79 protein-coding genes, 1 tRNA gene and 7 pseudogenes are annotated in these 82,286 nt (G+C 67.2%); 52 read left to right on the plus strand and 35 right to left on the minus strand.

What is annotated here, in order from left to right:
• Positions 1–206 (minus strand): ubiquitin-like small modifier protein 2 (locus OQF70_RS10310; protein ID WP_280537436.1); only part of this gene is annotated, 206 nt, incomplete at its 3' end.
• 294 nt (positions 207–500) lie between these two features.
• Here OQF70_RS10310 and rfc point away from each other — a divergent pair.
• The 8 genes and pseudogenes from rfc to OQF70_RS10350 all read left to right on the plus strand — a co-directional run.
• Positions 501–638 (plus strand): annotated as a pseudogene (rfc, locus tag OQF70_RS10315) (replication factor C small subunit); the annotation flags it as partial.
• Between the two features lie 12 nt (positions 639–650).
• Positions 651–1,835: pseudogene (locus tag OQF70_RS10320) on the plus strand (LAGLIDADG family homing endonuclease); the annotation flags it as partial.
• A gap of 762 nt (positions 1,836–2,597) precedes the next feature.
• A pseudogene (locus OQF70_RS10325) lies at positions 2,598–2,879 on the plus strand (replication factor C small subunit); the annotation flags it as partial.
• Between the two features lie 51 nt (positions 2,880–2,930).
• Positions 2,931–4,180, plus strand: a pseudogene (locus OQF70_RS10330) (NUMOD3 domain-containing DNA-binding protein); the annotation flags it as partial.
• Positions 4,181–4,184: 4 nt separating this feature from the next.
• Positions 4,185–4,793 (plus strand): annotated as a pseudogene (locus OQF70_RS10335) (replication factor C small subunit); the annotation flags it as partial.
• Positions 4,794–4,895: 102 nt separating this feature from the next.
• The gene (locus tag OQF70_RS10340; RefSeq protein WP_280537437.1) at positions 4,896–5,426 is read left to right on the plus strand and encodes a metallophosphoesterase; all 531 of its coding nucleotides are present in this window, start codon (positions 4,896–4,898) and stop codon (positions 5,424–5,426) included.
• Positions 5,427–5,957: 531 nt separating this feature from the next.
• Entirely contained in the window at positions 5,958–6,086 is a 129-nt protein-coding gene (locus tag OQF70_RS10345) for a hypothetical protein (RefSeq protein WP_280537438.1), read from the plus strand.
• A gap of 2 nt (positions 6,087–6,088) precedes the next feature.
• Entirely contained in the window at positions 6,089–7,285 is a 1,197-nt protein-coding gene (locus OQF70_RS10350; RefSeq protein ID WP_280537439.1) for an inorganic phosphate transporter, read from the plus strand.
• Positions 7,286–7,345: 60 nt separating this feature from the next.
• Here OQF70_RS10350 and OQF70_RS10355 read toward each other — a convergent pair whose 3' ends face one another.
• Positions 7,346–8,719, minus strand: coding sequence for a hemolysin family protein (locus OQF70_RS10355; protein ID WP_280537533.1), 1,374 nt, complete (start codon positions 8,717–8,719; stop codon positions 7,346–7,348).
• A gap of 165 nt (positions 8,720–8,884) precedes the next feature.
• Here OQF70_RS10355 and OQF70_RS10360 point away from each other — a divergent pair, with 165 nt between their 5' ends.
• Genes OQF70_RS10360 through OQF70_RS10370 form a run of 3 tightly spaced genes read left to right on the plus strand, consistent with a single transcriptional unit; the run spans position 8,885 to position 10,344 of the window.
• On the plus strand, positions 8,885–9,151 hold the full coding sequence (locus OQF70_RS10360; RefSeq protein WP_280537440.1) for a glutathione S-transferase N-terminal domain-containing protein: 267 nt from the start codon (positions 8,885–8,887) through the stop codon (positions 9,149–9,151).
• Between the two features lies 1 nt (position 9,152).
• Positions 9,153–9,665, plus strand: a complete 513-nt coding sequence (locus tag OQF70_RS10365) for a redoxin domain-containing protein (RefSeq protein ID WP_280537443.1) — start codon at positions 9,153–9,155, stop codon at positions 9,663–9,665.
• A gap of 7 nt (positions 9,666–9,672) precedes the next feature.
• On the plus strand, positions 9,673–10,344 hold the full coding sequence (locus OQF70_RS10370) for an L-threonylcarbamoyladenylate synthase (protein WP_280537444.1): 672 nt from the start codon (positions 9,673–9,675) through the stop codon (positions 10,342–10,344).
• 66 nt (positions 10,345–10,410) lie between these two features.
• Here the strand turns inward: OQF70_RS10370 and OQF70_RS10375 are convergent, their stop codons facing one another.
• Positions 10,411–11,109, minus strand: a complete 699-nt coding sequence (locus OQF70_RS10375; RefSeq protein ID WP_280537535.1) for a hypothetical protein — start codon at positions 11,107–11,109, stop codon at positions 10,411–10,413.
• Positions 11,110–11,296: 187 nt separating this feature from the next.
• A complete protein-coding gene (locus OQF70_RS10380) occupies positions 11,297–11,941 on the minus strand; it encodes a hypothetical protein (protein WP_280537445.1) in 645 nt (214 codons plus the stop codon).
• 150 nt (positions 11,942–12,091) lie between these two features.
• Between OQF70_RS10380 and OQF70_RS10385 the strand changes: the two genes are divergently transcribed.
• The 4 genes from OQF70_RS10385 to OQF70_RS10400 all read left to right on the plus strand — a co-directional run bounded on the left by OQF70_RS10385 (position 12,092) and on the right by OQF70_RS10400 (position 14,645).
• A complete protein-coding gene (locus OQF70_RS10385; RefSeq protein WP_280537447.1) occupies positions 12,092–12,328 on the plus strand; it encodes a ribbon-helix-helix domain-containing protein in 237 nt (78 codons plus the stop codon).
• Positions 12,321–13,037: a queuosine precursor transporter gene (locus tag OQF70_RS10390; RefSeq protein ID WP_280537449.1), complete on the plus strand. Its 717-nt coding sequence runs from the start codon at positions 12,321–12,323 to the stop codon at positions 13,035–13,037. The genes OQF70_RS10385 and OQF70_RS10390 overlap by 8 nt, the downstream gene beginning before the upstream one ends.
• A 98-nt stretch (positions 13,038–13,135) precedes the next feature.
• Positions 13,136–13,495: a DCC1-like thiol-disulfide oxidoreductase family protein gene (locus OQF70_RS10395; RefSeq protein WP_280537451.1), complete on the plus strand. Its 360-nt coding sequence runs from the start codon at positions 13,136–13,138 to the stop codon at positions 13,493–13,495.
• A 115-nt stretch (positions 13,496–13,610) separates the two neighbouring features.
• The gene (locus tag OQF70_RS10400; protein WP_280537453.1) at positions 13,611–14,645 is read left to right on the plus strand and encodes a low specificity L-threonine aldolase; all 1,035 of its coding nucleotides are present in this window, start codon (positions 13,611–13,613) and stop codon (positions 14,643–14,645) included.
• 137 nt (positions 14,646–14,782) lie between these two features.
• Here OQF70_RS10400 and OQF70_RS10405 read toward each other — a convergent pair whose 3' ends face one another.
• From OQF70_RS10405 to OQF70_RS10425, 5 genes are all read right to left on the minus strand, one after another.
• On the minus strand, positions 14,783–17,059 hold the full coding sequence (locus OQF70_RS10405) for a (Fe-S)-binding protein (protein ID WP_280537455.1): 2,277 nt from the start codon (positions 17,057–17,059) through the stop codon (positions 14,783–14,785).
• A 134-nt stretch (positions 17,060–17,193) separates the two neighbouring features.
• Complete coding sequence (locus tag OQF70_RS10410) at positions 17,194–17,910, minus strand: energy-coupling factor transporter transmembrane component T (protein ID WP_280537456.1); 717 nt, start codon at positions 17,908–17,910, stop codon at positions 17,194–17,196.
• Positions 17,907–18,632 (minus strand): ABC transporter ATP-binding protein, encoded by a 726-nt coding sequence (locus OQF70_RS10415; RefSeq protein WP_280537457.1) that lies wholly within the window; start codon positions 18,630–18,632, stop codon positions 17,907–17,909. The genes OQF70_RS10410 and OQF70_RS10415 overlap by 4 nt, the downstream gene beginning before the upstream one ends.
• A gap of 25 nt (positions 18,633–18,657) precedes the next feature.
• On the minus strand, positions 18,658–19,239 hold the full coding sequence (locus OQF70_RS10420) for a biotin transporter BioY (protein WP_280537459.1): 582 nt from the start codon (positions 19,237–19,239) through the stop codon (positions 18,658–18,660).
• 181 nt (positions 19,240–19,420) lie between these two features.
• Entirely contained in the window at positions 19,421–19,636 is a 216-nt protein-coding gene (locus tag OQF70_RS10425; protein WP_280537461.1) for a hypothetical protein, read from the minus strand.
• Between the two features lie 10 nt (positions 19,637–19,646).
• Between OQF70_RS10425 and OQF70_RS10430 the strand changes: the two genes are divergently transcribed.
• Entirely contained in the window at positions 19,647–20,237 is a 591-nt protein-coding gene (locus OQF70_RS10430) for a MaoC family dehydratase (protein ID WP_280537463.1), read from the plus strand.
• A gap of 70 nt (positions 20,238–20,307) precedes the next feature.
• On the opposite strand, the gene OQF70_RS10435 is transcribed toward OQF70_RS10430, so the two are convergent.
• Positions 20,308–20,853: a zinc ribbon domain-containing protein gene (locus tag OQF70_RS10435; protein WP_280537465.1), complete on the minus strand. Its 546-nt coding sequence runs from the start codon at positions 20,851–20,853 to the stop codon at positions 20,308–20,310.
• 90 nt (positions 20,854–20,943) lie between these two features.
• Here OQF70_RS10435 and aspS point away from each other — a divergent pair, with 90 nt between their 5' ends.
• Together aspS and OQF70_RS10445 are read left to right on the plus strand one after the other, a co-directional pair.
• On the plus strand, positions 20,944–22,257 hold the full coding sequence (gene aspS, locus OQF70_RS10440; RefSeq protein WP_280537467.1) for an aspartate--tRNA(Asn) ligase: 1,314 nt from the start codon (positions 20,944–20,946) through the stop codon (positions 22,255–22,257).
• An 8-nt stretch (positions 22,258–22,265) separates the two neighbouring features.
• Positions 22,266–23,159, plus strand: a complete 894-nt coding sequence (locus OQF70_RS10445) for a pantoate kinase (protein ID WP_280537469.1) — start codon at positions 22,266–22,268, stop codon at positions 23,157–23,159.
• Here OQF70_RS10445 and OQF70_RS10450 read toward each other — a convergent pair.
• Together OQF70_RS10450 and lonB are read right to left on the minus strand one after the other, a co-directional pair.
• Complete coding sequence (locus OQF70_RS10450) at positions 23,156–23,962, minus strand: type II CAAX endopeptidase family protein (protein WP_280537470.1); 807 nt, start codon at positions 23,960–23,962, stop codon at positions 23,156–23,158. The two genes, OQF70_RS10445 and OQF70_RS10450, sit on opposite strands and share 4 nt — an antisense overlap.
• Before the next feature lie 34 nt (positions 23,963–23,996).
• The gene (gene lonB / locus OQF70_RS10455) at positions 23,997–26,288 is read right to left on the minus strand and encodes an ATP-dependent protease LonB (RefSeq protein ID WP_280537472.1); all 2,292 of its coding nucleotides are present in this window, start codon (positions 26,286–26,288) and stop codon (positions 23,997–23,999) included.
• A gap of 170 nt (positions 26,289–26,458) precedes the next feature.
• On the opposite strand from lonB, the gene OQF70_RS10460 reads away from it, so the two are divergent.
• Both OQF70_RS10460 and OQF70_RS10465 read left to right on the plus strand, forming a co-directional pair.
• Positions 26,459–26,980 (plus strand): nicotinamide-nucleotide adenylyltransferase, encoded by a 522-nt coding sequence (locus tag OQF70_RS10460; RefSeq protein ID WP_280537473.1) that lies wholly within the window; start codon positions 26,459–26,461, stop codon positions 26,978–26,980.
• 103 nt (positions 26,981–27,083) lie between these two features.
• Positions 27,084–27,413 (plus strand): YbjQ family protein, encoded by a 330-nt coding sequence (locus tag OQF70_RS10465; protein ID WP_280537474.1) that lies wholly within the window; start codon positions 27,084–27,086, stop codon positions 27,411–27,413.
• A 36-nt stretch (positions 27,414–27,449) separates the two neighbouring features.
• Here OQF70_RS10465 and OQF70_RS10470 read toward each other — a convergent pair whose 3' ends face one another.
• The gene (locus OQF70_RS10470; RefSeq protein WP_280537476.1) at positions 27,450–28,481 is read right to left on the minus strand and encodes a TIGR00269 family protein; all 1,032 of its coding nucleotides are present in this window, start codon (positions 28,479–28,481) and stop codon (positions 27,450–27,452) included.
• Positions 28,482–28,646: 165 nt separating this feature from the next.
• On the opposite strand from OQF70_RS10470, the gene OQF70_RS10475 reads away from it, so the two are divergent.
• The 4 genes from OQF70_RS10475 to OQF70_RS10490 all read left to right on the plus strand — a co-directional run bounded on the left by OQF70_RS10475 (position 28,647) and on the right by OQF70_RS10490 (position 31,864).
• Positions 28,647–29,990, plus strand: coding sequence for a hypothetical protein (locus OQF70_RS10475; RefSeq protein WP_280537477.1), 1,344 nt, complete (start codon positions 28,647–28,649; stop codon positions 29,988–29,990).
• A 90-nt stretch (positions 29,991–30,080) separates the two neighbouring features.
• On the plus strand, positions 30,081–30,464 hold the full coding sequence (locus OQF70_RS10480; protein WP_092813332.1) for a DUF5611 family protein: 384 nt from the start codon (positions 30,081–30,083) through the stop codon (positions 30,462–30,464).
• 336 nt (positions 30,465–30,800) lie between these two features.
• Entirely contained in the window at positions 30,801–31,229 is a 429-nt protein-coding gene (locus OQF70_RS10485) for a 30S ribosomal protein S12 (protein WP_021073582.1), read from the plus strand.
• Entirely contained in the window at positions 31,226–31,864 is a 639-nt protein-coding gene (locus tag OQF70_RS10490; protein ID WP_280537482.1) for a 30S ribosomal protein S7, read from the plus strand. The genes OQF70_RS10485 and OQF70_RS10490 overlap by 4 nt, the downstream gene beginning before the upstream one ends.
• A 149-nt stretch (positions 31,865–32,013) precedes the next feature.
• Here the strand turns inward: OQF70_RS10490 and OQF70_RS10495 are convergent, their stop codons facing one another.
• Positions 32,014–32,745, minus strand: a complete 732-nt coding sequence (locus tag OQF70_RS10495; protein WP_280537484.1) for a DUF5781 family protein — start codon at positions 32,743–32,745, stop codon at positions 32,014–32,016.
• Positions 32,746–32,977: 232 nt separating this feature from the next.
• Between OQF70_RS10495 and OQF70_RS10500 the strand changes: the two genes are divergently transcribed.
• From OQF70_RS10500 to OQF70_RS10520, 5 genes are all read left to right on the plus strand, one after another.
• A complete protein-coding gene (locus OQF70_RS10500; RefSeq protein WP_280537486.1) occupies positions 32,978–35,167 on the plus strand; it encodes an elongation factor EF-2 in 2,190 nt (729 codons plus the stop codon).
• A 330-nt stretch (positions 35,168–35,497) separates the two neighbouring features.
• A complete protein-coding gene (locus OQF70_RS10505; protein WP_280537487.1) occupies positions 35,498–36,412 on the plus strand; it encodes an acyl-[acyl-carrier-protein] thioesterase in 915 nt (304 codons plus the stop codon).
• A 178-nt stretch (positions 36,413–36,590) separates the two neighbouring features.
• A complete protein-coding gene (tuf, locus tag OQF70_RS10510; protein ID WP_092813314.1) occupies positions 36,591–37,856 on the plus strand; it encodes a translation elongation factor EF-1 subunit alpha in 1,266 nt (421 codons plus the stop codon).
• Between the two features lie 3 nt (positions 37,857–37,859).
• Positions 37,860–38,168, plus strand: coding sequence for a 30S ribosomal protein S10 (rpsJ, locus tag OQF70_RS10515; protein WP_021073576.1), 309 nt, complete (start codon positions 37,860–37,862; stop codon positions 38,166–38,168).
• A gap of 278 nt (positions 38,169–38,446) precedes the next feature.
• Positions 38,447–38,518, plus strand: a tRNA-Ala gene (locus OQF70_RS10520).
• A gap of 291 nt (positions 38,519–38,809) precedes the next feature.
• On the opposite strand, the gene OQF70_RS10525 is transcribed toward OQF70_RS10520, so the two are convergent.
• The 4 genes from OQF70_RS10525 to OQF70_RS10540 all read right to left on the minus strand — a co-directional run bounded on the left by OQF70_RS10525 (position 38,810) and on the right by OQF70_RS10540 (position 41,522).
• Entirely contained in the window at positions 38,810–39,121 is a 312-nt protein-coding gene (locus tag OQF70_RS10525; protein WP_280537488.1) for a hypothetical protein, read from the minus strand.
• A gap of 108 nt (positions 39,122–39,229) precedes the next feature.
• Positions 39,230–39,715 (minus strand): DUF2062 domain-containing protein, encoded by a 486-nt coding sequence (locus OQF70_RS10530; RefSeq protein WP_280537489.1) that lies wholly within the window; start codon positions 39,713–39,715, stop codon positions 39,230–39,232.
• A 223-nt stretch (positions 39,716–39,938) separates the two neighbouring features.
• A complete protein-coding gene (locus tag OQF70_RS10535; RefSeq protein ID WP_280537490.1) occupies positions 39,939–40,139 on the minus strand; it encodes a hypothetical protein in 201 nt (66 codons plus the stop codon).
• 87 nt (positions 40,140–40,226) lie between these two features.
• On the minus strand, positions 40,227–41,522 hold the full coding sequence (locus OQF70_RS10540) for a ribonuclease R family protein (protein ID WP_280537491.1): 1,296 nt from the start codon (positions 41,520–41,522) through the stop codon (positions 40,227–40,229).
• A 110-nt stretch (positions 41,523–41,632) separates the two neighbouring features.
• Here OQF70_RS10540 and OQF70_RS10545 point away from each other — a divergent pair, with 110 nt between their 5' ends.
• Entirely contained in the window at positions 41,633–42,112 is a 480-nt protein-coding gene (locus OQF70_RS10545) for an RNA-binding protein (RefSeq protein ID WP_092815454.1), read from the plus strand.
• Between the two features lie 57 nt (positions 42,113–42,169).
• Here OQF70_RS10545 and OQF70_RS10550 read toward each other — a convergent pair whose 3' ends face one another.
• Positions 42,170–43,411 (minus strand): MFS transporter, encoded by a 1,242-nt coding sequence (locus tag OQF70_RS10550; protein ID WP_280537493.1) that lies wholly within the window; start codon positions 43,409–43,411, stop codon positions 42,170–42,172.
• A 139-nt stretch (positions 43,412–43,550) separates the two neighbouring features.
• Here OQF70_RS10550 and OQF70_RS10555 point away from each other — a divergent pair, with 139 nt between their 5' ends.
• The 4 genes from OQF70_RS10555 to OQF70_RS10570 all read left to right on the plus strand — a co-directional run bounded on the left by OQF70_RS10555 (position 43,551) and on the right by OQF70_RS10570 (position 47,055).
• A complete protein-coding gene (locus OQF70_RS10555) occupies positions 43,551–44,393 on the plus strand; it encodes a polyprenyl synthetase family protein (RefSeq protein ID WP_280537495.1) in 843 nt (280 codons plus the stop codon).
• A gap of 94 nt (positions 44,394–44,487) precedes the next feature.
• Entirely contained in the window at positions 44,488–45,201 is a 714-nt protein-coding gene (locus OQF70_RS10560) for a phosphoribosyltransferase family protein (RefSeq protein WP_280537496.1), read from the plus strand.
• Between the two features lie 24 nt (positions 45,202–45,225).
• Positions 45,226–46,617, plus strand: coding sequence for an NCS2 family permease (locus OQF70_RS10565; protein ID WP_280537497.1), 1,392 nt, complete (start codon positions 45,226–45,228; stop codon positions 46,615–46,617).
• Positions 46,618–46,800: 183 nt separating this feature from the next.
• Positions 46,801–47,055, plus strand: coding sequence for a glutathione S-transferase N-terminal domain-containing protein (locus OQF70_RS10570; protein WP_092813287.1), 255 nt, complete (start codon positions 46,801–46,803; stop codon positions 47,053–47,055).
• A gap of 73 nt (positions 47,056–47,128) precedes the next feature.
• Here the strand turns inward: OQF70_RS10570 and OQF70_RS10575 are convergent, their stop codons facing one another.
• Positions 47,129–48,103, minus strand: coding sequence for a transcriptional regulator (locus OQF70_RS10575; protein ID WP_280537498.1), 975 nt, complete (start codon positions 48,101–48,103; stop codon positions 47,129–47,131).
• A gap of 154 nt (positions 48,104–48,257) precedes the next feature.
• Between OQF70_RS10575 and OQF70_RS10580 the strand changes: the two genes are divergently transcribed.
• The gene (locus tag OQF70_RS10580; RefSeq protein ID WP_280537500.1) at positions 48,258–49,661 is read left to right on the plus strand and encodes a tRNA(Ile)(2)-agmatinylcytidine synthase; all 1,404 of its coding nucleotides are present in this window, start codon (positions 48,258–48,260) and stop codon (positions 49,659–49,661) included.
• A gap of 110 nt (positions 49,662–49,771) precedes the next feature.
• Here the strand turns inward: OQF70_RS10580 and OQF70_RS10585 are convergent, their stop codons facing one another.
• The 4 genes from OQF70_RS10585 to OQF70_RS10600 all read right to left on the minus strand — a co-directional run bounded on the left by OQF70_RS10585 (position 49,772) and on the right by OQF70_RS10600 (position 54,070).
• A complete protein-coding gene (locus OQF70_RS10585) occupies positions 49,772–50,728 on the minus strand; it encodes a succinylglutamate desuccinylase/aspartoacylase family protein (RefSeq protein ID WP_280537502.1) in 957 nt (318 codons plus the stop codon).
• Between the two features lie 162 nt (positions 50,729–50,890).
• Entirely contained in the window at positions 50,891–51,703 is an 813-nt protein-coding gene (gene moeB, locus OQF70_RS10590; RefSeq protein ID WP_280537503.1) for a molybdopterin-synthase adenylyltransferase MoeB, read from the minus strand.
• A gap of 121 nt (positions 51,704–51,824) precedes the next feature.
• Positions 51,825–52,415 (minus strand): 50S ribosomal protein L15e, encoded by a 591-nt coding sequence (locus OQF70_RS10595; RefSeq protein WP_092813271.1) that lies wholly within the window; start codon positions 52,413–52,415, stop codon positions 51,825–51,827.
• Between the two features lie 293 nt (positions 52,416–52,708).
• Entirely contained in the window at positions 52,709–54,070 is a 1,362-nt protein-coding gene (locus OQF70_RS10600) for an aspartate aminotransferase family protein (RefSeq protein ID WP_280537504.1), read from the minus strand.
• 359 nt (positions 54,071–54,429) lie between these two features.
• Here OQF70_RS10600 and OQF70_RS10605 point away from each other — a divergent pair, with 359 nt between their 5' ends.
• From OQF70_RS10605 to OQF70_RS10645, 9 genes are all read left to right on the plus strand, one after another.
• Complete coding sequence (locus OQF70_RS10605; protein WP_280537506.1) at positions 54,430–55,818, plus strand: ABC transporter substrate-binding protein; 1,389 nt, start codon at positions 54,430–54,432, stop codon at positions 55,816–55,818.
• Positions 55,704–56,342 (plus strand): GNAT family N-acetyltransferase, encoded by a 639-nt coding sequence (locus OQF70_RS10610; protein ID WP_280537507.1) that lies wholly within the window; start codon positions 55,704–55,706, stop codon positions 56,340–56,342. The genes OQF70_RS10605 and OQF70_RS10610 overlap by 115 nt, the downstream gene beginning before the upstream one ends.
• Positions 56,329–57,840: an amidase gene (locus OQF70_RS10615; RefSeq protein ID WP_280537508.1), complete on the plus strand. Its 1,512-nt coding sequence runs from the start codon at positions 56,329–56,331 to the stop codon at positions 57,838–57,840. Before OQF70_RS10610 ends, OQF70_RS10615 begins: the two co-directional genes overlap by 14 nt.
• Positions 57,837–58,547: an ABC transporter ATP-binding protein gene (locus OQF70_RS10620; protein ID WP_280537509.1), complete on the plus strand. Its 711-nt coding sequence runs from the start codon at positions 57,837–57,839 to the stop codon at positions 58,545–58,547. The genes OQF70_RS10615 and OQF70_RS10620 overlap by 4 nt, the downstream gene beginning before the upstream one ends.
• Position 58,548: 1 nt before the next feature.
• Positions 58,549–59,268, plus strand: coding sequence for an ABC transporter ATP-binding protein (locus tag OQF70_RS10625; RefSeq protein ID WP_280537511.1), 720 nt, complete (start codon positions 58,549–58,551; stop codon positions 59,266–59,268).
• Positions 59,269–59,334: 66 nt separating this feature from the next.
• On the plus strand, positions 59,335–60,207 hold the full coding sequence (locus OQF70_RS10630) for a branched-chain amino acid ABC transporter permease (RefSeq protein ID WP_280537512.1): 873 nt from the start codon (positions 59,335–59,337) through the stop codon (positions 60,205–60,207).
• Positions 60,204–61,202 (plus strand): branched-chain amino acid ABC transporter permease, encoded by a 999-nt coding sequence (locus tag OQF70_RS10635; protein ID WP_280537513.1) that lies wholly within the window; start codon positions 60,204–60,206, stop codon positions 61,200–61,202. The genes OQF70_RS10630 and OQF70_RS10635 overlap by 4 nt, the downstream gene beginning before the upstream one ends.
• A 133-nt stretch (positions 61,203–61,335) precedes the next feature.
• Positions 61,336–62,625 carry an ArgE/DapE family deacylase gene (locus OQF70_RS10640; RefSeq protein WP_280537515.1) on the plus strand — a complete coding sequence of 430 codons (1,290 nt, stop codon included), beginning with the start codon at positions 61,336–61,338 and terminating at the stop codon, positions 62,623–62,625.
• Positions 62,626–62,634: 9 nt separating this feature from the next.
• Positions 62,635–63,831: a class II histone deacetylase gene (locus OQF70_RS10645; RefSeq protein WP_280537517.1), complete on the plus strand. Its 1,197-nt coding sequence runs from the start codon at positions 62,635–62,637 to the stop codon at positions 63,829–63,831.
• Between the two features lie 31 nt (positions 63,832–63,862).
• Here the strand turns inward: OQF70_RS10645 and OQF70_RS10650 are convergent, their stop codons facing one another.
• The 5 genes from OQF70_RS10650 to trpC form a co-directional block, all read right to left on the minus strand.
• Positions 63,863–65,050 carry a 3-dehydroquinate synthase II gene (locus OQF70_RS10650; protein WP_092813262.1) on the minus strand — a complete coding sequence of 396 codons (1,188 nt, stop codon included), beginning with the start codon at positions 65,048–65,050 and terminating at the stop codon, positions 63,863–63,865.
• Between the two features lie 96 nt (positions 65,051–65,146).
• Positions 65,147–65,938 (minus strand): 2-amino-3,7-dideoxy-D-threo-hept-6-ulosonate synthase, encoded by a 792-nt coding sequence (locus OQF70_RS10655; RefSeq protein ID WP_280537536.1) that lies wholly within the window; start codon positions 65,936–65,938, stop codon positions 65,147–65,149.
• A gap of 402 nt (positions 65,939–66,340) precedes the next feature.
• Complete coding sequence (gene trpA / locus OQF70_RS10660; protein ID WP_280537519.1) at positions 66,341–67,210, minus strand: tryptophan synthase subunit alpha; 870 nt, start codon at positions 67,208–67,210, stop codon at positions 66,341–66,343.
• A complete protein-coding gene (gene trpB, locus OQF70_RS10665; RefSeq protein WP_280537520.1) occupies positions 67,211–68,602 on the minus strand; it encodes a tryptophan synthase subunit beta in 1,392 nt (463 codons plus the stop codon). It abuts the gene before it with no gap.
• 19 nt (positions 68,603–68,621) lie between these two features.
• Positions 68,622–69,485 carry an indole-3-glycerol phosphate synthase gene (trpC, locus tag OQF70_RS10670; RefSeq protein ID WP_280537522.1) on the minus strand — a complete coding sequence of 288 codons (864 nt, stop codon included), beginning with the start codon at positions 69,483–69,485 and terminating at the stop codon, positions 68,622–68,624.
• A gap of 228 nt (positions 69,486–69,713) precedes the next feature.
• On the opposite strand from trpC, the gene OQF70_RS10675 reads away from it, so the two are divergent.
• Both OQF70_RS10675 and OQF70_RS10680 read left to right on the plus strand, forming a co-directional pair.
• A complete protein-coding gene (locus OQF70_RS10675) occupies positions 69,714–70,181 on the plus strand; it encodes an MGMT family protein (protein ID WP_280537537.1) in 468 nt (155 codons plus the stop codon).
• 107 nt (positions 70,182–70,288) lie between these two features.
• Positions 70,289–71,038: pseudogene (locus tag OQF70_RS10680) on the plus strand (4-phosphopantoate--beta-alanine ligase); the annotation flags it as partial.
• A gap of 577 nt (positions 71,039–71,615) precedes the next feature.
• On the opposite strand, the gene OQF70_RS10685 reads toward OQF70_RS10680, so the two are convergent.
• Entirely contained in the window at positions 71,616–72,647 is a 1,032-nt protein-coding gene (locus OQF70_RS10685; RefSeq protein WP_280537523.1) for a glutathione S-transferase family protein, read from the minus strand.
• Positions 72,648–72,723: 76 nt separating this feature from the next.
• Here OQF70_RS10685 and OQF70_RS10690 point away from each other — a divergent pair.
• The 3 genes and pseudogenes from OQF70_RS10690 to OQF70_RS10700 all read left to right on the plus strand — a co-directional run.
• Positions 72,724–72,969: pseudogene (locus OQF70_RS10690) on the plus strand (luciferase); the annotation flags it as partial.
• Between the two features lie 117 nt (positions 72,970–73,086).
• Positions 73,087–73,242 carry a hypothetical protein gene (locus OQF70_RS10695; protein ID WP_177167390.1) on the plus strand — a complete coding sequence of 52 codons (156 nt, stop codon included), beginning with the start codon at positions 73,087–73,089 and terminating at the stop codon, positions 73,240–73,242.
• A gap of 1 nt (position 73,243) precedes the next feature.
• The gene (locus OQF70_RS10700) at positions 73,244–73,708 is read left to right on the plus strand and encodes an Hsp20/alpha crystallin family protein (protein WP_280537524.1); all 465 of its coding nucleotides are present in this window, start codon (positions 73,244–73,246) and stop codon (positions 73,706–73,708) included.
• Positions 73,709–73,714: 6 nt separating this feature from the next.
• Here the strand turns inward: OQF70_RS10700 and OQF70_RS10705 are convergent, their stop codons facing one another.
• The gene (locus tag OQF70_RS10705) at positions 73,715–75,190 is read right to left on the minus strand and encodes a hemolysin family protein (protein WP_280537525.1); all 1,476 of its coding nucleotides are present in this window, start codon (positions 75,188–75,190) and stop codon (positions 73,715–73,717) included.
• Positions 75,191–75,434: 244 nt separating this feature from the next.
• On the opposite strand from OQF70_RS10705, the gene OQF70_RS10710 reads away from it, so the two are divergent.
• The 3 genes from OQF70_RS10710 (at position 75,435) to OQF70_RS10720 (ending at position 78,847) form a co-directional block, all read left to right on the plus strand.
• Positions 75,435–76,055, plus strand: coding sequence for a mechanosensitive ion channel domain-containing protein (locus OQF70_RS10710; RefSeq protein ID WP_280537526.1), 621 nt, complete (start codon positions 75,435–75,437; stop codon positions 76,053–76,055).
• 93 nt (positions 76,056–76,148) lie between these two features.
• On the plus strand, positions 76,149–77,978 hold the full coding sequence (locus OQF70_RS10715; protein WP_280537527.1) for a radical SAM protein: 1,830 nt from the start codon (positions 76,149–76,151) through the stop codon (positions 77,976–77,978).
• Positions 77,979–77,980: 2 nt separating this feature from the next.
• Positions 77,981–78,847, plus strand: a complete 867-nt coding sequence (locus OQF70_RS10720) for an MBL fold metallo-hydrolase (protein WP_280537528.1) — start codon at positions 77,981–77,983, stop codon at positions 78,845–78,847.
• Between the two features lie 22 nt (positions 78,848–78,869).
• Here the strand turns inward: OQF70_RS10720 and OQF70_RS10725 are convergent, their stop codons facing one another.
• The 4 genes from OQF70_RS10725 to OQF70_RS10740 all read right to left on the minus strand — a co-directional run.
• Positions 78,870–79,421, minus strand: a complete 552-nt coding sequence (locus tag OQF70_RS10725) for a hypothetical protein (RefSeq protein WP_280537530.1) — start codon at positions 79,419–79,421, stop codon at positions 78,870–78,872.
• A 25-nt stretch (positions 79,422–79,446) separates the two neighbouring features.
• Positions 79,447–80,412 carry an adenosylcobinamide amidohydrolase gene (locus OQF70_RS10730; protein ID WP_280537531.1) on the minus strand — a complete coding sequence of 322 codons (966 nt, stop codon included), beginning with the start codon at positions 80,410–80,412 and terminating at the stop codon, positions 79,447–79,449.
• Positions 80,405–81,421: a threonine-phosphate decarboxylase gene (locus OQF70_RS10735; RefSeq protein ID WP_280537532.1), complete on the minus strand. Its 1,017-nt coding sequence runs from the start codon at positions 81,419–81,421 to the stop codon at positions 80,405–80,407. Before OQF70_RS10735 ends, OQF70_RS10730 begins: the two co-directional genes overlap by 8 nt.
• Positions 81,422–81,559: 138 nt before the next feature.
• On the minus strand, positions 81,560–82,286 hold a 727-nt coding region (locus tag OQF70_RS10740; RefSeq protein ID WP_321169495.1), incomplete at its 5' end, for an NTP transferase domain-containing protein.

Consider the following 82,286-nt stretch of genomic DNA (forward strand, 5'->3'; position numbering starts at 1 on the left):
CGCCCGGACCCGCCCTTGATGAGCCGGAGGACCGTCACGCGCTCGGCGTCGACGGCGCGGTCCTCGGGAACCGGTGACCCGTCGACGAGCGCGGCGGCCTCCTGCGGGCTGTAGCCCACCGACCGGATCAGGTCGGCATAGGTGTCCTCGGGCGCGCAGGCGAGCTCGTGGGTCTCCTCGCCGACCACCTCGACGGTGACGTCCATACGAGCAGTAGGGGGCCGGACCGGGTTGAACCGATCGATTCTGGCGATCGGAGGACAGGGCGGCCGGGGTCCCGGTGTCGGGGCCAACGTCGCGGCTCCGGCTGCCGGCCTTGCGGCACCGGCGATCGACGCCCGGGCACCGACGGTCGACGTCTCGGTTCGTTTATGACCCTGCCGGCCGGGATTCACCGTATGAGCGAGCCAGAGGAGTCGACGGATCCCGACGGCGGGGACGGGACGGCGGAACCGGACGACGACGCGGGGACGGCCCCCGCGACGGCGACCGGGCGGGAGATCTGGATCGAGAAGTACCGCCCGCAGACGCTCGCGGACATCCACGGCCACGAAGACATCATCGAACGGCTCGAGAGCTACATCGAGCAGGACGACCTCCCCCACCTACTCTTCTCCGGGCCGGCCGGCGTCGGGAAGTGTGTTACTGGAGACACGCCGGTGCTGACGGGTGACGGCGTCCGGCGGATCGAGGACATCGTCGGCGACATCGACGGGTTTGCGACGCCGCCAAGCGATCTCTCAGTCGCGACGTTGACGGATCGAAACGAGTTCGAATTCGTCGCTCCCTCGGACGTGTTCGCGAAGGAAACGGACGAACTGGTGACGATCGAGACCCGAGATGGTGGCGAGTTCCAGGTGACGCCGGAACACAAGCTACACGTCATCACCGAGGACGGACTCGAGTGGGTTCCGGCAGCCGATCTGGAGGCCGGCGATCGAGTCGCGCGTCCGCTATCGCTTCCCGCACCGGAACCGTCGTCACTCCCGGAACCGGAACCGTCGTCGCCCTCGGAACCGGAGCCATCATCGTCACCGAGTATGGGGACGCAGTCGCAGCTCCGCTGGTTCGAGGAGATGGATCCGGACCGCACCGAAGTCACGCTCGCGGGGGAGTCGCTTTCGGGCCGGATCTCGACGCTCGACGTCGAGTGGGCGACCGGATCGGTGACGAAGCCGATTCCGCTCTCCGAGCTTCACGCGTGTGACCTGCAGCCGAACGACTGGGTCCCCGCGGTGGAAGCGATCGAATACGTCAACGCCACCGGCCACCGATCACGGTCGATCACGCCACCGACCGCCGTGACGCCGGAGCTCGCGCGGTTCGTCGGACTCACGATCAGCGAGGCACAGATTGATGGCGGTCGGATCAAGTTCTACAACACCGACGAGGAACTCCTCGATGCGTTCGAAACCACCGCACGGACGCTCTTCGGGGTGGATACCGAACGCGGCCGTCAGAAGGACGTTCCATACGTTCGCATCGGTTCACGAACGCTCACGCACTATCTCGAGGCGGTCTTCGACGTCTTCGCCAGCGCATCGGGTGCTGGGACGTCGGCGATCGGTTCCGCGATCGTCTCGGCGGACGACGCCTCGCGAGCGGCGTTCCTCCGTGCCGTCTTCGACGCCGAGGCTCATATCGCGGCAAACGGGAGCATCGAACTCACACAGCGAAACGCGGACCACATCACGTTGGTGGCCTACCTGCTTTCAACGTTCGAGATCCCGTGCCGGCGAAAAACGGCCCGAAAGGCGGCGACGAACGGAACCGGGATCGAACGGACCTATCACACCCTCTACATCTCGGGAGCGAACGCTCTCGAGACGTTCGCCGACCGGATCGGCTTCTCGATCGGATATAAGGCCGACCGCCTCCACGAACACGCCGCCAAGGACGCGAATCCGAACCACGACACGATCCCGGCACAGACGGTGCTTCGGGAACTGTGTGACCGCCTCGACATCCCCGTTACCGACCACCTCCCGAAATCACTGAATCCGGAGACGCCCGGACGGGAGCGGTACTGTGCGGTCCTCGACGACGTCGTTACGACCGCAACCGACCGGATCGAGGACGTTCAGCGAGGACTGGAGCGGCTCGAGCGACTGGAGCCGATGATCGCCGAAACGACCAGCCTCCCCGCGACGTGGGTCGGCACACGAAGCGACCTGGAACCGATCGAGACGCGGTCGGCGATCGCAGACTCGACCGGCGTTCGATCCGATCGGCTCCTCGAATACAGCGACGGGCGACGAACTCCGTACGCGACGCGTGCACTGCAGGTGCTCGATGAGCTCGACCGACCGCTCGAGAAGACGGCACTCGAGACAGTCCAAGCGGAGCTACGGACCTGCCGGGATCTGATCGGCGCCTCGAATGAGGAGATCGCGGCGGATCTCGCGTTCGGGTCCTCGGATCTACCAAACCTGCTGAACACCGACGATCACGCGGTACGAACTGTTACACGGTTCGAGCGCGTCGCCGAGCAGCTTCGGGCGGCGGCGCTGGACCGGCTGTCGGTCGAGACGATCGAACTACTCGAGACGGCGAGTCGGATCGCCGATGCGGACCTCTACTACGATCGGGTCGAGTCGATCGACCGCGTCGAGACCCAGGAACGGGTTTACGACTTGACGGTCCCGGAGACTCGGAATTACGTCGCCGGTGAGGTCCCGACCGTGATGCACAACACCACCGCCGCAACCGCTCTCGCCCGCGAGATCTACGGCGACGACTGGCGCGGGAACTTCCTCGAGCTCAATGCCTCCGACCAGCGCGGGATCGACGTGGTCCGGGATCGGATCAAGAGCTTCGCGCGATCGTCGTTCGGGGGATACGACCATCGGATCATATTTCTTGATGAGGCCGACTCGTTGTGCGTTCCGCCAGGGACTGAAGTGGTAACGGGATACCCATCGAAACCGAAGGTGAAGCCGATAGAGGAGGTAAGCACGGACGGTGAGCCGATCCCATCGGTTGACTTCGAGACGAACGAGATCCAGTCGGACGCCGGTCGTCTCGTTGACTCCGGGATCGCGGACTTCTTCGAGATCGAACTGGATGACGGGCGGACGCTGCTCGCGAGCCCGACCCATCCGTTCTTCGTGGTCGGCGAGGGCGGGAGACTCGTCGAGAAGGAGCTGCGGGAGCTGTCCCCGGGAGACGAGATCGCGGATTTTAAGGACGACATCGGAGTGTCGCGGTGTGACGTCTGTGGGTCGTGGGCTGCCGGACGGTTCTGCTCGATCGACTGCAAGAACGAGGGGCACAGCCGGGAGATGAGTGGTGAAAACAACCCAATGTACGGGACGGAGTGGTCCCAAGAGCGGCGAGAGAAGATCGTCGAGGCACTCTCCGATGGACGACTGGCCGGCGAACGCAATCCGAACTACGGGGGAGACTTCCACGGGACCCACGTCTGGGATATGGACGCGGAGACGGTCGAACGAGTCCGTAAGTCGATCAGCGAAATGCGATCGGGAACGCCGTGGGAGGAGTGGGTCGTCGATGCCGATGCTGAGGAAACCAAGCGGAAGATCGGAGAGGCATCTGCGGAGTGGTGGCGGAATCTTGATGCCGACGAGCGGGCCGAAGTCATCGAAAAAAGCGTCGAAAACTGCGATTATCCGGTCTGTGATATCACCGGCGATAACAATCCAATGCGCGATCCCGAGATCGCGGCAAAGGTCTCCGAGGCACTGAAAGGACACGAACCGACGGGTGGGAACGTCAGACACAGCGAGGAACTCGGCCATCTCGTCCGCTCCAATTGGGAATACGAGGTCGGGAAGAAATTACAGGAGGCCGGCATCGAATACGAGTATGAACCTGCCTTCGAACTGTCGGATTCAGTATATCATCCCGACTTTGTCGTCGGCGAGACGGTGATCGAAGTGAAAGGGGTGGCCAAACTGTGGGGGCAGACGGAGAAGGTAGAGGAGTTCCTCGAAACGTACGGTGATAAGTACACATTCGTCGTCGTCGGTGACGGGGAACTACCGCATCACGAACACTACGAGAAGGACGAGTTCGAGGCTGCGGTACTCACCGACGGCGGTCTCGAGTCGGTTCGAACCGCGGAGATCAACAGCATCGAGTACAGCCACCGCGGGAAGGCGTACAACATCAGTATGGAGGGAACGCCGAACTTCATGCTCGCGAACGGCGTGTTGACGCACAACACCGATGACGCCCAGTCAGCGCTTCGCCGGACGATGGAGCAGTTCTCGGACAACACGCGGTTCATCCTCTCGTGTAACTACTCCTCGAAGATCATCGATCCGATCCAGTCGCGGTGTGCCGTCTTCCGGTTCTCGCCGCTGTCGGACGAGGCGATCGCGGCCCAGGTCCGGGAGATCGCCGCCGCTGAGGACATCGAGGTGACGGAGGCGGGCGTCGACGCGCTCGTCTACGCCGCAAACGGCGACATGCGTCGCGCGATCAACTCCCTCCAGGCGGCCGCGACGACCGGTGACGTCGTCGATGAACAGGCCGTCTACGCGATCACGGCGACCGCCAGACCGAAGGAGATCGAGTCGATGGTCACGGACGCGCTCTCGGGTGACTTCTCGAAGGCGCGCGCGACCCTGGACACGCTGCTCACGGAGACCGGGATGGCCGGCGGCGACGTGATCGACCAGCTGCATCGCTCGGTCTGGGAGTTCGACCTCTCCGAGCGCGAGGCGGTCCGGCTGATGGAGCGGATCGGCGAGGCCGACTACCGGATCTCCGAGGGGGCGAACGAGCAGGTCCAGTTGGAGGCGCTGCTGGCCGCGCTCTCACTGCCCGAGGAGGACGGAACCGCGGCCGGGGATGCCGGCAACGGCGGCGATTCGGGATCAGGGACGACCGAGCGCCGCCACTCCGACGACGGGGAGGCCTGAGCGTCGCCGATGCTCACGGTCGTCTCCGACACACACAGCACGGACGGTCATCGCCTGACTGGACGCACGCTGCGTGCGATTCGGGAGGCCGACGTCGTGATCCACGCCGGGGACTTCCACCGCGAGCCGGTGCTCGACGCGTTCGACGCGGAGACGGACACCCTCCGTGCGGTGTTCGGGAACAACGCCGACGCCGCGATCCGCGACCGGCTGCCCGAGGCGCGAACCGTCGAGTACGCCGGCGTCAGGTTCGCAGTGACCCACACCCGCCGCGGCGGCGAGACGGCGCTCGCGCTGTTCGGCCGCGAACGGGCCGCCGACGTCGTCGTCTTTGGCCACAGCCACCGACCGACGGTCACTGAGGCGGGCGACGTGACGCTCGTGAATCCGGGGAGCCACGCACAGCCGCGCGGCAACAGACCGGCACACGCCGAGTTCGAGCCGATCGATGGCGACGGCGGTCTCGAGGGACGGCTGGTGACGCCCGACGGTGACGTCTTCGAGCGGTTTCGGGTTCACGGGACCCCGGCGCAGGAGTGAGAACTGCGACCCGGGAGCGAGTGATCGTTCCCGCGGACGCGGGTCACGACCCGGGAGTGACGTGCGGATCGGCCAGTGTGGATCTGGGCAGCCGGCTCTCGGGACGGGACACTGAAAAGGGTCGACGACACCGCGCTCGGCGATCGGGACGGAGCACGGGACGGGAGACGGGGGGTCGTGCGGTCGGTGGTGGGGGTTCGAATCGCGTCGATCAGGCACGACGGTGGGGGGTCGTCGATCGCACGTCGTGGGGGGACACGACGGGTGTATCGGGGGTGTCGTTCGTCGCGTGCTCGTGATGGTGGTTCGTGGGAAGATCGCGGCTGACGGTCGGCGACGCGTGACCGCGTCACGGCGTCACGACCGCGATCGGAGGGCCGAAGCGGGTGTCGCGAGTGAATCAACGGTTGCGGGGAGTATATATCCGCGCTAAGAACAAACGACGGTTTTAGTCACACATCGATCGGCGGCGTTGACGCCGACCGGGACGCCGAAACGCATAACACCACGCCGGAAGTAGCCGGGTGATATATGGACTCGCCCGATCCACTGTTCATCGGCCTGCTGATCGCGTTGGCGGGCTTTTTCCTCTTCGCGTACCTCCTCGTCCGACGCACGCTGTTGAGCCTGCGTGAGGGCTACGAGGACGGACAACGGTAACGATGGCACTCGAAACAACCGCCACGTTCGCCGTTGCAGGGCTCGCAAGCCTCTTCATGGCGTGGGCCATCGGTGCGGGATCGTCGGGGTCGACGCCGTTCGCGCCGGCGGTCGGCGCCAACGCGATCTCCGTGATGCGGGCGGGGCTCGTCGTCGGCGTCCTCGGCTTTCTCGGCGCGGTGCTGCAGGGTGCAAACGTCACCGAGGCGGTCGGGACGGAACTGATCGGCGGCGTCACGATCACCGCGGGCGCGGCGATCGTCGCGCTGCTGACCGCGGCCGCACTCGTCGCGATCGGGGTCTTCACCGGGTATCCGATCGCCACGGCGTTCACCGTCACGGGAGCCGTCGTCGGCGTCGGTCTCGCGATGGGCGGGGCACCGGCATGGGCAAAATACACCGAGATCGCCACGCTCTGGGTGCTCACCCCGTTCGTCGGCGGCGGGAGCGCGTACGTCGCCGCTCGGGCGCTACAGAACGACCGGATCCCCGAGCGGGCTCTGACTGGGGTTCTCGGCGGAATCGTCGGCGTCATCCTCGGAAACATCGGGTTCGCGTTCCTCGGCGCCGCGGACGAACAGGGGTCACTCGCGGGAACGGTCGGTTCGGGTCTCCCGGTCGGGTCGCCGTTCGGGATCGACCTCGGGCCGATCCTCCTGACGCTCGCGTGTGCAGCGATCGTCGGCACTGCCGTGTATCTCGACATCGGTCGCGACCGGGACGGCGGTCAGCGACGGTTTCTGCTGGCGCTCGGCGGGCTCGTGGCGTTTTCGGCCGGCGGGTCACAGGTGGGCCTGGCGATCGGGCCGCTGGTCCCGATTCTCGATGAGGCCGCGATCCCCCTCTGGGCGGTCCTCGTCGGCGGCGGATCCGGACTCCTGTTGGGGTCCTGGACCGGGGCGCCGCGGATGATCAAGGCGATCGCCCAGGACTACGCGTCGATGGGCCCGCGACGGTCGATCGCGGCGCTCATCCCCTCGTTCGCGATCGCACAGACCGCCGTCGCGTTCGGCATCCCCGTCTCGTTCAACGAGATCATCGTCTCGGCGATCGTCGGGGCCGGCTACGCGGCCGGCGGGGCCGGCGTCAGCAAGCGGAAGATGGGCTATACGGTGCTCGCGTGGATCGGGTCACTTGCGGTCTCGTTGACCGTCGGCTTCGGTGCGTACTGGCTGCTGGCGGCGATCGGTGTGGTGTGATCACTGGCGGCGATCGGTGTGGTATGCTCGCGATGAGTCCGGGTCCGGAGCCAACGCCCGTCAGTTCGGGTCGGACTCCGGCGGTTGTTCGACCGGCGCGTCCTCATCCTCGACCTCGACGGACGCCTCGGCTCCGTACTCGTCGGTGACGGTCACGCGGGCCTTCATGATCCGCGTGTTGTCGACGCGCTCGATCCGGATATCGACCCCGTCGTAGGCGATCGACTCGCCCTCCTCGACGAGCCGGCCGGCGCGGTTGAAGACGAAGCCGGCGAGCGTCTCGAACTCCTGGCCCTCCGGGAGGTCGATCCCGAGGATCTCGTTGACCTCGTCGATGTTCACTTCGCCTTGCACCATCGCGACGTTCTCCTCGATGAACTCGATCGGCTCGGGCTCGTCGCCCTCGAGGATGTCGCCGACGATCTCCTCGACCATGTCCTCGAGCGTGATGATCCCCTCGGTCGTCCCGAACTCGTCGATGACGATGACCATCTGGAGCCGGTTGTCCTGCATCTCCTCGAGCAGTTCATCCGCGTTCTTCGATTCGGGGACGTGCAGCGTCGGCTTGACGACCCGTTCCAGGGAGGGTTCGCCCTCGGCGTACCGGAGCTCACGGACCAGGTCCCTGACGGTGACGACGCCGACGATGTTGTCGAGGTTCCCCTCGTAGATCGGGACGCGCTCGTGGTCGGACTGGACGCACGTCTGGATCGCCTCCTCGACGCTGGCCGACTTCGAGACGGCGGTGACGTCGAGCCGCGGCGTCATCACCTCCTTGGCGATCGTGTTGTTGAACCGGAAGATCCGGTCGAGCATCTCCCGTTCGTCCTCCTCGATGACGCCCTCGCGCTCGCCGGTCTGGATGATGTTCTGGATCTCCTCGCGGGTGACGTAGGTCGACTCGATCGCCGCGCGGCCGCCCGTGATCCGATTGATGACGCGGGTGAGGTAATCGAAGAGGATCACGAGCGGGAGCAACAGCCACTCGGAGTACTGCAAGGGCCGGGCGATCCGCAGCGACCACGATTCGCTGTGTTCGACCGCATAGGATTTCGGCGCGGTCTCGGCGAACAGCAGGACGACGGCCGTGATCCCGAAGGTCGTCGCAACGATCGCCTGACCCTGCGAGAGGTAGAAGCCGAACATCGACGTGGCGATCGCGGAGGTCGCGATGTTGACGATGTTGTTGCCGACGAGGATCGTCACCAGGAGTCGATGCGGGTTCTCGCGGAGCTGTTGGACGGTCCGTGCGCCACGGACGCCCTCCTCGACGAGGTTGTCGACGCGATGTTTCGGCAGCGAGAACATCGCGATCTCCGAGGAGGAAAAGAAGGCGGACAGTCCCAGGAGCACGACGATCGTGAGCGTCCCGATGATCGTCCACGTCGTCGTACTGACCGCCTCGATCTGGAGGGGTCCGATGGCCAGCAGCATATTCGGCGACAAGCCCATTCTCGTTACACCTGCGGGTGGCAACGGTTAAATGATTACGTCTGACGTCCGGATCGTCCGAGCCACGCATACCGACGAACTCGACCGATCACCCGCTGCGGACCCGATGGCGACACGGTTACCCCGTCGGCGTTCATACTGCGTGATATGCCCGACCAGACGACCGACATCACGCTGTACCGGCTGCAGGCGTGCCCGTTCTGTGAACGGGTCGTGCGAACCCTCGACGAACTCGACCTCTCGTACCGGTCACGGTTCATCGAGCCGATGCACTCGGAGCGGAACGTCGTCAAACGCGTCTCCGGCGCGCGAACGGTCCCGGCGATCGTCGACGAGACGACGGGCGTGACGATGTCGGAGAGCGCGAACATCGTCGAGTACCTCGAGACGACCTATGGACAGGGAGGTGCCTGAGATGGTGGATTTCGACGTCGTCGAACTCCCGGAGACGGACCACGTCGAGGCGGGTGAGACCGCCCCCGAGTTCACCCGACCGCTCGTCACCGCGGAGTTCTGGGAGGACCGATCGCTGTCGAGCCTCCTTGAGAACGGCCCGGTCCTGCTCGTCGCGTATCCGATGGACGGCGCCTTCCCGGCGACGTACGTCTGGAACGAGATCGCCGACCGCGGATGGACCGATGCGATCGACGTGGTCGGGATCGGGATCTCGACGCCCTACGAGCACGGCACGCTGCTCGAGGAGCGCGACGTCGATGTCCGGCTGTTCTCCGATCCCGGCGCGGGGGTCCTCGAGAAGTACGGAGTCACCAACGACCTCGACGGAATGGCGGGGATCGTCGACGCCCGCCCCGCCGTCTTCGTGATCGACGAGGACCGAACCGTCCGCTACGCGTGGGTGTCCGCGGAACATCCCGAGTTCCCGCCCTATGACGCGATCGGCGAGGCGGTGGACGACCTGACCGCCTGATCCGCCGATGGACGACCAGCCACGAACGGCGGAACGGACGGGTTCGGCGGAACCGACGGAGACGGCTGCGGCACGCGAGGCTCTTCCCGAGGACGTCCGGTCGGCGATCGACCGCGCCACGGCCGCGGTCGCCGACGGCGATCTCGTGGTGTATCCCACGGAGACGGTCTACGGACTTGGCGCCGACGCGCTCGACCCGGACGCCGTCGAGCGCGTCTTCGAGACGAAGGGACGTGACCGCTCGAAGCCGCTCTCGTTCGGCGTCGACAGCGTCGAGACGGCGCTCGAGCACACGCGGCCGACCGAGCTGGAGGCTGCCTGTCTCCGCGAGTTCCTCCCCGGACCGGTCACCGTGATCGTCGAACGGGCGGCGACCGTCCCCGACGTGCTCACGGCCGGCCGCGACCGGGTCGGGATCCGGATCCCGGATCACCCGATCGCGATCGCGCTGTGTGCGGCCGCCGGGCCGATCACCGCCACGAGCGCGAACCGGTCGGGGACGGGAAGCGTCCGCAACCTGTCGGCACTCAACCCGGAGATCCGTGACGCCGCGGCGGTCCTGATCGACGGCGGCGAAACGCCGGGGACCGAAAGCACCGTCGTCGAGCCGGAAACGGGGACGATCCATCGACGCGGCGCCAATGCGGACGCGATCGCGGCCTGGCTCGACGATCGCTGATCGTGGCCTGGCTCGGCGATCGGTTGTGAAGCCGTCGACGGTGGGCCCCTTCCCGTCGGTCCACGACTACAGACCCAACCGGGAGCGCAGCGAACGCGTCTCGGTGCCGCACTGATCCCGATACTCGCAGGGCGGACACCGGTCGTCGGAAACCCGCGGCGGCGGCCCGTCGATCCCGCGAGTGGTCCGCAGCGCACGTCGATAGGCGGCCTTCGTCCGAACCGACAGCGTGACCTCGCGAACGATCCCGACCGCCGGGTACTCGACGAGAGCGCGGGGGATCGGCCGTTCTTCCTCCCAGGCGAGCGCCTTCGCGATCGCAACCGCCCGGACGGCCTGGGGCTCCCAGACGCCCTGATCGGGCGGCGTTCCGGGCGAGACGAGCGCCGGTAGCGGCGGATCGTCGGCGTCGTTTCCGGAGAGCACCTTATGTGCGATCCCGTGACAGGACCGACCGACGAGAAACGCCCGCGTCCGGTCCGGGATCGCGAGCGAGCGCCACGGGATCCCGAACCGCTCACGAAGGTCGCCGTCGCGAAGCGTCCGAAGGCGGTCGCGGTAGACGGTCGGCCGGACGTCGATCGGACGATCGACGAGGTCGGCATCGCTCGCTGCGACCGAATCCGGGTATCGAAACGCGAGGTCGATCCGTGACCGCTGTGCGTCGGGGATCGATCGGTCCGTCTCCCGGCGTGCGTAGTACAGCTGCCGCGGACAGTAGGCGGCACGCGTCAGGTCGCCGAAGGCAACCGATCCCGATGGAATGCGATCGGACCGGTCGGGTGATGCCGGACGCGTGGCGTGGCTGGACGACGCGGTGGCCGTCGCGTCGGTCGGTGGCGTCTCGGTGTCGGGATTGGTCGGTTGCGAGGGGGTGTCGGACACGGGCCGTCTGTGTCGGCTCCCGATATAAACCGTCGGACGGATCGGTCGCTCGGTGGCCGGCCGTCGTTCAAAAGGAGACGTCGGTTTCGATGTCCTCGGCCGCCTCGCGCAGCCCGTCCTCGCGAGCATCGGCGGCGAGCGATCCCTCGATGTCGGCGTCGGTGAGGAGATCGCGGAACTCATCGCGGAAGCGGTGGTTCGCGCGCATCGAGACGATGTCCGCCTCGGCGACGCGGCGGTACCGCCGGGCGGTCTCGGGATCGCTGGACAGCTCGGCGGCCAGCTCCTCGTCCGTGGCGTCCGTGAGCACGAGTCGCCTCACCTCGTCGTACGCGACCGGCGCCTCGCGGTCGGCATCGGTGACGAGATGGAGGTCCGTTCGCGCGCGGAAGACGTCCGTCGCGTCGGCGTCGACTGTGGCGTTCTCCCCGATCTCGATCGACTCGTCGTCGCCGATCGCCGCCGCGATGGCCGCGTCGGACTCATCGTCGAAGTACCCCCGGACGACGCGGGCGTAGGCGGCATCGGGGAGAGGCGTCGAGAAGCCGTATCGATCGCGCATCGTCGCGATCAGCTCGGCGAGCCGCTCCCCGACCGTCGCGTCGTCGCGGTCGAGCAGGGATCCGCGGTCGGCCGCCTGCCCCTCGGTGACCGTCTCCGAGCCGGTCGTGTCGACGAACAGGTCCCGGAGCTCCGCGGTTTTCTCGTCCATAGTGGCGGGAGAACGGGACAGAGGGCTAAAAACGTGTCCCCCACGGAACGACCGGATCGGTGATCAGGCGGAGTCGTCGAGTGATACTCCCCACGTGTTCTTGGAAGAATACTTAACGGCGCGGCGCAGACCGACGGGCAAGAGTTCAGTATGCCCAAAGTGAGCGTGGACATTCCGGAGGAGCTGTTGGACGACCTCGATCGGCACGTCGGCGGCGACGGCAAGTTCGTCAACCGCAGCGACGCGGTCCGGGCGTCGATCCGAAAGACGCTGGACCAGCTCGACGAGATCGACGAGCGGCACGGGCGGCTCGAGGAAGGCGCTGACGACGCTGATACCGCGGAGACGGAACGCCACGGGACGGCCGACGAGGGATCCGATGCGTAGCTCGGGGACACGGGGTGCAGCCGGCACGCCCACGGACCCGACCAGCACGGCGGCGATCGGCCAAGTTGCCCTCCTGGCCCTGTTCGTGACCGCGCTCGTGACCTCACAGTTGACCGCCGCGAAGATCCTCGCGATCCCGATCCCGATCACGCTGCCGGTCATCGGGCCGGAGATCGCGTTGCCGGGGGCGGCGGTGGCGTACGCGCTCACGTTCTTCGCCTCCGACTGTTACGCCGAGCTGTACGGGCGGCGGGCGGCGCAGGTAATGGTGAACGTCGCGTTCGCGATGAACTTCGTCGTGCTTGCGCTCGTCTGGTCGACGATCGCCGCGCCGGCCGACGATCCGGAGTTCGCCGCGACGTTCGCGGCGGCGCTGGCCCCGGCGACGAACATCGTGGTCGGCAGCCTGCTTGCGTATCTGGTGAGCCAGAACTGGGACGTGATCGTCTTCCACGCGCTGCGCGATCGGACGGACGGCGCTCACCTCTGGCTCCGAAACCTCGTCTCGACCGCGACGAGCCAGGCGATCGACACCGTGATCTTCGTCGGCGTGGCGTTCGTGGTCGCGCCGGCCGTCCTCGGGATCGGCGTCACGCTGCCGACCGCGGTCGTCGTGTCGCTGATCCTCGGCCAGTACCTGCTGAAGCTGCTGATCGCGGTCGTCGACACGCCGTTCGTCTACCTCGTCGTCCGCGCGGTACGCGGCTAATTCGTCGTCCCGTGCGTGGTCGCGGCAGACTCGTCGGCCGCCGGTGAAGGGACACACGGACCCGAAACGCCAAACCGACGGGGGACCGACGTATCGGTATGGCGACGCCACGTCTGGTCTACGACGACGACTGCGGGTTCTGTAAGTGGTGTGTCCGGATCGCGTTGCGCCACGGCGAGTTCGATCCCGTCGGGTTCGCCGACCTTTCGCCCGACCAGCGCGCCCGGCTCCCGGCCGAGTACGAGTCCTGTATGCACCTGCTGACCGACGACGCCGTCTACTCCTGCGGTGAGGCGCTCGAGCGCGTGGTCGCCCGGTTCGGGCCGGGTTGGCGACGCGCGATGAACGCGGCCCGCCAGGTTCCCGGCTGGCAGCGGGTCCGCGAACGCGGGTACCGGTTCGTCGCCGATCGGCGCGCGATCTGGGGACGGGTTCGGTCGTGTGCCGACGTGAAGTGACTCGCTGCGACCCATCGATCGTCTCGGCCGACCGACCACCTCGACCCATCGACCGTCGCGGTCCGTCGATCGGCCCGGCCGGCACCACTAAGCCCGTGTACACGAATCGATCGATATGGAGTCGGAACTCGACGTCGATCTCCGGTCGGACACGGTGACGCGCCCCTCAGCGGAGATGCGCGAGGCGGCTGCGACCGCCGCGGTCGGCGACGACGTCTATCGCGGTGATCCGACCGTGATCAAACTTGAGGGTCGAGTCGCCGAGACGCTCGAGATGGAGGCGGCCCTCTACGTCCCGTCGGGGACGATGGGCAACCAGATCGCCGTGCAGGTCCACACCGATCCCGGCGACGAGGTGCTGCTTGAGGCCGAGTCCCACATCTATCGCTGGGAGCTCGGCGGCGCAGCCGCGCTGTCGGGCGCACAGACCCGACCGATCGACGCCGGCGAACGGGGGGTTCCCACCCCGGAACAGGTCGAGGCGGGCCTCGTCGACCGCGATCTTCATCGTGCCGGGACCGGGCTGTTCGCGCTGGAGAACACGCACAACTACCGCGGCGGGAGGGCGATCCCGAAGGCACGGATCGACGATGCCGCGGCCGTCGCCCACGACCACGACGTTCCCGTTCACGTCGACGGCGCGCGGCTGTTCAACGCGGCGGTCGCGCTCGACACCTCCGCGGCCGAACTGGTCGAGTCCGTCGATAGCGCGATGGTCTGTCTCTCGAAGGGGCTCGGCGCGCCCGTCGGATCGATGCTCGTCGGGCCGGAGACGTTCATCGAGGAGGCGCGCCGCGTTCGCAAGCTGTTCGGCGGCGGAATGCGTCAGGCCGGGCTGATCGCCGCGCCCGGACTGTGCGCGCTCGAGAACGTCGACCGACTGGCCGACGACCACGCGAACGCGGCCCGGCTAGCGCGCGGGCTCGACGACCTCGACGGGCTCGAGGCGGCCGATCCCGAGACGAACATCGTGGTCGTCGACGTGTCGGGAACCGGACGCACCGCCGAGCAGTTCCTCGAGGACTGCACGGACGCGGGGATCGGCGGCGTCGAGTTCGACGACTACACCGTCCGGTTCACGACCCATCTGGACGTCGATCGCGAGGACGTCGAGACCGCGATCGACCGGATTGCCACGATCGTCGAGTAGACGGGTCGATCATCTGATGGTCGCCTCGATCAGTCAGAGACGAGCCGGCCGAAGGAGAGGCGACCGTGGGAGAGACGGCCCGGCCGTGAGAGCGACGGGACGGCCGTGGGAGAGCCGGGGCGACCGTCGGATCGATCTCAGTCCGCGGCGGCCGGACCGCTGCCGTCGGCAGCGTCGTCATCGGCCGAGACCTCGCTGGCGGAGGCGTCCGGGAGTTTTCCGGACGTCTCGAGGGCCTCGAGCAGGAGTTCCGCCACGTCGACGACGTCGATATCGTCCTCGAAGTTTCCGGTCTTGCGGCCGTCCTCGAACATCGTGGTACACATCGGACAGGCGACGACGAACTTCTCGACGGCGGCGCCGGCGTCGGTGTCCTCGAGCGCCTCGCGGAGCCGCTCCTCGCTGGGTTTCGTCTCTTCGTCGTGTTCCATCCAGAGCCCGCCGCCACCGCCGCCACAGCAGAACGAGTCCGACCGCGAGCGCGGCATCTCCCGCAGGTCGGCGCCGGTGGCCCGGATGAGCTCGCGGGGGGCCTCGTACTCGTCGTTGTACCGGCCGAGGTGACACGGGTCGTGGTAGGTCACCGTGTAGTCGAGCTCGTCGCCCGAGAGCCCGAGACGTCCGTCGGTCACGAGTTCCTCGACGACCTGCGTCCAGTGTTGCACGTCGATCTCGCCGTCGGCGTTCCACCGCTCGTCGTACTCGAAGGGCATCATCGGGTCGTCCGCGAACTCAGCGAAGTCGAGTTCGGGATACTCGTTTTTCATCGTGTTGTACGAGTGCGGGTCCGTGCAGACGATCGACTCGAACTCGCACTCCTCGAAGGTCTCGACGTGGTGGCCGGCCAGCTCGAGGTAGAGGAACTCCTCGCCGATCCGGCGGACGTCGTTGCCGTCGTACTTCTCGTCGTCGAAGAGGATCCCGAACTCGACGTCCGCGTGCTCGAACAGGCGGGCGAGCGCGCGGGCGACCGTCTTGTTGCGCTCGTCGTAGCTCGGGTAGTCGCCGACGTACCAGAGGTACTCCACCTCGGTCTCACGGGCGTCATCGATCTCGAACTCGAGGTCCACCGTCCAGTCGCCGCGGGCGTCCGGGGAGTCGCCGAAGGTGTTGCCCGTGCTCATCACGTCCTGGAAGACGTCCTGTAGGTTCGAATCGAGCGCCCCCTCGTCGGTGAGCTGACGGTTGAGGCGGGTGAACGACGTGAGGTGTTCGATGTCGACCGGGCAGGCGTCCATACAGGCCATACAGGACATACATGACTCCATCGATTCGGCCGCGATCACGCCGCCCTCCTCGGCGACGATCGGCACCGTCTCGGCGGTCGCGCTGCCGCCGTCGGCGACCGCGCCGTCGCTGAGTTCGTCGGCCCGGGGCGGGACCGCATCCGGCGACCGGCCGATGACGGGGTCGTCAGCGACCGATTCCCGGTACGCCTTCAGATCGAGGATCACGTCGCGGGGATCGAGGTTGCGTCCCGACGCGTTCGCGGGACAGACCGAGGAACACCGACCGCACTTCGTGCAGGCGTCCTGGTCGAGCAGCTCCTTCCAGGTGAAGTCGTCGAGCGATTCGGCGTTCGTGTGATCGAGGTCCGCGGGAACGTTCGGGAGGCGTGCGCCGGCCTGCTCGTCGCGGACCACCACGTTCGCGAACGAGGAGAGCATATGGAACGGCTTGGCGTAGGGGATCCACGCGACGAACGCGAGCGCGAGGAGGGCGTGTTGCCACCAGATGACCGGATAGACCGCGGCCGCCAGCTCGGGCGTGACCCCGGCCGCCTCGAGGCCGGTTGCCATCGTGAGACCGATGAAGCTGACCGACTCGGTCGCCCGGTTCGGCTGGCCGACGATCGCGGCCGCCTCCGCGATGAAGCCGCCGATCCCGAGCAGGAACAGCGACCAGACGAACGCGTCGTCCTCGAGTGAGGTGTGTTTGCCCCACAGCCGCGCGTTGTGCGTCCAGTAGCGCCGCCACAGCGCCATCCCGACGCCGACGACGAACAGGAGCCCGAACGCGTCGACGACGAACTGGTAGGCCAGATAGAACTCGCCCGTCCAGAAGGAGTCGCCGGTGAGGGGGCTATAGAGGTCCATATCGACGAAGAGGATCGTCGTCGCCATCAGCAGGACGAGAAAACCCCAGAGGACGAAGGTGTGCATCACGCCGGCATACCGGTCGCGATCGAACTGCTTGCGGTTGGTCGCCACGATCCGTGTCGCGTCGACGATCCGACCGGGGAGGTTCGAGAGCCGGTCGACCGACGCCTCGCGTCCGGCGGCGTACCGGGCGAAGCGCGCATACACGCCGTACGTGAACACGAGAACCGCGACGGTTGCCAGGACGTAGAAGATGGCCTTGCCCGTCGGGGAGATCGTCCAAAACGTCTCGCGGGTCGCCTGCAGCGGTAGCATAGTTCAACCGACTGTCGATCGGGTGTTAAATCTTGCCACTATCGGGCGGTTTCCACACGACGTTTCATCGCGGAGAGGTAATGGAGTCCCATCGCCGAGAGATGGTGAAGTCCCATCGCCGAGGGACGATCGGATCACGCGATCCGGACGATCGCCGCGACGACCAGCCCCGTCGCGAGCAGCACGACCGGTCCGTCAGCCCGCGAGAACCGAAGCGTCGGCAGCGTCGGATTCCACGCGAAACACCGCGCCGTCAACGCGGTCGCGAGCCGGTCGGCTCTACCGAGCGCGCGAGCGATTCCGGCGACCGCCACGATCCGCATCCGCCGGTGAACGGGGCGTTCAGTGCCGCACCGAGCGTGAACGGCCGCACGCGTGCTCACGAGGTCGTGACGGAGCAGCGGGAGGAACCGAAAGACGAGCGCGACGCCGACGCCGAGAATCCGACCCGGCCGTCCGGGAAGGAGCCACTGTATGGCTGCCCGAGACTCCCGAACCGGCGTGGACCGAACGAACGATCCGGCCACGAGCAACACGATCGCGATCCGGTAGCTCGCGAGCCCGGTGGAAAACGCGTCGGCGAGGTGGAACCAGGGCTGACCGATCGTAACGCCGGCGACGATCGGGGCGACGAGCAGGAACGGAGCGCTGAAGCGATACCCCCACGCGACGGTTCGAACGGTCCCGCCGGCAGCCCACACGCAGCCGACGGCGACGGTCGTGAGGACCGCCAGTCCCTGGGGAGTGGTGTACGCGTAGGCAGCCGCGGCGAAAGCGACCTGGAGGAACAGCTTCGAGCGCGGATCGAGCCGGTGAAACGCCGAATCAGCCGGAACGTACGTGAGGGTCATTCGGGGTCGTCCGGCCGTCCTCGTTCGAACGTGTTCTCCGGGAGATCGATCGTCTGTGCGAGGTCGCCAGTCGCCGCAGCATCCGCCGCGATCGTGCCGTCGTCAAGCACCACGATCCGATCCGCAAGACCGAGAACGGATCGCGGGTCGTGGGTGACGACGACGACGCTCGTCCCCCCGTCGTGGAGCGTTTCGAGGCGGGAGCGAACCGATCGGCGGGCGGCAGCGTCGAGTCCGGTGAACGGCTCATCGAGCACGAGATGGGACGGCTCCATCGCGAGCGCGCCAGCGATCGCGAGTCGCTGTCGCTGCCCGCCCGACAGCTCGTCCACCCGCGCGTTCCGTCGGTCGGCAAGCCCGACGGCCGCCAGCGCGTCGTCGACCCGCTCGTCGATCGTCTCGCGGTCGAGACCCAGGTTCTCGGGGCCGAAGGCGACATCGGCGGCAACCGTCGTCGCGACGATCTGGTCGCGTGGGTGTTGAAACACCATCCCGACCGCGCGCCTGGCGGCCAGCGGGTCCGTCTCGACGGGGGTCCCGTTCACGCGGACGGTCCCCGAGTCGGGCGTGACCAGTCCGTTGAACGTCCGGACGAGCGTGGTCTTGCCGGTCCCGTTCGCGCCGGCGAGGATCAGGAACTCCCCGTCCGGAACCGTCAGCGAAAGGTCCTCGAGGACGCGAACGCCGCCGCGGTCGACGGTCACCGCGTCGACGTCGATCATACCACGACCATCGTATCGACGTCGATCATACCGCGACCAAGGCGTCCGAACGCACGATCCCGATCACGGCCGCGATCTTGGCGGCTTCGGCGGGGAGGAAGACCAACGCACCCTGCACGGTCGCCTCGACCGGGCCGAGCCCGAGTACGAGCGTGAGCCCTGTCACGCCGGCGGCGTAGATGACGACCGTACCGGCTATCAGCCCGCCGACGAGCGTGGGAACGCCGACCGTCTCGAGGTCACGGAGCGTGGGTCCGCGATGGACGACGAAGCCGATGATCCCGGCCGCGACCGGGTACGACCAGAGGTAGCCGGCGGTCGCACCGACGAGATGCCCGATCCCGCCGGCACCGCCGGCAAAGATCGGGGCGCCGAGCGCGCCGGCGGCGAGATAGATAACCAACGCCGTCGCCCCCCAGACCGGCCCGAGCAACACGCCGGTGAGGAAGACGCCGAGAACCTGCAGCGTCACCGGCGCCGGGGAAAGCGGGAAGGGGAACGAGACGTACGCGAACGCCCCAACAAGCGCCGCGAACAGCGCGGCCCGGGCGAGGTTACGGGTCGATTCCTGGCCGACGAGGTCGACCGATTCCGAGGTGGTTGCCATACGCGACCGTTTCGGTAAACCAACTTTAGAGTGTTGGTTTACGAACCGATGATCGAACCGTAGTTCGACGATCGACGAATTCGGTTGGCGAGGGAAGCCGACGGACGAGACGGACGACCGGGATCGGCGGCCGAGCAACCCGCCGGTCAGACGATCACGGAGACGACGCCGTCGTCGCCGATCACGAGAACGCCGAGGGCGACACGGACGCTCCAGAAGGAACGCGCTCCATGATCCACATCAGCATATCGACGGCCAGGTAGCCGACGATGGCGCTGACCGAGAGGGTGACCGCCACGAGTGTGAGAAGGGTGTGACGCCGACGATCGATCCGCCTCCGAGGAAGCAGTTCGCGATCCCGGTTCGGAAACGGAACCGGCTTGACCCCGGTTTCCATATGCCGCGATATGACCGATCGATCCGACGGAGAAGTCCCGAACGAGGGAGAGATGGCGACGAGCGACCACGATGCGACGGCGAACGATGGCGAGGCGACGAGCGAGGGCGAGACGACGAGCACCGACGACACGATCTACTTCGAGGACGTCGAACCCGGAACGGTGACGCAGTGTGGATCGACGACCGTCTCACGCGAGGAGATCATCGAGTTCGCCGAGGAGTACGACCCGCTCGACATCCACACGGACCTCGAGGCCGCCGCCGAGAGTCCCTACGGCGACGTCATCGCCAGCGGCTACCACACGCTCTCGCTATCGGTCCGTCTGCTCGTCGACGCCGCACGCGGCGACCGCGCGGTCATCGCCGGACTCGGGATCGACGACGTGCGCTGGCACGCGCCGGTTCGACCGGGCGACACGCTCGCGGTCGAGTTCGAGATCCTGGAGACGCGTCCCTCCGAGAGCAACCCCGCCGCCGGGATCATCCACGAGTCGATCACGGTCCGGAACGGGGACGACGAGACGGTGCTCACCCTGGAGAACAACGAACTCGTCGAGCGGCGGGAGCCGGCCGACGAGGGTGAGGCAGGGAGTGAATGAGTGAATGAGGGTGTGAATGAGGGAGTGAGTGATCGATCGGCCGCCGAACGGCGCCGCGGAGCGTCCCGACCTACGATCCTCGTTCCACACCGTCGACGGCGTTCTCCTCGGCCGCCGGCAGCGGCTCGGTACACCAGTGACAGAAGTCGAGCTCCGCGTCCGTCTCCTTCCCGCAATGTGGACACGTCACCGCGGGCGTCTCCTCGGGTGCCGCCGGAACCGCGTTTCGGGTCGGGGGGCGCTCGGTGCCGGTCGTCGCCGCCGTGTCCCCGGACTGACGATCGACGTGGCTACCCGGCTGGCCGTTCACCGCGTTACGATCGACGGTGGCGGTTCGAGCGCGATTACGGTCCCGTTTGCCGAGCACGAAGGCGTCGATCGCAGAGAGGACGACCAGGGCGGTGATCGGGAGCAACACGACGGACGGCACGCCCTCAGGGTTCGTGATCGGGTTGACGGGAGCCACGTTCGCGACCGAGTGCAGGGCGACCGACGCCCCCACGACCGTGACCAACCACAGCAGTGCCCGTCCCCAGCGCCGGAGGTACGCGTGGCCGAGTCCCACGATCGCAAGCGCCAGTGCGGCGGCGATCCATGGCCGCAGCCGAGTCACCATATCCGACGTTACGGGCGCGGCGTACTGAAACTTCTGGGTCGTGAACCGCGAATCAACGTCTTTTAAGCCCCAACCGCGGAATCGAATGGTATGCAAGGACTCGAAGACCGCACGTACACGTCCGCGGCCGAACCGGGCGATCACGTCACGGTCGCCGGCTGGGTACACGAGGTCCGGGACCTCGGTGGCATCGCCTTCCTGATCCTTCGAGATACCAACGGACGGATCCAGGTCAAATTCGAGAAGGACGAGATGGACGAGGAGCTCGTCAAGACCGGCCTCGGTGTCCCCCGCGAGTCGGTCATCGCGGTCACCGGCGACGTCGACGAGGAGCCGCGCGCGCCGACCGGCGTCGAGATCACTCCCGAGTCGGTCGAGGTCATCGCGGAGGCCGACACGGAGCTGCCGCTTGATCCCTCCGGAAAGGTCGACGCGGATCTGTCGACGCGGCTCGATAACCGAACGCTGGACCTCCGGAAGGATGAGGTCAAGGCGGTCTTCGAGATCCGCGGCGAGATCTTCCGCGCGGCACGGGAGGCGTTCCGCGACGCGAACGCCACGGAGATCACGACCCCGAAGATCGTCGCCACCGGAACCGAGGGCGGCACCGAGCTCTTCCCGATCACCTACTTCGGCGAGGAGGCGTTTATGAACCAGTCCCCGCAGCTGTTCAAGCAGCTGACGGCGGGGTCGGGACTCGAACGCGTCTTCGAGATCGGTCCGATCTTCCGCGCCGAGGAGCACAACACGCCACGACACCTCAACGAGGCGACCTCGATCGACTTCGAGGGCGCGTTCTGTGACCACGAGGACGCGATGGACGTCTGTGAATCCGTCATCCGGTCGGCCTACGAGGCGGTCGCCGAGAACTGCGGCCCGCAGCTCGAGGCCCTCGGGCTCGAGGACTCCTTCGCGCCACCGGCGGAGGCGTTCCCGCGGCTCACCTACGAGGAGGCCATCGAACGCATCAACGCCACCGGCGAGCTCGACGAGCAGCTCGTGTGGGGCGACGACCTCCCGACCGAGGGCGAACACGCGCTCGGGGAGGACGTCGGCGAGCACTACTTCATCACCGACTGGCCCTCCGAGATCAAGCCCTTCTACATCAAGGATTACGACGGCGACGAGACGCTCTCGACCGGGTTCGACCTGATGCACCCGCGGATGGAGCTCGTCTCCGGCGGCCAGCGTGAACACCGCTATGAGGAACTCATCGCCGGGTTCGAACAGCAGGGGCTCGATCCCGAGGAGTTCGAGTATTACACCAAGATGTTCAAATACGGGATGCCCCCGCACGCCGGCTGGGCGATCGGCGCCGAGCGGCTCGTGATGACGATGCTCGGCCTCGAGAACATCCGCGAGGCGGTGCTGTTCCCGCGTGACCGACAGCGTCTCAGCCCCTAACCAGCCGAATGAGCGACGATCGGTCGAGCGCGTTCGTTCCGGGACACGTCACGGCGTTCTTCAGCGCCCACCCGGACGAGAACGCCCACGCGGCAGGGTCCCGCGGTGCCGGGATCGCGCTCTCGGACGGCGTGACGGTCACCGTCGATCCGGTCACGGCATCCGATGTCGCGCCGTCCGACGCGTCGCCGAGACAGACGGTAAACGGCGAGTCCGCCACGATCGATCCGGTGACGCTCGTCCTCTCGAGGCTGGATCTCGACGCACAGGTTACCGTCGAGACCGAGCTCCCGATCGGTGCGGGGTTCGGCGTCTCGGGAGCCGCGGCGCTCGGAACCTCCCTCGCTGCCACCGACGCGACCGGTGACGGATACTCGGAGAACGATCTGGTCCGGATCGCACACGCGGCGGAGGTCGAAGCCGGAACCGGGCTCGGCGACGTCGTCGCACAGGCTCGGGGGGGGATCCCGATCCGGCTGGAGCCGGGTGCACCCGGATACGGAACGCTCGACGGGGTACCGGCCACCGAACGCATCGAGTACGTCACATTCGGCGAACTCCCGACCGAATCGGTCCTGACGGACGACACCGCCGACCTGTCGGTCGCAGGCGAGCGCGCGCTGACGACGCTCAAGGAGGACCCAACCCTGCCGACGCTGATGGACGCATCACGAACGTTCGCGCGAGAGGCCGGGCTGTTGGTGCCAGCGGTCGCCGAGGCGATCGGCCTGGTCGACGACGTCGGCGGCGAGGCCTCGATGGCGATGCTCGGACGAACGGTCTTCGCGCTCGGGACCGGACTCTCGGACGCCGGATACGATCCGACGGTCTGCCGGGTTCACCCGGGCGGCTCGCGGGTGTGTGAGCCGGATCGAAACGGGTCACCAACGCGGCGACGCTAGCGACGACGGCCGTCCGCCGGTCCCTCGTGGACGAGGAACTCGACGGCGTTGATCACGTAGTGGGCCACGATCACGACGACGAGCGAGCCGGTCAGCACGAAGAGGCCGCCGAGAACCGTCCCGAGAACCGCGGTCACGATCACGCCGAGCGCTCCCTGTGCCCCGTGTCCGAGCCCGAAGCCGATCGACGACCCGACCACGAGAAGCCACGGGTCCACGCCCAACCCGACCGCGAACGCCCCGATCAGGACGCCCCGGAACAGGAGTTCCTCGAAGACGGCGATCGTCGGCAGAACGACCAGAAGCAGCAGGACCCAGTCGGCCGGAACCGTCGGCGAAAGCGCCTGCCGGAGCCGTTCGTGTCCGGAGAGTCCGGCACGGCGGCCGACCAGAGCGCCAAGCTCGTTCAGGACGGCGATACCGCCGCCCGCAAGGACGCCGATCCCCACGGCACGAGCGGCGATCGTCCCGTCCGACAGCCCGAGGTGGGTGACCGGAACCCCGAACCACCACAGCAGCGTCACGACCGCGATCAGGAACACTCCCTGTGAGACGACGACGTTCGCGAGGAGTGCCCGCGTCGTGATCGCCGGGTTACGGGCGCCGGCCGTGGCGCCGTGAGCCGGGGCGGTGTCGGCGGGGGTCTCGGGAGCCAACTCTCGATCCGGATCCGACTCCGGAGCTGGAGCCGAGCCATCGACGATCCGCATATCGGCGAGTGCGTCCTGCGACCGGCGGGTCACGAGCAACAGGCCGACCGTGAGGCCCACGATCGCGAGCAAAAAGCCGGTCCAGTTCGACATTCGACAGAAAAGCGGAGCCTGGCAGGATCGAGTCCTACTGCGGGCTCGGGTTCGAGGGATTGGCAACGCCCTGTTCGTTCAGCGCGGAGCCGGTGATCGACTTGAGCCGGTCGACGAGCGAGTCCGTCTCGGGTTCACCCTCCAGCGCGATCTCGAGGACCTCGCTGATGTGGCTGACCGGGATGACCTCGATCATCTCCTTGTATTCATCCTCGATCATCACGTCCTGCTCGTTGGCGGCCGGGATGATGACCCGGTCGCAGCCGGCCTTCGCCGCGGCCTCGATCTTGTGCGTGACGCCGCCGACGGGGAGCACGTCGCCCCGGACCGACAGCGACCCCGTCATCGCCAGGCTCTGGTCGACGCCGACGCCCTCCAGCGCGCTGATCACGGCGGTCGCGACCGTGATGGAGGCGGAGTCGCCGTCGACGCCCTGCTGGCCCGTCTGGATGAACTGAATGTGGATGTCCTTCTCGGAGATGTTCTCGTCGGAGAACTTCTTGATGATCGCCGAGACGTTCGAGACGGACTCCTGGGCCATCTCCTTGAGCTGACCGGTGGCGATCACCTCGCCCGGCCCCTGCGAGGGCGCGACCTCGGCCATCACCGGGAGCATGATCCCGGAGTCTTCGCCCATTACGGCGAGACCGTTGACGCGGCCGACGACGTACCCCTCCGAGACCTGCAGCTCGTAGTCCTTGCGGCGCTCGATGAAGTCGTCGGCGAGCTGCTGTTCGATGGATCGGGAACGGCCCTTCGCCTGGAGCACGTGTTCGCGGGTGGTGTACTCCGCCTCCTCGCTGCGGGCGATGTCGCCGGCAACGCGGACGAGCCCGCCGAGGTTCCGGAACAGCAACGTTAGGTGGCCCTTTCGGCCGGCGCGGCGCTTCGCCTCGAGGATGACCTCCTCGATCGCCTCCGCGGTGAACTCGGGCAGCCGGCCGTCGTTGGCGACCTCCTGGGCCACGAACCGGGCGTACTTCCGGCGCATCTCGGGAGTGTCCTCGATTGTGTCCTCCATGTACACCTCGTAGCCGTATCCCTTGATCCGCGAGCGCAACGCCGGGTGCATGTTCTCCATCGCGTCGAGGTTGCCGGCGGCGATCATCACGAAGTCCGTGGGGACGGGTTCGGTCTGGACCATCGCGCCCGAGGAGCGCTCGGACTGGCCGGTGATCGAGAACTCGCCCTCCTGGATCGCCGTCATCAGATGCTGCTGGCTGCGGATGTCGAGGGTGTTGATCTCGTCGATGAACAACACGCCCTTGTTCGCGGTGTGGATGGCCCCGGCCTCCACACGGTCGTGGGAGGGCGTCTCCATCCCGCCCGACTGGAAGGGGTCGTGACGGACGTCGCCGAGCAACGCGCCGGCGTGAGCGCCGGTCGCCTCCTCGAACGGGGCGGTCTTCGTGTCCGCGTTGTTCACGAGCAGGTTCGGAATCATCGCATCCGAGCCGCGGTTCATATACCGGAACGCGAGCCAGATGACGCCGGCCGCGATGATGCCGAGGAGGATCTGGCCGGCGATGATGAGCGCATAGCCCAGCACGACGGCGATGATGATCCACATCAGGAAGCTGCGCATCTGGTTGCGCTTGCGGGCCTCCTCCTTGTGGGCATCGACGATCTGTTCGCCCTTGCTTGCGGGAACCGTCCGAACCTTGGGATTGTTCCCGTCGTCGGGGTTGTGATACACGAGGACGTCCTGCAGCTCCTCCTTCGGGAGCATCTCGGCCATCGCCTTCGCGAGCATCGACTTGCCGGTTCCCGGCGAGCCGATCATCATCACGTGGCGGCGCTGTTTGGCCGCCTTGATGATGACGTCGCGGGCGTGTTCCTGGCCGATCACCTGGTCAACGAGCCGGTCCGGGATCTCGATCTCTTCGGTCGAGTTGATCTTGAGGCCACCGAGGAGGTCCTCCTCGTCGGGGTCCTCCTCGACCTCGGCGCCGTGGACTTCCACGTCGCTGCCGAGTTCGTCGATCGATGGCTGGTCGTCCGTGGGCTCCTCGCGGTCTCGGTCCGCATCGGGAAGTGCTTCCTCGGTGGGAACGTCTTCCGATGTCTCGGTCGTGAGCGCGCCGTTCGAGTCCGGGCCGGGATAGATCATCCCGTCGGATTCGTCCGGGGAATCGTCACCGTTCGAGGCGTTCTCGGCGGCTTGATCTTCGGCGGACGGATCCTCGGCAGCCGCCCCGTCCGTGGAGCGGCGTTCTCGGTCGACGCCGTCCCGGTCGCTATCGACGGCGTCCGTTGAGTCGTCCTCCCCGGAGGGGGGTGCCCCGTGCTCGGTAGGGCGCTCGTTCTCGTCCTTCTCGTTGCTCATAGAATCGTTCGTCGCTGTCTCAAAGGAGGTGACGGCGATTGATATACTTTCTCCCCTCACGATCACGACTGAATCCGTCGAAAACACCACGAATGGACCGCCACAAACGCGTTTTTGGTGACCGAACGAACTCGCCGTCTTTAATACCTATCCTGTCGGTAGATCCGAGTATGCGGGGGTTCTACATCGGCCGGTTTCAACCGTTTCACGACGGCCATCTCCACATGGTGGAGGAGATCGCCGCGGAGGTCGACGAGCTCGTCCTCGGGATCGGATCGGCCGGGGATTCACACACCACACGGAATCCGTTCACGGCCGGCGAGCGCGTGATGATGGTGACCAAGGCGGTCGAGGACGTGGACATCACGACCTACGTCGTTCCGATCGAGGACCTCGAACGAAACTCCGTCTGGGTGAGCCACGTGCAAAGCATGACGCCGGCGTTCCGGATCGCCTACTCGAACAATCCGCTCGTCATCCGACTCTTCGAGGAGGCCGGCGTCGAGGTGCGGCAGTCGCCGATGTTCAGACGCGACGTGCTCGAGGGGACCGAGCTGCGCGAGCGGATGATCCACGACCGCGACTGGCAAACCCTCGTCCCCGAAGCGGTCGTCGAGGTCATCGAGGAGACCGGCGGCGTCAACCGGATCCGCCGGATCGCCGAAACCGACACGAACGACGACTCCGCCTGATCGACGGTACGACCACCCCGTGGCTCCGCCACGGAATGACCGGGCACGCCCGTATTAATAGGACGCCCGTATTTATAGGGGAACATCACGTACGCCAACCAGTATGACCGACGTCACCATCACGACGACGGACGGGTTCGAGGACCGCGAGATCACCGCGTATCACGGCGTGATCTCCGGTGAGGCGGTCATCGGGGCGAACGTCGTCAGCGACATCGCCGCCGGCATCCGCGACGTCGTCGGCGGACGGAGCGGGTCCTACGAGAAGAAGATCGAGACCGGACGGACCGAGGCCATCGCCGATCTCGAGGCCGAGGCAGCGGAGCGCGGCGCCGACGCGGTCGTCGGCGCGTCCTTCGACTACGAGGAGATGGGCGAGGGGATGTTGTGGGTGAACCTCTCGGGCACGGCAGTCAGTACGCGACCGCGTTGACGTCCGCGAGCCGATACCGCCGCCGGCGTGCGGGCGCTAGACGGCCTCGATCGACTCGATCAGCCGGCACTTTCGGCACACCTCGCGACTCGTCGTGGAGCCGCACTCGACGCACTCGCCGAGGTCGGCCTCGCCATCGTCGCCGTCGTCGCGATACGTATCGGCGACGATCCCGGCGATCTCCTCGTAGCCGGCCATAATCGAGTGTCTGGTTCCCGGGTGAGACTCCTCGAGATCGTGGAGGATCGATTTGATCTCCCCGCGATAGGCCTCCTCGGCGTGTGGACACTCGGCCATATGCGACGGCAGATCGCGCAGGTGACAGTAGAGTGCGACCTCCTTTTCCGGGACGTCCCGAAGCGGCTTCGCGCGCGGGACGAAGTGGTCCGACTCGGCTCGCGCGTGTGCGTCGGATCCCGTGTTATCGCCATTGCGGTCGGCGTCGTCGAGGGGACGGTCCTCGAAGGAGCCAAGCGAGGCGTCGAAGTGTTTGGCGACCTGTCGAACGTCCCCTTCGAGAACGTTCATCAGCGCCGTCTGTGCCTCGTCGTCGAGGTTGTGGCCGGTCAGGAGCTTGTCGGCGTCGAACTCCTCGGCGTATCCCTCAAGGAGATCGCGACGGAAGACGCCGCAGTAGGCGCACGCGGCCATGTTCTCGGGATCGTCCTCGACGACGTCATCCATCTCGACGCCGAACTCCTCGGCGTAGGAGACCACCTCGTGACGTATCCCGAGGTCGTCGGTCAGTTCGCGGCAGGCCGCGAGGCTCTCGTCACGATACCCCTCGATCCCCTCGTGAATGGTCAAGCCGATCAGCTCGACGCGGGGGTCCCGTCCGAACGTCTCCTCGAGGATCGTCGCCAGAACGACGCTATCCTTACCGCCGGAGAGGCCGATCACCCATCGATCCGGGTCGTCCGGCGTCGCCTCGGGATCGAGCAGTCCATCCTCGCGCACCCGTCGACGGACGCGCTTCTCGACCGACCGGCGGAAGTGCTCGCCACAGAGGTGGGCCCCGGAGTAGGCAGCGTGGGTGACCGCGTCGGCGCCGCACTTGTCACAGTCCATCGCGCGTGGATTGTCGTCCGGACGGGATACCGGTTTCGGACACCGGGTTGCGGACACCGAGTTTCGAAATGCGGATTTCGACGCAAATCAGTCGCGGATCCGTCCGCCGCCCGTCGGACGTCGACGGCGACGTTTTTTACGTTCGGACCGCACAGGGCACGGTAAATGGGACTCAGGTGTCTGCTCGGACACGACTTCGGGGAGCCGGAACTCGAGCGCGAGCGCGAGGAGGAGGGAGAACAGGTGGTCGTGACCGTTCGCGAGGTGAAGCGATGCGACCGCTGTGGGGAGTCACAGATCGTCAGCGAGAACACGGAAGTGACGTCCCTCGACCGCCTCGCCGAGGAGGCGACCCGCGCAGAGCAGACGGAAGCCACGACGGCGGCCGGGGGCGTCGAACCGGCCGAGGCTGCCGAGACCGGCGAGGCTGACGCGACCGCGGAGGCTGGCGAAACGATCACCGCCGCCGAGACCACGGAGGCACCCGACGGCGCCGAGTCGACATCCGAGCCCGATCAAGGGTCTGCAAGCGATCCGGGGGCAGGACAAGCCGAAGCCGACCCCGGCATCACCATCGAGGGGGACGTCCCCGCCGACGTCGACGTTGACCCCGATGCCGACGGGTCGCCGCCGATCCAGGAAACCACGGGGACGCTCTCGCCCGAGGAGAAGGAGGACGATGCCGTGCCCGACGACGGCGCCGAACTGATCGACGAGGGCGGGGACGAAACCGAAGACGTGACCGACGGGATCGACCCGGAAGCGACCGACGCCCTCGACGGCGAATCGGGACCGAGCGGCGGCGCCGACACGACCCCCGCAGACGTGACGACCGAACCGGAGGCGGACGATCACGCCGGCGACGACGGGATCATCCTCGATGACGACGCGGACGACACGAACGAGTCACCCACACGGGAACACGGCGAATGGCCGGAGGAGGACTCGCCACGAACGGCCCCAGGGGCGGCTGAGTCCGGGGACGGGAGCGATACGACGGTACCAACGAGCGAGGCGGGTACCGACGAAGCCGACGGTGTGGTCGCTGCGGACGCAGCCGAAACCGACACCGATCTCCGCAGCGATCGGACGCCGTGGCCCGACCAACGCGGCGAGGACGAAGGGTTCAGCGCGAACGCCGATCCCGACGCCGGCGAGGACGTCGACGGCGCGGTCTCCTTCGGGGGCGGGCTGACGCCGGAGGCCGAGGGCCCGAGCGACTACGACGAAGCGACGGAAGTGCTCGAACGCCCCGCGGAGACCGACTCCGCCGTCTCCTCCGGGACCGCAGACGACCGTGGCCGCAGATCGACCGTCGAGGACCCCGGGTTCACGGCTGCACGGACGGTCGACGACGGTGCCGAGACGGAGGAAGCCACGACCGAGTATTTCTGTCCGGAGTGTGACCTCGTCGAGTCCGCGGGACGGAGCTCGATGCGAGCCGGGGACATCTGTCCGGAGTGCAAGCGCGGTTACATCGCCGAACGTCCGATCGCCGACTCGGCGTAGCATCCCCGCGTCGCATCCGCGCGCGGTATGCCCTCACGGGCGTCGATCGTGACGAAACTGGTTTACCGTCCGCTTTCGAACGTCGCGGCAATGAAGGAGTACAAGATGCGTCGCGGGGAGTACCTCGAGGAACGGATGCCGGATCTGAAGGGCTCGATCGAGGAATACTTCGGCGAGGTCACCGGGACCGAGGAGGTGAACGGCCACGAGCTGTACGTCGTCGAGGATCCCGACAACCCGGTCTTTCAGCGGATCGTCGCGGGGGCAGCCAGTTACGACGGTAAAAAGGACAAGCTGACGGTACACTTCGAGGAGCGGCCGGCCGAGGAGGTCATCGCGGAAGGCAACGCCGACGCCGCCGCGGATGCGGTGGACGTGAAAAACGAGTTCCTCCTCGAAGCGACCGGACGTGACGCCAAGTCGCGGCGCGACTCGATGAAGCGTGCCGTCGAGGACGAGGCGCCCGACTACTGATCCGGCAGGGTGACGCCGCCATCGACCGGACGCCGCCATCGACCGGACGCCGCCATCGATCGGAACGTTCCACCCGATCCACGATCCGGAGTCCCCCTCACCAGCGTGATCGCGCCCGGCACCGTCGCATCGATCCCCGATCCGACGCGTGTCACACGAGACGACCGCTGCGTGCTCGTTATCGGCTCATCGTTACTGAGCGGTCGTCGATTCCGAACACCAGATCACGAAGACGGTCTCACAATCGTTGATAGCTGTCCCTCGACGGATCTGAGGCGGTTTCGTCCGTGGAGAAAGCGGGTGCTTAAGTAGCTCCGTTCGGAAATGTGGGTTACGATGGCGAACGGTAAGTACGCGGCCCGTAAGCTCAAACAGGACCGGCAGAAGCGACGCTGGTCCGACTCCGAGTACGCTCGACGCGAGCGCGGGCTCAAAAAGAAGTCAGACCCGCTCGAGGGCGCGCCGCAGGGTCGCGGCATCGTCTTAGAGAAGGTCGGTATCGAAGCCAAACAGCCCAACTCCGCGATCCGGAAGTGCGTCCGGGTCCAGCTCATCAAGAACGGCAAGCAGGTCACGGCGTTCTGTCCGGGCGACGGCGCGATCTCCTTCATCGACGAACACGACGAGGTCACGATCGCCGGGATCGGCGGCGCGAAGGGTCGCGCGATGGGCGACCTCTCCGGCGTCAACTACAAGGTGGAGAAGGTCAACGGCGTCTCGATGATCGAACTGGTTCGCGGCAACGCGGAGAAACCCGTCCGATGAGCGAGAGCGACGACGCGGAGTCGGCGGAGGCGCAGACCCCCGAGCCCGACGCGCCCGCGGACAGCGAGGCGGCCACCGAGAACGCCCTGCTGTTCGGCGTCTGGGAGGTCTCGGAGATGGCCTACTCCGACCCCTCCACGAAGCGGTACCTGAACGTGACGCCGATCGCCCACACGATGGGCCGTCACGCGTCCAAGCAGTTCCAGAAGTCGGAGATCTCGCTCGTCGAGCGGCTCATCAACCGGCTGATGCAGAACGAGGAGAACACCGGCAAGAAACAGCAGGCCACGCGGATCGTCCGTGATGCCTTCGACCAGATCCACGAGCGGACCGACGAGAACCCGGTGCAGGTCCTCGTGACCGCCGTGGAGAACGCGGCGCCGCGCGAGGAGACCGTCCGCCTCAAATACGGCGGTATCTCCGTCCCGAAGGCCGTCGACGTCGCGCCCCAGCGGCGCGTCGACCAGGCCCTCAAGTTCATCGCCGACGGCGTCGAGTCGGCGACGTACAAATCCACCACCACCGCGGCCGAGGCGCTGGCCAGCCAGCTCACCGGGGCGGCCGACTACGACGTCGAGACGTACGCGATCTCCCAGAAGGAGGAGCGCGAGCGCGTCGCGGCGGCGGCCCGCTAACGCGGATCAGTCTCTTCGTCTCCCGTTCTCGTCGCGACCAGCGGCGGCACCGCCTGGGCCGGAGTTCGGTTTGGTCGATCAGAAGGAATGGATAGGACTGAGCGACGGATCGGACTGAATGACGGATCGACGGACCGTACTGGGCACTTCTAGATCGCGTACGCACGCGTCGCGTCGACCAACGCCTTTCGATAGTCGCTTTCGGAGGGATCGGGGCCCAGCGCCAGGAACCGGCGCTTGAAGTCCGCGACGTCGATCGCGGGCGCGTCGCTTCCGGCTGCGCGCGCGAGGTCGTACAACCGGTGGTCACGGTCGGCGAGATCGTGTCGCTCGACGAGCGCCAGTGCGAAGGCGGCATTGACGGCGGTGATATCGGGATCGGCGCCGGCCGTGATCGGCGTCGAACCGGGACGTGGGGGACGGGGACGGTCCGCGACGGCGCCCGCAAGCGTCGACTCGAGGAACCCGACGAGTTTCCCGGCCGGCGCGACCGAGAGCGTGATGTCGTCGGCGTAGATGTCCTTCATATGGTTCGCGATCTGGTAGCAATGTGCAAGCTTTCGGCGCTCGATCGACTCGCCGGCGAGACCGAGGTAGAGCGCCTCCTTGGTCGATTGGGTGTGGGAGGGATGTGCCTCCTCGTGGCGAACCATATGGGCGAACTCGTGGACCGCCAGCTCGCGAGCCATCGCGCTGGTCGCGGCCCGCCGGGAGATGTTGAGCACGTGGTGGTCCGGGTAGTGGGCTGCCCAGGTCCGCTCGTCGGGATTCTCACGGACCCGGACGCGAACAGGGTCCGCGACCGTGAACTCCGTCTCGAAGAGGTCGGCCGCACTGAGGAACGGGTCTGGGGCGACGTTGCCGTACACTCGGAGGTCCATGCCTATTCGTATCACGGTCCACCGCCCTAAAGCGCTTTCGCGGGATCGGCGTGTCACACCTGCGTGGAAACGAACCGGCGGATCGACACGGCGGATCGATGCGACGGTGGATCGGGAACCGGCGTCCGTGAGGCGGATCAACACGAACCGTGTCGAAACGGGCCGAAACGACCGTCTGCGGCCGACGTGAAACACTACCCTTTTGACCCCGCTGGCGGTACAACGCATCATAATGGGCCGACGCAAGAAAATCGTCCAGGAATGTGAACGGCTGATGGACAATCCGGAGAACATCCGGAACATCGCCATCGCCGCTCACGTTGACCACGGCAAGACGACGCTCTCGGACAACCTCCTCGCGGGGGCGGGGATGATCTCCGAGGACACCGCGGGCGAGCAGCTCGCGATGGACACGAAGGAGGACGAACAGGAACGCGGGATCACGATCGACGCGGCAAACGTCTCGATGACCCACGAGTACGAGGACACCAACCACCTCATCAACCTCATCGACACGCCGGGCCACGTCGACTTCGGCGGCGACGTGACACGCGCGATGCGCGCGGTCGACGGCGCGCTGGTGGTCGTCGACGCCGTCGAGGGCGCGATGCCCCAGACGGAAACGGTGCTTCGACAGGCCCTGCGAGAGGGCGTCAAGCCGACCCTGTTCATCAACAAGGTCGACCGCCTCATCTCCGAGCTCCAGGAGGGGCCACAGGAGATGCAGGAACGCCTGCTCGCGGTCATCAGCGACGTCAACGAACTCATCCGCGGGATGGCGGAGAACATGGACGACATCCCGGAGGACTGGACCGTCTCGGTGGAGGACGGGACCGTCGGCTTCGGGTCCGCACTCTACAAGTGGGGCGTCTCGATGCCCTCGATGCAGCGAACCGGGATGGACTTCGGCGACATCATCGACCTCGAGCGCAACGACAAGCGCCAGGAGCTCCACGAGCGCACGCCGCTTTCGGACGTCGTTCTCGACATGGTCTGTGAGCACTTCCCGAACCCTGTCGACGCTCAGCCCCGCCGTGTCCCGCGGATCTGGCGCGGCGACCCGGACACGGAGCTTGCGGAGTCGATGCAGCTCGTCGACGAGGACGGCGACGTCGTCTTCATGGTCACGGACATCTCGATGGACCCGCACGCGGGCGAGATCGCGACGGGTCGCGTCTTCTCGGGAACCCTCGAGAAGGGCCAGGAGCTGTACGTCTCCGGGACGGCCGGGAAGAACCGCCTCCAGAGCGTCGGCCTCTTCATGGGGTCCGAGCGTGAGGAAGTGGAACGCGTCCCCGCCGGCAACATCGCCTCGGTCACGGGCCTGCGTGACGCGATCGCCGGTTCGACCGTCTCCTCCGTGGAGATGACGCCGTTCGAGTCGATCGAGCACATCTCCGAGCCGGTCATCACGAAGTCCGTCGAGGCGAAGAACATGGACGACCTGCCGAAGCTCATCGAGACGCTCCAGCAGGTCGCCAAGGAGGACCCGACCATCCAGATCGAGATCAACGAGGACACCGGCGAGCACCTGATCAGCGGACAGGGCGAGCTGCACCTCGAGGTCATCACCCAGCGGATCCGGGACAACCAGGGCATTCCGGTCATCACCGGCGAACCGATCGTCGTCTACCGCGAACAGCCCCAGGAGGCGTCCCGCGAGGTCGAGGGACAGTCCCCGAACCGCCACAACAAGTTCTACATCACGGTCGAGCCGATGGACCAGGACATCGTCGACGCGATCCAGCTCGGCGAGGTCTCGATGGATATGCCCGAACTGGAGCGCCGCGAGGCGCTGCAGGAGGCCGGAATGGACAAGGACACCTCCCAGAACGTCGAGGACATCCACCGGACCAACATCCTCATCGACGACACGAAGGGTATCCAGCACCTCAACGAGACGATGGAACTCGTCCTCGAGGGGCTCCAAGAGGCCCTCGACGACGGGCCGCTCGCCGCAGAGCCGGTCCAGGGCTCGCTGTTCCGCCTCCACGACGCCAAGCTCCACGAGGACACGATCCACCGCGGTCCCGCCCAGGTCATCCCGGCGGTTCGCGACGCGGTCCACCGCGCGCTTATCGACGGCGAGGTCCGCCTGCTCGAGCCGATCCAGGACGTCCGTATCGACGTTCCCTCCGAGCATATGGGCGCCGCCTCCGGCGAGATCCAGGGTCGCCGCGGACGCGTCGACGACATGTATCAGGAAGGAGATCTGATGGTCGTCGAGGGCATCGCGCCCGTCGAGGAGATGATCGGCTTCTCCAGCGACATCCGCTCTGCGACTGAGGGCCGCGCCTCCTGGAACACGGAGAACGCGGGCTTCCGCGTGCTCGTCGACAACCTCCAGCGCGAGAAGATCATGGAGATCCGCGAGCGCAAGGGGATGAAGCTCGAGCTGCCGCAGTCGATCGACTACATCTAACGCCTCCCGCGTCGGCGAGGCGACTCGTTCGGTTGGGCGAGAAGCGAACTTTTGCGAACGGTGTCCGATCCGAAGGCGATCGCGCGAGTTTTCACCGTGAAGTCGTCGCCGGATACGGTGACGATATCGACTCGACGATCCACAAGCGGCTCGGTCCGACGATCGCCGCGATCACGCTGAAGTCGACACCGAACGGACGGCTGTCGGCCGGTTCGATCGGCCGGTTCGGGTGACCAGCCTCAGCAGGTGCGGATCGACCCGAGGGTCGCGGCGACTGAAACGATGGCCGAAACCTAAACGCTGTAGTGGATCGGCCGCGTGCATCCGACCGTGCAAACGATCGACTCACATCCGATTCGCTTCGGCGAGCTGGCCGGACCCCTCGTTCACGGGTCGTTGTTCTTCGACTGGGAACTGGTCTCGACACAGGAGATCACCGCCGCGGTCGGGCATCGGTTCCTGGACATCGTCGCGTCCGGCGGGATCCCGTATGCCCCCGTCGTCGCCAGCACGTCGGTCCATCGGTATCCGACCTTCGAGGACACCGTCTCGGTCGAAACCGTTCCGATACACGTCGGCGACTCGAGCGTCGAGCTCGTCTACGAGATGACCGACGGCAACGGCGATCCGGTCGCAACGGGACGGCTGACCCACGTCACGATCGCGCCCGAGGGCGGCGCACTCGAACTCCCGAACGCCACGCGGGAGGCGTACGCGGATCAACTCGTCGATCGGGATCCCGCCGTCGGGCCGGACGCGCCGCAGGTGAAAGCCGACGGGGCCGGGAGGGTCGATGAGACCGGCGACGTCGACGAAGCTGACGACCGTCTCGAACCCGATGCGGACGCGCTACCGACGTTTAGCGCCTCGTTCCCGGTCCGAAGTCCCCACATCGAGAGCTCGGAGCTCGCATACTTCGAGGAGTATCCACGCTTCGCGGATGCGGCACTCGAGGCGTTCCTCGAGGACTCGGGAACGAGCCTCGACGCGTTGAGCGGGGAGCGACAGCCGTTCCGGATCGCCGATTGGCAGTGGGAGTTCTCCTCGCCCGTCCCCTTCGAATCCACCCTTCGGGTCGACGCCGACGTCCGTGCCGTCGATTCGGAGGCGGTTCGGATCGAACACACCCTCAGCAGCGACGGCACGCCGAGCATCGAGGGCATCACCGAATACGGCTGTTTCGACCGGTCCGGGGAGCGCGTACCGTTCACGGAGGAGGCCCTCGAACCGTTCCGGTCCGCCTGAACGCGCCCCACAGCCCCCGTAGACAGCGATATCGATCGTGGAACCACACGATCGACCCATATGCCAACTCGGCACAAACCGCCAGACGGCGTCAGATCGCCTGTGGTCCGTATCGAAACCGTTTTAGTGGAATCTCCCGAAAACATCCTCACAGAGCGCCTTAGCGCGTGATTACCCCATGAGTGACAAACCGCACCAGAATCTGGCCATTATCGGCCACGTCGACCACGGCAAGAGTACGCTCGTGGGCCGACTCCTCTATGAAACGGGGAGCGTCCCCGAGCACGTAATCGAGCAGCACCGCGAGGAAGCCGAAGAGAAGGGCAAGGGCGGCTTCGAGTTCGCCTACGTGATGGACAACCTCGCCGAGGAGCGCGAGCGTGGCGTCACGATCGACATCGCCCACCAGGAGTTCGACACCGACACGTACTACTTCACCATCGTCGACTGTCCGGGCCACCGTGACTTCGTGAAGAACATGATCACGGGCGCCTCACAGGCCGACAACGCCGTCCTCGTCGTCGCGGCCGACGACGGCGTCGCGCCCCAGACACGTGAGCACGTCTTCCTGGCCCGCACGCTGGGCATCAACGAGCTCATCATCGGCGTGAACAAGATGGACCTCGTCGACTACAGCGAGGACGAGTACGAGGCGGTCAAGTCCGAGGTTCAGGACCTGCTCAACCAGGTTCGGTTCAACGCGGACGACGCCAAGTACATCCCGATCTCGGCCTTCGAGGGCGACAACATCGCCGACGAGTCCGAGAACACGGACTGGTACGACGGCGAGATCCTCCTGGAGGCACTCAACAACCTGCCGGAGTCCGAGCCGCCGACGGACGCACCGCTGCGACTCCCCATCCAGGACGTCTACACGATCTCCGGCATCGGGACCGTCCCGGTCGGACGTATCGAGACGGGCGTCCTCAACACGGGCGACAACGTCTCCTTCCAGCCGTCGGACGTCGGCGGCGAGGTGAAGACGGTCGAGATGCACCACGAGGAAGTGCCGAAGGCCGAGCCCGGTGACAACGTCGGGTTCAACGTCCGCGGCATCGGCAAGGACGACATCCGCCGCGGCGACGTCTGTGGTCCCGCCGACGACCCGCCGACGGTCGCCGAGACCTTCCAGGCCCAGGTCGTCGTGATGCAGCACCCGAGCGTCATCACCGCCGGGTACACGCCGGTCTTCCACGCCCACACGGCGCAGGTCGCGTGTACCATCGAGTCGATCGACCAGAAGATCGACCCGTCCTCGGGTGAGGTCGCCGAGGAGAACCCGGACTTCATCAAGTCCGGCGACGCCGCAGTCGTCACCGTGCGCCCGCAAAAGCCCCTCAGCATCGAGCCGTCCGGCGAGATTCCGGAGCTCGGCAGCTTCGCGATCCGCGACATGGGTCAGACCATCGCGGCCGGCAAGGTGCTGGACGTCAACGAGCGATAATCGATGCAGCAGGCACGCGTCCGCCTCGCCGGTACTCGCCCCGAGGACCTCGACGACATCTGCGACGACGTCCGCGAGATCGCGGACTCGACGGGGGTCTCCCTGTCGGGCCCGATCCCGCTCCCGACGAAGACGCTGGAGATCCCATCCCGCAAGTCCCCCGACGGTGAGGGGACCGCGACGTGGGAACACTGGGAAATGCGCGTTCACAAGCGTCTGATCGACATCGACGCGGACGAGCGGGCGCTTCGCCAGCTTATGCGCATTCAGGTTCCGAACGACGTCAGCATCGAAATCGTACTCGAGGACTAGCGCTAGGGCGCATTCTCGCGCACCGCAGTTTTCCCGTTTTTCGCGTTGGGTAGCGGCGGCGTCGTCGTCGAATCCTCCGCAAGGAAGCGGTCCGGGGTTTGAACCCTACCAGTCGCGCGCAGCGAGCGAAGCGTTCGCGTTGCTCACGGGACCCCCGCGAGTCCATCACGACCGGGTAGTGACGGCGATCCCGTCGCTCCCGCGATCGGTGGCCCGTACCACGGAGCCCACGAAAAGTAAGGTACAAGTACGCCGGTCGGCTGAGTATTGATGTCGGCGGGCTCGTAGATCAGTGGCAGATCGCTTCCTTCGCAAGGAAGAGGCCCGGGGTTCAAATCCCCGCGAGTCCACTCACTTCGTTCGTTCCCTCGCGTGCCCCCGCTCGCTTCGCTTGCGGGGACCCCGCGAGTCCATTTCTGACTGACGTGGATAGCGTTGGGGCGTTCGCTCGTCCGCTGTTGCGTTCCACACGTTCAAACACTCGCAACACGGCGTTGCGTGTGGACGTTCAGTGACCTTCAGAATGCACAACAAGCATATGACAGCTATCTAAAACGTCGGGAGACAGCTGGTTTTCGAAATGATCGTTGCAGTTACCGTCACCGCGCTCGACGTCGATCACCATCGACGTCGATGAGTGCTCACCGTGTTCCCCGACAGCCGCCACGGAGGCGACTACACTCGGAGCTCCGCGTCCGTACGCAGACGTCCCGGTCCGCGTACTCCTCCGCGACGATCTCCTCGAGGAGGTCGAGTTCGCGCTGCCCGTGCTGGTCGCTGGCGAGGAAGTAGGGGCCGAGTCGCTGTTCCACGACGCGGCGGCCACAGAGGCCCTCCGCCCGCAGCGACCGAACGGCCTCGCGGATCGCCGCCTCCGACGGGGTCGGTTCGAACTCGAAGTCCGCCCCCCGCTCGCTCGAGAGCCGCTCAAGCAGCCGTTTCGTGTCGATCATATCCCGAGCAACGAGCCTGGAACACTTCAATGATGAGCCGAATACGTTCGATACGGGGGCGTGATCGACGGATGGTACCGGGGTTCGTCCGTCGGGAAGAACCGATCGTCACTTCGCGCCGACGTCGATCGGGAGCGCCTCGAGGTCGGCCTCGCGGCGACGGTACGCATACACCAGCCGAAGCGCGATCACGTACGCGACCACGGCGAAGACGATCGCAAGGACGAGGTTTCCGACCCAGAGGCGGAGCAGGTGATGTGACCCGGCGATCGGGGTGAACGTGCCGACGGCCTCCGACGGGATCGGACCGAGCAGGCGGCTGCCAAGCCAGTAGCTCGTCCCGTAGACGCCCCACTTCACGGCCGGATTGAGGACGATCACGGACGCGAACAGGGCGATCTTGCTCAGTTGTTTGAAGAGATACGCCAGCGCGAGGAAGACGGCGACGCCGAACCCCAGCGTCGGCAGGGCGGTGATGAAGACGCCAAGGCTGAAGCTGAACGCGACCTCCCGCGGCGAGTGGTCCTCGATGAAGGCGTCCTCCAGTCGCGATCGGACCCGATCGCGAGTCTCCGCAAGCCGACCCCGAATCATCACCATCCCCTACCGTGGGGGGCGATATCAATGCTTCGACGCCGACGACCTGGATCGACGGTATCGACGCCGACCGACGTCATCGGCGTCGATCCAGGTCGCGATCGTTCGACGCGTCATCTCCATCTCGGCCCGATAGATGGACAGGAGCTAATAGTTCGGGGCCGAGGATATTCGGCTACGGCTGGCGGTTATGGTCGTCAGGCCCGAGGGCCGGGGAGCCTCACGCGAGAGGGACGATCGGCGACGCAACGCCGACGATCCCGTCGATCGACCGTTCGGCGGCCCCGAGCACCACGGCCACGACGACCAACAGCGTCACCAGAACGACGCCGGCAAGCAGGATCGCCATCAGCTTCTTCGAGCTCGCCCGGGTGTCCGAGATCATCGTTCCGTCGTCATCGTATATATACTCTTCTCCCATTCATCGCCACGATCGGAGAGGTTCCGACCCGCGTCCGTTGTCGGTGTCCCACGGTCGGTGCTGGATGTGGGGTGCTCGTGTGGCGCCTCAGACCCCGTAATCGGCCTCGTCGGGATCCTCGACGACCTCGAAACCGCGATTGTTCACCGCGTAGGGATCGACGCCGACCTCCTCGAGGAACTGCTTGTAGAGCCGTTCGGCAGTCTCGCCGTCCTTCTGTTTGTCCGAGGCTCGATCACAGAGCTTGATCAGGGTCTCCGGGACGTCGTTCGTGTGGACGATCCAGTGGTTGATCAGGTCGGAGAGCCGCCGGATCGGGGAGGTGAAGTGGCCGTAGATGTCGAAGTTGAGCGCGTGGTGGCCGCCGAAGGGGTCGTTCATGTACTTCGCGCGCGGCATCACCTTGAGGACCGCCCGCTGGATCTTGTTGAGCTGGCGATCGGGTGACTCCTCGAGGGCGGCGTTGACGGCCTTTCGCGGGTCGTCCCAGGACGACCCCGGGATCGAGACGGAGTCGAGCTCCTGGATCTCCCGCAGCGCGTCGTTCCACTGATCCGGTGTCGGCTGAGGGTGAACGCGATACATCGCCTCGACGCCGCGGTCCCACATCAGCGTGTGCGTGACGGCCTTGTTCGCCTTGAGCATCGACTCCTCGATGATCGTGTGGGCGCGATCGCGACGGGGGTTCAACACGAGCGAGCCGTCGGCCTTGCGCTGTTCGTGCATCCGGTCGGCCAGCTCGAACGCGAGGACGTTCTCCGCGTGCAGCGGCGCGTCCTCGTCCTCGAGGCGGTTCTCACACTCCGAGTAGGTGAGCCGCTCGTCGGAGTTGATGACGGATTTGTAGATGTCGACGTTCTCGAAGGAGAGCGTCTCGTCGTCGATCTCCATCTCGACCGTGTGGGCGAGCCGGTCCTCCTGGGGAACGAGCGAGCAAACCGTCTCCGCGAGGATCGGTGGCAGCATATGGACGGTGTAGCCGGGGAGATAGACCGTGTTACACCGCTTGACCGCCTCCTCCCACATCGACGTCTCCGGAGTCACGTAGTGGGTGACGTCGGCGATGTGGACCCACAGCCGGTAGGCGTCCTCCTCGCGCCGGATCGAGATCGCGTCGTCGAAGTCCTGCGCGTCGACCGGGTCGGTCGTCCAGGTCGTGAGGTCCCGAAGGTCCTCGCGGTCGTCGATCTCGGCCTGGATCTCCGACCCCACGTCCTCGGTGCGTGCCTCGGCCTCACGAAGGACCGCCTCGGGGAACTCATCGCGGATCCCGAACTCCTCGAAGAGCTCCTCGCGCTTGTTCGCCATATGCCGGGCCAACTCCTCCGTGACCCGAACGGGTCCCTCCTCGTCGTCCGACTCCGACTGCGCGTCCGGTGACATACGCGACACAACGCGTGTCGGGTAGAAAGGCGTGTCGGGGACGTCGCCGGCGTCGCGCCTACCGAAGGGAATGGGGACGATTTATGCGCGTGCCCGCCGCATCCGAGCGTATGCAGGTGAAATCCCGCCATCATCTCCGAAGCGACGCCATCGACGAGATACGGTCGGCCCTCGCCGAGGGACTCGGCGTCGAGATCGACGGGGACGCCTTCGAGCTCGTCGAGCTGACCGACTCCGCGTTCGACCTCGTGCTCGTCGACGGGGAGCCGCTCGTGTTCTACACCGACGAGGAGCCCTTCGTGACCGTGCGTGGCGCCAACGCAACCGACCCCGACTCCGGGATCGTGACCGTCGACGCGGGTGCGATCTCGTTCGTCTCGAACGGGGCGGACGTGATGCGGCCCGGGATCGTCGAGGCCGATCCGGGGATCGAGGCCGGCGACCTCGTCGCGATCGCCGAGGAGACCCACGGCAAGGTGCTGGCGATCGGCCGGGCGCTCGTCGACGGCGAGGAGATGGTCGGGGAGGAGGGGAAGGTCGTCGAATCGGTCCACCACGTCGGCGACGACCTCTACGAGTTCGACCTGTAGGCCGTCGACGTAGCCGTCCCCACGTCCCGTGTCCACTCACGAACCGCCTGTCCCCACTCACCACTCACGAACCGACTGCGTCCCGTAGCGCCACACGAAAATCCCCAGGAAGGTTCCGGTCGCCGCGAAGGCAGCCGCCCCGCCCGCAACGAACACCCATTCGATGCCGAACTCGCCCATCAGCCAGCCGCCGGCCAGCGGAGCGAGAACGCTTCCGGGTTTCCAGATCAATGACCGGATCCCGAAGCTGCTCGTGATTCCCTCGCCGGACCCCTCGTCGGCGAAGAACGCCATACTCGCCGGCTCACGAAACGCGTCCGCCACGCCGAGGAGCCCGTTCAAGATGATCGCGGCAATGACGGCGGTAGAGAGCGGGCCGAGTCCCGGCACCACGAGCGCCACACCGTCCACGAAACCGCCGACGAACGGGAACGCGATGGCGACGAGCCCGTACGCGCCCCCGCCCACGAGGATGAAGACGGCGCGACCCTGCCTGTCGGAGAACCGTCCGGCCATCGGCTGACAGACCATATTGGTGCACTTCTCGGCCGCGAGCACGGTGCCGACGATCACCGCACCGTACCCGAGCCCGCCCTGGGCGGCGGACACCCCGACGAATATCGGCACCCACCGCCGTACGAGCGTGACCGCGACGGCGTACTGGGCTCGGAACGTGGCGAAGGTCACGATCCGCTCGTTCATCGCCAGGTCGGCAAACGCGAACCCGGAGACGTGGGTCTCGTCGGCGTCAACGAACCGCCAGACGCCGATGGTCGCGACGATCAGGGTGACCGTAAGGAGTCCGAACAGGACGTCGAAGCCGGCGACGGCGTGGAGGGCCCCCGCGCCGATCGTGCCCGCGATGCCGGCACCCATTCGGAAGGCGTTATACCGGCCGATGCGGGCCCCACGCTGGCCGGGCGGCGCGAGATCTCCGACGAGCGCGAGGCTCAAGAGGCCGGTGCCGGTGAGCCCGAGCCCCTGAAGGGTTCTGGCGACGAGGAACCCCTCGATCGACGCGATCCTGGCGAACGCGAGGTACGCGGCCACGCTCACGCCGAGCGCGACGAGCAACACGCTCCGCTTGCTGTAGCGGTCGCCGGCCCACCCCAGCGGGACGATCCCGACGGTTCGAGCCAGTTCCAAAATTGCAACGAAGACGCCGATCGTCACGCCGGTTGCCCCCAGCGTCTCGATGTAGGTCGGCAACAGCGTCATTACGGTCATGAAGCCGAAGCTTGCGGCGAATCGCGTCAGATACAGCGATCCGAACTGCAACTCGTCGTGGCCGACGCCCATTCACACCCGCGTTTCGGGTGTGTCTACAAACCCGTTCCGGTCGTTCGTGTCCACGAACCATTCGGTCAGGGGACCGACGAACGCGTCGACCGGTCACGTTCCGTCACACCTTTGCGCCGGGGGAACGGTTATATACACGATGGAGTACCTGGAACGACGAGTCGGGCTCGTCGACGAGCGGATCGAGTCGGTTCTGGCGGCGGTCGATCCCTCGGAACTCGCCGACGAGCTCGAACACGTCGTTCTGGCGGGCGGCAAGCGGGTCCGGCCGGCGGTGACGATCCTCGCGTGTGAGGCCGTCGGCGGCGACCCCGACGACGCCGTGGATTTCGCCGCCGGGATCGAGCTCGTCCACAACGCCTCGCTGGTCATCGACGACATCATCGACCGCTCGGACGTCCGCCGAGGAACGCCCTCGGCGTGGGCCGAATACGGCTACGGCCCGGCGATCGTCGCCTCCGACGGCCTGCTCGGGGAGGCGTTCGCGTTGTTCTCGAGGAACGAGCGGGCGATGGGGATCGTCGCGGAGGCGATGGTCGAACTCGGCGAGGGCGAGGCCACCGAGCTCGTGGACCGCCCCACGAACGAAGCCGAATACAAGACGCTCGCGCGTCGCAAGACCGGCGCCCTGTTCCGGGCGGCGGCGGAACTGGGCGCGGTCGCGGCCGAGGCCGACCCCGTCGTCGTCGAGTCGTTCGGCGAGTACGCCGAGCGCGTCGGCGTCGCCTTCCAGATGCGCGACGACGTCCTCGACACGACGGCCGACGCCGACTCGTTGGGCAAGCCGACCGGCCAGGACGCCGAGATGGACCGCCCGTCGGTGGTGCAGGTCACGCGGTTGACGGCGGGGGAAGCGACCGCGGAAGCCCGCACACAGTCGGACGCGGCCCTCGACGCGCTCGATGCGACCGACCTCCCGGACACCGAGGCGATGCAGTACCTTCGGGACCTCGCGGAGTTCGTCGTGGTCCGGGAGCGATAGCCCACGCCGGACCGCGAAGAACACCCATAGACGTGGATCCTCAGTGGATTTATGATATCGATATATTCATACATACGCATTGAGGATCCAGGATATGAATCGCGCAGAGAAGGCAGCCCTCCAGCTGCAGGCGGTCGCGGTCCTCCGGATGTTGAAACGGCCACGGACCTACGAGGAGCTCGCCGGGGCGACCGGCCTGCCGGCGGGAGACCTGAACCGGTACGTCAACGGCCACGTCCTTCCCGGGCCCAACCGTGCCCGCGAGATCGTCAACGGCGTCGGCCGGGACGCGCTCGCCGACGAGCTGCGGTCCCGGATCACCCGTGACGCGGAGGGATACGTCGACAACTCGGCGATCGTCTTCGACCAGTCGTTCCTGGATCTCGTCGCCCCGGTGGCCGCGGAGTCGTTCGGATTCGAGACGCCCGACGTGGTTTTGACGGCCGCAACCGACGGGATCACCCTCGGCGCGGCGATGGCATCCTTCTTCGACGCGCGGCTCGCGTACGCCAAGAAGTCCAAGGAGACCGCCGTCGAGGAGTTCATCGAATCCCGCCAGCGGCTCGCCTCCGGCATCGAGTTGACCTACTACCTGCCAGCCAGCGCGATCGGCGGCGGCGAGACGGTGCTCATCGTCGATGACCTCATTCGGTCGGGCGAGACCCAGGAGCTGCTGTTGGACATCGCGCTGCAGGCCGACGCCGACGTCACCGGCGTCTTCGCGCTCATCGCGGTCGGCGAGGAGGGCCTCGACCGGGCCCGTGAGATCACCGACGCGCCGGTTGGCGCGCTCGAGCAGATGGAGTGACGACCACAGGAGCGATCCACCGATATGACACCGAACCTGATCACCGACTACTTCGACCTCGAGGCGCGTGGTACGGACCTCCCGACCGAACTGCTTGCGGGCCTGACGACGTTCCTCACGATGTCGTACATCATCGTGGTGAACCCCGTCATCCTCTCGGAGGCGATCGATGTCGGCCCGAACACCGTCGAGCTGCTGGCGGTCGTCACGATCCTCTCGTCGATCGCGGCGATGCTCGTGATGGGGCTGTACGCCGATCTCCCGTTCGGGCTCGCGCCCGGGATGGGGCTCAACGCCTACTTCGTCGTGGTTACGGGCCTCGGCGTCGACTGGCGAACGGCGCTCGCGGCGGTGTTCATCGAGGGTGTCCTGTTCTTACTGTTGACCGTCGTCGGCGCCCGCGAATTCGTCATCACGCTGCTGCCCGAGCCGGTGAAGCTCTCGGTCTCGGCCGGAATCGGGATCTTCCTGGCCATCCTCGGGCTCGAACAGATGCGGATCATCACCGCGACGACCAGCCTCAACCCGTCGATCGCGCTCGATCCGGTCGCCGTCCTCGCGACCGTCGGGATCCTGTTCACCTTCGCGTTGTGGGCACGCGGGATCCGGGGGGCGATCGTCATCGGGATCACGACGACGGGCGTGCTCGCGTACGTCGTTTCCGCGCTCGGCGTGCAACCCCTGATCCTCGATGAGGGGGCCGGCGTGATCGGCGCTCCCGTCCTCGCGCCGGGCGTCTCCGAGATCACCTACGGGGCGGCCGCATACGACATCACCCCGCTGGTGGGGGCGTTCCTCGAGGGGTTCCAGAACGTCGAGGCGTTCACCTTCGCGCTGGTCATCTTCACGTTCTTCTTCGTCGACTTCTTCGACACCGCCGGCACGCTCACCGGCCTTGGACAGGCCGCCGGGCTCACCGACGAGTCCGGGAACCTCCCCGAGATGGACAAACCCCTGCTTGCGGACGCGGTCGGAACGACCGTCGGCGGGATCCTCGGGACGTCGACGGTGACGACCTACATCGAGTCCTCCGCCGGCGTCAGCGAGGGTGGGCGGACGGGGTTGACCGCGCTCGTAGTCGCGGCCCTGTTCCTCTGTTCGCTGGCGGTCGTGCCGCTGTTGTCGGTCATCCCACCGTTTGCCCCCTACGTCGCCCTCGTCGTCGTCGCCGTGTTGATGTTGCAGAACATCACCGAGATCGACTGGGACGACGTCGTCCACGCGGCCCCGGCCGGGTTGACGATCATGATCATGCCCCTAACCGGCAACATCTCCTACGGGATCGCCGCCGGGCTCCTGAGCTACCCGATCGTCGCGACCGCCGCCGGGCGACGCGACGAGGTTCACCCGGCCCACTGGGCGCTTGCGCTGGCGTGTATCGCGTACTTCTGGGTCCGGTTCGGGACCTTCGCCTGACCGTCGGAGAACCTCCACCCGAACGGCGGATAAACGGTCTCCGAACCATCGCGAACCGACGCCGTCAGTCGGGCGATCCGAAGCGGGACCGACCACCACGATCGAACCGGCAGCCATCCGAAACGGCGGCCGAACCCGCCACGGACCACGGATTTAACCGAATCGCGACCGTAGTATCCCCCGATGTCGAACATCGTTCTCTACGAACTGGAAGGCTGTCCGTACTGTGCGAAGGTCAAACGGAAGCTGGCCGATCTCGATCTGGAGTACGACTCCCGGATGGTGCCACAGTCACACGCCGAGCGCGAGGAGGTCGAGGCGGTCAGCGGACAGACCGGCGTGCCCGTCCTCGTCGACGAGGAACACGACGTCGAGGGGATGCCCGAAAGCGACGACATCGTCGAGTATCTCGAAGAGACGTACGGATCGGCAGCCTGAGCCCGAGCAGGTTTCCCGCCCGGTCGGACGCGACGACGATCGACGACGAGCCTCCCAACCGTCGCCACGGCCGCTAGGCCTCGGCCGGCTTCTCGGCGCGCTCCTCGATCAGCTCGCGGATCGCGTCGGGGTCGTCCATCTCCGCGAGCTCCTCACAGGAGACGAGACCGGTGCCGTCGACCTGTTCGCGCTTCCGGCGGTTCTCGGTGAAGTAGACGGATCTGGTCCGCGCGACGGTCCCGATGGAGGACATGATGCGGGCGCGTTTCTCGGCCGCCTCGGTGAACGGCGAGTGGCCGGTGAGCACGCGCATCTCCGGCCGGTCGTCCTCGGACTCGGAGACCGCCTTGAACGGCGCCCGCGAGGTCGGATGGACGGTGAATCCGGCGGCGGTGAGCACGTGCAGGACGTGCTCGTCGTCGGGGTCCGCATCCGGCGGCGAGGGGGTCGGGTCGGCCTCACGAACCTCCTCAGCGCCCTCGAGCACCTCGACTGGGCTCGAGAACGGTTTGTCGAACAGATCCTCGAGCTGGATCGCGACCTCGACGGAGGCGTTCATCCCGTCCTCGTACTTCGAGACGGTCCGGCGGGAGACGCCGAGCTCGGTGGCGAGCCGCCCGAGCGACCAGCCCCGTTCCTCGCGCTCGTCGGCCAGCAGGTTGCCGTCGAGGCTCACGTAGAGCCCGCCCGGGGCCGCATAGATGAGCGGCGGAACCTCCTCGACGAAGAGATCGTAGGCCGTGTCGGGGTTGAGCACCGGAACGCCGTGTCGGAAGTAGATGACGCCGGGCTTGAGGTCCTCATCGCGCGTTCGCATCCCGATCACCATCGGCGTTGCGTCGAGGTACTCCCCGAGTCGGCGCATCTCCGCACCCGTCTCCGCATCGAGCGCGTCGATGTTCCGCAGGATCTTCAAGAGCAGCAGGTCCTCGCCGCGCCGCGCCGCGAGGTCGAAGCTCTTCGGGCGGACCGCACAGCGATCGCTGACGAGGAACGAGGCGTCCTCCAGCATCGCCGTGAGGTTGCCGATCAAGGCTGCCCGTGACATATCCGTGAATACCCTCTCGGTACGTAAATACGTTGTGCCGGCGTGACGAGACGAAGGTCGCCGCCATCGGGTGTTTTGCGTGTCTCATCTCGATTTGGTTTAAATACCGATCCGACCGCGAAACCGGCTTATTCGCCCGGCCCGAACGGCGACCGTGACCATCGTCGGCCTCGACGACACCGACTCCCGGTCCGACGGGATGTGTACGACCTACCTCGCGGCCCGCCTCGCCGAGCGGATCGAGTCGGCGGGCGGATCGGTTCATCGGCGCCTGCTGGTCCGACTCAACCCCGCGGTGAAACACAAGACCCGCGGCAACGCCGCCCTTGCACTGCACACCGACCTCGATCCGGACCGCGCCTTCGAGCTCGCCTGCGACGCCGTCCGTGAGTGGTCGATCGGCGAGGATCCACGGACCTCACCCGGCGTCGTCGTCGCCGACGTGTCCTCATCGGCCCTCGCGGACGCCGTGCCGACCTCGGACGCCGAGGCGGACGTGATCCCGGAACCGATCGCCGAGTTCGCTCGCGGCGCGTTGCGACGACGCTACGACCTTACGGACGCGCTCTCGCTGATCGAGGAGCACGGCCTCCGCCACGCCGGCTTCGCCGCCGAGGGCTGTCCGGTCGAGGGACGCGGCCGGATCGGCGCGCTCGCCGCCGTCGGCGCGGCGGCCGCCTTCGAGGAGTGGACCCACGAACACATCGCCTATCGGGCGTTCGACCGTTGCGGCACCCCACGGTCGGTCGACCACGACTCCCTCTTTGCGGCCGCCGAGGAGGGCTACCCGACGGTCTGGGACACGGTCGATCGCGGCACGGACGCGGCGGTCTGCGTCCCGAACGCGCCGGGGCCGATCCTCTACGGGATCCGCGGCGACGACCCCGACGCGTGTCGCGCGGTCGCCGACCGGATCGACTCGGAGCCGGTCGACCGGTCAGCGACGTTCCTGACGAACCAGGGGACCGACGCACACCTCCGCCCGGGCGAGATCGGGTCGCTCCGGGCTGGTGCCGGCTACCGCGTCGACGGCGTGGTTGCGACCGCGCCGGAAACGCGCCGGGGCGGCCACGTCTTCCTCGAACTCGCGGCACCCGACCCGGCGGGGACCGACGGGGCGGAGAAGACCGTCTCCGAGGACCGCGACCGCCTGCTGGCCGCCGCCTTCGCGCCGACCGAGCGGTTCCGCGACCGCGTTCGTGCCCTCCGGGTCGGCGACCGGCTCACCGTCTGCGGCGAGGTCGCGGCCGGGCGAGACGACGACCCGGCGACGCCGGACCGGACGATCAAACTCGAGAAGTTCGCGGTCCGGGACCTGGTGCGGACCGAACGCGTCACCCCGACCTGTCCCGACTGCGGCCGGTCGATGTCCTCGGCGGGCCGCGGACAGGGGTATCGGTGTCGCGACTGTGGAACCGACGCACCGGGCAAGACGACCGCCCGGCTCGACCGGGATCTCGACCCGGGATGGTACGAGGTTCCCCCGTGCGCACGGCGTCACGTCGCGAAACCGCTGATCCGCGGAGGGTTCGACGCGCCGACCCATCCCGAACGGTGACCCGATCGGAAAGTGGGACGGAGAGTGAAGACGGGGGATGAAGACGGACGGGGGATGGAGACGGACGGGAGTTGGAGACGGACGGGAGTTGGAGACGGAAGACGGCGGACTCAGTACGTCACGAGGTTCGTCCCGACCGAGCACACGTACTCGCCGGCGGCGGCCTGCGGAAGCCGACGGGATCGCCAGAATATCCCGTCGCTGTCGGCGGTCACGCGGGCGCGACGGTCGCCGAAGACGCCCGTTACCTCGAAGAGGGCGTCGCCGGCCTCGACGCGCTCGCCGAGTTCACGTTCGAACCGAACTAACCCGCCGGCCGGCGATCGGTACTGTTCGAACCCGCGAGCGCGCGTCTGTTTGGCGACCGACACCTCCCGGTCGAGGAACCCGTAGTAGCCGAGGACGTTGAAGACGCCCTCGACGCCCTTGCGGATCGACTCCTCGTCCCACCCGACGCAGCCGCCGAGTTCGGGATCGACCGTCGGGATCCCCTTGTTCGGGGCGATCCGGGCGAGCTGTCCGTCGGGACCCTTCTGGTCGAGCACGTAGCCGCAGCCGAAGACCTTCGCGAGCCGGAGACAGTCGCTGTGCAGCCGGTGTCGCGGTCCACACCGGACGCGCACCTCGTCGATCATCCGGCTGGTCGATCCCTGGTGGAGATCCAGAATCAGGTCCGCGCGCGTGGCCGCATCGAAGGTGGCGTGGGCGATCCGCTCGGAGGTCGTCCCGGTCGCGTTGCCGGGATATGCCCGGTTCGTCTTCGTGTCGTCGATCGGGTTGCGATGTTCGGCCGTTTGAAAGCCGTAGTAGTTGACGATTCCGACTACGAGGACCGCGCCGGAGAGGGCCGTCGGGTCGATGCGGGGGACGACCCGGTTGACGACGCCGAGCCCGTTGAGTTCGTCCCCGTCGCTGACCGCCTGGATGTACAGCGTCTTTCCGTCGTCGACGCCGTTGATCACCGCCACCGGCAGTCGGACGGGCGAGCCGTCGCGGGTCTCACCGACCTCGAGGCGCCCCGTTGCCGTCTCACCCGGGGCCGCGCTCGCCGTTCCCAGCGTAAGCATTACCGTAGCCACGGCGGGGCCCGCCTAAACCGGTTCGATCCGCGCCGATCGGCAGGGGTCGAGAAGACCGGGGATCGCGGTCGATTCCGTGGTCGACGGCGACCCCGTGATCGCGGCGGGCCCCGTGGTCGACGGCGACCGCAACGTCACTCAGCCGAGACGTCACTCGGCCGCGATCGCACAGCCGTCCGAGTAGTCGATCCCCTCGATCGTCTCGATGGGGTCCTCGCCACACACCGGGCAGTCGGGATTGCGGGCGTACTCGACCGTCTCGAAGGTCATCCCCATCGCGTCGTAAAACAACATCCGTCCAGACAGCGGTTCACCCGACTCGAGCAGCAGCTTGACCGCTTCGGTGGCCTGGATACAGCCGAGCGTTCCGGGAAGGACACCGAGGACGCCCGTGGAGGCACAGTCGGGGACGGTCCCGGGCTCGGGCGCCTCCGGGAACAGACACCGGTAACACGGCCCCTCGGGCAGCAGCGTCGTCGCTTGCCCCTCGAACTTGTAGATCGCGCCGTGTGCCACCGGGATCGACTCGATCCGGGCGACGTCGTTGACGATGTACCGCGTCCGGAAGTTGTCCGAGCAGTCGACGATCACGTCGTGGTCGGCCAGGAGCTCGCGTGCGTTGGTCACGTCCAACCGGGTCTCGTGGGTCCGGACGTCGACGTCCGGGTTGAGTGCCTCGACGTACCGGCGGGCCGACTCGACCTTCGGCTCGCCCACGTCGGCGTCGGCGTGGATGACCTGCCGCTGGAGGTTGGACCGCTCGACGACGTCGTCGTCGACGATCCCGATCGTTCCCACTCCCGCCGCGGCGAGATACTGAATGACCGGCGCGCCGAGGCCACCGGCACCGAGCACGAGGACGTCGCCCTCGAGCAGCCGCTGTTGGCCCTCGGGGCCGACCTCGTCGAGAATGATGTGTCTGGAGTAGCGATCCAGCTGCGTCGCGTCCAGCGAAAGGCTCATACCCGACGTTGGCCGGTGACGGGCATAAGGATGCGGGGGTCGATCCGGGTCGATCCGAACCGCTTCGATGGATCGATCGGCGTCTGTGTGACGAGACGGCGTCTGTGTGACGAGACGGCGTCTACTTGCCGCGGCGTCGGTCGCCGCCGATCGACGGTCGCGTGTGCTCGGTACCCTTGCCGCGGGTCCGCTGGCCGCGGCCCTTGGTGCCGGCGGAGGTGAGTCCACGGAACGCGCGACCCTGATGCTGGTCCTCACAGATCCAGGAGAGGTCGTCGTCGTTCTCGATCGCGGGGTGGTTCGGGTCCACCAGGATCACTTCGTGCCACTTCTGGGAGCCGTCCTCACCGACCCAGTAGGAGTTGAGCACGCGCAGGTTGCGGAACTTCCGCGAAGCGCGCTCCTCGGCGATCCGCTGGATCGACTTGCGGCGCGAGAGCCGGTTGACACCCTGACGCTTCGACCGGCGGCCGGCCGTGAAGCGCTGCTTGCGCGAGCCGCCCTTGCGGACGCTCACGCGGGCGACGACGACGCCCTGTTTGGCCTTGTAGCCGAGTTCGCGGGCCTTGTCGAGGCGGGTGGGGCGTTCGATCCGCTCGATCGCGCCCTGTTCGCGCCATTCCTGCTTGCGCTGCCACTGGAGCTCGGCGAGTTTCCCCTCCTTGGGGGACTGCCAGGCGTCCTTGATGTGCGAGTAGAAGCTTCGTGCCATGGTTTGTCCACGGACGGTTGCGATTCAGCCCCGCGACGACGCCGCGGAGCCACATTTCGTCCCGTCCCCGACCGGTGCCGGCCGGGCGGCGGGTGCCCGCTGGACGTCCATCCCAGCGAGTTACCGTGAGTTCCCGACGGTCCCGCTTAAAAACGTCGGTCATCAGTCGTCGGTGAGAGACGCTCACACGACCACGAAACGGTGATCGAATGCAGCCGATCACGCGGTCACGTGACCGGTCAGTCCGGCCGTCGGTCGGTCCTGGTGGGAAGTCGTCCGGTAGTCGACGACGTTCAGGCAGTCTGTCGGTCGATTGCGTCGGCGATGATCGTCATCGCCGTGTCCGCGAGTTCCTCGGTCAACACCAGCGGCGGCACGAGCCGCAACACGTTGCCGTGGGGGCCGGCCTTCCAGACGAGGACGCCGTGTTCGAAGCAGTCGGTCTGGATGGCGTCGACCGTCTCGTCGTCCGGCTGGCCGTTCTCGTCGGTGAACTCGACGCCGATGAACAGACCCTTGCCGCGGATCTCGGCGATCGCGTCGTTCGAGTCGGCGATCTCCCGGAATCGGTCGCGGATCTCCTCGCCCAGCTGGCGGGCGTGTGCCAACAGGTCGTGGTCCTGAATGTACTCGATCGCGCGGACGCCGGCACGCATCGCCACCACGTGGCCGCGGTAGGTGCCCGCGTGGTCGCCCGACCCCCACGTGTCCAGGTCCTCGTGGTACATCAGTCCCGACAGCGGGAAGCCCACCCCGCCAAGCGCCTTCGCGGTCGTCATCGCGTCCGGCGTCACGTCGTACCACTCGCTGGCCCACCACTCGCCCGTCCGGCCGAATCCCGACTGGATCTCGTCGAACACCAACGGCACGTCGTTGTCGGTCGCCAGATCGCGCAATCCCTGGAGGAAGCCCTCCGGCGGCGCGACGATCCCGCCCTCGCCCTGGATCGGCTCGACGATGATCCCTGCCGGATTCGCCAGTCCACCGTACGGATCCTCGAGGATCGCTTTGACCTCCTCGAGGGAGTGCTCGACCGCCTCCTGGGGCGGCTTCTCCTGATGGAGCGGGTTCGGATACGGCGCGTGCACCACGTCCGCCAACAGCGGCGTGTAGTGATCCTTGAGCTTCTTGTTGCCCGTGATGCTCATCGCGCCCGAGGACGTGCCGTGATAGGCGCCGCGGAACGAGATCAGCCCGTCACCGCCCGAGTTGTACTTCGCCAGCTTGATCGCGGCTTCGATGGCGTCGGAGCCGGTCGGGCCGCCGAAGACGAAGCGGTTCTGGTCTTTGAGCCCGGGCGGCGCGATTTCGTTGAGCCGCTCGATGAGGTCAAGCCGAGCCTCAGTGGGGAAGTCGATCGTGTGAACGAGCTTGTCGGCCTGCTCGTGGACGGCCTCGAGCACGTAGGGGTTCGAGTGACCCACGTTCAACACGCCGATGCCGGCAAACAGATCGATGTAGGTGTTGCCGTCGGGATCCCGGACGGTCGCGCCCTTGCCTTCCTCGAAGGCGACCGGAATGTCCTCGGGATACGCCACCGCGCTCGAGTCGATCTGCCGTTGCGTCTCCAGTAGCTCGCGTGATCGTGGTCCGGGAACGTCCCCGACTGACGGTGCGTCCTCGAAGTGGAGTTCCTCGATCGGTGGGCCTGCCATGGTTGAACGTGTGTCCGGAGTCCTATAGTTCTTACTTCATCCGACCTCTACGGTATTGATCGAACAGCAGACGATATATTTCTAAATAACTAAACTAAATACAAGAGAATTCCAATGCGACGTGTGTGAGCGGGACGATACCCATCTTTCTCAGCCACCATACGTCGTTCGTCTCGTCGGCGTCGATATCGCTCGAACCACCGATCCGGGCTCATGTCCTCTGGTGTTATACATCGTTCAATGAGTACGTATCGAATGGAACGTTGTCCCATATTTATCGTGTTAATACAATATCCGGTAACGGTTTCCAGAACGTATAAGTGTGAGTGTCTCATCCACGCTATTAGCTGTCAACCATTATGGGATCAAACACGAATTCGGATTCAAGTGATCGACAGATCGATTCTTCGAGCGGAAATAGCACGGATGACGGGAGTCGCCGGGATTTCCTCCGAACCACCGGTGCCGGGATCGCGATCGCCTCCGTCGCCGGCTGTCTCGGAAACGGCGACGGCAATGGAAACGGTGGCGGCAACGGCGGCAACGGCGGCAACGGCGGTGGCAACGGCGACGGAAGCGGCGATGGACTCACGATCGGGTTCTACAACCCCCTCTCCGGACCGAACTCCAACATCGGCGAGCAGAAGCAGATCGGCGCAGAGATGTCCCGCGACATAATCAACGAGGCCGGTGGCGTTCACGGCCAGGACATCGAACTCGTGTTCGGTGACTCGGAGTCACAGCCCTCGGCGGGACGCAACGAAGTCAACCGCCTCATCCAGCAGGAGGGCGTCGACGTGATCGGCGGCGGGTTCCACAGCGACGTCGCGCTTGCGACCGTCGAGGTCACCGCCCAACACGACGTCCCGCAGATCATCGACGAGGCCGTCTCGAACGCCATCGTCGAAAAGATCAACGACCAGGAGCTATGGAACGTCTTCAAGACGACGCCGCCGTCGGAGGCGTACGCGGTCGGCTGGCGACAGCTGATCGACCAGTTCCAGAACGACGGCACGGGGTATTTCCCCTACGAGGACCAGACGATCGCCCTGATCGGCGAGGACACCTCCTACGGGCTGTCGATCATGGACCTGATGCGCGACGAACTCGACGAGATCGGCTGGGAGGTCGTCTCACAGGACGAGGTCGCGCTTGACGAGACCGACTTCACGTCGCTGCTCTCGCGGATCCAGTCCAACGACCCGGACATCGTCTGGGCGGTCCAGACGTCCTCCTCGGGTGCCGGCAACCTGACGCGACAGTTCGCCGAGTCGGGCTTCGAGGGGACGCACTTCTTCCACAACTACGGGCTGACGATCGGGGACGCGCTCGAGACCGCCGGCAGCGCCGGCGACGGGGCGATCACGCTGTTGAACGCGGGACGCGTCGACGCGCTGCTCGAGGAACAGGGTGCCCTGGAAGCGTGGAACGAACGCACCGACCTGGACATGACCGGCAGCGCCGCGCTGTCCTACCAGAACATCAAGGTCATCGCGGAGTACGTGTCGGCCTTCGAGAGCCTCGAGGCCTTCCGGTCGGCCAGCGTCGATGAGTGGGAATCGACGGTCCTCGAACACGACCCGATCCCGGGCGGCACCGGCTACATCAGTTACCAGGATAACCACCAGGCCGCATGGGGCGGCGTCGACACCCAGCCTGCCCCCGGCTACCAGGTCATCGACCAGGAACTCAACCTCGTGTGGCCCTCCGAGATCGCCACCGCCGAGATCGACACCTCGGTCTACTGATCACGGATGGCAGGACACGATATGGAAGCAGACCGCGGCTCGAGTGGATTCGGAGCCGGCACCCTCGCCGGGTCGGAAACGAGCTGGCTGAACGGGGAGCGATGCGGATAGCGCGCGTCACATCGGCGGAGGAACGTGACGCGGTCTTCCCCGTCCTGCAACAGCTTCGCGACCACCTCGACCGCGAGGCGTTCGAGGAGCTGTACGAACCGATGGCCGAGGAAGGCTACCGGCTCTTCGCGGGCTACGTCGGCGAAGATCCGGTAGCGGTCGCCGGCGTCACGATTTCGACGAACCTCTACCTCGGCCGGCACGCGTACGTCTACGACCTCGTCGTCGACGAGGACCACCGGTCCGAGGGCCACGGCGCCGAGATGCTCGAGCACGTTCACGACTGGGCCGCCGACAACGACTGTGCGGCCGTCGAGCTCGAGTCCGGCTTGTGGCGCGAGGATGCCCACCGGTTCTATCTCGACCTGGGGTACGAGAAATACTGCTACTCGTTCAAATATGACCTCGAGTGACGACCGGGCGGCCGCCTCGAGTGACGACCCGACGGACGTCTGTTACACCTCGGCGGCGACGCTCGCTGCGGAGATCCGCCGCGGGGAACGCTCGCCGGTCGCGGTCGTCGACGCGTTCCTCGAGCGCATCGGCCGGGTAAACCCCGAGATCAACGCCTACGTGACCGTCTGCGAGGAGTCTGCCCGGGAGGCCGCCGCCGAAGCCGAACGCGCCGTCGAGCGCGGCGAGGACCTCGGTCCGCTGCACGGCGTTCCGGTCGCGATCAAGGACCTGAACCACGTCGCGGGCGTGCGGACCACGTTCGGCTCGCCCGCCTTCGCCGACCACGTCCCCGAGGAGGACGACGTGGTCGTCTCCCGGCTTCGCGAGGCGGGGGCGATCATCCTCGGGAAGACGAACACGCCCGAGTTCGGCCGGAAGACGATGACGGACAACCCCGTCTTCGGCGCCTCGGGGAACCCGTGGGACCCGAGCCGGACGACCGGCGGATCCTCGGGCGGCAGCGCGGCGGCGGTCGCCGCCGGGCTGGCCCCCATAGCGCTCGGCTCGGACGCGGCCGGGTCGATCCGGATCCCCTCGAGCGCCTGCGGCGTGGTCGGGCTCCTCCCGGACTTCGGGCGCGTGCCCGCGGGCCCGGTTCGCTCGGACGCGTTTCAGGAGATCCTTCCGTACACGTTCTTCGGACCGATCGCCCGCACCGTCTCGGACGCGGCGCTGATGCTCGAGGCGATGGCAGGCCCCGACGCGAGCGATCCGTACGGACTCCCCGAACCGACAGGATCCTACCAGGAGGCGGCCCGGGAGGCCCTCGACCTCTCCGACCTGCGGATCGGCTACTCGCCGAACTTCGGCGACTTCGTCGTCTCGAACGCGGTCTCGAGCGCGGTCGAATCCGCCCTCGAGGAGCTTTCGGCGGCCGGCGCGACGGTCGAGGAGATCGAGATCCCCTTCGAGGGGAGTTGGGAGGAGCGTCACGACGCGATCGAGTGGATCCTCCAGTCCCGATACGTCGGACTGTACGAGAACCTCAGACGTGACGCCGACGTCGACCTGTTGGCGACCGACGAGCCGATAACGCCGGAGGTCCGCTCGCGGATCCGGGCCGGCCTCGAGCTCGACACGACGACGCTTTCGACGGCACGCCGCCGCCGGACGGCGGTATACGATGCGATCACGACGGCGCTTGCGGACGTCGACGTCCTCGCGACGCCGACGCTCGGGCGGACCGCGTTCGGGCTCGACGTCACGGAGCCGACCGTCGACGGCAAGTCAGTGCACCGAATGCACGGCTGGACGCTCACCTGGCCGCTGAACCTCAGCGGCCACCCGGCGGTCTCGATCCCGGTCGGGTTCGACGACGACGGGCTCCCGATCGGAATGCAGGTGGTCGGCGACCGGCTCGCGGACCGCGAGGTGGTCGCCGCCGGCGCGGCCATCGAGGACGCGACTCCCTGGACGGATGCGTATCCCCCGACGGCGATCGGAGGAAACAGATGACGACAGTACTCTCAGTCGACGACGTGACGAAACGGTTCGGCGGCATCGTCGCCGTCGACGGGCTCGACCTGGCGATCGAGGAGGGCGAGCTCGTCGGCCTGATCGGGCCCAACGGGGCCGGAAAAACGACCACGCTCAACCTCATCACCGGGTTCCTGGACCCGGACGAGGGGACGGTCTCCCTCAACGGGGAGGACGTTACGGGCGCCTCGCCCGACGCGGTCTCGAAGCGCGGGATCGGGCGAACGTTCCAGATATCGAAGCCGTTCGGCCGCCTCTCGGTCTACGAGAACCTGCTCGTGCCGAACGTCTCGTGTGGACCGACCGAACAGGAGGAACGTATCGAGCGATTGCTCGAGGAACTCCACCTCGAGGAAGTGCGGGAGAACCGTGCCGACGAACTCAGCGGCGGACAAAAGAAGCTGCTCGAGCTCGCCCGCGTCCTGATGCTCGATCCCGATCTCATCCTGCTGGACGAGCCCGCAGCCGGGGTCAATCCGGCGCTGATGGACGACATCATCGAGGACATCCGCCGCATCAACGATGGCGGCACCGCGATCCTCGTCATCGAACACGATATGTCAGTAATAAGCGAACTGTGTGAACGCGTCGTCGTGATGAACGCCGGCCGCGACATCGCCTCGGGAACGTTTGAGGAGATCCGCGACGATGAGAAGGTCCGTGAGGCCTACCTCGGGGGGACCTGAGATGAGCCTGATCGAACTCGACGGCGTCGACGCCGGGTACGGCGAGAACCAGGTCCTCCACGACCTCTCTGCGACGATCGCCGAGGACCGCGTGAACTGCGTCATCGGCCCGAACGGGTCCGGCAAGTCCACGATGATGAAGTCCATCCTCGGGATGGTCGACGTCTGGGACGGCACGATCACGATACGGGGCGAGGACGTGACGAACGACCATCCACGGGAGGTCCTCGAACGTGGCGTCGTGATGCTTCCGCAGGGCGGCAGCGTCTTCCCGGACATGACCGTCAAGGAGAACCTCCAGATGGGAGGCTACCTGATCGACGACGATGACCTGCTCGACCGACAGTACGAGGAGGTCTACGATATGTTCCCCGTTCTCAAGAAGAAGCGCTCCCAGCACGCCGGGGACCTCTCGGGCGGACAGCAGATGATGGTCGCGTTCGGGCGGGCGATGATGCCCGATCCCGACATCCTCCTGTTGGACGAACCGAGCGCAGGGCTGGCGCCCCACCTGGTCGACGACGTCTTCGAGCAGATAGCGGCCCTGAAGGAGCGCGGTCGGGACATGCTCATCATCGAACAGAACGTCCGACGGGTGCTCGAGATCGCCGAGTACGTCTACGTCCTCGATCAGGGACGGCTGGAGTACGAGGGCGATACCGAGTCCCTGCGGAACGAGGACGATATAATGGAGATGTACATCGGAGAACGACACGGATGACGGTGGAACCGACACCCACGAATCACGACACGCTCCGGCGGACGACGCCGGGTCGGAGGGCGGACGATGGTTAGCGTCTCGCTTCTCGCCCAACAGCTCGTCAACGGGCTGTTGTTCGGCGGTCAGCTCGCGCTGATCGCCGTCGGCCTCACGCTCATCTGGGGCGTCGCACGCGTGTTGAACTTTGGACACGGCGCGATGTTTATGGTCGGCGGCTACGTCGGCTTCTTCACGCTCGGCGCGACGGGGAGTCTGGTCGCAGCGGTGGTCGCCGCCGGGGGTGTGGTGTTCGCGCTCGGATACGTGACCGAGGTTGCGCTCATCCGGCCGCTCCGGGATCGGGAGGAGTTCGGGATCCCGTCGATGGTCGTCACGCTCGGGCTCGCGTTCTTCCTCGAAAACGCCTTCATCGTCTGGATCGGATCACAGCGTGAGTCGTTCCCCCAATTCACCGACGTGATCTGGACCGTCGCCGGGATCACGCTGAGCGCCCAGCGAGTGCTGATCTTCATCATTTCGGTCATCGCGTTGGGGCTCCTCTTCGTGATCATCTCACGAACGAAGCTCGGGCTCGCCATCCGCGCCGTCTCCCAGGACAACGACACGGCGCTGTTGATGGGCGTTCGTCCGAACCGCGTGTACGCGATCACCTTCGGAATCAGTGCCGCGCTTGCGGGGCTCGCCGGCGTCCTGTTGGCCCCGCTGTTCGCGGTCTATCCCTCCGTGGGATGGTATCCGTTCCTTCTGTCGTTCGTCGTCGTGATGGTCGGCGGACTCGGAAGCGTTCGCGGAACGCTGCTGGCGGCGATTGGGCTTGCGGTCGTTCGCAGCATCAGCATCATCTGGGTCTCCAGTGAGATGGCGATGATCATCCTCTTTGCGATCATGATAGTCGTACTCGTCGCGTATCCGGACGGCATCGGGGGGTATCTCGAATGACTGCGCTCGAGACGCTCCGGTCCGGGATCGCCCGGACCGGCGATCGGCTCGTCGAGGACGCCCGATCGCGAAACGGGGTCGTCTTCGCGGTGCTGGCGCTGCTGGCGCTGCTGGCGCCGCAACTGGTCGGCGGCTACACCCTCGACCTGCTGACGCAGCTCATCATCGCGATCCTCGTGGTCACGAGCTGGATCTTCATCGCCGGCTACTTCGGGATGTTCAGCTTCGCGCACGCCGCCCTCTACGGGATCGGCGCGTACGCGACGGCCCTGCTCGCCGGCCAGGCGGGCGTGCATCCGGTCCTGGCGGTGCTGCTCGGCGGCGTCGTCGCCGGGATCTTCGCGATCCCGATCGCCCTTCCGGTGTTGCGCCTCTCCGGCGCCTACGTCGGGATGGCGACGCTCGCGTTCGCCGAGATCGTCTACCGGCTGACGATCCATTTCCGCGATCTCACCGGCGGGCCGACCGGATACACGGGATTCCCGGCGCTGTTCGGCGGAAACCGCCTCGCACTGTATTATTTCGTGTTCGCGGTCGTGGTCGTCCTGCTGGTCGTCCAGTACGGGCTGTTGGTCAACCGGTTCGGCCTCGTCGCGCGGGCGATCCGCGAGGCCCCCGACGCGGCACGGATGCTGGGGAACAACGTCCCCCGGTACAAGCTCGTCGGGTTCGTCGTCGGGTCCGCCATCGCCGGCGTCGCCGGCGGGCTGCAGATATACACCATCCAGATCATCTCGCCGCCGATGATCGAGGTCAACCGGATGATCGAGTTCATGGCGATGGGCATCATCGGTGGCCTCCGGACGATCGGCGGCGGGATCTTCGGGGCCGTGATCGTCTTCGGCCTCAACGAGGGACTCCGTGACCTCGGGGAGATCCGGCTCGTGATCTGGGGTGCGATGCTGATCCTCGTGACGATCTACTTCCCGGACGGACTCGCCGCCAGCTCACTCGATCCACGCGACCGACTTCGGGAGTTGTTCGATCGAAAATAGACGAGGCCGATCGAACACGGAGGGCCGGAACCGATCGAACACGGAGGGCCGGAACCGATCGAACACGGATGACCGAACGCGATCACACGAAACCACGACCCACACACAACGGAGAACACGAAGGAGACACACGATGACGGACACAGACACACTCACGGAAACGATCGAATCGAAGAAAGACGAGCTCATCGACCTGGTCGGCGACCTCGTGGAGGCACCGACCGTCACCGGCGACGAGGCACCCGCTCAGGAGGTCATCATCGATCGGCTCGAGGCGATGGGGCTCGAGCCCGACGTCTTCGAGCCGTCGACCGACGACCTGGCGGACCACGAGGGGTACTTCGAGACGTCCTCCTACGAGGAGTACGGCTACGAGGGACGGCCGAACGTCGTCGCCTGCCGCGAAGGTGGCGACGGGCCGACGCTCACGGTGGGGGGTCACATCGACGTGGTCGACGTGACCGAGGCCGAGTGGAACCGCGAGCCGTGGTCGTTGACCCAGGAGGGGGAGACCCTCTATGGCCGTGGAGTTGCGGACATGAAGGGCGGGCTCGCGGCGACCCTGATCGCGATGGAGGCGCTCGATGAACTCGAGATCGAGCTCGGCGGTGACCTCGTCTTCCAGTCGACGATCGAGGAGGAAGATGGCGGCGTCGGCGGCGCGCTGGCAGCCCTCGATCGGGGATACGTCCCGGACGCAGCGGTGATCGCCGAACCGTTCGACGTCCCGAACGTCGGGATCGCGAGCGCGGGCGTGATGTACTTCCGCGTGGTCGTGCCGGGCAAGAGCGTCCACGCGGCGTGGGGCCACGAGGGCGTCAACGCCATCGGCAACGCCGCCACGGTCTACCGCGCCCTCGAAGAGCTCGACGCCGAGCGGAAGGCACGGATCGACTACGAGCCGGCCTACCGGGCGAACCCCTCCCTCAAGGGGAACGTCACGAACCTCAACGTCGGGACGATCGAGGCCGGCGACTGGCCCTCGACGCTCCCCTCGCGGGCGGTTCTCCAGGGGCGGATCGGCTGGCCGCCGGGCGAGACCCGCGCCGAGGTCCGGTCACAGATCGAGGATGCCGTCGCGGAGGCGGCCGCGAACGACGAGTGGCTCGCCGACCATCCACCCGAGGTCGAGTGGTTCGGCTGGCAGGCCGAACCCCACGAGGTCGATCCGACCGGCGAGATCGCGACGCTCGCGAAGCACGTTGGCGAGGACGTCACCGGCCGCTCCGGCTCGTTCGTCGGCGGCAACGCCGGCCTCGACGAGCGGTTCTACCCGCTGTATTACGATGTGGACGCCGTCTCGGTCGGTCCCGACGGGGCGAACCTCCACGGGGCGGACGAACACACCACGGTACCCTCGCTGCTCGAGACCGCGGCGACGATCGCCGCGATCGCCGTCGAATACTGTGGCACCACGGAGTGAGTCAACGAGATGACACCCGATCTCACCGTCTACTGGGACGACCGAATGCTCGATCACGAACCACCCGCTGGGGCCTTCAAGTATCCTGACACGCCGATCGTTGCGACCCCCGAGATCCACCCCGATCGTCGCGAGCGCGTCGAGAACATCCGCGCGATGATCGACCACGCCTTCGGCGACGTCACGGAAACGGTCTCGCCGTCCCCGGCGAGCCGGGACGCCCTCGAACGGGTCCACGACCCCGAGTACCTCGACTGGCTCGCGTCGTTCTGTGCCGACGGCGGCGGCCGGATCGAGGACACCACGACCGGGATGAACGAGCACAGCTACGACGCGGCGCGGGTCGCCGCCGGCGCCGCGATCGAGGCGGCCGAGGCCGCGCTCTCGAGCGGGACCAGCGACGACGAACCCGCAAGCGGAGACGGAACCGACGAGGGCGACGGTCACGCCCTCCCGTACGCGCTCTGTCGGCCGAGCGGCCACCACGCACAGCCCGACCGCGCCGACGGGTTCTGCTTCCTGAACAACGCGGCGCTTGCCGCCGAGGCGGCGCTCGCCGACGACGGCCCCGCCGACGTCGCGGCCGGCCGGGTCGCGATCGTCGACTGGGACGTCCACCATGGGAACGGCACCCAGGAGACGTTTTACGGCCGGGATGACGTCCTGTTCGTGAGCGCCCACAACGACCACGGCTCCTGGCATCCGGAGTATCATCCCCAGGAGGGATCGATCGACGAGGTCGGCACCGGAGACGGCGAGGGGTACACCGTCAACGTGCCGCTGCCGCCGGGAACCGGCAACCGGGGGTACGGGGCGGTTTTCGACCGGATCGTCGAACCGGTCGTCGCCGAGTTCGACCCGGACCTGGTGATCGTCAGCGCCGGCCAGGACGCCGGGCCGGCCGATATGAACGGCCGGAACATCGTGACCCGGGGTGGCTTCCGGGACCTCGGGGCCCGCGTCCGCCGGCTTGCCGACGACACGGCCGACGGTGCGCTCGCGCTGATCCAGGAGGGGGGCTACCAGCCCTCCCACCTCTCGTTCGCCACCCTCGGCGTCTTCGAGGGCGTCCTCGACGAGACGGTCGAACTGGAGCAGTACGGGACCGGGGACCCCTTCGAGTTCCTGGACGAACCCACGGGGCTGGTCGACGAGTGGATCGACGACGCGGTCGAGCATCACCAGGAGTACTGGCCGGTTTCCTGACCCACCGGTTCCGTCGCTCCGGCGACGTGTGTTACTTCTCGATGATGCTTTCCTCGACCGACTCGCCGAAGTGCCGGGCGACGTCCTCGTAATAGAGCGCGACCTCGTCGCCGGGCTCGAGGTCGGTCACCGCGATCCGGCCCTCGCTCGTGGCGACTTTGATCGTCTCGGCGTTCTGCAGCAGCGTCTCGACGCGATCGACGCCGTCGTCGGTCTCGACCTCGGCCTCCACGCGGAACATCGGCCGCTTCTCGATCTTGACGCGACCGACGATCGCCTCCCGGGTGTGCCCGTCCGTGTCGACGACCTGGACCTCGTCGCCCGACTTCAGCCCGGCGAGGTACTTCGTCCCGCCGTCCGGCGTCCGGACGTAGGCGTGGACGGCCCCCGCGTTGACCCGGAAGGGTCGGGAGGCGACGTAGGGACTCTCGGCGGTCTCAGCGTGGACGAAGAAGAGCCCGCGCGACATCGACCCGACGAGCATCCCCTCGTCGTGATCCAGCAGGCTGCCGGTATCGATGCAGACGCGGTCGGCCATCCCGGCCTGTTCGACCTCGGTGATGGTCGCGTACGAGAGATCGAGCTGTTCCCGGGCGGCAGCATCGCGGGCCTCGACGGCGCCGCGGATGGCGTCGGGTGAGTCGGCGTCGACGAGCACCCCGTCGGATCCGGACTCCAGCGTCTCGAAGGCGGTCTGGGCCTCCGCGGCCGACGTCACGCCCGCGACGAGATGGGTCTCCTCGCCGACGCGGGCGATCAGGTTCTCGAGCGGGATGATCGTCCAGTCCTCGCCGACCACGATCGTGTACTCGGCGTCGGCGGCGGCGTCCTCAGCGAACGCCTCGTACCGCTCGTCGAGGATGCGGGCGTACACTCCCTGCGCCCGGTCATCACGGCGGCGAAGGGTCGACAGGTCCGCGGATCCCGAGAGGTCATCAGGCATCGAGATCGTTCCGTCACCCTCGCCGTCCTTGCCGACGATGTAGGCGTCCGCGCTCGCAGCGTCCGCGTCGGCATCCGGTTCCGCCTCGTCGACGACGTCGGCGTCGGAGCGGAACGCCGCGACGTTGACGTCGCCGAGTTCCCTGACCCGCGGGACGTCGGCCTCGTCGACGAGCACCCAGTCGACCCCGGCCTCGATGCCGGCCGTGATCCGGCGTTTGCGCTGCTCCCAGTCGCCGACCTCGTCGTCGGCTTTGACCCAGACGGTTCGTGTCATTATCGATGGGACGCCCCCTCGGGGCTTGAAAACTGCGAAAGTACGGTCGGGGCGAGGGTCGCTTTGATACTGTCGGGTCCGTGATCGATCGATGACCTACGCGTCGACGAGGCCGGCGGCGCGGAGCGCGTCCGCCGCGTCACGGTCGTCGTGAACCACGGCGCTGACCGCCGCGGTGATGGCTTCGGGGTCCTCGTGCTGGAAGATCGACCGACCCATCGAGACGCCGGCGGCGCCGCCGTCCATCGCGCCGCGGACCATCTCGATGGTCTGACGATCGGTGCCGCGCGATCCGCCGGCGATGACCACCGGGAGCCGCGTCGACTCACAGACGTGTTCGAAGGAGTCGCCGTCGCCGGAGTAGCCCGTCTTGACGACGTCGGCTCCGAGCTCCTCGGCGAGCCGGACGGCGTGGCCGAGCGCCTCGGGATCGTCCCCCTCAACGCCGGGGCCGCGCGCGTACGCCATCGCGAGCACGGGCAGGCCGAGCCGCTCCGCGTCAGCGGTCAGTTCCGCCAGGTCCTCGATCTGTTTCGGCTCGTAGGTGGAGCCGACGTTGATGTGGAGGGAGACCGCGTCGGCGCCGGCTCGAACCGCCTCCTCGGCGGTGGCGGTCATCCGCTTGTCGTTCTCGTCGGGACCGATCGTCGTCGATCCGTTGGTGTGGACGATGTAGCCCGCGTCGTTTTTGTTCGCGTGGACGCGCGGGGCGATCCCCTTTTGCGTCAATACGGCGTCGGCCCCGCCGCTGGTGACGCCGTCGATCGTCGATTCGATGTCCTTCAGGCCGGCGACCGCACCCATCGTGAGCCCGTGATCCATCGGGACGATCAGGTAGCGGTCGTTCGTGGAGATGCGGTCGAGTCGTGCTGTGAGTCCTGCTGTCATTGTCGGTGGGTGGGGTGGATGATCGTCGGGAGCGTCGTGTTCGGTCGATCGTCGTTCCACGGCCGCGGTATCGCCCGGATCGCGCGTCAGCGGTACGTCGATCGTGGCGTCGGCACCGGCGTCGATCGTGGCATTGGCATCGATCGTGGCGTCGGCCCCCCGTCCGCCGTTGGGGCTCATCCGAACGGTCGTGGTCGAGTTCGTATGCGAGAGTGTGGCAATTACGCTTGACATCCTCCCCGCCCTAAAGGGCGAGGATTCCCGATCGCGTTGGGATGTTACGGTTCGCCGTTCACGATCTGTTCTCGTGGGGCGAAACAGCCCTCACTACGGTCGAACAGGTGAACCGCTAGCTGTGCCAACCAGCCGTTATCCTTATAAGTGGCTTTGGGTCGGGAGCGATCAGGACGGGTCGTCCGTCGATCGAGCGCGGGAACCCCGTTCGGCGCCCGCGACGAGCTCCCGCGAGAGCGCCTCAAGCCGGTCCGCCACCGCCGCCGTCGATCGGTCCGACTCGACGCCCTCGGCGACGATGTCGACGAGCGCCGACCCGACGATGATCCCGTCGGCGCCGCCCGCGACGATCCGCTCGGCGTGGTCGCCCGCGGAGATCCCGAATCCGACCGCCTTCGGAACGTCGTACTCCCGGAGCCGGTCGAGGCTGGCCGCCGTCTGGTCGGAGACGTCGTCCTGTGCGCCGGTGGTTCCGAGCCGGGCCTGGACGTAGACGTAACCCGACACCCGGTCCATGATCCGGTCAAGCCGGTCGCCCTCGGTGGTCGGTGCGACGATGAACACCAGATCGAGGCCGAACTCGTCGCAGGCCTCCCGGAGCGGGTCGGCCTCCTCGGCCGGGAGGTCGGGGACGACGAACCCTTCAAGTCCCGCCTCGGCGGCGCGCTCGACGAACGGGCGTGGCCCCTCCGTCTCACCCCACTGGTAGATGAGGTTGTAGTAGGTCATGCAGACGAGCGGCACGTCGACGTCGAGGTCCTCGACGAACTCGAAGAACCGGTCCGGCGTCATCCCGCCCTCGAGCGCGCGAACGACCGCGCCCTGGATCGTCGGCCCCTCGGCGATCGGTTCCGAGAAGGGAAGTCCGAGTTCGATGAGATCGGCGCCGCCGCGCTCGAGCGCCTCGACGTATTCGAGTGAGGACTCGTAGTCCGGATCCCCGACCGCGAGATACGGGATGTACGCCGGGCCGTCCGCGAACGCCTGCGCGATCGCCTCGCTGTTCCCCGACCGATCGGAGACGGCACGGTTCGACATCTAGATCCCCTCCGTGAACGCGGACATGTCCGGCGCACCGTCGATGTCGCGGGCGGCGGTCTCCTCGATCACGGACTCGAGGTCCTTGTCGCCGCGCCCGGAGACGGTGACGACCACCGTCTCGCCGAGCGCGTCCGCCTCCTGATCGGCCGTCCCGTTCGCGTCTCCGGCCTCGGCATCGGGACCCGCAACGGCCTCGAGGTACGCGATCGCGTGAGCGGACTCGAGCGCGGGGATGATCCCCTCGGTGCGTGAGAGGAGGTGGAACGCCTCGAGCGCCCGGTCGTCGTCGACGGCGGCCGGGGTGATGCGTCCCTCGTCGGCGAGATGTGCGAGCTCGGGGCCGACGCCGGCGTAATCGAGTCCGGCGGAGACCGAATGACTCTCGACGATCTGGCCGTGCGCGTCCTGAAGCAGCTTCGTGCGCGCGCCGTGGAGGACGCCCTCCTCGCCGGCGTACAGCGACGCCGAGTTGGGGGCGACGCCCTCCTCCTCGTCGATCGACAGGTCGGCGCCGCCGGCCTCGACGGCGTGCAGCGAGACCGTCTCGTCGTCGAGGAACGCGGCGAACGAGCCCATCGTGTTCGAGCCGCCGCCGGCGCACGCGACCACGTCGGTCGGAAGCTCGCCGATCGTCTCGAGCGCCTGCCGGCGCGCCTCCTCGGAGACGACCGACTGGAAGTCCCGGACCATCGCCGGGAAGGGGTGCGGCCCGACGACGCTGCCGATGACGTAGTGGGTGTCCTCGACGGATCCGGCCCAGTCGCGCATCGTCTCGGAGATGGCCTCCTTGAGCGTGCCGCGTCCGGCCGTCACCGGCGTCACGGTCGCGCCGTTGAGCGTCATCCGGAAGACGTTGGGACGCTGCCGGTTGATGTCGCGCTCGCCCATATACACCTCACAGGGCATATCGAGGTGGGCGGCCGCCATCGCGGTGGCGGTGCCGTGTTGGCCGGCGCCGGTCTCGGCGATGACCCGGTCTTTGCCCATATACTTCGCGAGCAGGACCTGTCCGAGTGCGTTGTTGAGCTTGTGCGCGCCGCCGTGAAGTAGGTCCTCCCGCTTCAGATAGACGTCACGGTCGTACCGCTCGGAGAGGCGTTCCGCGTGCTGGAGCGGCGTCGGGCGCCCGCCGAACTCCCGAAGCCGGCGCCGGAATTCGTCCATAAAGCCGTCCTCGTTCTCGAGGACGTACCGCTGATACGCGTCGGTCAGCTCCTCGATGGCGGGCATCAGCGCCTCGGGGACGTACTGGCCGCCATAGCGGCCGAACTTTCCGTCCGTCTCGCCGGGGACCGGGGTCGGATCGGCGGAGGTAGCCGGATCGGCTGGGTCCGCGGCGGTCGATCGCTGCGTCTCGTCGTCGTCGGTGGTCGATGTGGTCTCGCTCATGGAGTGGGTGTGGTCTCGCTCATCGTGAGGGCTGGCGTTCGATGGCGTCATCGGCGTCCGGGTCATCGGCATCCGTGCCGTCGGCGTCGTCGACGTTCGTGGCGTCTGCGGTCGTGAAGCGCCGCGTGTTCGAACGAACGTCCCCGTCCATTATGGCACTCCCGATCAGCAGCGCGTCGGCACCGGCCGCGCGCATCCGGCGGACGTCGGCCGCGGTCGTGACGCCGCTTTCCGCGATCAGGGTGACGTCCTCGGGGGCGTGGGGCGCGACGTCCTCGAACGTCGAGAGATCGACCTCGAGTTTCGCCAGATCGCGGTTGTTGATGCCGACGAATCGCGCGCCGGCCGAAAGCGCCCGCTCGAGCTCGGCACGGTCGTGAACCTCCACGAGGACCTGGAAGCCGCGGTCGCGGGCGGCCGCGAGCATCGGTCCGAGGTCGTCGCCGAGGAAGCGGGCGATCAGCAGGACGACGTCGCTTTCGACGGCGTCCAGTTGCGCCTCCCGAACGAGGAAGTCCTTCCGGAGAACGGGCACGTCGACCGCCTCGCGAACGCGCTCCAGGGTGTCGGTCGACCCGCCGAAGTGGGCGGGCTCGGTCAACACCGAGAGCGCGGCCGCCCCGCCCGCGACCATCTCGGTCGCGAGATCGACCGGGTCGTCCGCCCGGGTGCCGTCGGTGGTCGGGCTGGTCGGCTTGACCTCCGCGATCACCGGCGTTCGACCGTCACTCTCCACCGCCGCGAACGCCGACTCGAGGTCTCGGGGGTCGACGTCGACGTCGACGCGGTCGTCGCCGCCCGCCCGCGACTCGGCCCCCCGCGACTCGGCCGTCTCCAGGATCGACCGGACCGCCAGCGCGAGATCGTTCATCCTATCGTCCATTACTGATCACTAATGTACGTATCTGTTCATAAGGCTTGCGCACCCGCGTCACGGATGGACGGTTGGCGTTCGGTTCGATGAGGGAAGTCCCTTATAAACTGACGCCGTACGGGTAGCTATGAACGCGCTCGAACGGCCGGCGACGGTCGACCAAACCGACGACCCGCGTGCGGAGCCCGAACGGACCGATCGACGTCGATCGCGGGTGGACCGGAGGGATACACGATGGTGAGCCTCGGCGGGACGACGGGCGTCTACGCGCGCTCGTACCCGGCCCTTGATCGGGCCGTCGAAGTCGGATTCGCCAGCGGCCACGTCATCTCCGTCTCGTTCCCGGAGACCGTCCCCGAGGACGCCGAACGCGACCACGAGCTGCTCGACCGGATCGACGCGTACCTCGCCGGCGAGGAAGAATCGTTCACGGACGTGGAACTCGGCCTTACGCTCCCGACCGACCGCCGCGAGGTCCTGGAGGCGACGCGCAACCTACCGTACGGCGAGTCGGCGTCGCTCAGCCGTCTCACGCGGTTGGCCGGTCGGGACGACAACGATCCGGACGATTTGGGGTTCGTGCGGGAGGCGCTGAGCGAGAATCCGACGCCGTTGCTGATCCCCGACCACCGCGTCGAGGGCGGTCCGTACACGACGCCCGGATCGGTCCGTCGGACGTTCCGGGAGATCGAGGAGCTGCGCTGATTGGATCCGGAACGCCGAGGATCTTCGCAATGAGGGCGATCGGAAGCCGGCGCTGAACCATCACGATCGATGGAACCCTTTTAAACGACGGCCCCCGAAACCGGGGTATGACCGGTGCCGATATCCCCGAGGACCACCCGCGCTACGAGTCGCTGTTGACGCGACACCGGATCGAGGCGGGCGTCGACAAGGGGATCACCTCGAGACAGGGCCTGATCGCGCAGGGCCGCGGCGAGGCCTTCGATTACCTGCTCGGCGAGGAGACGCTTCCGTCGGCCGGCGACGCCGAGCGCGCCGCTGCCGCCCACCTGCTCGCCGCCGACCACCCCGTGCTCTCGGTCAACGGAAACGTGGCGGCACTCGTCCCCGAGGCGATCGTCGAGCTGGCGGCGGCGACCGAAGCCGACATCGAGGTCAACCTGTTCAACCGCACGACCGAGCGGATGGAACGGATCGCGGACCACCTCCGCGAGCACGGTGCCGAGGAGATCAAGGGACTGACCGCCGACGGACGGATCCCCGGCCTGTCCCACGAGCGTGCCAAGGTCGATGCCGACGGGATCGGCGACGCCGACGTCGTGCTCGTCCCCCTGGAGGACGGGGACCGCGCCGAGGCGCTCGGGGAAACCGGAAAGACGGAGATCGTGATCGACCTGAATCCCGGATCCCGGTCCGCACGGGCCGCAACCGTGCCGATCATCGACAACGTCCTCCGGGCGGTACCCAACATCACCCACCACGCTCGCAGGCTGGCCGACGCGCCGCCGGAGGAGTTGGCGTACGTCATCGACTCCTTCGACCGCGAGGAGGCGCTGGCGGCCGCCGAGGCGGCGATCCGTCAGGGGTCGTTCGCGGACGAGGACGAGGCAGATGGAGACGAGAGAGATAAGAGAGAACTGGAAGACGGCGAAACGGGAGATGCCGAGGTCGGGGACGCGGAGACGGGACCCGGCGAGGCGGACGGAGCGGAAACCGGCGTCGACGACCGGTAACAGTCGACGAGGAGTCAGATAGCGATCTACAGATCTGTCCTTCTCTCCCCCGATTCGTTCAATTCAGCCACCTTTTTCATCGTCCTCAGAAATCTCCGATTTCTGATGGGCTGCACGAGAGCTCTGCTCTCGTGAACGTCGGGTTCCCGTGCTCACTCCGTTCGCTTTCGGGAACCACTCCTCGAAAACCCTGGAGGGAAAAAGCCGACTCCGCCGTCTTCGACGGCTCCGTCGGTGAACCGCTCGCTCACGACGTTCGCTCGCGGATGCTCAAGAAGCAATCGTCCTGAACGGACGATCCGTTCTCGACGATCCTGAAACCGATCACGTTGCGGACCGTTCTACGACACACCGGTCGACGGTAACGAGAGGCGGCCGACACCGACCGGAGTCGAGTACCCGGATCGTGATCCGAGCAAGCGACCGACCGGGAGGCCGCCGGCTACTCGGCCTCGACCGGCTCGACCGGGTCCGGATCGTCGGCGAGTCGCTCCCGATCGTGGGGCGCCTCGAAGTCGAGATCCGGGCCGCGGGCGATGATCCGCGTCGGGGTGACGTCGGGATGGGTCGTGTAGTAGTGCTCCGTGATGTGGTCGAGATCGACGGTCTCGGCGACGCCGGGGAGCTGGTAGAGGTCGCGGAGGTACGGCCAGAGGTTCTCGTACTCGTGGATCGCCCGGACGTTACACATGAAGTGGGTGTGGTAGACGTGGTCGAATCGGATCAGCGTGGTGAACAGACACAGGTCGGCCTCGGTGAGCTCGTCGCCGGCGAGGAACCGCCGGTCGGCCAGCACCTCGTTCCAGTGGTCGAGCGCGTCGAAGAGTTCGTCGATGGCCGCGTCGTAGGCCGACTGGGAGGTCGCGAAGCCGGCGCGGTAGACGCCGTTGTTGATCGGCTCGTAGATCGCCGTGATGATCTCGTCGACGCGCTCGATGGCCTCGTCGTCCTCGGGGAGCAGGCGACGGCCGTTCCCGAGGTCCGCGAAGGCCGTGTCCAGCATCCGGAGGACCTCCCGTGACTCGTTGTTGACGATCGTGTCGGTGTCGGTGTCCCAGAGGACCGGCACGGTCACCCGACAGGTTACGTCGGGGTCCGCGCGGACGTACAGCTCCCGGAGGTAATCGCTGTCGTGGACGCGGTCGGGCGTACAGCCCGCCTTCTCCGGCGAGAACTGCCAGCCGTCCTCGCCGCGCCAGGGATCGACGACCGAGACGTCGATGACGTCCTCAAGCCCCAGGATCGATCGCGCGAGCAGGGCCCGGTGGGCCCACGGACACGCGTAGGAGACGTAGAGGTGGTACCGCCCCGGCTCCGGCTCGAAGCGCTCGTCGGGCTCGGCGTCGACGTGGTCGGGGATCTCCGACCCGACGACCCAGTTCCGGAACGTGGTCGTCTGACGATCGAAGGCACCCGATTCGTCGGTCGTCTCGAAGGTGTCCGTCCGCCACTCGCCGTTCACGAGCTGGTTCATACGTGCTCGTAGGGGCGCGATTCGGATAACGGTTCGTGGAGGTGACGGCCGTGTTACCGGGACGGAGGCCGATAACGCCGGATTCGACGGCGAGATCGTCGTCTACGCGCCGACCGACCTGTCGGACGACGAGGACGCGATCCTCGAGGCGGTCGGCGAGTACGTCGCTCGCCGGCGTCCCGTCGCCCGCGCGCTGCCCGACGACGCGACGATCGGGGCCGACGCGACGGGCCGGGAGCACGTGCAGGAGCTGAAGGACGCCGGTATCTTCCGAGTCATCGGCTATCCCGCACGCGGGCTGGACGACTTCCTGGCGGAGTGAGCGTCCTCACGGCCGTGCGGAGTGACCGGCGGAAGGGCGTTGGTTCGGTTCAGAAGGACCCCGCGAAACGGCGTCGGCTCCACCGTCCTTAAGCCGACGGCAGCCCAACCGAGGAGTATGCCCGCGACCAAGGAGATCACCTGCGACGACCCCGACTGCGAGCTCGACATGTTCGAGAACCACTACACCTACGACGTCCCCGAGGACCACACCGTCGACGACCTCCGGTGTCCCTACTGCGGCGGCCGGGACCTCTCGCTCATCGAGGTGTGAGATGACGGGGGTGTTCGACGTCGGCCGGACCGCCATCCGGAGCGCGCTCGAACGCGTCGGCCGGGGCTGGGGATCGATCCAGGAGCGACGGCCCCTGGATCACGACCTGCTGGAGGGTCCGGACGCCTACCGCATCGTCTTCGACGCGCCCGGGGTTCACCGCACGGACGTCGACGTCCGATTCGTCGATCGCACCGTCGAAGTGTACATGGAGCGCGATCGCGGAAAACGGGATCGGGACGGGTTCGAGTGGGTCTTCCCCGGTCGCGGCCGGTCGCTTTCCGGGTCGGCCACGCTGCCAACCGACGCCGAGGTGACCCCGACCGGCGCGGAGGCGACCCTTACCCGATCGGGGACGCTCGAGGTCACGATTCCGAAGGACGCGGCGGCGGGATCGGTCCACGTAACCGAGGAGGATGCAGAGAACGGAACGGCATCGGACTCCGCGTCCGACGACGCCGAGTAGGACGCGTCAGGTCTCGGATTCGGAACCGGACGTGTCACCGTTCGACGCCGTCTCCGTGTTTTCGGACGCTCCCGCTTCCGTGTTCTCGCTCGGCTCCGTCTCCGGGTTCTCGTCCGACTCCGGCTCCGAGTTCTCACCCGGTTCCGACCCCGATCCGTCGCTTTCGGACCGAACGACGAGCGTCGAGACGCGCATCCCCTCGACGTCGGTCACCTCGAAGGCGTAGCCGTCGAGCGTGACGCGGTCGCCGACCGTCGGTTGCCGGTCGAGCCGCGACAACACGATCCCGCCGATGGTCTCGACCGCGTCGTGGTCGAGGGCGGTCCCGAGTTCCGCGTTGACCGCGGTGATCGTGACCCCGCCGTCGACCGTGAGCGAGCCGTCCTCGCGGCGCTCGATCCCGGGTTCGGACTCGCCGCCGGCGACGTCGAACTCGTCGCGGATGTCGCCGACGACGACCTCCACGATGTCCTCGATGGTGACGATCCCCGCGAGGACGCCCCACTCGTCGATCACGGCGGCCATCTGGGCGTTTCGGCCCTGCAGGTCCGACAGGAGCGTGGCGACGTCGGTGGTCTCCGGAACGGCGTGGATCTCACGGGAGATGTCGCCGGCGGTCGGCTCCGCGTCGGACGCACCGGTGGTCTCGGTGGCACGGAGAACGTCCTTGGCGTCCACGAGGCCGACGACCTGGTCGGGATCGTCGGCGTCCACGACCGGATATCGGGTGTGGCCAGCGTCCACGACCACCGATCGGAGGGCCGGGATCGTGAGATCGTCCGTCACGGTTCGGACGTCGGGGCGGGGTACCATCACCTCTCGAACGGTGACGTCGTCGAGATCGAAGACGCGGTCGATCATCTCGACCTCCTCGGCGCCGACGTGGCCCTCCTCGCCGGCGTGGGACAGCGCCATCCGAAGCTCCCGCTCGGTGAGCGTCTCGTCGGTCTCGGAGGCCGGCGGCACGCCGAGCAGCCGCGTGAAGGCGTTCGCCGTCCCGTTGAACACGATGATGCCCGGGAGGAACGCGTAGTAGAAGAACTGCATCGGCGCCGCCACCAGTAGCGCGATCCGCTCGGCCTGCGCGATCGCGATCGTCTTCGGCGCCAGCTCGCCGAAGACCACGTGGAGGAACGTGATCACGCTGAAGCCGATCGCGAACGCGACCAGGTGGACCAGCTCGGCCGGCAGAAACCCGCCGAGAACCGGCTCGATGAGCGCCGCCATCGCGGGCTCGCCGATCCACCCCAGTCCGAGCGAGGCGATCGTGATCCCGAGTTGGGTGACCGCGAGGTAGTCGTCGAGGCTGTCCATCGCGTCTTGCAGCAGCGTCGCGCCGGTCTTTCCCTGTTCGACCATCGATTCGACCGAGGTCGCGCGGACGCGAACGTACGCGAACTCCGCGGCGACGAAGAAGCCGTTCAGGGCGACGAGCACCAGCGCGAGGAGGATCCGCCCGACCGAGAGCGCGACGTCTACCATCGCGCCCCCACCGGTCCGAGTTCGTCGAGACGGGGCGTCCGAACGACTCGTGAGGCGATCGGCGATCGCGGCGACCGGGATCCGTGGATCATACCCCACCTACAGCCGGTCATCACTAAACGCTACTGTCCGACGACCGGATGCTCCCCACGACAGGAGGAGAGCAGAAAAACGACGACCGAAGCGATGTCCCAACCCGTCGGTGGCCCGAACGACTTTCGGCCCCCGGGGAAAACGAAGCGATATGTCACCAAGCAACGTCCTCATTCAGACCGCCGGGTCGATCGGCGGACGGATCCTCGCCGAATTCCTCGAGGACCTGATCGCCGCGATCCCGCGGATCGTCTCGGGAGCCGTCTTCCTGCTGTTCGCGTACCTCGTCATCAAGGTCGTCCTGACGGTCACCCGAACCGTTCTCGACCGGGTGTACCCCGACGAGGAACGGCTCATCGTCGACCTCTCGGTGGCGGTCGTCGGGCTGTTCTGCTGGTTCGGGGCCGCGCTCGCGCTGTTGACGATCGTCGGCCTCGGCGAGGTGGCCGCCAGCCTCGGAACCGCCGGCGGGTTCATCGGGCTCGGCGTCGCCTTCGCGCTGAAGGAGATGATCGCGGACACGGTCGCCGGCGTCTATCTGCTGAAGGACCCGGATTTCACCCCAGGTGACCGGGTCGAGACGGCCTCGGTGTCGGGGACGGTCTCGGAGATCGGCCTCCGAAAGACCCGGATCCGGGCCGACGACGGGGAGCTCGTCGTCCTTGCGAACCGCGACGTGGAGAAGAAGTGGACGAACCGCTCGCGCACGGCGGCGTCGCCGGAGGCGACGGAGGCGGCGCCCGCTGACGCGGAGCCGTCGAGCACCGAGTAGCGGTTCCGGCGGCGGTGACTATCGGGGGACCACCGGAGAGACGCGAGCCACGCATCCGCGCCGTTTTACCGTCTCGGGCGAGTACCACGGCCTATGACCGATCCGTCCACGCGCGGCGGGGGGCCGGCCGACCCCGCCGACCTCGCCGTCACGATCGTCGACGGGTACGTGGACGAGCCGGCGCACTTCGGCGTGCCGCCGTACCTCTCCACGTATCCTCGCTACACGGCCGGTGCGCTGGTCGATGCCGGCGTACCGGAATCGTCGATCGCCTATCACACGATCGACGAGCTCCGCGAGGACCGACACAAGCGGGCCGACGTCGCGAACGCCGACCTGTTCGTCTACGTCGGCGGGATGACCGTTCCCGGCAAGTACGTCGGCGGCACGCCGGCGGAGCCGGACGAAGTCCGCGAACTCGGCTGGACCGCCGACGGAGTGACGCTGCTTGGCGGCCCCGTCAGATTCGGCGTCGGCGAGGAGAACGCCGGCGCACAGGAGACCGAGCGCGACGACCTCGATTACGACTTCGTCGCGAAGGGCGACGTCGAAGCCGCGGCTTACGACCTCGTGACCAACGGGCTCGAGGGATTCGGCAACCGGATGCGCGAGACGCAGGAAGGTGACCGCTGGGCCCGTCGCGGCGCGTTCGTGGTCGAACAGCACCCGAACCACCCCGACTACCTCATCTGTGAGCTGGAGACGTCGCGGGGCTGTGCCTACCGGTGTTCCTTCTGCACCGAGCCCCTGTACGGGAACCCGTCGTTCCGTGAGGCGGATGGGGTGGTCAGCGAAGTCGACGCGCTGTCCGACCGCGGCGTCGACCACTTCCGGCTGGGGCGGCAAGCCGACATCCTCGCGTTCGGCGGCGACGGCGAGGCGCCGAACCCGGACGCGCTCCGCCGGCTCTACGGCGGCATCCGGGAGGCCGCGCCGGGCCTCGAAACCCTCCACCTCGACAATATGAACCCGGTGACGATCGTCGACTATCCCGAACGGTCCCGGGAGGCGATCCGGATCATCGCCGAGCACAACACGCCCGGCGACACGGCGGCGTTCGGCCTGGAGTCGGCCGACCCGGTCGTCCGCGAGGAGAACGACCTGCTCGTCTCAGCCGAAGAGTGTCTCGAGGCCGTCCGCGTCGTCAACGAGGAGGGCGGCTGGCGACCCGGCGACGAGCCCGGGACGACGCCCGGGGGCGACGACCGCGTCCGCGGTCCCTCGACCGGACCGAACGCATCGCGGCGGCTCCCCAAGCTGTTGCCCGGGATCAACCTCGTCCACGGGTTGCAGGGGGAGCGCGAGGAGACCTTCGAACATAACCGGCGATTCCTGCAGCGCGTCTACGACGAGGGGCTACTGCTCCGCCGGATCAACATCCGGCAGGTGATGGCGTTCGCCGGCACGGAGATGTCGGAGACGGGCGCCGAGATCGCCGAGGACCACAAACGGCAGTTCAAGCAGTACAAACAGGAGGTCCGTGAGACGATCGACAACCCGATGCTCGAACGCGTCGTTCCTCGCGGGACGGTCCTGCCGGACGTCCACCTGGAGTACCACCAGGACGGGATGACCTTCGGCCGGCAGATCGGGACGTACGCGCTGCTCGTCGGGATCCCCGGCGAGCGCGAGCTCGGTCGGACGATGGACGTCGCGATCGTCGACCACGGCTACCGGTCGGTCACCGGCGTCCCCTACCCGCTGGACGTGAACGCGGCCTCGATGGACGAGCTGACGACGATCCCGGGGATCGCACGATCCACCGCCGGCGACATCGTGGTCGGGCGCCCGCACGCGAGCCTCGAGGAGGTCCCCGTGGAAACGATCGACCTCTCGGCGTACTGCGTCGCGACCGACTCCGACCCGGCGACGATCCCCGGACTGGAAGAACCGGGGAATCCGGCCGCCGGCAGGAGCGACTAACGATGGCTCGGGACGCCGCTGACGGTCGGTCGTCCGACGCGTCGGACGGTCAGTCATCGGGCGCGACCGACACAACGGAGCCGATCCGGCGGATCCCCCTCGAGGTACCGACGCGTGCGCCGAGCGGCGCGACCAACGCGTACCTCGTCGGCGACCTCCTCGTCGATCCCGCCGCCAGGGACCCCGAACTCGACCGCCTCGCCGATTCCGGGCGGATCGACCACGTCGCCGTCACGCACACGCACGCCGACCACGTCGGCGCGGTCGCCGACTATGCAGACCTCGCGAACGCGACGGTCTGGGCGCCCGCGGCGTTCGCTGACCGGGTTGCCGACGCGACCGGCGTGGCCCCCGACGCGACGTTTACCGACGGCGACACGCTTGGTGAGGACGGACCGACCGCGTTGGAGACGCCCGGCCACGCGGTCGACCACGTCGCGTTCGCGGTCCCGGACCACCGGCGTCACGAAGCCGGCGAGGCGATCCTCTGTGGAGACCTCGCCGTCGCCGAGGGCAGCGTCGTGGTCGGCCCGGGCGACGGCGGACTGATCGCGTACCTCGAGAGCCTTCGGCGGCTTCGCGACCGAACCCCGACCGCCCTGTACCCCGGACACGGCTCCGCCATCGAGGGTTCGGAGGCGGTCACGGCGACCCTCGATCGACTGATCGACCATCGGCTCGATCGGGAGACGGCGGTCCTCGAGGCGGTGGAGACCGGCGCACGCGACGTGGACGCCGTGGTTGATGCCGCGTACGAGAAGGACCTCACGGGCGTGGCCGACCTCGCCCGTGCGACCGTTCGTGCCCACCTCGAGAAGCTCCTCGTGGAGGGCCGCATCGGCGACGAGTGGCGGGCCCGGATCCCGTGACGCGCGGCGAGCCCGATCGACATCACTCCCCGGCGTCGACGGACCGGGACGCGGACTGCGGATTCGCGTCCGGACCGTCCGGACCGTCCGGATCGTCCGGATCGTCCGGATCGTCCGGATCGGGATGTCGACGATGGAGGACGTACTCGAGGACGGTTCTGACGAGGACGGCCACGAGGACGAGCCCCCCGAGCGCGACGCCGACGAACAGGACGCCGATCGCGCCCGGCCCGGGCAGGTCCTCCGGCAGGGTCGCGATCAGGACGACGAAGGCGCCGCCGGCGGTCACGGTGAGTACCACCTCAAGCACACGGACGACGACGTACACCGGCCGGTCACCGAATCGGCCCAACGGCGCGTCGTCGGTCGCCAGCACTCGGTAGCCGACGACCACGGTCTCCACGAGCACCACGAGACCGAGGAGCGGGCCGAGGAAGGCGACGATCAGGAGAGTGCGAAGCAGCCCGACGGGGGTGAGGCCGGTCAGCGCCGCGATCGTGGCGAGACCGGTCACGAGGACGGCGGTGAGCTTGCAGGTCTGGAGGGGGGCAACGGCGGGAAACCGGGCGGACATTCCGGTTCGATGTTTTCGCCACCACCTATAAATCCCCTCCCGGATCGGCGTCCGTCTCGACACGCGTGACCGTCGCACGGCCGTCAGTCACGACCCCGTGATCTGCGTCCGCGACGTCGGTCGGGATCCCGTCGTTCGAGCCGTCGGAATTTCCGGACATTCCGGTGGCCATAGACACCTCGGAGCCCCCCGAATCCCCGCCATATCGCGATCGGAGCGACGCTGCGACCGCATCGCGGACACAGACACGTGTTGCCCGCCCGACAGGCGTGGCGCTGCCCGAGAAGGTCGCCGGCTCACCGTCGGGGTCGTCGGCGACGACGACCGCATCGGAGGTCGTTCCCGGGAAGCCGGTCAGCGCGAGCAGCGTCGCCGCCTTCGCCTCGGCGACGACCGTGAGCAGGTTCGCGAGCGCGCCGTCCGAAAGCGATCGCGTCGTGCCCGCGACGAGGTTGACGGTGCCGGCGTGATGGCGGTCAGTCGCATGGCGCGGATCGGCGTCGTGCTGGCGATCGGCATCGTTCCGGCGATCGCCGGCGGCTTCGTCGGCGCCCCCAGCTCCGGCGGTGTCGCGACGCCCGTCGATCGGGAGGGCCGCCGGGTTGGAGATCCCGGCGGTCGCGAGGACCGCGACCGGCCCCGATCGCGCGATCCGTGCGTGGGTCTGATCGACGCCGGTGAGAAGTGCTGGAGCCGCGTCCGGTCCGACCTCCCCGTCGAAGCCCGCGCGGTCGAGCCGGTCGGCGACGTACCCGCGAAGGTCGCGGGCGTCGAACCCCTCGGGAACGGTGACGTTGTAGGCGGCGTCGGCGACGCGTCGCCCGCCGTCGAAGCCGGTCGAGAGGAACCGCGTCTCCGGCCGCACCAGCCGACAGACGCCGTCCGAGACGGTCGTCTCGAAGACGGGAACGGGAGCAGCCGGTGACGTCGGATGGGGGTCGGTCGCCGGCTCCGGAGAGGAGCCGCCCGACGTCGAGGGACGATCAGACATCGAGCGCCTCGAGAAGTCCGTCGTTCTCCGCCGATCGTCGAACGGCGATCCGAACGTGGCTCTCGAGCGTCCGGAACGTGCGGGCATCACGGAGCGCGTACCCGGCTTCCCGGGCGGTCTCGAGGAGCGCGTCAACACCCACATCGTCGGCGCTCGAGACGTCGACGAGGAGGAACGGCGCGTCGGAGGGGTGGACGGTGAACCGCGATCCGAGCCGGTCGGCCATCCGATCGCGCTCGCTCGCGACGCGCTCGCGCGTCCGACCGAGGAAGTCGGTGCACTCGAGACAGTGCGCGCCGACCGCCGCGGCGGGCGTCGCGAGTCCCCACGCCGGTCGCGCGGTTTCCAGGGCCTCCCGCCACTCGTCGGTCGCAACGAGAAAGCCCGCCCGGAGTCCGGGGAACCCGAACACCTTCGTCAACGATCGGGCAACGATCACGCCCGACTGGGGGCCGAGGCTCGAGGCGTCGGTGAAATCGAGGAACGCCTCGTCAACGAGCAGCGGCGTGTCGGCGGATCGGCACCGGGCGGCGAACGCTTCGCGCTCGCAGCGGCCCGGGAGCTCGCCGGTCGGGTTATTCGGGGTGCAGACGATCGCGAGCGCGTAGCCGGTCGGATCGGCCTCGAAGATGGCGTCGTGGGGAACGAACTCGGGCGTCCCACCCTGCAGTCGAACCTCCCGGGCGTACTCGCCGAAGGAGGGTTCCGGGAGGAGGACGCGGTCGCCCGGATCGACGGCGATCGCACAGACGAGGCGGATCCCGGCCAGCGCGCCGGCGGTCGGAACCACCTGTTGGGGGTCACAGTCCAGATACTCGCCGGCCGCCGTCCGGAACTCGGCATAGCCGTCGGACGGGTACCGGCGTGCGGCGGCGCGGGCGGCGTCGTACACCGGCGTGACCCCGGCGGGGGACTCCGGGTTCGTGTTCGCGCTGAAGTCGGCGACCGACCGATCGCTCGTCCCGCCGTGTGGGACGCGATCGGTCCGCGTGAGGGCGTCGCGGTCCATACGTCCGGAACCGACGCCGCTGACACAAAGGTTCCGTTCGCGGAGACGGCGAGGGGACGGCGGAGATGGCGGGGACGGCGGAGATGGCGGGGACGGTGAGACGGCGGAGACGGCGGGGACGGCGACGAGGGTGAGCAGTCAGCAGCCGTCGGGAGACGATGCGACCCGCTTTCGAGCGATCCGGAGGTCACCGGGACGGTTGACGTTGATCGCGAGGGCCGGATCGTCGACGACCCGAACGGTCTCAGGTGCGTCCTCGCTGCCGACCACGTTCAACCCGGTCGGCGCGACCTGCATTCCATCGACCGTCATCGTGGTATCCGCACTGACGCCGAGGTCGCGTTTCGTTGAAGCCGGGACACAAACGGTGAGCGACTCGCCGTCGGATCGCCGGATCGCGTGGTTGACCGCCGCAGAGACGTGGTCCGGACGAAGCAACGGGAGATCGGCCACGGCGGTGATCGCCGGCGGATCGACGTTCTCGAGTGCCGCCTGCAGGTCGGCGACGTAGCCGTCCCCCGATCCCTCCCGAACGGTCAGGACGGGACGATCGTCCCGGTCCACGGGATGGTCGAGGCCGTCGCCGCCATCGGGGACGTCGAGGCTGTCAATCCCCGATCGAAGGTGTGCGAGCGTCTCGGGGGTGTGCGGTGACGCGACGGCGTGGATCGCGTCGACCGCATCGGACCGTCGAAGCGCCCGGACGACTCGATCGACCATCGGTTCGCCGCCGACGCGAACCAGAGGCTTCTCCGCGATCGCATCAACCGTCGGCTCGCCGGCGAGCCGGGTCCCACGTCCGCCGCACAGGACGATCGGAGGAAAAGGAACGTCGGCGAGAGAGGCGGCGGGGTAGGGGGGGACG

This window comes from Halopenitus sp. POP-27 (assembly GCF_029889855.1).
Classification (GTDB): Archaea; Halobacteriota; Halobacteria; order Halobacteriales; family Haloferacaceae; genus Halopenitus; species Halopenitus malekzadehii.

Bases quoted from the DNA above. Each gene is read 5' to 3' on its own strand.
- OQF70_RS10340 (WP_280537437.1), top strand. From the start codon at position 4,896: ATGCTCACGGTCGTCTCCGACACACACAGCACGGACGGTCATCGCCTG.
- OQF70_RS10345 (WP_280537438.1), top strand. From the start codon at position 5,958: ATGGACTCGCCCGATCCACTGTTCATCGGCCTGCTGATCGCGTTGGCG.
- OQF70_RS10350 (WP_280537439.1), top strand. From the start codon at position 6,089: ATGGCACTCGAAACAACCGCCACGTTCGCCGTTGCAGGGCTCGCAAGC.
- OQF70_RS10355 (WP_280537533.1), bottom strand. From the start codon at position 8,719: ATGCTGCTGGCCATCGGACCCCTCCAGATCGAGGCGGTCAGTACGACG.
- OQF70_RS10360 (WP_280537440.1), top strand. From the start codon at position 8,885: ATGCCCGACCAGACGACCGACATCACGCTGTACCGGCTGCAGGCGTGC.
- OQF70_RS10365 (WP_280537443.1), top strand. From the start codon at position 9,153: ATGGTGGATTTCGACGTCGTCGAACTCCCGGAGACGGACCACGTCGAG.
- OQF70_RS10370 (WP_280537444.1), top strand. From the start codon at position 9,673: ATGGACGACCAGCCACGAACGGCGGAACGGACGGGTTCGGCGGAACCG.
- OQF70_RS10380 (WP_280537445.1), bottom strand. From the start codon at position 11,941: ATGGACGAGAAAACCGCGGAGCTCCGGGACCTGTTCGTCGACACGACC.
- OQF70_RS10385 (WP_280537447.1), top strand. From the start codon at position 12,092: ATGCCCAAAGTGAGCGTGGACATTCCGGAGGAGCTGTTGGACGACCTC.
- OQF70_RS10390 (WP_280537449.1), top strand. From the start codon at position 12,321: ATGCGTAGCTCGGGGACACGGGGTGCAGCCGGCACGCCCACGGACCCG.
- OQF70_RS10395 (WP_280537451.1), top strand. From the start codon at position 13,136: ATGGCGACGCCACGTCTGGTCTACGACGACGACTGCGGGTTCTGTAAG.
- OQF70_RS10400 (WP_280537453.1), top strand. From the start codon at position 13,611: ATGGAGTCGGAACTCGACGTCGATCTCCGGTCGGACACGGTGACGCGC.
- OQF70_RS10405 (WP_280537455.1), bottom strand. From the start codon at position 17,059: ATGCTACCGCTGCAGGCGACCCGCGAGACGTTTTGGACGATCTCCCCG.
- OQF70_RS10410 (WP_280537456.1), bottom strand. From the start codon at position 17,910: ATGACCCTCACGTACGTTCCGGCTGATTCGGCGTTTCACCGGCTCGAT.
- OQF70_RS10415 (WP_280537457.1), bottom strand. From the start codon at position 18,632: ATGATCGACGTCGACGCGGTGACCGTCGACCGCGGCGGCGTTCGCGTC.
- OQF70_RS10420 (WP_280537459.1), bottom strand. From the start codon at position 19,239: ATGGCAACCACCTCGGAATCGGTCGACCTCGTCGGCCAGGAATCGACC.
- OQF70_RS10425 (WP_280537461.1), bottom strand. From the start codon at position 19,636: ATGGAAACCGGGGTCAAGCCGGTTCCGTTTCCGAACCGGGATCGCGAA.
- OQF70_RS10430 (WP_280537463.1), top strand. From the start codon at position 19,647: ATGACCGATCGATCCGACGGAGAAGTCCCGAACGAGGGAGAGATGGCG.
- OQF70_RS10435 (WP_280537465.1), bottom strand. From the start codon at position 20,853: ATGGTGACTCGGCTGCGGCCATGGATCGCCGCCGCACTGGCGCTTGCG.
- aspS (WP_280537467.1), top strand. From the start codon at position 20,944: ATGCAAGGACTCGAAGACCGCACGTACACGTCCGCGGCCGAACCGGGC.
- OQF70_RS10445 (WP_280537469.1), top strand. From the start codon at position 22,266: ATGAGCGACGATCGGTCGAGCGCGTTCGTTCCGGGACACGTCACGGCG.
- OQF70_RS10450 (WP_280537470.1), bottom strand. From the start codon at position 23,962: ATGTCGAACTGGACCGGCTTTTTGCTCGCGATCGTGGGCCTCACGGTC.
- lonB (WP_280537472.1), bottom strand. From the start codon at position 26,288: ATGAGCAACGAGAAGGACGAGAACGAGCGCCCTACCGAGCACGGGGCA.
- OQF70_RS10460 (WP_280537473.1), top strand. From the start codon at position 26,459: ATGCGGGGGTTCTACATCGGCCGGTTTCAACCGTTTCACGACGGCCAT.
- OQF70_RS10465 (WP_280537474.1), top strand. From the start codon at position 27,084: ATGACCGACGTCACCATCACGACGACGGACGGGTTCGAGGACCGCGAG.
- OQF70_RS10470 (WP_280537476.1), bottom strand. From the start codon at position 28,481: ATGGACTGTGACAAGTGCGGCGCCGACGCGGTCACCCACGCTGCCTAC.
- OQF70_RS10475 (WP_280537477.1), top strand. From the start codon at position 28,647: ATGGGACTCAGGTGTCTGCTCGGACACGACTTCGGGGAGCCGGAACTC.
- OQF70_RS10480 (WP_092813332.1), top strand. From the start codon at position 30,081: ATGAAGGAGTACAAGATGCGTCGCGGGGAGTACCTCGAGGAACGGATG.
- OQF70_RS10485 (WP_021073582.1), top strand. From the start codon at position 30,801: ATGGCGAACGGTAAGTACGCGGCCCGTAAGCTCAAACAGGACCGGCAG.
- OQF70_RS10490 (WP_280537482.1), top strand. From the start codon at position 31,226: ATGAGCGAGAGCGACGACGCGGAGTCGGCGGAGGCGCAGACCCCCGAG.
- OQF70_RS10495 (WP_280537484.1), bottom strand. From the start codon at position 32,745: ATGGACCTCCGAGTGTACGGCAACGTCGCCCCAGACCCGTTCCTCAGT.
- OQF70_RS10500 (WP_280537486.1), top strand. From the start codon at position 32,978: ATGGGCCGACGCAAGAAAATCGTCCAGGAATGTGAACGGCTGATGGAC.
- tuf (WP_092813314.1), top strand. From the start codon at position 36,591: ATGAGTGACAAACCGCACCAGAATCTGGCCATTATCGGCCACGTCGAC.
- rpsJ (WP_021073576.1), top strand. From the start codon at position 37,860: ATGCAGCAGGCACGCGTCCGCCTCGCCGGTACTCGCCCCGAGGACCTC.
- OQF70_RS10525 (WP_280537488.1), bottom strand. From the start codon at position 39,121: ATGATCGACACGAAACGGCTGCTTGAGCGGCTCTCGAGCGAGCGGGGG.
- OQF70_RS10530 (WP_280537489.1), bottom strand. From the start codon at position 39,715: ATGATTCGGGGTCGGCTTGCGGAGACTCGCGATCGGGTCCGATCGCGA.
- OQF70_RS10535 (WP_280537490.1), bottom strand. From the start codon at position 40,139: ATGGGAGAAGAGTATATATACGATGACGACGGAACGATGATCTCGGAC.
- OQF70_RS10540 (WP_280537491.1), bottom strand. From the start codon at position 41,522: ATGTCACCGGACGCGCAGTCGGAGTCGGACGACGAGGAGGGACCCGTT.
- OQF70_RS10545 (WP_092815454.1), top strand. From the start codon at position 41,633: ATGCAGGTGAAATCCCGCCATCATCTCCGAAGCGACGCCATCGACGAG.
- OQF70_RS10550 (WP_280537493.1), bottom strand. From the start codon at position 43,411: ATGGGCGTCGGCCACGACGAGTTGCAGTTCGGATCGCTGTATCTGACG.
- OQF70_RS10555 (WP_280537495.1), top strand. From the start codon at position 43,551: ATGGAGTACCTGGAACGACGAGTCGGGCTCGTCGACGAGCGGATCGAG.
- OQF70_RS10560 (WP_280537496.1), top strand. From the start codon at position 44,488: ATGAATCGCGCAGAGAAGGCAGCCCTCCAGCTGCAGGCGGTCGCGGTC.
- OQF70_RS10565 (WP_280537497.1), top strand. From the start codon at position 45,226: ATGACACCGAACCTGATCACCGACTACTTCGACCTCGAGGCGCGTGGT.
- OQF70_RS10570 (WP_092813287.1), top strand. From the start codon at position 46,801: ATGTCGAACATCGTTCTCTACGAACTGGAAGGCTGTCCGTACTGTGCG.
- OQF70_RS10575 (WP_280537498.1), bottom strand. From the start codon at position 48,103: ATGTCACGGGCAGCCTTGATCGGCAACCTCACGGCGATGCTGGAGGAC.
- OQF70_RS10585 (WP_280537502.1), bottom strand. From the start codon at position 50,728: ATGCTTACGCTGGGAACGGCGAGCGCGGCCCCGGGTGAGACGGCAACG.
- moeB (WP_280537503.1), bottom strand. From the start codon at position 51,703: ATGAGCCTTTCGCTGGACGCGACGCAGCTGGATCGCTACTCCAGACAC.
- OQF70_RS10595 (WP_092813271.1), bottom strand. From the start codon at position 52,415: ATGGCACGAAGCTTCTACTCGCACATCAAGGACGCCTGGCAGTCCCCC.
- OQF70_RS10600 (WP_280537504.1), bottom strand. From the start codon at position 54,070: ATGGCAGGCCCACCGATCGAGGAACTCCACTTCGAGGACGCACCGTCA.
- OQF70_RS10605 (WP_280537506.1), top strand. From the start codon at position 54,430: ATGGGATCAAACACGAATTCGGATTCAAGTGATCGACAGATCGATTCT.
- OQF70_RS10610 (WP_280537507.1), top strand. From the start codon at position 55,704: ATGGGGCGGCGTCGACACCCAGCCTGCCCCCGGCTACCAGGTCATCGA.
- OQF70_RS10615 (WP_280537508.1), top strand. From the start codon at position 56,329: ATGACCTCGAGTGACGACCGGGCGGCCGCCTCGAGTGACGACCCGACG.
- OQF70_RS10620 (WP_280537509.1), top strand. From the start codon at position 57,837: ATGACGACAGTACTCTCAGTCGACGACGTGACGAAACGGTTCGGCGGC.
- OQF70_RS10625 (WP_280537511.1), top strand. From the start codon at position 58,549: ATGAGCCTGATCGAACTCGACGGCGTCGACGCCGGGTACGGCGAGAAC.
- OQF70_RS10630 (WP_280537512.1), top strand. From the start codon at position 59,335: ATGGTTAGCGTCTCGCTTCTCGCCCAACAGCTCGTCAACGGGCTGTTG.
- OQF70_RS10635 (WP_280537513.1), top strand. From the start codon at position 60,204: ATGACTGCGCTCGAGACGCTCCGGTCCGGGATCGCCCGGACCGGCGAT.
- OQF70_RS10640 (WP_280537515.1), top strand. From the start codon at position 61,336: ATGACGGACACAGACACACTCACGGAAACGATCGAATCGAAGAAAGAC.
- OQF70_RS10645 (WP_280537517.1), top strand. From the start codon at position 62,635: ATGACACCCGATCTCACCGTCTACTGGGACGACCGAATGCTCGATCAC.
- OQF70_RS10650 (WP_092813262.1), bottom strand. From the start codon at position 65,050: ATGACACGAACCGTCTGGGTCAAAGCCGACGACGAGGTCGGCGACTGG.
- OQF70_RS10655 (WP_280537536.1), bottom strand. From the start codon at position 65,938: ATGACAGCAGGACTCACAGCACGACTCGACCGCATCTCCACGAACGAC.
- trpA (WP_280537519.1), bottom strand. From the start codon at position 67,210: ATGTCGAACCGTGCCGTCTCCGATCGGTCGGGGAACAGCGAGGCGATC.
- trpB (WP_280537520.1), bottom strand. From the start codon at position 68,602: ATGAGCGAGACCACATCGACCACCGACGACGACGAGACGCAGCGATCG.
- trpC (WP_280537522.1), bottom strand. From the start codon at position 69,485: ATGGACGATAGGATGAACGATCTCGCGCTGGCGGTCCGGTCGATCCTG.
- OQF70_RS10685 (WP_280537523.1), bottom strand. From the start codon at position 72,647: ATGAACCAGCTCGTGAACGGCGAGTGGCGGACGGACACCTTCGAGACG.
- OQF70_RS10695 (WP_177167390.1), top strand. From the start codon at position 73,087: ATGCCCGCGACCAAGGAGATCACCTGCGACGACCCCGACTGCGAGCTC.
- OQF70_RS10700 (WP_280537524.1), top strand. From the start codon at position 73,244: ATGACGGGGGTGTTCGACGTCGGCCGGACCGCCATCCGGAGCGCGCTC.
- OQF70_RS10705 (WP_280537525.1), bottom strand. From the start codon at position 75,190: ATGGTAGACGTCGCGCTCTCGGTCGGGCGGATCCTCCTCGCGCTGGTG.
- OQF70_RS10710 (WP_280537526.1), top strand. From the start codon at position 75,435: ATGTCACCAAGCAACGTCCTCATTCAGACCGCCGGGTCGATCGGCGGA.
- OQF70_RS10715 (WP_280537527.1), top strand. From the start codon at position 76,149: ATGACCGATCCGTCCACGCGCGGCGGGGGGCCGGCCGACCCCGCCGAC.
- OQF70_RS10720 (WP_280537528.1), top strand. From the start codon at position 77,981: ATGGCTCGGGACGCCGCTGACGGTCGGTCGTCCGACGCGTCGGACGGT.
- OQF70_RS10725 (WP_280537530.1), bottom strand. From the start codon at position 79,421: ATGTCCGCCCGGTTTCCCGCCGTTGCCCCCCTCCAGACCTGCAAGCTC.
- OQF70_RS10730 (WP_280537531.1), bottom strand. From the start codon at position 80,412: ATGTCTGATCGTCCCTCGACGTCGGGCGGCTCCTCTCCGGAGCCGGCG.
- OQF70_RS10735 (WP_280537532.1), bottom strand. From the start codon at position 81,421: ATGGACCGCGACGCCCTCACGCGGACCGATCGCGTCCCACACGGCGGG.